Genomic DNA, 108,211 nt, shown 5'->3' with positions numbered 1-108,211 from the left:
CGGGGTAGCGTCCGGAGCGGCCAGGACGGCGGGCCGGATCGGCGCGGCGCGCGCCGCGAGCGGCGGGCTGAACCGGGCCGACCAAGCCATGGGTGACGTCGCGGGCGACCGCTGGACGAACCGTTCACCCGACCTCGGGAGGAGCACCATTCCGCGATGACACTCACCGACACCTACGAGCGGCGCTCGTACGGGCTCTGGCAGAAGCCGCGCAGCGCGGGCCTTTTCGGCCTGCGCTGGGAGGAAACCGTGCTCGGCTTCGCGGTCGTGATCACGGCGCTGATCACCGCGATGGTCGGCGGCTTCCAGTGGGGTGTGATCGTCGGCGGCATCGGTGTCGTCGTGATGGTCCCGCTGGTGTGGCGGACCGGAGGTCGTTCGGGCTACGAGACGGGATTGATGATGTTCAACTGGATGCGCTCGCGCAGTCGTGGCGAGCACGTGTACCGCGGCGGCCGCTTCTCCCGGATCCCCGGCGGCGTCACCCGCCTGCCCGGACTGCTGGCGCCGTCGAAGTTGTACGAGGGCATCGACGCGGGCGGTTACAGCTTCGGCATGATCCACCTCCCGCAGTTCGCCCAGTACACGGTGGTGCTGCGCGCGTGGCCGCAAGGCCACGAGGCGGTGGACCAGCCGGTGATCGATCGCTGGGTCTCGGCGTGGGGCACCTTCCTCGCCTCGGTGGGCCAGACCAGCGACATCGTCGCCGTGGTGCCGGTCATCGACACCGTGCCGGAGACCGGAAACCGTTTGCTCACCGAGGTTTCCACGATCACCAGGCCGGAGGCGCCGGAGCTGGCCCAGCAGGTGATGTACGAGCTGGCCACCGAGCTGCCGCAGGAACGGGTGCAGTTGCTGCCGCGGGTGGCGATCACGTTCAAGGCCACCACCGCCGAGCGCCGCAAGAACCCGGCGGAGGAGGCCGTCGAGATCGGCCGTCGCCTGCCCGGCATCTGCGCCGCGCTCGCGGAAGCCGGTGTGCGCGCCCAGCCGATGTCGGCCGACGAGGTGATCTCGTTCATCCGCCGCAGTTACGACCCCGCTTCGCAGGCCGACCTGGAAGTGGCCGCGGGCGAACCCGAGGGGCACGGCCTGGACTGGGCGGACGCGGGCCCGGTGTCCCATGACGAGAAGTGGGATCACCTGGTGCACGACGGTGGCCGCTCGGTCACCTGGGAGATGGACGCGGCGCCGGAGGGCGCGGTCGACGAGCGGGTGCTGCAGCGGCTGCTCGCGCCGAATCCCGAAGTCCCGCGCAAACGTATCGCGATCGTGTACCGTCCGCACTCAGCCGCCGACGCCGCCGAAATCGTCGACGACGATTTCAAGAACGCGTTGGTGGCCCAACAGAGCGAACGCGGGGTCGTGTCCGCGGCGGCGACGCTGCGGGTGGGCGCGACTCAGCAGGCCCGTGAAGAGCAGGCCAGGGGTCACGGTGTGACCCGCTTCGGGGCGCTGGTGACCATCACCGAGCCCCTGCGCGGTGACCTGCCGCGCATCGAAGCCATCACGCGCGACCTGTCGACCCAGGCGCGCTTGAAGATTCGGCGGTGCTACCGCTACCAGGCGGCGGCCTTCGCGGCCTCCCTCGGGTGTGGAGTGATCCTGCCGGAACACGCGACTATTCCGAAGGCACTGGCGGGGTGAGCGATTCATGGCACGGGACTACGAGCCACCCGTTCGGGAACGGGACGAGGACGCACGCCGCAGGCGGCTCGAACAATCCGGCCGGGACGAGTGGGGACAGCGGCCCGAGCGGCGGCGCCCCGCACGGGATTCGGCGCGGGTGAACGGCGAGGACCGGCCGGGCGTGGACACGTCCGACCGGCGGGCGGCCGAGCGGCGCGCGCGATCGGGCGCGGGCAGGCCCGACGGCGCGCGCACGGACCGGGCGCACGCCGAACGGTCTCGCGGCGAGCGGAACCCGCGCATGTCCCGTGACGCGGTCACCGAGCGCATCGCCGCGCGTCCGGATCGCAACGGCGCCAGGAACGGCCGCGTGGCCCGGCCAGCGAAGGTCGACTACACCGCCGACCGCGCCATGGGCGCACCGAATACGGACAAGGCGGCCCGCCGCGCGAAGGCGAAGGCGGATCGGCGCAAGCAGTCCGGGCCGCCGCTGCTGGATGACGCCACCCGCGCCAAGCTGGAGATGATCGCCCGGGAGGGCAGTGGCCTGCGGGCGGCGTTCGCGCAGTTCCGGGTCCGCACCGACGACATCCGCCGCCGCAACTACGCCGCACGCGCGGAGCAGACGATCGAGGACGGTTTCGACCGCAGCACAGCGCAACTCACCGACCGCGGCTACGCGGGCGCGGGCGGCGGCCGGATGAACGTGGTCGGCCGCCCGGTCGAGTACCGCGCCACCACCGCTCAGGTCGCCGGCCTGTGGCCCTGGTCGGTGGGCGCGGGCGCGCCGCTGATCGGCACGCCCCTCGGTTCGCATCTGCACACCGGGGCGCCGGTGTGCTTCGACCCGATGAACTGGTTCATGCGTGGCAGTTTCATCACCGCACCCAGCTTGTTCGTGCTCGGCCTCAACGGTTTCGGCAAATCCTCGCTGGTTCGCCGGATCGTGCTCGGCGGCATCGCGCAGGGGATCACCCCGTTGATCCTCGCCGACGTGAAACCGGACTACCGCAAGATGGTCGAACTCGTCGGTGGCCAGGTGATCGACCTGGGTTACGGGCACGGCAAGCTCAACCCGCTCGCGGCGGGCGTTCTCGGAGCGGTCGTTCCGCGGTTGGAAGAGTTCCCGGCCTTGCAACTGCAGGTGTTGCAGGACCTGCGGGCCCGGCAGGTGACGTTGATCGCGGGCTTGGTCGAACTGGTGCGCGGCGACCGGGTGCGCGACTACGAGGAGACGCTGATCTCCACCGCGCTGCGCATCCTCTACCGGCCGGGTAGCGGATACACGCCGGACAAGCCCCCGATCATGGAGAACCTGCTCGAGGTGATCGTCGGCGGCGGCGAGGAATTGATGCTGGACGCGGGGGCCGACGACCTCGCGGAGTACATGGAAGCGATCAAGGGGCTGCGCCGTTCTCTGCGCGCGCTCACCCAGGGGCCGTTCGGCGCTGTCTTCAACGGCCAGACCACTGTGCCGATCGACACCAGCGCGGTCGCGGTGTGCATGGACGTCTCGCACATCCCGACCGGCGATAAGAAGCTCAAGGCCGCTGTCATGCTGGCCTGCTGGGCCGACGGGTTCGCCTCGGTCGAGGCCGCGCACGTGCTCGCCGACGCGAAGCTCGGCCCGCAGCGCTATTTCCAGGTGGTGATGGACGAGCTGTGGCAGGTGCTCGGCCTCGGCGACTTCATGGTCGACCGCGTCGACGAGCTCACCCGGTTGCAGCGCGGCATCGCCACCGCGCTGATCATGATCAGCCACACCATCAAGGACCTGCAAGCGCTCGGCTCGGAAGCCGCCATCGCGAAGGCGCTCGGTTTCCTCGAGCGGGCGCGCGCCAAGATCTTCGGCGCGCTTCCTGCCGAGGAGATCAAACGGCTGGACAGCACGGTTCCGTTCACATCGGCCGAGGAGGAGATGGTGACCGGATGGTCCGCACCGCAAGCGCTGACCGGCGAGGCGCTCAAACCGGGACAGCAGCGGCCGTCCCCGCCCGGCACCGGTAAATTCCTGCTGAAGATCGGTGAGGACCGCAGGCCCGGCATTCCGTTCCACATGGAATTCACGCTGTCGGAGAAGGAAAGCGGGATCCACGACACGAACCAGCGCTTCAGCGAGTTCACCGAGTCGACCTCGCGCGGGACGGACTCACCGGGGAGTGCCGCATGATGCCGCACCGGTCCTACCGTCGCGTCTCGCCGGAGGTCCGCCAAGCGGCGGTCGAACAGGTCATCGCCCTGACCGGCAAGCTGCGCAGTGAATCGGAGGCCTGCCGCGTGGTCGCCGAACAGATCGGGGTGCACACCAACTCGGTGCGGAACTGGGTGCGCGCGGCCGAAGGCCCCGGTCTGGAGCGGATGGACGCGACCGCGCTGCGGCGCAAAGTGGCTCTGCTGCAACAGCAATTGGCGGCCGCCGCCGAGATGAACCGCACGTTGGCCGACACCCTCAACGAAGCCCGGCGCCGGACGTGAACCCGGGCTGCGCGCGGCACGATGCCGGAGTGCGGCGATGAGCGGCAAAACGGCGTTGTGGACGGCGCTGGGCGCGGTGCTCGGCCTGATGACCATCGTGCTGGTCATCGTCATGCCCTCCGTGGACGACGCCTGCGAGGGTGGCTCGGTACTCGGTTCGCAGTCGGCGCTTCCGCCGCTGGGCGGTTACGTGCCGGGCGATCGGCGCGCCGCCTCGACCACCGGTCCCGGCGCGACACAGACCAACCCGGCCGTGACCGCCACGCCCTCGCTCGCCGCGGGAGCGGGCCCGCTGCGCCGCACGTTGCCGATGGCCACCGGAACCTTCACCGTCTCGGACACCTTCGGCTCGCGGGCCGGCGCGCACAAGGGCGTCGACCTGGCCGCGCCGGACGGTACGCCCATCTTCTCGGTCTCCGACGGCCGCGTCGTCGCCGCCGGTCCGGCGTCGGGGTTCGGCAACTGGATCGTCGTCGATTCGGTGGACACCAACGGCCGCTCGTACTCGGCGGTCTACGGCCACATGTGGGACTCTGGCGTGCTGGTCCAGCCGGGCGATACGGTCACCGCGGGGCAGCACATCGGCGCGGTCGGCTCGGCGGGTGAATCCAGTGGCCCCCATCTGCATTTCGAGATCGTTCCGGGCGGCCGGTTCACCGGCGGGCGTCAGATCGACCCGTTGCCCTGGCTGGACGGCGCGCCGACCCCGGACGTCGGTGGTGCGCGCGCCTATTCCAGCGATCCACGCTGCAGCCTCGGCTTCGGCACCGTCGGTGGCGCGCTGGCCGCGGGCAAGGTGCCGCAAGAACTGGAGATCTGGTACCGCCGTGCGGGTTCCCTCTGCCCGCAGATCACTCCCTCGCTGCTGGCCGCGCAGGGCAGGCAGGAGTCCGGTTTCCGGCGCGGGGCGACTTCCCCCGCCGGCGCACAGGGTCTGGCGCAGTTCCTGCCGACCACCGCGGTGAGCATCGATCCCGACGACGGCAGGCCGTACGTGCTCGACGCCGACGGCAACGGCGTGGCCAGTGTGTGGGACGACGGTGACGCGATCATCGGTCAAGGGCGCTATATGTGCGCCATCGCGCACAAGATCCAGCAGTGGCAGGCCGAGGGCAGGGTGCAGGGCGACATCGTCGCGCTGACGCTGGCGGCCTACAACGCGGGCGAGGGTGCGGTCCTGGCGTCCGGCGGCATGCCGAACCAGGTTGCCGCGCATTACGCCGAGACCCAGCCGTACGTGCGCAACATCCTCACGATGGAAGCGCAGTACCGAGCGCCGGGTTCGCTCGGCCGGTTCACGCCCGGGCAGGGGTCGACCGGTGACCAGATCGTCGAGGCCGCCAACGAGTGGCTCGGCACCCCGTACGTCTGGGGCGGTGGCGGGCCCCAGGGGCCGAGCGGCGGAGGACTGGACGGACCGGGGTTGACCGCGGCGGCGGTGTTCGCGGCGTCCTCCGGCACGGTGACGCTGCCGCGCACAGCCGAACAGCAGTGGGAGGCGGGTGCGGAAGTGCCGATGCGGAAAGCGCAGCCCGGCGATCTGGTGTTCAGCTCGTTCGGTCCCCGTGGACCTGCGCAGGTCGGCATCTACGTCGGCAACGGCCGGATGATCCAGTCCGTGCCCGGTGCGGACGCCCGCTCGGCGGGCGGCGTTTCGGAAGTCGCGGTACCGGGGGACGGACGCGCGAGGAGGGTGCTGTGAGCGGTGACGGGCCCGAACACGCGGCGGCGGGACTGCCGCGACGCCCCGGAGTGCGGCTAGCCTGGATGGATAGAGCGAATGCACGCGCGAAACTGGTGGTGATGCTGGTGGTGAGCGTCGCGGTGCTGGGTGCGGCCTGTGGCCGTGCGGACCGCGCGGACACGGGATCCGATGCGGCGCACCCGGCTACGTCCACACCCCGGTTGCTGGAGGGCGTGCCCGCGCCCGACCCGGTGACGCCGGACGGTGTCGCGGTCGCGGCGCTGCGGGAGATCTACAGCTGGCAACCCGCCGCCGAGACCGAGGGCGCTTCCCTGAGCCGGGCGCGGAAGTTTCTCGGCCCCAGCCTGATTCGTATGCTGGATGCGGCGCCGACCGCGGTGGAGACGCCGAAGTCGACGCTGCAATGGGCGGATTGGGCCAGAGAGGGGGCACACGTGGAGGCGTTCACGTTCGCGTCCGGTGAGAAGGCGCCCGCCCTCAGCGACCCGAACGTCCAGCAGTTCAAGATCGGGATCGAGCAGACCGTCGTCTATCCGAACGGACGCAAGGAGCCGCTGCCGCCCGCGACAGTGATCGCCACCGTCGTGCGCACACCCGACGGCTGGCGGCTCGACGCATTCCGCTGACCACCCGCTTTCCGTACCGGACGGCCGACCCAGGAGGCACACATGGCGAAGAAGAAAAAGGTGACGGATCCGGCCGTACCCGGACCCGACGTCAGCCTGCTACTGACCTACGCCGGCTTCGCGATCTTCGGAACCCTGTGGCTCGCGCTGCATCTGGGCAACCTGCTGGCAGGCAGCCCGCAGAAAGTCCCGTTCAATCCGATCGCCATCGCGGCCGATCTGGCGCGGGGCAAGCTGCAATGGCCGGGTGCGGCCACGGCGATCGTGTTGCTGGTGATCCTGAGTGTGGTCGCGTACCTGGTGATCCGCAAGGAGCTGCAGAAGCGCCGATCCAAGGGCAGGCTGCCGGTGGATGACAAGGCCGACGTGATGGGCAACGGCGGCGCGATCTCGATGCTCACCGAGGCCGGCGTCCGGGAGAAGGCCGAGCAGCTGGGCGTCAGACTGGGCTACGACGACGCTCCCGGCGTACCGATCGGTGTCGGTGTGGCCGACGGCGTGATGCTCTACGGCTCGTATGAGGACCTGCACCTGGACATCTGGGGTCCGCGTCAGGGCAAGTCGACGTCCCGGGTGATCCCCGCGATCCTCACCGCGATCGGCCCTGTGCTGGCCACCTCGAACAAGCGCGACGTGGTGGACGCGACGCGGGATGTCCGCGAGTCCAAAGGAAGTCCCACCTTCGTCTTCGATCCGCAGGGTGTCGCTGGCGAAGAGCCGACCTGGTTCTGGGATCCGCTGTCCTGGGTGGATGCCAAGCGCGAAGGGTGCGAGATGCGCGCGGCACGGTTGGCGGGGCACTTCGCCGACGGCGACGACGGCAGCGACAGCAACCACGACGCGTTCTTCGATCCCGAGGCCGAGGACCTGTTGGCCGGACTGTTCCTCGCCGCCGCGGTCGGCGATCGCAACGGCAGCAGACCGATCGTGCAGGTATGGGAATGGGTGACCAATCCGCAGGACACCGAGCCCATCGAGCTCCTGCGCGCCGCCCGCCATCACTACACGGCCTCGGGCCTGTCCTCGCAGTACAACGCCGATCCACGCACGCGCAGCGGCATCTTCGGCACCGCGAAGAAGATGATCCGGTGCCTGAAATTGTCGAACGTGCACCCGTGGATCACCCGTGGCGGTGATCGCAGGGAGTTCGACGAGCTGGAGTTCCTGGAGAACAACGGCACGCTCTACAGCCTGTCGCTGGAAGGCCGCGGTTCGGCGGCGCCCTTGGTGAGTGCGCTCACCGAAGCGGTGGTCGACGTGGCGATGCGCAAGGCGTCGCAGTCGGCTGGTGGGCGCTTGGCGATTCCGATGCTCGCGGTGCTCGACGAGGCCGCCAACGTAGTGCGCTGGAAGGATCTGCCCAAGCAGTACAGCCACTTCGGCTCGCGCGGCATCGTCGTGATGACGGTGCTGCAATCCTGGGCGCAGGGCGCCCGCTGCTGGGGCGAGAGCGGCATGAACGCCTTGTGGTCGGCGGCGAACATCAAAGTGCTCGGTAGCGGCGTGGACGACACCAAATTCCTGCAGGAGCGCTCGGACGTGCTCGGTGAATACGACGCGATCTCGCAGTCGGTCTCCGAATCCAAGGGCGGCAAGAGCTATTCACGCTCGCTGGGCTCGTCCAAGACGTTCTCGGTCAACGCCCTCGCGACGCTGCCGCGTGGCCGGGCCATCCTGTTCCCCTCAGGTGCGCCTCCGGTGCTCATCCGTACGGTGCCTTGGTGGGAGGGTGAGTACGCTGCGGACGTGAAACAGTCCATCTCGCACCATGATCCACAGCGCAAGACGCAGATCGCGGACGTGATCGGTTCGCCGTCGCTGAGCAAGTCGACGCCACCGCCGGAGTATGGCCAAGTCGAGGAGGTCCGGCCGCTGTGACCGAACAGCAGCAGAACATGATCTACGCGAGTGTGGTGGCGTTCGTCGAGGAATACCTGAGCGTGGTCTATCGGCGGCAGGTCACCGATCTCAGTGACACGGTGTGGTGCCCCGAATGGTGGCAGCACGCCGAAGCGGTCGCCCGTCTGGACGCGCTGTGGCGCGCCTGGGAGCACTACCGCCAAAACCCGTCGACAGGGTTGAGCGTCTGGTTCCTGGATCATGCCGATCCGCACATGGCGAAATTGTTCGACCCCAAAGGCCCGTTCAAATATTGCAGCGTGCGCAACGGCCACAAGGACATGCTCAGCCCGCTCCCGACGAAATCGCCGCAGCATGGGATGTTCGGCGATCCCACGATGGGGGACTTTTCCACCTAGTCGACCGCACCGCGTGATCTCGCGGTATCGGCCGGAAAGACGAATGCCCGCTGAATGATCCAGCGGGCATTTCGTCCTTTTCCTGCTATCGCGTGCGCTCCAAGCCGCGGGATTCCTGTTCCCGCCCGCCCCTGGTGACCGACGGGGCCTCGCCCGGACGGGAGCGTACGGCCTCACCCGGCGGTTGTGCCTGCCCTACTTCGATCAGCATCCGCACCGCGGCAAGCTCCGGCGCTACACCCATTTTGGCCAGATGGGCCGCGATCGCCATGCGGCGTTCCTGGGAGTCGTATTGCAGAGCCGGCTTGGCGGCGGCGTTGGCCGCCATCCGGGAGGCCTCGGCTTGCGCGGAGAAGCGGTCCTTCTCCAGCGACACGCCCTTGTCCGCTATCGGCTTCTCGATCAGCCGGGCCAGCTCGGTGTTGCGCGGATCCTTGGCCTTCGCGTCGCGCGCCTCACGCAGCTGCAACTCCTTGGCCTCTTTGAGCCGGGCCTCGGTGAGCTTGACGCGCGCTTCGGCTTCCTTTTGACCACGCTCGCGGGTCCGCAAGGCGACGAGCGTCGCAAGCTGCAACATTGTCCTCATCATGGCCGCGGTTTCCCGGCCGATGTCGTCCAGTTCCTCGGACATGGCTGCTCCCCGATGCTGCAGTGATCACTATGGATGATGTGGTGCTTCGTTACGGACGCCGCCACGCGAACTGTAGTCCCGTGCAGCGGGTCCCGCCTGCAAACGTGGACACCCGGAGAACTTGTGGTGCGGCACTTCCTGTCCGGGGGATCGCCCGGCCGAGGCCGTACTACGCCGCAAGAACTCCTTGTGTCGAGATTACCCGACAAAGGTCGGCACAATCGAACGAGCGTGCCGGTTTATCAGCATATATCGCACATTTCCGGCGTGTCTCCGGGCGCGCCGGATGATCTTCTAACTGAGGGCACCCTAACCGAAGAAAGGTTCGACTATCCCCGCGTCGGCCGGATGGAGCGGACATGGCTCGGGCCCGCGGCCGGCGAGCGGCGGCGGGCCCGGAGCACACGTTCAGCGGTCGATACGCACCGACTGGATCGTGACCGGCTGCTTCGGCTTCCCGTCGCCGGGGCCGTTGGAGTCGTCCTGGCCCAGCTCGGCGATCTTGTCGAGCGTGCCGAGGCTGTTGTCGTCCACGGTGCCGAAGATCGTGTATTGCGGCGGAAGCATCGAATCCGCGTACACGATGAAGAACTGACTGCCGTTGGTTCCGGGGCCCGCGTTGGCCATGGCCAGCACGCCGCGCTTGTACGCGATCGGCTCGGAGGTCGCCGCGGGATCGTTCGGGGCGTACTGATCGGTGGGGTACTCGTTGTCGAATTCGTAACCGGGCCCGCCCATCCCGGTGCCGGTGGGATCACCGCACTGCAGGACCTTCAGGCCCTCGCCTGCGGTCATACGGTGGCAGCTGGTGCCGTCGAAGTAGTTCTGTGCCGCCAGGCTGACGAAGCTGTTCACCGTGCACGGCGACTCGGCGTTGTTCAGGGTCAGCCCGATCGGGCCCTGGGTGGTCTCCACGCTGACGCTGACCTTCGCGTCGACGCCGGTGGTGGGGATGCCCTCGGCCTTCGGCTTGCCGACCGGCTTGTCCGCGGGCTTGGCGCTGTCGCGGTAGGAGCAGTCGACCGTCGCGGGCTTGGCCTTCGCGGAGGGCGGCGCGGCCGCGGCGGGGGTGCTCGACAGCGAGGCGTCCGCGGCGTCGGAGTTGCTGCTGCTGTCGTCGCCGCGGGTCAAGAAGTACACCCCGGTCACGGCGGCGACCACGAGGACGACACCGAGTACCGATCCGGCGATCGTGAGTTGCTTGCGCTTGCGCGCCCGCTCGGCCCGATTGGCGAGCTGACGTTCCAGCTTGCGTTTCGCCGCTGCTCGTCGCTGTTCGTTGGTCGGCACTACCACGTTCCTCCCGTGTCCGGTTACATCGGGATAAGAGTGTGCCATTTCTTTCTGAGACTGCTCCGCAACCATCCTGAGAGGCGGTTCGGCGAATCGGTTGGACTTGCGGGGGCGTAGTGGTGGAAACTGGAGCATCGTGACCAAGACCAGCAGCTTTTCCGCCCCGAAGGGGGTACCGGACTACGTGCCACCCGGCTCGGCCGAGTTCGTCGCGGTGCGCGACGGCCTGCTCCGCGCCGCCCGACTGGCCGGGTACGGGCATATCGAGCTGCCGGTCTTCGAGGACACGGGCCTGTTCGCCCGCGGTGTCGGCGAGTCCACCGACGTGGTCACCAAGGAGATGTACACCTTCCCCGATCGCGGCGATCGCAGCGTCACGCTGCGCCCCGAGGGAACCGCGGGTGTGATGCGCGCGGTCATCGAACACGGCCTCGACCGGGGCCAGCTGCCGGTGAAGCTGTGCTACGCGGGTCCCTTCTTCCGCTACGAGCGCCCGCAAGCCGGCCGGTACCGGCAGTTGCAGCAGGTGGGCATCGAGGCGATCGGCGTCGACGATCCGGCGTTGGACGCCGAGGTCATCGCCATCGCCGATGCCGGATTCCGTGGTCTGGGGCTGGACGGATTCCGGCTCGAGGTCACCTCGCTGGGTGACGAGACGTGCCGCCCGCAGTACCGCGAACTGCTCCAGGAATTCCTCTTCGGGCTCCCGTTGGACGAGGAGACGAAGCGGCGCGCCCAGCTCAACCCGCTGCGCGTGCTGGATGACAAGCGGCCCGAGGTGCGGGCGATGACCGCGGACGCGCCGCTGATGATCGATCACCTGTCGGAGTCGGCCAAGGCCCACTTCGAGCAGGTGCTCGGTCACCTGGAGGTGCTCGGCGTGCCGTACGTGGTGAACCCGCGCATGGTGCGCGGTCTGGACTACTACACCAAGACCACGTTCGAGTTCGTGCACGACGGTCTCGGCGCGCAATCCGGCATCGGCGGCGGCGGCCGCTACGACGGTCTCATGGCCGAACTCGGCGGGCAGCCGCTGTCGGGCATCGGATTCGGTCTCGGTGTGGACCGGACCATGCTGGCGCTGGCGGCCGAGGGCAAGTCGGCGGGCAGCCCGGCGCGCTGCGAGGTCTTCGGCGTGCCGCTGGGTGAGGCCGCCAAACAGCGGCTGGTGGTGGTGGCCGCGCAGTTGCGCGCGGCGGGCATCCGGGTCGATCTGGCCTACGGCGGGCGCGGTGTGAAGGGCGCGATGAAGGCGGCCGACCGATCCGGGGCCAGGTTCACCCTCGTGCTCGGCGATCGTGACCTCGCGGAGAACACCGTCGGGCTCAAGGATATGGCGACCGGTGATCAGCGGCAGATTCCGCTGCCCGAGGTGGTCGGCGTGATCCGGGAGGCGCTGGCCGGGTAGCGCGGTGGCCGGTGCTCTCGGGTTCCGTCGCGCGACACTGTGCGCCGAACCCGTCGCGGGCGGGGTGTGGGGGCGGTAGCGTGACCGGCGCGCACACCAGCGGCGCCGAAGTCGCGAGAGGGCGGAGTAGTGTCCACGAATTCTGATGACCAGCGGGCGATCGCGCCGGTGGGGCTCGACCTGGTCGCGCCTGAGCTGTACGCGCCGATGCTGCGCCGCCTCGCGTTGGCCGCGTCGGGCATCGGGATCGGCGCGGCGCTGCTGGCCGCGACCGTGGTGAGCTGGCCGATCGCGGCGGCCATCGGCGTTGTCGTCGGCGCGCCCACCGTGGTGTACGCCGTCGCGCTGCGTCGGCGGCGAATGTGGGTGACGGGTACGACGATTCATGCCCGCAGGCTGTTCGGTGAACGACAGGTGGAGATGTCGGCGGCCACCGGGGTCGAGGTCTTGGTGTTCCCGGCCCGGTTGAGCCGGATCGCCCTGCGGGTTACCGCCGGGGAGATTTCGCAAGTCGTTCCGCTGGCCATGTACACCGACGCGGGCAGCGGCCGCGAATTGCATCTGCTGGGTTTGCGCAAACTCGCGGACGCGCTCGCCGCCAGTGAATTGGCCGCGTCCGTCGCGGTTTCCGAGATGCTGGTGCACCAGTTGCGCGCCGAGGCACGCGATGCCGGACTGGAGGAACGGCCGCTGTATCGCGCCGTGCGGCTGGCGCGGGCCAAAGACGTGGTCTCGCCGATCGTGCTGACCGACACCGAGGTCGCCGCGCTCGCCTGAGCAACGTTGCCGGAGAACCGGTGCGGCCGGTACGGGTCACTGTCGCGTAGCTCACCGTGCGCCTTCGGCGGCGGTGAGAGTGACTAGGGTGGGCTAGAGGATTCGCCGATCGCAAGGAGTTCGCCGTGAGCACCCCCGCTGGGACCGTGACCGTCACCGTGACCGGAGCCGCGGGCCAGATCGCCTACGGCATGCTGTTCCGGATCGCCTCCGGCGCGATGCTCGGCCCGGACACGCGCGTGCGCCTGCGGCTGCTGGAGGTCCCCGCAGCGGTGGCGTCGCTGGAGGGCGTCGCGATGGAACTGGAGGACGGCGCGTTCCCGCTGCTGGACTCCATCGACATCAGCGACGACCCGTGGATCGGCTTCGCGGGCGCGGGCATCGCCCTGCTCGTCGGCGCGCGGCCGCGCACGGCCGGGATGGAACGCTCGGATCTGCTCGCCGCCAACGGCGCGATCTTCACCGAGCAGGGCGCCGCGATCAACGCCAGCGCCGGGGACGACGTGAAGGTGCTCGTGATCGGCAACCCGGCCAACACCAACGCCTTCATCGCCATGAGCAACGCGCCGGACGTGCCCGCCGAGCGTTTCACCGCCATGACTCGCCTGGACCACAACCGCGCCATCGCGCAGCTGGCCAAGAAAACCGGTGCCCCCGCCGCGGCCATCGCGCGGGTCGCCATCTGGGGCAATCACTCGGCGACGCAGTATCCGGATATCGCGCACGCCACCATCGCGGGACGTCCCGCCCTCGATCTGATCGGCGATCCGGCGTGGTTGACCGAGCAGTTCGTGCCCACCGTGCAGCAGCGCGGCACCGCCATCATCCAGGCCCGCGGCGCGTCCTCGGCGGCGAGCGCGGCCAGCGCCGCGATCGACCACATCCACGACTGGGTACGCGGCACGCGGGACGATGACTGGGTCTCGATGGCAGTTCCCTCGGACGGCTCCTACGGCGTGCCCGAAGGGCTGATCAGCTCGTTCCCGGTCACCTGCGCGAACGGTGAGTACACGATCGTGCCCGATCTGACGATCGACGAACTGGCCCGTCCCCGGATCGACGCCTCGGTCGCCGAACTCGCGCAGGAGCGCGACGCCGTCATCGACCTCGGTTTCGCCAAGCACGCCTGACCGGCTCGCGGACGTGCCTATCCGACTGTCCAGGTCTCGGGCCCGGTGAGCAGGGACTGGAGCGATTCGGGGCCGACTGGTCTCTTCTCTCGCGCGGTCTCGGTCTGGTAGCGCACCCCGTCGTCGTAGGTCGGTCGCGAGACGCTGCGGAAGATGCCGGTGACCACATGCTCGAGTCCTTGATCGGACAACCGCGACAGCGCGTAGGCGTACTCCGGGTCGTCGGCGTAGGCGTCGTGCACCACGATGTCGGACTCCGCGACGCTGTCGGTGCGAGCCGTCGTGAGCCCGAAACCCCGGCGTACGACGGCGAATTCGCCCTCGGCGCCGAACCGGATCGGTTCGGCGTGGCGCAACGGTATGAGATGGTCCGCGGCGTTCTCCCGGCGCAGCACGTCGAACGAGCCGTCGTTGAATATCGGGCAGTCCTGCAGGATTTCCACGAACGACGTGCCGCGGTGCTCGGCCGCGGCGCGCAACACCTCGGTCAGCCCCGCGCGATCGGAGTCGAGCGCGCGAGCGGCGAAGGTCGCTTCCGCGCCCAGCGCCACCGACAGGGTGTTGAACGGGTGGTCCACCGAGCCCATCGGGGTCGATTTGGTGATCTTGCCCTGCTCCGAGGTCGGTGAGTACTGCCCCTTGGTCAAGCCGTAGATCCGGTTGTTGAACAGCAGGATCGTCATGTTCACGTTGCGGCGCAACGCGTGGATGAGGTGATTGCCGCCGATGGACAGCGCGTCGCCGTCACCGGTCACCACCCAGACCGACAGGTCGGGCCTGCTGACCGCCAATCCGGTCGCGATCGCGGGCGCACGACCGTGAATGGAGTGGATACCGTAGGCCTCCAAGTAGTACGGGAAGCGGCTCGAGCAGCCGATCCCGGACACGAACATCAGATTCTCTCTGCGCAATCCGAGTTCGGCGAGGAAGCCGCGCACCGTCGCCAGGATCACATAGTCGCCGCAACCCGGGCACCAGCGCACCTCTTGATCGGAGGTGAACTCCTTCACCTTCTGCGGTCCGTCCGCCGTCGGTACCCCGGACACACCGGTCAGTCCCAGGTCGGTGCCGACCAGCGAGGTCTCCACGATGGTCATGCGTTACCCCCAGTGATGCGGTACGCGGCTGCCTCGCCTGCGCTCGGCGCGGCGCAGGGTTGTGGTCGGACTTCGTCGGGCAGCGCTCGATAAGTAGCCCGCGCCCGTGCGGCGAAGACCTTGTTCTGTTCCATCTCCTCGATCGATCCGTCCAGCGCCGCGTCGATCACCCCGACCAGTTCCTGGGCGGAGAACGCGGTGCCGGCGATCTTCGTCCACGGCCGCACATCGACCAGGTACTTCGCCCGCAGCAGCGTGGCCAGCTGGCCGCCGTTCATCTCCGGCGCGACCACGCGGCGATAGCGGCGCAGCACGTCACCGAGATTGGCGGGCAACGGATTCAGATGGCGTAGATGCGCCTGGGCGACGGGGACTCCGCGCCGCCGCGCGCGCCGGCACGCCTCGCCGATCGGGCCGAATGAACTGCCCCAGCCGATCAGCAGCAGCTCGGCGGTGCCGTCCGGGTCGTCGACCGCGAGTTCGGGGACGCCGATGCCGTCGATCTTCGCTTGGCGCAGACGGACCATGAGTTCGTGGTTGCCCGGATCGTAGGAGATGTTACCGCTGCCGTCGGCCTTCTCGAGACCGCCGATGCGGTGGGCGCGGCCCTTCGTGCCGGGGACGGCCAGCGGTCGGGCGAGCGTGTCGGGATCGCGCGCGTACGGCTGGAACGGGTCGGCGTCGTCGCCGTCCGGCTCGAATCCCGGGTCGATCGGCTCCAATTCCGTCACCTGCGGAATGGACCACGGTTCGGAGCCGTTGGCGATCGCGCCGTCGGACAGCACCAGCACCGGAGTGCGGTAGGTCAGGGCGATCCGCGCGGCCTCCACCGCGGTGGCGAAGCAGTCCGCCGGGGAGCGCGGCGCGAGCACCGCTACCGGTGATTCGCCGTTGCGGCCGTAGAGCGCCTGCAACAGGTCGGCCTGTTCGGTCTTGGTCGGCAGTCCGGTCGACGGTCCGCCGCGCTGCACATCGATCACGATCAGCGGCAGCTCCGTCATCACCGCCAGGCCGATGGTCTCGCTCTTGAGCGCGAGTCCCGGGCCGGAAGTGCTGGTGACACCGAGCGCGCCGCCGAGCGAAGCGCCCAGCGCGGCACCGATTCCGGCGATCTCGTCCTCGGCCTGGAAGGTGGTGACGTCGAAGTTCTTGTGCTTGCTCAGCTCATGCAGGATGTCCGAGGCGGGCGTGATGGGGTAGGTGCCCAGGAAGACCGGCAGCTTCGCGAGCCGGCCCGCGGTGATCAGGCCGTAGGCGAGCGCGGTGTTGCCGGTGATCTGGCGGTAGGTGCCCGGCGGCAGTTTCGCGGGCGCGATCTCGTAGGTGGTGGCGAAGCTCTCGGTGGTCTCGCCGTAGTTCCAGCCCGCCCGGAACGCCAGGATATTGGCCTCGGCGATGTCCGGCTTGGTGGCGAACTTCTCGCGCATGAACTGCTCGGTGCCGCCGATCGGGCGTCCGTACATCCAGGAGAGCAGGCCGAGGGCGAACATGTTCTTCGCACGCTGGGCATCTTTTTTGCCGACCCCGGTCGATTCGGTCGCGCCCAGCGTGAGCGAGGTCATCGGGACGCGGTGGACCACGAAGTCCGACAGCGTCTCGTCGGCCAGCGGATCGGCGGCGTAGCCGACCTTGGCGAGGGCCCGTTTGGTGAACTCGTCGGTGTTCACGATGACGGTGGCGCCGCGCGGGAGATCCTCCAGGTTCGCCTTGAGCGCGGCGGGGTTCATCGCGACGAGCACGTCGGGCTGGTCACCAGCGGTGAGGATGTCGTAGTCGGCGATCTGGATCTGGAAGGACGAGACGCCGGGCAGGGTGCCCTGCGGCGCCCGGATCTCGGCGGGGAAGCTGGGCTGAGTGGCCAAGTCGTTGCCGAACGCGGCGGCCTCGTGGGTGAAGCGATCGCCGGTCAGCTGCATTCCGTCGCCGGAGTCCCCGGCGAACCGAATGACGACCTTTTCCAACTTCGCTGTGCCGACATCGTTTTGGTGTGAAACCATATGCCTGCTTCACTTCCTCGTCGCTGAGAGGTGCCATCGCCAAACTACTCCGTCGAGTGCGGTGCGCGCCCCCGAAGCGCGCGGACCGGCGAGATTCGGCGATGGTGGCGTCAGGCGAACAATGCCAGTTGCGCGTCGGTCGTGTGCGCGGTTTCGGGTCGTGTCTCCGGTTCGGCATGCCTGCGCGCCGTCAAACCGTGCTCGGCCAGCAGTGGAGCGACCCGCGCGCGTAGCCAGGCGGAGTACTCCGGCGTCACGTAGGCGCCGCGGCGGTAGAGCTGACGGTACCGGCGCAGCAGCGCCGGATGGTGCTCGGCCAGCCAGGACAGGAACCAGCCCCTGGTGCTGCCGCGCAGATGCATGGGGAACGCGACGGCCGATGCCGCCCCGGCCTCGGCGATGGCGCCGAAGATCGCGTCCAGATGTGCCTGTCCGTCCGTCAGACAGGGGATGACCGGGGCGACCAGCACGTTCACCGCGAAGCCCGCGTCGGTGAGCGCGCGAACCAGGTCCAGCCGTGCCCGTGGCGACGGCGTGCCGGGTTCCAGGCTCTGGTGCAGCTCCTGATCGAGGATCGCGATGGACACCGCGAGGCTGACCCGCACCTGGCGCGCGGCCGAGGTGAGCAGCGGTAGATCCCGGCGCAGCAAGGTGCCTTTGGTGAGGATGTAGAAGGGGGTGCCGGACTCGGCCAGCGCGCGGATGACGCCCGGCATCAGGCGATATCGCCCCTCGGCGCGCTGATAGGGATCGGTGTTGGTGCCGAGTGCGACCGGTTCGCGGCGCCAGGACCGCCTGCCGAGTTCCTTGCGCAGCACCGCGGCGACGTTGGTCTTCACCACGATCTGCGAGTCGAAGTCGCGGCCCGCGTCCAGGTCCAGATACTCGTGCGTGCCGCGCGCGAAACAGTAGCGGCACGCGTGCGAACAACCGCGCATCGGATTGACGGTCCACTGGAACGGCACGTTCGCGCCCTCGGGCACCCTGTTCAGCGCGCTCTTGCACAACACCTCGTGGAAGGTGATGCCCTCGAACTCCGGCGTCCGCACGGTGCGCACCAGACCCGCCCGGGACAGCCCGGGCAAGGCGCCGTCCTCGGCGTCCAGGGTCTGGCTTTGCCACCGCACCCCCTCAGTCGAACATGTGTTCTAGAAGCTGTCAAGCGATCTGTCTGGTGTCGGGCGGGGTGAGTCGGGCCGGGTCGGCGAAGAAGGTGACCAGATCGCGCACCGTGTCCTCGAGCGAGCGCGGCTGGTAGCCGAGTTCCCGTTCCGCCTTGCCGTGGTCGACGACGGGCGCGGAGATGAGCGCGCCGAGCGCCGCCTTGGAGACGATGTCGGAGTTGAACAGCTTGCCGATCGGCGCGAGCACCGGGATGACGCCGGACACGAGCTTGGCGGGGATGGCGAACTTCGGCCCCCGCTTGCCGCCATGGGCGGCGGCGACGCGGCACAGTTCGAGCATCGAGATCATCGATCCACCGAGCAGGTAGTTCTCACCTGTGCGGCCGTGCTCTCCGGCCAGTACCAGGCCCTCGGCCACATCGCGCACGTCCACGAGGTCGAAACCCCCGCCGATCATGGCGGGCACGCGCCCGAGCGCCGCGTCCCTGAGTGTCCGGTTGATGCGCGAGAGCGGCTTGCCGAAGTCCAGCGGGCCGAAGACGCCGGTCGGGTTGCACAGCACCGCGTCCAGGCCCTCGTCGATCACCTTGCGCAGCGCCACCTCGCCCGCCCACTTGGAGCGGTCGTAGACCGGCAACCCGGGGTCGGTCGACCGCGGCGCGTTCTCGTCGATCCGGCCACCGCAGCTGTACTGGTCGAAGGCGTGGATCGAGCTGGCGTGCACCATCCGGCGCGCGCCGACGGCCAGCGCCGCCTCGGCGACCACGCGCACACCCTCGGTGTTCACCCGCCAGGCGAGTTCGTTCTTCTCGGCCAGGGTGATCACCGCCACCAGGTGGTAGACCACCTCCGCGCCGTCCAGTGCGGCGCGCATGGACGCCTGGTCGAGCACATCGCCCCGCACCCAGGTGATGCCGGGTGCCGCCGGCTCGGCGGGAATCGCCCGATCGATGGCCGTGATCTGATGGCCGCGCTCGGTGAGGAGGCGGAGCAGATTCGTGCCGAGGTAGCCGGCTGCGCCGGTCACTGCGACCTTCATGGGACAGAGAATATAGAACTTGTTCTAATTTGCAACACGTTCCAATTCTGCCCCTTTCGCCCTGCCGTGCGGCGCGTTCGGGCTCGAAACTTGCCGGTCGGGTCGGCTATATTGAGCGCAACCGTAGCGGCCCTTGCCGATTCGGCAGGGAGCCGGCGGATCACGACAACTTCATGACGCAGATCTGTACGACGATTTGGGGGGCAACTCGATGAGTGATCTCTCGGTAGAGACCGAAGCGGTCCGGGCGTTCGCCGCCACGAACGCCGGTATCGCCGGTGATCTCGCGGGGGCGGGCAATTTCGACGCGGTGAAGAACGTTTCCGCGCTCGTTCCGGTGTTCGGCTTGATCGGGGCCGACTACCTGGCGATGTTCGCGGCGGCACAGGTGTTGCAGGCCAAGGACATCAACGATCTGTCGGCCAAGTACGCCAAACTCTCGGACTCGGCGTTCAGCGCCGCCGCGGCCTACGACGCGGTCGACTGGTCCAACGCGGGCGCGCTCGGATCGATCGCGGGCCAGATCGGAGGCGCGGTATGAGGCCGCTCGACAGCGGCGTCATCGCGCCGGAGGACCACGCCCTCGCGCACGCGGCCGAGCAGAACGTCGCGATCGGCCAGCAGTCCGTGCTGGACACCCTGCAGAACGCGCCCGAGCAGGCGGTGCTGGACCTGCCGTTGCCGCAGCTGCCCGACGATCTGCCGCCCATCGAGCCGCCCGCTTTCGTGCTGTCGCGCAAGATCGCCGAGGATCAACAGTCGGTCGGCGCCACGCCCTCCGGTCTGCCCGGTCTGAACGGCGCACCGGGCGCCGAGAACGTACTCGGCGTGCCGCACGAGGCGTCGGCGCTGCTCGGTGACATGAACACGGCGGTCGACCACGTTGCGGCGCCCGCGGTCCAAGCGGCGCTCGATCAGGCCCCCGGCGTGCTGAACGGAGCACTGGCCGACGCGTCGAGCGCGGTCGCCGGCACGGTGAACCAGGCGGCGGCCGCCGCCGCGTCGTTGCCCCCGTTGCCCGCCGACCCGGTCGCCGCGCTGATGCAGGGTGTCGCGGTGCCCGCGCTCCCCGGCGTCGATCTGCTGATGAAGCCGATCCTGGATCTGCTGAGCAGCTTCGGCACCGGTGTCATCGGCGCGTTCGATCCGACCGCGATCCTGAGCCAGTCCTCCAAGGTCATCGAGATGGCCATGCAGGTGGGCAAGGGCAGCATGAGCACGGTCGAGCAGCTGTGGCAGAGCCAGGCCGCGCGCAATGCCCAGGCCGCGAGCCAGCAGGCGAACGTGGAGGGGCAGCAGACCAGCCAGCGGGGTATCGACATCTCCGAGCTCACCCAGCGTGCCGCCACGGTGGTGCAGCAGGGCAACGCTCAGTTGCTCGGCATCGCGTCGTCGTTCGCCACCCAGGCGACCGCGCTCGCGCCGGTGATCCTCACCCCGCCGGCCCAGGCGACGTTGATCGCCTCGGCCACCGAACACCTGGGCAACGCCGTCGGCGTGGTCAACGCCACCCGCGGTGATCTGGCGGGCAAGACCGCCGAACTCAGCGGCATGGTGCAGCAACTGGTCGCGCCCGGCGGCGGTCCGGCGCCGCAGGAGGTCGCGCAGGCGCTGGCGGAGAACGTCGGCCAGCCGATCATGGAGCAGGCGCAGTCGAGCGCCTCGGATACCGCGACCAAGGCGGCCGGCCTCGACTCCGCCACGCCCGGGACCTCGACCCCCTCGACCACGCCGTCGTCGGTGCACACCACGCACAGCCCGGGTACCAGCCACGGCACGCCGAGCGGACTGCTCGGCAGCAGCCCCGGCAGGCCCGGAAGTTCGAGCACGCCCTCGGTTCCGAAAGCCACCGGCCTGCCCGGCACCACGGTTCCCCCGATCCGCTCGGTCGCCGGCGTCCCGGGCACGTCATTCGGTACCGGCTCGCCCGCGAGCACCACACCTGCCGGGTCGAACGGTTTCATGGGCGGCCCGGCCGGCGCGGCGGGACAGCGCGGCAATGACGACGAACACTCGCGCTCGGTGCAGCCGTATCTGAGCCCCACCGGCAACGACGACCTCACCGGCCCGTTGGGCGAGTCCACGCCGGACGTCATCGGCGCCACGCACTCGGACGAGATCATCAGTTCGGACTACGAGCAAGACCAGTTCTGACGCGTCGCGGGGGAGGCCACGCACGAGATCCGGCCCGAGCGGGGATCATCGCCGTTCGGGCCGGATGACGAGCGAAGGTCAGTTGTCTTGCGCGAACGCGTCGAGCAGTTTCCGGTACAGGTCGGCGAAGCGTTTGCGTGCGGCCTGCTGCTCGGCGCCGAGCCCCTCGGTGGTGTCGGGCGAATACACCACGAGATGTACGTCCTCCGACGGCGACTGCGGCATGAAGTCGATGATCCGGCTGCTCTGATCCGTTGCGGCCGGTACGCCGAGGTCCACGGTGGCGAGCGCTTTGGTCTCCGCCAGCGCCGCACTCAGCACGTCGGGCGGGATGTGGCCATCGATCCGCTTGGGCGGGGTCTCCGGCCGGCGCTCGGCGGCCACCGCGTCGGGGCTGCTGATCGCACGGCCGTCGGCGAAGATCTCCAGTTGCGGACGCAGGTCCGTGCGGGCCTGCCACCCGTCCGGAATGGTGGTCAGCGTGAACAACGCCAGCGGCGCGGCGATCGGCGGTAGCGCGCTGGGGCGATCCAGGGCCGGGTCGGCCGTCGCGGCGCCCGAGCCCGCCGCCACGATCAGCAACACAACCAGCACAACAGCTTTCGTTACTCGCATCGATCCCATCTTCCGGTGCTGTCCGTATCCACCTGCAACACAGGTGAACTGCCGTAGATCATGACAGCGCGCCGGCTTTCGGAATGAACCGGCGCGCGCCGCATCGATCGGATCCCGGTCTATCGCAGGCCGGACGGATTGTTCAGGTCTTGCGCCGAATACGTGTCGCAAGCCCGGACCTGACCGGTCTTGTAGCCGGTGAGGAACCACTTCTGTCGCTGCTCGGACGAACCGTGCGTCCATGCTTCCGGATTCACCCGGCCCTGCGCGGCGCGCTGGATACGGTCGTCGCCGACCGCCGCGGCCGCCGACAGCGCGTCGTCGACGTCCTTGTCCGACAGCGGCTTCAGGAAGGGCTGGTCGCCGCCGGGCGCAGGTTGCTTGTCCGCGAAGTGGGCCCAGATGCCCGCGTAGCAGTCGGCCTGCAATTCGGTGCGTACCGCGCCGGACTCCGGCCCGCGCGGATCACGCTGCGCGCGACCGAGGTCACCGAGCACGTTCTGGATGTGATGGCCGATCTCGTGCGCCACCACGTATTCCTGCGCGAGCGGGCCGCCGCTGGAACCGAAGCGATCCACCAGCTCCTGGAAGAAGCTGGTGTCGAAGTAGGCGGTCCGGTCGGCCGGGCAGTAGAACGGCCCGACGTCGCTGGTGGCATTGCCGCATCCGGTAGAGGTGGCCCCGGAGAAGAGCACGACCTTCGGCTGCGAGTAGCGCTTGCCCGCCTGCTTCGGCAGTTCGGCCGACCACACGGCGTCCAGGCTCTGCGCGGTGAGCGCCACCCGGCAGTCGACGTATTTGTTGGCGTCCGCGCCGGTCTTGCAGTGGCTCGGCGTGCCCTCCGTGCCCGGCTGCGTCTGGCTCTCCTCCGGCGTTCCGGTGAAGTTCCCGAGGATGGATCCGGGGTCGCCGCCCAGCAGCAGCGCCAGCACCAGCACGATGAGTCCGCCCGCTCCACCGCCCAGCGCGAGCTTGCCGCCCATGCCGGGACCGCCGGAGGAAACCCGGTCCGGGTCGATCTGCATGCCCTCGTTGAAGGTCATCGTCGTCGCTTTCTCGCTCGTCCCCGGGGCACACACAGCCCTCGGTCATACGGCCCCGGTTCACTCTCCCTCGGATACAGCTTGGCATGGGCGCGTCGATATCGGTTTCCTCTCGGGGAATGTGTCTCACTACGATGGACTCGCACCCGGTCACCCCGCGCCCGGTGCCAGAGTCGTCGAAAGGAACCCCGTGCTGCGCACCCACTTGGCTGGTTCGCTGCGAAGCGAGCATGCCGGTCAGACCGTCACTCTCACCGGTTGGGTGGCCCGGCGGCGTGACCACGGTGGGGTGATCTTCATCGATCTGCGCGACGCGTCCGGCGTGGCCCAGGCGGTGTTCCGCGAGGGCGAACCCGCCGAACAGGCGCACCGGCTGCGCGCGGAGTACTGCGTGCGCGTCACCGGCACCGTGGAACCGCGTCCGAGCGGCAACGAGAACCCGGAACTGCCGACCGGGGCGATCGAGGTGAACGTCACCGAGCTCGAGGTGCTGAACGAGAGCGCCCCGCTGCCGTTCCAGCTGGACGAGCAGCCCGGTGAGGAAGCGCGCCTCAAGCACCGCTACCTGGATCTGCGCCGGGAAGGCCCGGCGCACGCCATCCGGCTGCGCTCCAAGGTCAACGCGGCCGCCCGCGAGGTGCTCGCCCGCCACGAGTTCGTCGAGGTCGAGACTCCGACGCTGACCCGGTCCACGCCCGAGGGTGCTCGCGACTTCCTGGTGCCCGCCCGCTTGCAGCCGGGCAGCTTCTACGCCCTGCCGCAGAGCCCGCAGTTGTTCAAGCAGCTGCTCATGGTCGGCGGCATCGAACGCTACTACCAGATCGCGCGCTGCTACCGGGACGAGGACTTCCGCGCCGACCGGCAGCCGGAGTTCACCCAGCTCGACATCGAGATGAGCTTCGTGCGCCAGGAGGACGTGATCCTGCTGGCCGAGGAGATCCTGGTCGCACTGTGGAAGCTGGTGGGCTACGAGATCCAGACCCCCATCCCGCACATGACCTACGCCGAGGCCATGCGCCGTTTCGGCAGCGACAAGCCCGATCTGCGCTTCGGTGTGGAGATCACCGAGTGCACCGACTATTTCAAGGACACCCCGTTCCGGGTGTTCCAGGCGCCCTACGTCGGTGCGGTGGTCATGCCGGGCGGCGCGAGCCAGCCGCGGCGCCAGCTCGACGCCTGGCAGGAATGGGCCAAGCAGCGCGGCGCCAAGGGGCTGGCGTACGTCTTGGTGAACGAGGACGGCACGCTGGGGGGCCCGGTCGCCAAGAACCTCAGCGAAGCCGAGCGTGAGGGCCTGGCCAAGCACGTCGGCGCGGTGCCGGGGGACTGCGTGTTCTTCGCCGCAGGCGCACCGAAGGCGCAGCGCGCGCTGCTCGGTGCGGCGCGCGTCGAGATCGCCCGCAAGGTCGGCCTCATCGACGAGGACGCCTGGTCGTTCGTGTGGATCGTGGACGCGCCGCTGTTCGAGCCGACCGTGGAGGCGACCGCGAGCGGTGACGTGGCGGTGGGCCACTCCGCCTGGACCGCGGTGCACCACGCGTTCACCTCGCCGATGCCGGAGTCGCTGGACACCTTCGACACCGACCCGGGCTCGGCGCTGGCCTACGCCTACGACATCGTCTGCAACGGCAACGAGATCGGTGGCGGGTCGATTCGTATCCACCGCCGCGACGTGCAGGAACGGGTGTTCGAGGTGATGGGCATCACGCACGAGGAGGCCCAGGAGAAGTTCGGCTTCCTGCTCGACGCCTTCGCCTTCGGCGCTCCGCCGCACGGCGGCATCGCCTTCGGCTGGGACCGGGTCACCGCGCTCCTGGCGGGGGAGGACTCGATCCGCGAGGTCATCGCGTTCCCGAAGACCGGAGGCGGTGTCGACCCGCTGACCGACGCGCCCGCGCCGATCACCGCGCAGCAGCGTAAAGAGGCGGGACTGGACGTCAAGCCGGAGCAGAAGAAGGGCGCGCCCGCCTCGTAGCGGCCGCTGCCGCGAACGGTATTTTCTGGTCAGCCGCGTCTGTGCCAGGTGACGCCGACCACGAGGAAACGCGTTGCTGCACTTGCGCATGATCAGCCCGCCGGAGAGTACCGACGAGGTGCTCGCGGTACTCGCCGCGGATCCCGGGGTCACGCACGTGACCCTGGCACGCGGTGGGGCGGTGGAGCCCAAGGGCGACCTCGTCGAGGCGGACGTGGCTCGCGAGGCCGCCAACGCCGTACTCGAGGACCTCACGGCGCTGGGCATCTGCCATTCCGGAGGCTTGACGCTCACACCGGTCGAGACGGTCTTGTCGGACGCGGGCGAACGCGCGGTGCACGAGGCGCCCGGTGATCCGAGCGACGCGGTGGTGTGGGAGGAACTGATCGCGCAGACGCACGAGGAGTCGAGCCTCAACGCGACGTTCCTCGCGTTCCTGACGATCGCCTGCCTGCTCGCCGCCGTGGGCGTCACGACCGATTCGCCGGTGACGATCGTCGGCGCGATGGTCGTCGGTCCGGAGTTCGGTCCGTTGGCAGCGTTCGCGGTGGCGTTGGTGCGCAGGGATTTCCGGCTCGCCCGCCGCTCGGCCGTCGCGCTCGCGGTCGGTTTTCCGGTGGCGATGGTGGTCACGCTGCTGGCGACGGTGGTGTGGGAGCAGGTCGGCTGGATCACCATCGACGGGGTGGGCAGTATCGAACAGGTCGACTTCATTTACCAGGTCGGCCCGTTCTCGCTGGTCGTGGCGCTGCTCGCGGGCGCGGCGGGAATGTTGTCGCTGGTCACCGCGAAATCGGCCGCGCTGGTCGGTGTGTTCATCTCGGTGACCACCGTGCCCGCAGCCGGATTCGCCGTGGTGGCGGCGACTTTGGGGGAGTGGCGGGTGGCGTTCCTGTCCGCGGGTCAGCTCGCGGTGAATATGGGGGGCATCATCGTGGCCGGGATCATCGTGCTCGCGCTCCGGCCTCGCGCGGGCGGCGAGGCCGGTCCGGTGGAACGGTTCAAACGCTTGATCGGGATGCGCTCACCGGTCGGACAGGAGGCGGGTTTCACAGCGGTGCGACGGTACCGCCGGTGAGGGCGCGGTAGGCGTAGGTCACGGCGATGACGGCGACCGGGCCCGCGATCAGGAGGCCGAAACCACACAGCAGTAGTCCCAAAAAGGTGACCACCAGCACCGCCAGCGCGAGCAGCAGCACCTGCCCGGCGTTGGCGACCACCAGGGTGAAGCTGGACTTCAGCGCCTCGAACGGGCCCTGATCTCGATCGACGACGAAATGCAGCGAGAACATGCACAGCCAGCCCGCAATCAGTCCGGGGATCAGGCAGATCGCCGAGCCGAGGAAGGTCAGCGTGAACGCCAGCAGCGCGGTGAGCAGCACATTGCCCGCGTTCACGAATCGGAAGTAGGCGCCGAAAGGTGGGGGGGTGCCGTCGGTTTCGTACAGGGCGCCGCGCACCATCGCCGCCTGCAGCAGCCATATGCCGGCCATGACCGCCAGGAACACGAGCAGCAGCGGCAGCATCGTCGTCGGGTCGGTGAGCTGGACGACGAGCACGAACGCCAAATAGATGACCATGCCCACCGCGGTCACCCCGACCCACGGGCCCGGATTGGCCCGGAAACGGGCCCAGCCGTAGCTGAGCGCCTGGCCCACGTCCAGCGTGCGCGGTCCCGTGGCGACCTGCTGGTAGCCGTAGACCGGCTCCTGGGCAGGCGGGGGTCCGGACGGCGGCGCCCACCCCGGGCCGGTGCCCTGCGGGCCGTAGCTGGGGTGCGGGGCGCCCATGGGCGGGGGTGGCTCCACCGGTTCGCTGCCGTAGTGCGCCGCGCCGGGACCTTCGAACTGCGGGTATGCTGACGAACCCGCCATCGCATGGCGGGTGTGGTCGGTTCCGGGGGCGCCGCCCCGCGGATCGGGGTTCTCGTGCTGCCCCGGCCGTGCCGCGAAGCGTTCCTCGTCGTTCGGGGAGGAAGCGCCGCCAGCTGATTGTTTGGGTGCGGGGGGCGGTGTTTCGGTCATGCGTAGACCTTTCCACTCAACTGGTTTGCGGTGTGGCGCACGGCAGTTCACGATGAGAAAACCCGACGGGTGCACAGGTGTCAAGCGACCGGCGGCCACCCTCCGGCCTGGCCGCGGACACGCCGGGCGACGCGGAAAGGTTGTGTAACCGCTCGCTAGAAGTGACCCCATGCGAGTACTTTGAGAGGCGATGACCGCACTATTGGCCGAACGCGCCGCCGAAGTCGTGTCCGCAGCGCAACAGTTGCTCACAAAGCGAATGGGTGCTCCGGTAAAGCTGAGCGATCCGATCGAACTCAGCGGTAGTGGTAGGACGACCGTCCTACGTGTGCGAGTAGCGGAGAACGCCTTCTCGTTGCCGCGAACCCTGATAATCAAGCAGGTCCGTGGCGCCGCCCAGGATCGCCGGACCGGCGGTCTGGCGCCCGGGGTGGCCAGCATCGACTCGGCGTTCCTCCGCGAGACGGTGTCCTACCAGTTCACCACCGCACTGAGCCGGGAACACCGGCCGGGCGCGTACCTGATCGCGCACAGCCTCCCCGACCGGCTGTTGATCCTCAGCGACCTCGGCGAGAACTCGCTGCTCACCGCCGTGCTGCGCTCCGGCGCCGAGCCGGCCACCCGCAATGCCCTCATGGCCTTCGCACAGGCGCTGGGCCGGATGCACGCCGCCACCGTCGGGCGTGAGGCGGACTTCGTCGCGCTGCTGCGCCGGGTGGACGTGGTGCACCGGGTGGACGGCATCGCCCAGCAGGCCGAGTCGGCGATCGCCGAGGTGCCCGGCCTGCTCCAGCGCGAACTGGGCATCGAGGTGCCCGGCGAGATCGCCGAGCGGATCGTGCGCGGCAACCGGCTGTACTCCGCGGGGCGCTTCCGGGCGTTCAGCCCGTCGGACCTCTGCCCGGACAATGTGATCTTGAACGAGGAGGGCGCCCGCTTCCTCGACTACGAGTGGGGCGGATTCCGCGACGCCACCCTGGACATCGCCTACGCGCTGGTGTCCTTCCCGGGCTGCCTGTGCGACCTCGAGCTCTCGCGCGAACGCGCCAACCAGATGGTGGAGGCGTGGCGCGCGGAAGTCGTGGGCGTGTGGCCCGCGCTGGCCGACGACGACCAGCTGGCCGAACGCATCTTGGAAGCCCGGCTGATCTGGGTGTGGCTGTCCACCTACTGGTTCCTGCCCGCCGACCACACACGTATCGCGGCTGCCCGGGAGCACGGCCTCTCGGTGCCGCGCTCGGCGGCGCTGATCAACCGCTGGGCCGCGCTCGCCGAAGACGCGCGGTGCACGGGGGACGACATCGTCGGCGATTTCGCCGAAGACGTGTCCGCAATGCTGGAAGAGCGCTGGTCGGAGTAGGACTTCGCGTCCGAGGAACCGCGCGCGCTGCGCGGGACCTCAGCGGCGTGAATTCGGCCGCCAAGTCTGTTGTCGTCGTTCCGGCGGTCTTCTGCGAAGCGGTCTAGCGCAAACCTGGACCGACCCAGGACCGCATCGCAGGCACGAGTACAGAGACTGCCGCCCTTCGACGGTGCTGTTGCCGCCGCACTCCAGCGCTGGCTGCGCTTGCACGGCGTCCAAGTGACGCAGTTCGTAGCCGGATCGAAGGCGACGCGGCGACGCGTGCCCGCGCGGCCGGGGCGCAGCTCAGCGAAGAGGTTCGCGCCTGTCAATGGCGGAACCGGTCGCATGGCAAGTCGGACGACAACAACCACAGCAGCAGCGGTGGCGGCGGATGCGCGGGCAGGAATGGTCTGCCGTGCCGCTCAGCCGAGCGGCCCCTGCCGCGGCTCGACTCGGCCGCCGGAACGCACGGCGAACGAAGCGCCGTGGCGCACACCGGAATTCGGGTCGGTGACGTTCAGCAGGTAGTACCAGTCCATCTGTGCCTGCTCCGCGGTGACCTCCAGCACGCCGTAGCCGTGCGAATCCAATTCCACGTACCGCAGATGACGGTTGATCGCCCCGAGCGATTGCGCGATCGGCGCTGAATTGGTCCGCAGCAGGTCGCCGATGCTGGACGAGGTCACCGACGGCACCACGAACTCGGCGCCCGCCGTCGCCCCGCCCGGGTAGCTCGCCGCGTCCACCGGGAGATCCGCAGCCCACGAGGAGTGGATGTCCCCGGTGAGGAACAGCACGTCGGAGATCTGCTGGTCGAGGATGGCGCGGAAGAGGCGGGTGCGGTCGGCGGTGTAGCCGTCCCACTGGTCGCCGTTCAGTGACGGGCCGGACTGCGGGACGCCCAAGGTGCTGGTGATCGCCGCCGTGGTGGCAGGATCCAGCGGCGGGAAGACCAGCGGAGCGATCATCACCGAGTTGCCGACCAGCTTCCACCGCACCGGCGCGGACGCCAAGCCCGCGGTCAGCCACTCCATCTGCGTCTTGCCGGTGATGGTGCGAGCCGGGTTGTCGGCCTCCCGCCAGGACGCGCCCGGTTTCGCCTCCTCATCGCGGTAGCTGCGCAGATCGAGCATGGTGAGTTCGGCCAGGGTGCCGAAGCGCAGCCTGCGGTAGATCCGCGCGTCGGCGCCGGACCCGGACGCGCGGACCGGCATCCATTCCAAGTAGGCCTGCGCGGAGGCGGCGCGCCGGTCGGTCCAGCTGCCCTCGGTCGCGGGATCGTGGTTGTGCGCGCCGCCGGACCAGGAGTTGTCCGCGGATTCGTGGTCGTCCCAGGTGCAGATGAACGGCAGCTCGGCGTGCAGACCGAGCAGGTCGGGGTCGGTCTTGTACTGGGCGTGGCGGATGCGGTAATCGGTCAGGCTGACGATCTCGTTCGCCGGTTCGTGCGGGCGCACAATGCCGTTGCGGCCGCCGTACTTGCCGCGACCGTATTCGTAGATGTAATCGCCCAGGTGCACGATCGCGTCCAGGTCGGTGCGGGCGGCCAGGTGGCGGTAGGCGCCGAACCAGCCCGCCTCCCAGTTCGAGCACGAGACCACGCCGAATCGAAGGCGGTCGGGGGTGTCCGCCGTGGCGGGCGCGGTTTTGGTGCGGCCGACGGGGGAGGTCTGGCCGAGGGCGCCGAAGCGATAGAAGTACTCGACATTCGGCGAGAGGCCGGAGACGTCGACCTTGACAGTGTGGTCGGATTCCGCCGCGGCCGTCACGGTTCCGGAGGCGGCGATCGAGAGGAACCGCTCGTCCGCGGCGATCTCCCACCGCACGGCCGCCGGGTCGCCGACGCCCGAACCGGGCGTCGCGTCGTCGGAGACGGTGACGCGGGTCCAGAGGATGACGCCGTCGGGAAGCGGGTCGCCCGAGGCGACGCCGTGCCGGAATGCCGGTGTCGCGGCTTGCGCGCGTCCGCCGCCTGCCACCGCGGTGGCGGTGGCGGCGGCCGCGCTGCCCTTCAGCAGGGTGCGCCGAGCGAACCGGGCGGCGGACGATGGATCTGAAACGAATGCGTTTTCAGGCACGGGTACCGATCCCATCCGAAGTACCGGCGACGCGCAACTCGGTTCACCGCCGCGCCGGTCCAGGCCGTGCTCCGCGGCGCGTCGGTTACGGGGGAACGGCATGCCGCGCTGTCGGTGCGGCTGGGTAACGTTCGTCTGGTGAGCGATGGTTTGTTCGACGTGCCCGGTGCCGCGGCGCCCCCGGAGCATTCGATCGACACCGTGGTGCGCCGGGACGCGGGTGCGCCGCTGGCCGTGCGCATGCGTCCGGCCACGCTGGAGGAAGTGGTCGGCCAGCAGCATCTGCTCGGGCCCGGCTCGCCGCTGCGCAGGTTGATCGAGGGATCGGGCGCCGCCTCGGTGCTGCTGTACGGGCCGCCCGGAACGGGCAAGACCACCCTCGCCTCGCTCATCTCGCAGGCCACCGGTCGGCGGTTCGAGGCGCTGTCGGCCCTCTCGGCCGGCGTCAAGGAGGTGCGCGCGGTTATCGACATGGCGCGGCGCAGGCTGTCGGCGGGCGAACAGACCGTGCTGTTCATCGATGAGGTGCACCGTTTCTCCAAGACCCAGCAGGACGCGCTGCTGGCCGCGGTGGAGAACCGCATCGTCCTGCTGGTCGGCGCGACCACCGAGAACCCCTCGTTCTCGGTGGTGTCGCCGCTGCTTTCGCGCTCGCTGGTGCTGCAACTGCGATCGCTGACCGAAGCCGACATCCGCCAGGTGCTCGGCCGCGCGATCGCCGCCCCGCGTGGGCTCGCAGGCGAGTACACCGTCACCGACGCCGCGCTCGAGCACATCGTCCGGATCGCGGGCGGCGACGCCCGCCGCGCGCTGACCGCGCTGGAAGCGTCGGCCGAATCCTCGCTCGACGGCACCGTCGACGTGGACCTGGTCGAGGCCAGCGTGGACAAGGCCGCCGTCCGCTACGACCGCGCCGGCGACCAGCACTACGACGTGATCAGCGCGTTCATCAAGTCCATCCGCGGCTCGGACGTCGACGCCGCCTTGCACTACCTGGCACGCATGCTCAGCGCGGGCGAGGACCCTCGCTTCATCGCCCGCAGGCTGATGATCCATGCCAGCGAGGACATCGGCATGGCCGATCCGATGGCGTTGCAGACGGCGACCGCCGCCGCGCAGGTGGTGCAGCTGGTCGGGCTGCCCGAGGGTCGCCTCGCGCTCGCGCAGGCCACGATCCATCTGGCGACCGCCCCGAAGTCCGGCGCTGTGGTGGCCGCGATCGGAGCGGCCATGGCCGATGTCGCGGCGGGTAAGGCGGGCCCGGTCCCGCCGCACCTGCGTGACGGTCACTATGCGGGCGCGGCGGCACTCGGCAACGCGCAGGGCTACCGGTACCCACACGACGACAAAGACGGCGTGCTCGCCCAGCAATACCCGCCCGACGAACTGGTCGGCGTCGACTACTACCGTCCCACCGACCACGGACACGAACGCGAAATCGGTCCACGGGTCGACAAGCTGCGCCGCATCGTCCGAGGCTGACGGTCCCCGGTAGGCGGCTGTGTCGGTATCGGCGCGTCCGACAAGGGGGAACGAAGTGGAGGTTTACGTGGCGGCGCAGCCGACAGGCCACAGCTGCGTGTCGGTGACTCCGAGGAACTCGCCGAGAATGCCGACGAGACGGTACGACTGGAATTCGTGTTCGGGAGGCGCGGGAGTCAAGGCTGCGCCGGAGGAGGACCACGGCCGAGACCGGGATCCCGGTCCATCTGCTGGTCGACAGAGACAGCTGCGAGGTAGTCGTGTTCAGCGACCCGGAAGACGGTGTCTACAGCAAGACCGCACGTTCGGAAAGCCTGTCGAACTGCCCGCTCCGGTGTACATGACGTCGGACAGTGAGCCGCCGCGGGGCTGGGTCGCTGAGCGGTCGCGGGGACGCGACGGGTGCCCGGTCGATGAAAATTCGCGTGCGCGGCACCGGTAGGCTGGGTATTCGTGCAGACCCACGAGATTCGACGGCGCTTCCTGGACCATTTTCTCCGTGCCGGCCATACCGAGGTGCCGAGTGCCTCGCTGATCCTGGCCGACCCGAACCTGCTGTTCGTCAACGCAGGCATGGTCCAGTTCAAGCCGTACTTCCTGGGTCAGGAGGCGGCGCCGTACCCGCGGGCCACCAGCGTGCAGAAATGCGTGCGGACCGGCGACATCGAAGAGGTCGGCGTCACCACGCGGCACAACACGTTCTTCCAGATGGCGGGGAACTTCTCCTTCGGTGACTATTTCAAGGAGGGGGCGATCACGCTCGCCTGGGAGCTGATCTCCAAGCCGCAGGACGAAGGCGGTTACGGCTTCGACCCCGAGCGGATCTGGGTGACCGTCTACCAGGACGACCCGGAGGCCGCCGAGATCTGGAAGCGGGTCGCGGGCATGCCCGAGGAGCGCATCCAGTTCCGCGACGGCAAGGACAACTACTGGGACATGGGCGTGCCCGGTCCCGGCGGACCGTGCTCGGAGATCTACTACGACCGCGGGCCCGAGCACGGCCGAGACGGCGGACCGGTCGCCGACGAGGACCGCTACCTCGAGATCTGGAATCTGGTGTTCATGCAGGACATCCGCGGTGAGCTGAGCCCGAAGCAGGGGCATCCGCCGGTCGGGTCGCTGCCGAAGAAGAACATCGACACCGGTATGGGCGTCGAGCGGATCGCGCTGCTGCTGCAGGGCGTGGACAACGTCTACGAGACCGACCTGCTGCGCCCCATCATCGACAAGGCCGAGGAGCTGACCGGACGTTCCTACGGCGTTCAGCACGAGGACGACGTCCGCTTCCGCGTGATCGCCGACCACGCCCGCACCGCGGCCATGCTCATCGCCGACGGCGTGAACCCGGGCAACGACGGCCGCGGCTACGTGCTGCGCCGCCTGCTGCGCCGCATCGTCCGCTCAGCCCGCCTGCTCGGCGCCGAGAAGCCGGTGATGAGCGAGTTCATGAAGGTCGTCAGCGACCTGATGGCCCCGTCCTACCCGGAGCTGGCCACCGACTTTCGCCGGATCGAGACCGTCGCCGTCGGCGAGGAGACGGCATTCCTGAAGACGCTGAACACCGGCTCCACCTTGTTCGACAACACCGCCGCCGCGGTGAAGGCCGAGGGCGGCAGCACGATCGCCGGGTCGGACGCGTTCACCCTGCACGACACCTACGGTTTTCCGATCGATCTGACGCTGGAGATGGCCGCAGAGGCCGGGCTGTCGGTCGACGAGGAGGGCTTCCGCTCGCTCATGGCCGAGCAGCGCAAGCGTGCCAAGGAGGATGCGCAGGCCCGTAAGCACGCCCACGCCGACCTGACGATCTACAAGGAACTGGTCGACCGGGGCGCCACCGAGTTCACCGGCTTCGACGAGCTCACCTCCGAGGCCACCGTGCTCGCCCTGATCGCCGACGGCGTCCGGGTGCCCGCCGCGACCGTTGGACAGGACGTCGAGGTGATCCTGGATCGCAGCCCGCTCTACGCCGAGTCCGGTGGCCAGATCGCCGACCGCGGCTCCATCACCGCCTCCTCGGGCCTGAAGCTGCGCGTCAACGACGTGCAGAAGATCGCCAAGAAGCTGTGGGTGCACAAGACCACCGTGGAGCACGGCCAGGTCACCGAGGGCGATATCGTGCTCGCCCAGGCCGATCCCGCGTGGCGGCGCGGCGCCACTCAGGGGCATTCCGGCACGCACATGGTGCACGCCGCCCTCCGTCAGGTGCTCGGCCCGAACGCCGTGCAGGCCGGTTCCCTGAACAAGCCGGGCTACCTGCGCTTCGACTTCAACTGGCAGGGCCAGCTGTCCGAGCAGCAGAAGGCCGACATCGAGGCCGTGTCCAACAACGCGGTCGGCGCCGACTTCCCGGTGAACACCTTCCTCACCGATCTGCCGAAGGCCAAGCAGATGGGCGCGCTGGCCCTGTTCGGCGAGAACTACGGCAACGAGGTCCGCGTCGTGGAGATCGGCGGCCCGTTCTCCATGGAGCTGTGCGGCGGCACGCATGTGCAGCATTCCTCGCAGATCGGCCCGATCACCGTGCTCGGCGAGTCGTCGGTCGGCTCCGGTGTGCGGCGCGTCGAAGCGTTCGTCGGCCTGGACTCCTACAAGTACCTGGCCAAGGAGCGCGCGCTGCTGGCCGGTGTCGCCTCCGCGCTGAAGGTGCCTTCCGAAGAGGTGCCGGGTCGCGTGGAGCAGCTCGTGGAGCGGCTGAAGGTGGCCGAGAAAGAACTCGAGCGCACGAAGATGGCGGCGGTGCTGTCCTCGGCGGCCACATTCGTCGAGCAAGCCGAGCGGATCGGCCGCCTGCTGCTGGTCGCCGTGGCCGCGCCGGAGGGCGTGCCCGCGGGCGATCTGCGCACCCTTGCCACCGACATCCGCGGCCGGTTCGGCAGCGAGCCCGCCGTGGTGGTGCTGCTCGGCAACGCCGACGGCAAGGTGCCGTTCGTGGTCGCCGTGAACAAGCCCGCGCAGGAACTCGGCATCAAGGCGGGTGATCTGGTCGGCAGCTTCGGCCCGAGTATCGCCGGACGCGGCGGGGGTAAGCCGGAGATGGCCCAGGGCGCGGGATCGGATCCGTCCGGCATTCCGGCGGGCCTGGCCGCGGTCCGCGCGCGGGTGGCCGAACTCGCCGGGTGATGCGCGAGCCCGCGGAATCGGAGAGGTCGGCGCAGCGCGGCGCCGACCGGCCGGATCCCGCCACCGACCCAGGCCGGGGCAGGCGGATCGGCGTCGACGTCGGCAGTGTCCGGATCGGGGTCGCCGCGTGCGATCCCGACGGCATCCTCGCCACGCCGGTGGAGACGGTACCGCGCGCGAAATCGTCACGACGTTCGGCTCCCGCATCCGATATCGAAAGAATTGCCGAAATTGTGCGGGAGTACGAGGCAGTCGAGGTGATCGTCGGATTGCCGCGAACATTACGCGGGGAGAAGGGGACTGCGGCTACGCTGGCCACCGCATTCGCTGAGCGATTGCGGGCCGCCGTCGGGCCGGTGCCGGTCCGGCTTTCCGACGAACGTTTGACTACGGTGTCAGCTGCACGTGCATTGCGGGACAGTGGAGTTCGCGCGCGTGGCCAGCGGCAGGTGATCGATCAGGCGGCGGCCGTGTCGATCCTGCAAGGATGGTTGGACGAACGGAGTGCGGTGTTGAGGTCGGTGGAAGCGGGACGTCCCGCGTCGCCCGGGGACGATGCATGACGGATCGGTGGGCGCGGGCCGAGGAACTGTTCCGACAGCGCGAAGCTGATCGGCGGTATCGGAGAGACGACCGGGCCTGGGGCGAACACGACGGCGATGACTACTACGACGACGATACGACCGTCATCCCCCGCTACGTCGATGACGAGGAGGAGGAGCCGCCCACGCCGGCTCCGCCCGCCCCGCGGCGTGGCGGGCAGCGCGCGAGCGCTACCCGCGAGCAGGCGCCGCGCCGTGCGAAGCGCGTCCAGCCGGAGCGTTCCGAGCGCTCTGGTCGCCAACGTGGCAAGCGATCACGGGTGGCCTCACGCAAAGCCGCCGAGCGCAAGCGGCGCCGCCGGACGATATGGATCGTCGGGGGCGTCTTCGCGCTGATTTTCGCAGGCGCTGTTGTCTTCGCGGGCATGAAGCTGGTCGCCAGTTTCGGCCCGCCGGAGGACTTCGCGGGTCCGCCCGGCCCCTTGGTGATCGTGCAAGTGCACGACGGCGACACCTCGACGCAGATCGCGGCGACCATGCACGACAAGGGCGTCGTCGCCAGCACCGGCGCGTTCATCGAAGCGGCTGTGCGAAATTCGAACATGAACGCGGTGCAGCCGGGGTTCTACGCGATCGCGAGCCGCAGCCCCGCGGCGCAGGCGGTCGCCGCGCTGGTCGGCAAGGACTCCAGGGTCGGCAACCTGGTCGTCTCCGAGGGACGTCTGCTGCACGACCAGCACGACATGAGCACCGGCGGGCGGTACGACGGCATCTACCGCAAGATCGCCGAGGCCAGTTGCATCGGCACCGGCGCCAGCCAGAAGTGCGTGACCTACGAACAGCTCGATGCCGCGGGCGCGAGCCTGGATCTGGCCGCGCTCGGGGTGCCCGCGTGGGCGATGCAGGGTGTCAAGGACTGCCCGGACCGGGCGAGACAGCTGGAAGGCCTGATCGCCGCGGGCACATGGGATTTCGATCCCAGCGGCACACCGGAACAGATCCTGCGGCAACTGGTGTCGGCGAGCGCGAAGAGCTATGAATCCACCGGCTTGCTGCAGTCCGGCGCCGACACGAAACTGACGCCCTATGAGACGCTGGTCGCTGCCTCGCTGGTGGAACGTGAGGCGAAACCGCAGGACATGGGCAAGGTGGCACGGGTGATCGTGAACCGGCTGCGGGTCGATCAGATGTTGCAGTTCGATTCGACGGTGAACTACACCCTGGATCGCACCGAGGTGGCGACCACCGACGCCGACCGCGCTCAGGAAACCGCCTGGAATACCTATGCGATGCAGGGCCTGCCCAAGACCCCGATCGCCGCGCCGTCGTTGAACGCGTTGCGTGCGATGGAGAATCCGGAGGCGGGGCCCTGGCTGTACTTCGTCACCGTCGACAAGCAGGGCACCACTCTGTTCACCGACGACTACCAGGAGCATCTGCGCCTGATCGCACGGGCGCAGCGCAGCGGCATTCTGGACAGTTCCAAGGACAGCGGTGGCCGGTAGTCGCAAGGCGGCGGTGCTCGGTAAGCCGATCGCGCATTCGCGATCGCCCCAGCTGCACCTGGCCGCGTATCGCGCGCTCGGGCTGGACTGGAGCTACGAGCGCATCGAGTGCTCGGCCGAGCAGCTGCCCGGGTTGGTCGACGGGCTCGGCCCGGAATGGGTCGGGCTCTCGGTGACCATGCCCGGCAAGGAAGTGGCACTGGCCTACGCGCACGAGCGCACCGACCGTGCCGTGCTGGTCGGATCGGCCAACACCTTGGTCCGCACCGGCGCAGGCTGGCTGGCCGATTGCACCGACGTCGACGGCGTGCTCGGCGCGCTGCGCGGCGCGGGGGCCGGAGAACTGGCCGAAGGCGTGGTGCTGGGTGCGGGCGGTACCGCGCGGCCTGCTCTGCTGGCGCTGTCGGAGCTGGGCGCGAAGTCGGTCACCATAGTCGCGCGGGACGCGAACCGGGCGCGCGGTGCGCTCGAACTCGCCGAGCGGCTCGGAATGGTGGCCGTGTTGGCCGCATTCGAGGCCGGGCCGCTCCAGGGGATCTGCGCGGCGGCAGGCGCCGTGATCAGTACCATTCCCGCCACAGCGGCCGCGGTCGTCGCCCCCGCGGTGGCCGAGGCCCCGGTGGTGCTCGACGCGATCTACGACCCATGGCCGACACCGCTGGCGAGGGCGGTGTGGCGGGCCGGGCACACGGTGGTCAGCGGTTTGGAGATGCTGCTGAACCAGGCCTACGGGCAGGTCGAGCTGTTCACCGGGCAGCCCGCGCCGCGCGCGGAGATGGCGGCGGCGCTGGACGAGGGTCACCGGCCGCAGAATTGATACCGGTTCTAGTTTGGTTGAGCGCGACGCGGGGTTAGGGTGGTGCGCATGAATGCTTGGGTGTTGCGGGCGATCGTGCTCGGTGCGCTGGTCGTCTTGCTGCGCGCCGCGCTCGGGTTCGCGATGGTGTACTGGCCGACGCACGGGGCGTGGATGCGTGCGCTCGCACTGATCGTGCTCGTCGCGGCCGGCCTGTACTGGGGTTTCCTGGACGGACGCAAGGACAGGGCGGCCCAGCCCGATCCCGAGCGCGGCACCGACCTGACACTGCTGTGGCTGAAGGCCGCGGTGGTGGCGGGCGTCGGCAGCGGTCTCGCCGCCTGGCTGCTCGACTGGTTGCCCAAGTTCGACCTCGGAGACAACGGCCTGCTCTTCGAGCTCACCGCCGCCGCGGCGTTCATCGTCCTGCTGATCTTCATCTTCGCCCTCATCGGCGTGGGCATCGGGCGCGCTTTCGCCGACCGCGCCGCAAGCAAACAGTCCACCCCCGCCTGACCCCAACTCCCGCCTCGACGCAATCGGATACGCGGCCGGTGATCCGCGAATGAGGTCGCTCGTCCGCGTCATTTGCTGACGTATTGCCATAGCCGGCGATGCGGCCAATCGGCAGCGCCGGTGCGTGCCTACCCTTTCCGCTGTCGATGCCGCCGGTTATGCTGTTGTGCAATGCATTTCAATGGGAGGGGAAGCGTTGTGCTGATTCGATTCGGGGTCATCGCGGCGATGGCGATCGCCGCGTCCGCGTTCGCATTCGGCGGACAGGCTGCGGCGAAAGCCGACGGCTGTGCATCGGCGCAGCCGAGGTGGGGGTTCCAATGCGTGTCGTCGGCGTCGAACGTCTCGCTGGCGAGCTGCCTGAAGGACGCGCCGCTCTGGAACGATCACGCGGAATGCGTTCCGCGAAACGACGGTAGCGGCAGGTACGACCTCTGGGTTCCGTCCCACTGAGACGAGGAACGGCGCACCCGCCAGGAGGGTGCGCCGTTCCTCGTTCGGTGGAGCGCCACCGTCCGGCACCGGACGTGCGATGGCCCTACAGCAAGATGCCGCCGGTGTCGGGCTTGCCTTCGCGCGCGACGGCGGAGTAGGCGGCCGCCAGCAACGTGGGGTCGGGTCCCTCGAGCCGGCCCGGCTTGGCGAGACCGTCGAGCACGACGAAGCGCAGCACGCCGGAGCGAGTCTTCTTGTCGGTCTGCATGGCGTCCAGCAGTTGCGGAAGTGCGTCGGCGTCGTAGCTGGTCGGCAGCCCGACGGCGGACAGGATCGCGCGATGACGGTCGGCGGTGGCGTCGTCGAGACGGCCCGCGAGACGGCCGAGTTCGGCGGCGAACACCAGTCCGACGGAGACCGCCGCGCCGTGCCGCCACCGGTAGCGCTCTCGCCGCTCGATCGCGTGCCCGAGGGTGTGACCGTAGTTGAGGATCTCGCGGAGGCTCGACTCCTTCAGATCGGCGGCGACGACGTCGGCTTTCACCTGGATCGCGCGGCGGATCAGCTCCGGCAGCACCGCGCCGGACGGGTCGAGGGCGGCCTCGGGGTCGCGCTCCACCAGGTCGAGGATCACCGGGTCGGCGATGAAACCGGCCTTGATGATCTCGGCCATGCCCGCGACGATCTCGTTGCGCGGAACCGTCTCGAGCGTGGCCAGGTCGACCAGCACGGCGGCGGGCTCGTGGAAGCAGCCGACCAGGTTCTTGCCTGCCTCGGTATTGATGCCGGTCTTGCCGCCGACCGCCGCGTCGACCATGGCCAGCAGTGTGGTGGGCACGTGCACGATGCGCACCCCGCGCATCCAGGTGGCGGCGACGAACCCGGCCAGGTCGGTCGCCGCGCCGCCGCCGAGGCTGACCACGACGTCGTTGCGGGTCAGGCCGATGCGCCCGAGCACCTCCCAGCAGAATCCGGCGACGGCCAGGTCCTTGCCCGCCTCGGCATCCGGGATCTCGACGCGATGTGCGTCGATGCCGGTGTCGGCCAGCGCCTTTCGCACCGCTTCGGCGGTTTCGGCGAGTGGCGGCTGATAGAAGATGGCCACGGTGCGCACGCCTGTGGTCGCGCCGCTGACCGACTCGACGAGTTCGCCGAGCAACCCGCGACCGATGATCACCGGGTACGGGTCGGCGGTCCGGACTTCGAGACGACTCGGCTCTGTCACGTGGCTTGCTCCGATTCTGTTGTTGCTGTTGTCGACTGCTGACGCGCCCGGGAGCGGGCACGGCGTGCGCGGGCCCGCCTGGATCGGTTGCCGGCCATTGTCTCGCTGTCGCTCGTTCCGCTCGCGGCGTCGGGTTCGCTCGTGCGGCCCCTGCGCTCGCGGCGCGATCGAACGGTGGTGGTCGCCGACTCCTTCGTGGCGCCGGTCTCGGTGTCGGTGCTCTCGCCCTGATCGGCGGTCGTGCGCCGGGCCGCCGCTCTTGCCCTGGCTCGGCGGCGGGACCGGGATCGGCTGCTGCCCTGCGGAATTCCGCTGGGTGGCGGCCGGAGGTCCGCTTCGGCGTGCTCGACCGGCTCCATCCCGAGCTTGGTCATGATCATCCGTACCACCCGGCCGGGACTGCGACCGTCGGTGCGGACCCGGACGGTGGCCACCTCCCGGTAGAGCGGCCTGCGGGCGCGCATCAGCTCCCGGTACTTCGCGCCGGGGTCGGCGCCGTTGAGCAGCGGCCGCTGGGTGCTGGCGCCGGTGCGCCGAAGGCCCTCGGCCACACTGATCTCCAGGTAGACCACGGTACGGCCGCGCAGAAGGGCCCTGGTGTCGGCGGACAGCACGGCGCCGCCGCCCAGCGAGACCACGCCGCGCTCGGCGAGGACGGCGCGGCGCACCACCCGCTCCTCGATCCTGCGGAATTCGGGCTCACCGTCTTCGGCGAAGATCTCCGGGATCGTGCGACCGGTCTCCCGCTCGATGCCCGCATCGGTGTCGTACAGTTCGACGCCGAGTTCCCTGGCGAGCTTGCGGCCGATCGTGGACTTGCCCGCCCCCGGCGGTCCGACCAGCACCACGCGCGGGGCGCGCGGATCGGTCTGCACGATCATTGCGACCGACTGTCCGCGGGCACGTGGGGGCGAGTGCTGATGCGCTTGATGTAGCTGGTGATGTTCTCGACAGTCTCGGTGAGCGAGTCGCCGCCGAACTTTTCCAGCGCGGCCTGCGCGACGACCAGCGCCACCATCGATTCGGCCACCACGCCCGCCGCGGGAACGGCACACACGTCCGAACGCTGGTGGATGGCGACGGCCTCGTCTCCGGTGCTCATGTCGACGGTGGACAGCGCGCGCGGCACCGTCGAGATCGGCTTCATGGCCGCACGCACGCGCAGCGCCTCGCCGTTGGTCATGCCGCCTTCCAGGCCGCCGGCGCGATTGGTGGAGCGCAGCACGCCATCGGGGCCGGGCCGCATCTCGTCGTGCGCCTGGCTGCCGCGGCGGCGTGCGGTCTCGAAACCGTCACCGACCTCGACACCCTTGATGGCCTGGATGCCCATGAGGGCGGCCGCGAGCCGCGCGTCCAGCCGGTTCTCGCCGCTGGTGAACGAGCCGAGGCCGACCGGGAGTCCCTCCACGACCACCTCGACCACGCCGCCGAGCGTGTCGCCGTCCTTCTTGGCCGCCTCGATCTCGGCGATCATCGCGGCTTCGGCGTCCTTGTCGAACGCCCGGACCGGGCTCTCGTCCACCGCGGCGAGGTCGGCGGCGGTCGGCACGATTCCGGAGGTGTTCTGTGCCGTGCCGATCGACACGACGTGCGAAACGACCTCCGCGCCGAACGCCTGGCGCAGGAAGTTGCGAGCGACGGTGCCCGCCGCGACGCGCGCGGCGGTCTCCCTGGCACTGGCGCGCTCGAGCACGTTGCGGGCATCGTCGAAGTTGTACTTGAGCATGCCGGAGTAATCGGCGTGCCCGGGCCGGGGCCGGGTCAGCGGTGCGTTGCGGGCGAGCTCGGCGAGTTCGGCCGGATCGACCGGGTCGGCGGACATCACGGTGGTCCACTTCGGCCACTCGGAGTTGGCCACCTCGATGGCGATCGGGCCGCCCATCGTGCGCCCGTGCCGCACACCGCCGACGACGGTGACCTTGTCGGCCTCGAACTTCATCCGCGCGCCGCGGCCGTAGCCCAGCCTGCGGCGCGCGAGCTGCGTGGAGATCTCGTCCGACGTCACCTCGACACCTGCCACCATCCCCTCGAGAATGGCGACGAGAGCGGGACCATGGGATTCTCCAGCAGTTATCCAACGCAGCACGTCGTTCATCTTCCCATGTCGACGCCGGTGCTCAGGAACGTGGCCCGGCGTGACGACGCGCACGCCGGAGGAGAGGCGGATACCACCCGCCGACGCCTTCAGCGGGCTATGACGATGGGGCGATCCGCCGAGCGCAGCAGCGCGTCGCCGACCGAACCGAACAGCAGCCGTCCCAAGGCTCCGCGGCCACGGTTGCCCACCACCAGCAGTTGCCCGTCGCGGGAGCGTTCGAGCAGCCGCCGCTGCGGCCGGTCGCGGACGACCTCACGCCGGATTGTGAGTTCCGGGTACTGCTCCTGCCAACCGGCCAGGCTCGTGGCGAGCAACGCTTCCTCGGTCCGGCGCCGCGCGGCCCAATCGGTGCCGATCGCGGCAAGCGGCTCGACCTCGCCCCAAGTGTGCACGGCCACCAGTTCGACCCCGCGCAGCGAGGCTTCGGTGGCCGCGACCTCGATGGCGGCTTGCTCGGCGGCGGAGCCGTCCACCCCGACGATCACCGGCGCGGTGCAGGTCCGGTCCCACAGCGGCGTCTCGGCAGGCACCACCGCCACGGGGCAATCGGCGTCCCGGGCGACGGCGGTGCTGACCGAGCCGAGCAGGACTCGCTGGACGCGGCCGATACCGCGGGTGCCGACCACGAGCATCGCCGCGCTGCGAGAACGCTCGATCAGGGCCGTGGCGATGTGCGCGGTGCGGATCTCGGTTCCGATGGCGATGTCGCGCACGGTGCCCGCGGCCGCTACCGCGGCGTTCGCGGCGCGCTCGATCGCCTCGTCCGCTTCGCGCACCCGCAGCAACGCCGCCGGGCGCGGCGGATCGTCGTTGTCGAAGGCGAGCGGCGCCTCGACGATCAGCGCGATGTGCAGGGGTGCGTCGTGCAGCGCGGCGGTCTGCGCCGCCCAGCGGACCGCGACGATCGATTGGTCCGAACCGTCGGTCCCCACCACGATCGGTCTCCGCGCAGAATCCCTCGGATGCACTGGGTGGCTCCTTCCCGACGCCGCTTCCGCTGTTCTGACGACTCGACCGGGCGACTCGCCGAACTGCCGCCCCGCGAGTGCTGCCGCGGTGGACCGCTCGGAAAGTCGTTTGTCCGCGATTGATGCTACCGATGAATTGCGGTGGATTTGCTGGCTTCGTGATCGCTCGGGAAGTGCGCTGCGCAGACGCGTCGGCGCGGTGGCGGACGAACTCAGGTCGAGCCCAGGACCGACGACAGCAGGGCCAGCAATGTCGCCAGGCACATCGCGGGACCGTGTGGCACGGTGACCGCGCGGCTGTCCGGCCCGGCGGCGCGAGAGGTGAACACGCCCCGGCGGGCCGATGCGCCGAGCGCGGCGCACGCGGTGAACACCGGTGCTCCCAGTGCCGCCCACACCCACGGCTGCGCACCGCCGAGTGCGGCAGCCCCGCCCAGCGTCACTGCGAGCTTGACGTCGCCCGCACCCAGCGCGGCGGGTGCGGCGAGATGTACCAGCAGGTACGGCGCCGACAGAAGCAGTGCGCCCAGCAGTGCGGTGGTGAATTGCTCTGTGTGCATGGCGTATCCGAGGACCCCCAGCGCGCCCGGACCGGTCAGTACGTTCGGTAGGCGGCGTTCACGCAGGTCGAACACCGTCAGGGCCGCGCACCACACGGTGAGGATGGCGCATGCGAGAAGGGTCATGCCTCCACCTTCGCCCGGCGCCGGCGCGGGAAAGCCGAGCCGGTCCGGAATGTGCACAACATGGGCGAATGTGAACAGGCCGTTGGTCAGCAGTCACCCTCGAGGTTGAGAAATACTGCCCGCCAGCAGTTTTCGCGACACTTCTCACGCCCCGAACGCGGCGGACGGCGGACGAGGACGTGTTGGCTGTCGGCGTTCGGTGCGTCGGCGGTAGTTTTGAGGTATGTGTGCTGATCACCCGGGTCATGTGCCGGACTACGCGGCGCGGCGTGGCGCGCTGCGCAGCCTGCTGGTGGAGAACGGGGTGGACGCCCTGCTGGTCACCGATCTGGTGAACATCAGATATCTGACGGGGTTCAGCGGCTCCAACGCGGCGTTGCTCGTGCACTCCTGGGACACGCGCACCGCCGAGGAACGGACGGTGATCGGCACCGACGGCCGGTACCGGACCCAGGTCGCCGAGCAGGTTCCCGATCTGCGGGCGGAGATCGCGCGGGCCACCTCGCGGCGGATCGTGCAATTGGCGGGGGAGTGGCAGGTCGGCCGGGTGGGCTTCGAAAGCCATGTCGTCACCGTCGACCAGCATCGCGGTTTCCTCGAACAGCGCACCGGCCTGCAGTTCGTCGCCTCGCCCGGGCTGGTGGAGCAGTTGCGCATGGTGAAGGACGCCTACGAAGTGGAGCAGTTGCGCGCGGCCTGCGCGGCGGGCGACGCCGGTCTGGCCGCGCTGCTGGAGCGTGGCGGGTTGCGGCCCGGTCGCACCGAGCGCCAGGTGGCCCGGGATCTGGAATGGGCCATGTTCGAACACGGCGCCGAAGCGGTGTCGTTCGAGACCATCGTGGCCACCGGCCCGAACTCGGCTGTCCCACACCATCGTCCGACCGACGCCGTGCTGGCGACGGGCGATTTCGTCAAGTTGGACTTCGGGGCGGTGGTCGGCGGCTATCACTCCGACATGACCCGCACCTTCGTACTAGGAGCGCCGAGCGACTGGCAGCGCGAGGTGTACGCGCTGGTCGCCGCGGCGCAGCGGGCCGGGCGCGAGGCGCTGCGGCCGGGGATTCCGGTGGCCGACGTGGACGCGGCGTCGCGGGCGGTGATCGAGGCCGCCGGGCACGGGAAGTTGTTCGTGCACGGACTCGGCCACGGGGTCGGTCTGCAGATCCACGAAGCGCCCGGAATCGCGAAAACCGGAACCGGTACACTTCTGTCTGGCGTGGCGGTGACCGTCGAACCAGGTGTGTACTTTCCCGGCCGCGGCGGGGTCCGGATCGAGGACACGCTCGTGGTGCGCGAAGGGGGCCCTGAGCTGCTCACCCACACCAGCAAAGACCTGACCGTCGTCGCCTGACGCCGGTCTGCCCGAGACCAAGCGGTAGAACGAGGAGATCCGAAGACAGTGGCGGACACCAGCGACTTCAAGAACGGCCTTGTGCTGAAGATCGACGGTCAGCTCCAGCAGATCATCGAGTTCCAGCACGTCAAGCCGGGCAAGGGCCCCGCGTTCGTGCGGACCAAGCTGAAGAACGTCGTGTCCGGCAAGGTGGTCGACAAGACATTCAACGCCGGTGTGAAGGTGGAGACCGCCACCGTCGACCGCCGGGACATGACCTACCTCTACCACGACGGCTCGGACTACGTCTTCATGGACGGCGAGACCTTCGACCAGATCTCCATCTCCGAGGCCACCATCGGCGACGGTGCGCGCTTCCTGCTGGAGAACATGACCGTGCAGGTCGCGATGCACGAGGGCGCGCCGCTGTACGTCGAACTCCCGGTCTCGATCGAACTCGTGGTCCAGCACACCGACATCGGCCTGCAGGGTGACCGCTCCACCGGCGGCACCAAGCCCGCCACCCTGGAGACCGGCGCCGAGGTGCAGGTCCCGCTGTTCATCAACACGGGCGACAAGCTGCGCATCGACTCGCGCGACGGCAGCTACCTCGGCCGGGTCAACGCCTGAGCGCCCGGGACCTGCGAATCCGGGATGATGTGACCGTGGCTGAACAGCCCGTGGACAAGAAGTCCGCGTACAAGAAGCTCGGCGCACGGCACAAGGCCCGCCGCCGTGCGGTCGACCTGCTGTTCGAGGCGGAGGCCAGGGACGTCGACGCCGCCGACCTGCTCGACGAACGCGCCGAACTCGCCACACGCGACCAGTCGGTCGCGCCGGTGCACCCCTACACCCGCACCTTGGTCGGGGGCGTCGCCGACGACCTCGACCGGGTGGACGGCACCATCGAGTCGTACCTGCAGGACTGGACCCTGGCGCGTCTCCCGGCCGTGGACCGCGCGATTCTGCGCATCGCGGTCTGGGAGCTGTTCCACGCGAGCGACGTTCCGCCGGTCGTCGCGGTGGACGAGGCGGTGGAGCTGGCCAAGGAGCTGTCCACCGACGATTCCCCGTCCTTCCTCAATGGCGTGCTGGGGCAGGTTGTCCTGGTGGCGCCGCAGGTGCGCGCCGCGGCGGCCGCGACTCGGGCGCCGCGCCCGGAGCCCGAGTCGTGAACAAGTACCTCGTGTTGGTGATGCGTACCCCGCGGTTCGATGCCGCCGTGACCGAGCCGCACCGGCAATTTCTGCGGTCGCTGCACGAGCGCGGGCAGTTGCAGGAGAGCGGCCGTTTCACCGACGGCACCGGTGGCGCGTACGTGATTCTCGCTGAGGATCTCGACGCCGCACGGGAAATAGCGTTCACCGACCCCGTGCACACCACCGGCGCATCGGAACTCACCGTCTACGAGTGGGAAATCACCACACCGAACTGAGGGCGCCGCAGCGCCGAATCCTCGCTTCGAAACCGGCATAGGCGCTCGCGAGGCCGGCGCGGCACACCGACCGAAGGCAACGCGGCGGTGCCCGTTCTGATGCGGTCGTTCCGACGCCGCCCAGCGCCTCGATTCGGTTCCGGAGGTGGAACTCCCGCTGGTGGGTGCACGGATGACCAGCGGGAGCACGACCGATCCTCGTACCTCGAGCGCACTCGAGGTCAAGCGGGCGTCGCAGGCACTGATCAGCGACCGCTGTCTCGGCGGCTAACCAGTGATCAACAGCGCCGCGACCGCGCCGGCGGTGGCGGTCACCGCGAGGACGAGACCGCTCAGGACGAATCGCTTCATCGGAACGCGCACGTCGTGCATGCGGCAGAACTCCAAGCACAGCAGCGTCGCGAGCGACGCCCACGGCGTGACGATCGAGCCGATATTGGCACCTATCAACAACCCGAGAAGCTGATCGCGGTTCTGCCGGGGAATCACCGCCTCGCCCGCGGTGTAGGCCGGTAAGTTGTTGGCGATGTTCGAGAGGCCGGCGCCTGCCGCGGCGGCCCGGAACGCGCCGGACGCACCGGGATCGGTCCCGATCAAGGCGTGCATAGCGTCGGCGAGGCCGAATCGGCTCAAGGTGGGCACCACCAGGAACAAGCCGATCACGAAGACGAGCAGCCGCCAAGGGATGAGTGACAGACGCAAGGCGCCGCGGTCGAAGACGGCGAACGCCGCCACGGCGATGAGCGCCGCGAGCGTCGCCGCGATACCGATCCGGTCGCCGACGAGGGGGATCGCGATGACGAACAGCGAACAGGCGCCCGCGGTGGCCAGCAGCAGCGAGCGCTCCCGGAAGTTCGCGGGGCGGATCGGCTCGGGCGGCACATAGCGATCGGTGTCCCGTCGTCCCCGCCGCCAGTACCACAGCCACAGGCACACCATCGTCGCCGCGATCGAAAACAGTTGCGGTGCCCACATCTTCGCCGCGAAGTCGGTCGCGGTCAGTGCCACGCGGTCGGCGGCGAGCAGATTGGTGAGATTGGAGACCGGCAATAGCAGACTCGCGGTGTTGGCCAGCCAGAGCGTGGTCATGGCCAGCGGAAGCGGCGGAATGCGGGCAGGCGCCGCGAGGGCCAGCATGACCGGGGCGATCAGCACGGCCGTGGTGTCGAGATTGAGCACGATAGTCGTGGCGGAGGCGAACAGCACACAGAGGCCGAACAGCGCGGGATAGTGACCGCGACCGAGGATCGCGAGCCGATGGGCGATGACGTCGAAGACCTTGGCCTGCCTGGTGAGTTCGGCGAGCACGATCACGCTGGCGAGGAACAGCAGCAGCGGGCCCACGCGACGCATGTTGGCGGCGGCCTCGGCACGGGGCAGGAGGCCGGTGAGCACACAGAGCAGACCGACTCCGAGCAAGCCGAGCCGGAGCCGGTCCAGGACGCTCAGCCTCGACGCTGGCGTGGCCGGGGCCGAGGACGGGTTACGTGAAGAGGAATCGACCAGGTCGGGCACGAGTGCCATGATCGCAGCCCTTCGTTCGCGCCCCTTTCCGCCGGGGCAGCTTATGTAGTCGGCTACAAACGTATTACCCATTGAACGTGCCGTTATCCGATGGTACGTTATTTAAGTCACAGGTCGGCCGGATGTCGGCTCGAACGCATCAGGCCGGTTCGCGGCCCGAAAGTTGTGTCCGAGCCGACTTCGGTGTTCGTCCGCCGCCGAATCAAGGATGTGTTGCCCATGAGCATCGCCATCGGACTGGTCTTTCTGTTCATCTTGGTCGGAGGCAGCCTACGGTCGGCCGAAGCGGGCTGTCAGAACACGTTGATGAACCACATGAAGAACATGTGGCTGTGCGCCGTGATCTCCTATGCCGTAGCACTTACCGGCTTTTCGATCTTCCTCGCACTGTCGTCGAAGTCGCCGTGGCCGACGCTCGACGACTTGCGGAACATGCCGTGGTGGGCGCCGTTCGGCGGCTTGCTGGGCGGCGCGGCCGTCATGGGAATGATCGCCGTCGCCCGATATGTCGGTGTGGCGACCTTCAGCGCGCTGGTGATCGTCGGCGAGATGGTGGTCGCCGTGATCATGGACCACTTCGGACTGATGGGATTCGACGAGCGATCCGCCAGTCTCCCCCGTCTGCTGGCATGCGGGCTGATCACGCTCGCGATCTACCTGATGGCCGACGAGCCGGCGGCCGACGAGCCCAGGGTCAGCGTCACCTGACAGAAGAACACGCACTGCTGCCGGTCCAACCATCCAACCTTCGCGCCCTCCCGAGGATTCTCGATGACGGTTCAGACCGCCGAAAAAACCCGTGCCGCCCTGCCCCGCGCCACGATGGCACTCATCTTCGCATTCATCCTGGTCGGAGGTGCGCTGCGCTCCGTGGAAGCCGGATGTCAGAACTCGCTCAAGCTCGCATTGAAGAATGTCTGGCTGTGCGGTGTGATCTCCTACGCCGTGGCATTCACCGGCTTCGCAATCTTTCTCACGGTGGCGCTGCTGGTTTCCTCCCGCTGGCCGTGGCCGACGCGGCTCGACATCCGAAGCATGCCCCGGTGGGCGCCCTTCGGGGGTCTCCTCGGCGGGGCCGCAATCCTGGCGATGATCTCGGTGGCTTCCGATGTGGGCGCGGGCACCTTCAATGCCCTGATCATCGCGGGGCAGATGTTCGGTGCGCTCGCGATCGATCACTTCGGGCTGATGGGGTTCCCGCGGCGAGCGGTGAGCTCCAAGCGCATCGTCGCCTGTGTCATGATCATCGCCGGGATCTATCTCATGGCGACCTACTGACCACATGTGCTGGGCACGCCCGGGCCTATCGGTCCGTTCCGTTCTGAGAGACCGATAGAGTATCTCTCGCAACGTTGCCTCGCCGAGGAAGTAGGAGACATGGCCACGAACGAGCTGACCGTGACAGACGTCCGCACCGCGCAGGAGGCGTGGGCACTGTTCGACCGCCTCCCCGCGGCGCCGGTCGTGGAGATCGCGACGGGGCGCTGGCGGGGAGAGGAACTGCACACGGGCCATCCGATGGATGGTGTGCTCGTGGCTTCGGGCTGGTACGGCAAGCAGTTCGACGGCCCCGATCACGTGCATCCGCTGCTGTTCACCTCGGGTGGCAAGGTCTTCCCGATCGATCCGCGCCGCGTCCCGCTCGGCCTGGCCGGGCGGGTGCCGCTGTCCGGGGTGCGTGCCCTGCGCAAACTGCTGCCTGCCTTTGCTCCCGCGCTGCGTACGCGCAAACCCACCGCGCGTCTGCGCGAGGTCGAATTCCGCGGCGTGACGAGTGCCGCGATGGTCTACGACCACCTGCCGATCATCGATCACTTCCGGCGCGCCGACGAGCACACCTTGCTCGGCGTGATGGATTTGCGCGGTATGGCCGAACCGTACTTCTTCGTCCTGCACAGGGACATCGGCTAGGCGGGCGGATCCGGTCGGCCGCAGCCGATCCGGATCCGGTGCCGCGCCCACCGCACTAGGATTTGCGCGACGGGCGACACCTTGCGGGATGCGGCGACCGAGGAGGCACAGTCGATGGAACGCACGACATGCCTGGTGGTCGGCGGGGGACCGGCCGGAATGTTCCTCGGGCTGCTGCTGGCCAGGGCAGGTGTGGAGGTCACGGTGCTGGAGAAGCACACGGATTTCCTCCGCGACTTCCGCGGCGACACCGTGCATCCCACCACCCTCGACCTGATCGACGAACTGGGTCTCGGCGCCGAATTCGCGAAACTTCCCGCGCGCAAGGTGGATCAGGTGCAGTTGCCGATCGCGGGCGGCCTGCAGACCCTCGCGACGCTGAAAAACCTGCCGGGCAAGCACAAATACGTCGCCATGGTGCCGCAATGGGATCTGCTGGATCTGCTCGCGCGTGCCGCGGCGGCCGAGCCCACCTTCCGTCTGCGGATGAATACCGAGGCCACCGACCTGGTCTGGATCGATGGGCGGGTCGGTGGCGTCGTCTACCGCACCGCCGACGGCGCGACCGGCTCGATCGAAGCCGACCTCACCGTGGCCTGCGACGGCCGCGGCTCACTGCTGCGGTGGGCGGCGGGGCTGTCGGCACACGCCTGGTCGGCGCCGATGGACGTCTGGTGGTTCCGCCTGCCGCGCACCGAGATCGACCCCGTCGGCGCGCTGCCGATCGTCAGCGCCCGGCGGGTGGCGGTTCTGCTCGACCGCGGCGACTACTGGCAGTGCGCGACGTTGATCGCCAAGGGCGCCGACGCGCCCGCCCGCCGCGGGCCGGTCGGGGACGTCATGCGCGGTCTGGCCGAGGCCGCGCCCTGGCTCTACGACCGGGTCGACGCCTTGTCCAGCTGGGACGAGGTCAAGTTGCTGGACGTGAGACTCGACCGGCTGACCCAGTGGTACACCCACGGCCTGCTCTGTCTCGGCGACGCCGCCCACGCCATGTCACCGGCCGGCGGCGTCGGCATCAACCTGGCCGTTCAGGATGCCGTCGCCGCGGCCAGAATTCTCGCCCCGCCGCTGCTCTCGGGCACGCTGCGGATCAGGGATCTGGCGAAGGTGCAGCGACGGCGCAGATTCCCGACCGTCGTGACGCAGGGCATGCAGCGGCTCCTGCACGCTATCGCGATCGCTCCTGCCCTCGACGGGCGAATCGACATCGCGAGCGCTTCCCGCGCACCGCTGCCGGTGCGCATCCTGCGCCGGGTCCCCGTGATACGCAGCGTGCCACCGTACTTGCTCGCTCGCGGCGTCTTGCCGGAGCACGCTCCGCACTTCGCCCGGCGGTAGCGGTCCGGGCGGGCGCTCAGACCGGAACGTCGGGGGACGACGCGGGCGGGGTCGCGATCCAGCCCGCGACGGCCACGAGCCCGGTCGGGCGGTGTACGGCGAGAAAGCCGAAGGGGCGGTCGAAGTTCACCGAGACGACGGGTGCGTAGTTGTGCCGCAGCGCCGCCCCTGCCGCGCGTAACGCGAAGGCCGTCACGGCGGCGGCCTCGAAGCCTTCATGGCTGAACCGGGCGAGGACCTCCTGCGCTCCGCCACCGACGCAGAGCGGGAAAGGCGAGATCGCCGGGAAATGGCCCTGGGTGCAGTCGGTCGCGGCGGTCAGTCCGAACAAGCCGGGCCGGGTGAGCAGGTCATGGGTGGATCTGACCTCGAAAGGCGGCAGCCGGATTCGCAGTTGAGCTGTGCCGGTCAGCACCTGCTCGGTGCGCACGGCGAGGCCCGGCCCCTCGGTGCCGACCGGCAGGTCGGAGCGGACCGGCACGGCACCGGACAGCGCCGCCAGGCCGGTTCCGAGCACGGTCCCGGCGGTGCCCGTGCCGAGCAGCAGGTGGACGTCGAGGTCGGCCACACCTTCGACGACGACGCGCGTGACCGGTTCCGGCGCGTCCAGGATCGCGGCGTTCGCCAGATCTGTGCTCGCGCGCGACAACCCGGGGCCGCGATGCCCCTGCCACGGACCGTCTTTCGGGGTCAGCGTCCCGACGTCGAAAGGCACTTGCCACCGGGTCTTCGCGACCAGCGCGGTGGCGAGCACCAGCAGCGTGCCGGGATCGACCGAGAGGGGGAACCGCTCGATGAGCCCGTCGGTATGCCGGGCCGCCCAGCTGTCGAGTTCGGACTGGCCGGCCAGCCGGGCGAGAACTCCCTCGGGCAGCGCCTGCGACCAGGCTTCGTCCAGCGGAAGATCATGGCGCACCCACACGCCCAGCGCCGCCGACACCGCGTCCGCGCGCTGGAGGTCGTGCAGCAACCGGAGCGCTTCTTCCCGGCCCGTCGCCGCGGGTACGCCGATCGCTGTCGACAGTTCGTCCCGTGCCGGACCGTCCGCCGCGGAGGCGAGCAAGGTCAGCAGCGGCCAGACGCCTGCGCCGGACACCACGAAGTCTCGCTCGCCCACCGCCGCGCACCAGCGTGCCGTGAGCGCGTTGGCGGCGCCGATATGGGATTCCAGAGAAGTCCGCACGGAACCCACCCTAGCCACGGCGGCGCAGGCTTCGCGCCGCTCTCAGGACGTGGCGGCCCCAGGACGCAGCACGATTTTGCCCAGGGGGGCCCGGTTCTCCAGCAGCCGATGCGCGTGACTTGCCTGGTCAAGCGGAAGTACCGTCTCGACCAGCGGATCGAGCCCACCCGCCGCCGCGCGGGCCAGCACGGCTCCGCGCGCCTGTGCGACTCGGTTCAGCCAGTCCGCCCCCGCGCAGCCGGTGAAGGTGAGCCCGCGCATGATCAGGTCGGTCGCCGACACCTGCGCGGGTGCGCCGGACAGCCATCCGTAGCCCAGCATCCGTCCGCGCAGCGGGGTCATGAGATCGAGCAGGCCGGATGCGCTCGCACCGCCGATCGAATCGAACACCACATCAACGGTTGTGCCGCCGAGCGCTTCACGCAGCCGGGTGGTCCACGCGGGATCGTTGTGGTCGATCACCTCGTCGGCGCCCAGCGCGCGAGCCCGGGCCGCTTTCTCGGGGCTGCCCGCGGTGCCGATGACGCGCGCCGCCCCGAATTCTGCGGCCAGTTGGGTCAGGGCGCTGCCGACACCCGTGGCGGCCGCCTCGATCAGGACGGTTTCGACGCCTGTCAGCGCGGCGGTCTCGAGCAGCGGAATCGCCACCGATCCGTTCATCAGCACCGCCGCGGCGTCGACGAAGGACAGGCCGTCCGGAATGGGCGCCACGGAATCAGCGGGCGCGGCGACGAATTCGGCGTAGGCGCCGCAACCCTTGGTCGCCACGACGACTCGTCGTCCGAGCAGCGCCGGATCGACTTGCGGGCCGACCTCCGTGACGACCCCTGCGGCCTGGAAACCGAAGATCAGCGGCAGCGGCGCGCCGAGCGGGAACTCGCCGGAGCGCAGCTTTGTCTCCGGGAACAGCACCGGTATCGCCTCGGCGCGGATCACCACCTCGTCCGCGGCCGCCTGCGGGGCGGGGACATCGGCGGCCACCAGCACGTCGGGGTCCCCTACTGCCGTCATTACGATTGCCTGCATCACGAACTCCATAAATTGACTGACGGTCCAATTGATTACTCGATCATATGGACCGTTGGTCAACTTGTCTAGAAAGCGGGTGCGATGGTCGACGGACGGCCCAGAGAACGGGCGGACGCGGCGCGCAATCGACGGGCGATTCTGGATGCCACCAGCGCGCTGCTCGCGGAGCACGGCGCCGAAGCGATCACCATGGACCGGGTCGCGGCCGCCGCCGGAGTGGGCAAAGGCACCATCTTCCATCGCTTCGGCAACCGCGCCGGGCTCTTGCACGAGATGGTTGCCGAGAGCGCGCTCACGCTCATGGACGCGATCACCAACGGCCCGCCGCCGCTGGGTCCCGGTGCGCCCGCCGATGTCCGCTTGATCGCGTACTTCGACGCGATGGCACGGCTGGTGATCGACAATTCCGAGCTGATGGTCGCCTATCGCACCGAGCCCCCGCATCCGCGGACCGCCGAGTTCCACGCGTTCTGGGACAACCACGTCACCACGTTGCTGAGCGAAGCCCGTCCGGACCTGGACGCCGAAGTGGTCGGGCGGCTGCTGCTCGGCGCGTTGAGCGCCGAGTTGGTGCCCGCCATGGTCCGGGCCGGTGAGACCGATCGGTTGCTGGCGGCGGTGCGGGAGTTGGTCGAGTCGGTGCTACGCACGCCCTGACCGCTCAACCCACCGCGTGTGGCTCAGCCCGTGCGCCCGGAAGGCCGGCCGTGGGCCGGCGTCGGCGCGACCTCATGAGTTCGTCCGGGCAGGGTCGGACCGGCACGGGTTCGGCCCGCAGCCTGTTCTCGGGATGCTCGGTATTCGAGTCCATTGTGCCGCAGGGCCTTCCGACTCGGGCCCGTGCGGCGATCAGTCCCGCGACAGGATGGCCTCGAAGCGTTCGTCCGCGCGGTCGAGTTGGTCGAGGATGTGCCGCCGGACGTGGTCGGCCAGCGGTGTGTCCGGCCGGGTGACCAGGTCGCGGTAGACGTCGGTGAGCGGGCGGTACTTGGCGGCGAGTTTCGTCATCGCGGGACCGGTGGCGTAGAGGATGCCGACGCCGTTGTCGGTGAAATCGGAGAGCTTGATGACGCGGGCCCACGGGTCCCGGTCGAGGTTGGCCGCGACGTGTTCGCGGTACTGCGCCTGCCGGTCGCGCGCCGGATCCGGTTCGGGATTGGTCACCGCGGCGACGAGATCGGCCACGCGCGCACCGAATCGATCGGCGAGCGTGTCCAGCGCGGCGCCGACGGCCGGGCCGGGGCGATCGGCGGCCAGTTCGGCGGCGTGATCCTCGACCGAGTCGTGCAACAGCCCCGCTGCGACCACATCGGGATCCCGGATCTCGTAGTGGCTGATGATCCGAATCGTCACGCGCAGAAGATGACTGAGGTAGGGTTCGCGGCCGTACCTGTCGTCACGGTGCAGGTCGGCCGCGAGATCGAGCGCCGCGGCCAGGCGCTGTGTGTCCGGAAGTTCGGCGATTTCCAGCAGTAGTCGTTCCCGCAGCCCGGCTTCTCCGTAGACCTCGCTGATCGTGTGCAGCGGCATCACGGCCAAGACCCCCGCCCCTGGATTGCTCATGTTGCCAGGCTAACCGGACGGTGCGACACATGACGGGCGACGGAGTGCCCGGCCCGCTCATCGGACGCCGCGTGGGCGGTACTGGATGCTGATCCGCGGACCGGTGGGTTTGCGTGTCTTCGGCACCGCGTGCTCCCAGGTGCGCTGGCAGGAGCCGCCCATCACAAGGAGATCGCCGTGACCGACAGGGTATTTGATGCTCGCGCCGCCGCCGCGCGGCCGTAGTAGCAGCGCCCGCGGGGCCCCGATCGACACGATCGCGACCATGGTGTCGTGGGTTGCCCCGCGGCCGATGTCGTCGCCGTGCCAGGCGACGCTGTCGCGCCCGTCCCGGTAGTAGCACAGACCCGCGGTGCGGAACGGCTCGCCGAGTTCGTGCCGGTAGTGCTCGCTCAATGCGGTGCGGGCGTCGGCCAGTGCCGGGTCCGGCAGCGGTTCGTGCTCGGAGTAGAACCGCAGCAGCCGGGGCACATCGACCACGCGGTCGTACATCGGCCTGCGTTCGGCTTTCCACGGCACGCGGTCGACGAGCCGGTCGAACAGCGCGTCCGCGCCCGAGAGCCATCCGGGCAGCAGATCCACCCAGGCCCCGTGGCCGAGCACGGTACGACGCGTATCGCGCAGCGGCGCGAATTCGGTGTCGCCGCATCCGTCGAGCAGCGATCCCTGCAGCGGTGTGGACATGCGGCCGAGCGTACCGCTGATCGAACATATGTGCTAGCGGTTTTCGGTCACGGTTGTCGGTGCTTCTCGGTGAGGCCGACCGGGTAGGGCCCCGGCGCGCGGCCGCGTCCCCAGGGCGGTCAGTGGCCCCGCTCACAGCGCGATATGCCTGGTGAAAGCGGGGCCGACGGCGCTGATACGCTGCTTGCCGTAAGACATCCTTTAACGGACCGTCCGGTGAGGCGGGGAAGGAGGTCGGCATGGCCGTGCCCGAAGAGCGGGCCGCCAAGTCCGGCGCTGCCGAGACATCGCAGCGACATACCCCGGGGTGGGTGGCGGCGGGGCGAGAGCTGTTGTCGGCTTCGGATGTCGGGCGGACCATCGCGCGCATCGCGCACCAGATCATCGAGAAGACCGCGCTGGACGCGGGTGAGCCGGACGCGCCGCGGCTGGTGCTGATCGGCATCCCCACCCGGGGAACCACCCTGGCGGCGCGGCTCACCGAGAAGATCGAGGAATTCTCCGGCGTCCGCCCGGCCCTGGGCTCGCTCGACATCACCCTCTACCGCGACGATCTGCGCAGCCGTCCGCACCGGCCGCTGGAACGCACCTCCGTTCCGGAAGGCGGTATCGAGGACGCGCTGGTGGTTCTGGTCGACGACGTCCTGTTCTCCGGTCGCACCGTCCGCTCCGCGCTCGACGGCCTGCGCGACCTCGGCCGCCCGCGCGCGGTGCAGCTGGCGGTGCTGATCGACCGCGGTCACCGGGAACTGCCGATCCGCGCCGATTACGTGGGCAAGAACGTACCGACGAGCCGGTCCGAGGACATCTCGGTCCTGCTGTCCGAACACGACGGCCGCGACGGCGTCTACCTGCGTCAGGAGGAGGCGTGATGGGGCTGTCACACGCCGGCTCGCGGCAGGAGGCATGCGCGTGAGGCATTTGCTGTCGGTCGCCGGGCTCGACCGCGCCGCCGCGACCGAACTGCTCGACGAGGCCGAGCGTTTCGAACAGGCCCTGCTCGGCCGCGAGGTGCACAAGCTGCCCACGCTGCGCGGGCGCACCGTGATGACCGTCTTCTTCGAGAACTCCACCCGGACCCGGGTCTCGTTCGAGGTGGCGGGCAAGTGGATGAGCGCGGACGTGATCAACGTCAGCGCGAGCAGTTCCTCGGTCGCGAAGGGTGAGTCGCTGCGCGACACCGCGCTGACCTTGCACGCCGCGGGCGCCGACGCGTTGATCGTGCGGCACCCGGCGTCCGGCGCCGCGCACCAGATCGCCCGCTGGATGGACGAGTGGGCCGTCTCGGCGGGACGCGCCTCCGGTCCGGCGGTCGTCAACGCGGGTGACGGAACACACGAGCACCCGACCCAGGCCCTGCTGGACGCGTTGACCCTGCGGCAGCGGCTGGGCGACATCGAGGGCAAGCGGGTCGTCATCGTCGGCGACATCCTGCACAGCCGGGTCGCGCGGTCCAACGTCTTCCTGCTGGCCACGCTCGGCGCGGAGGTCGTGCTGGTCGCCCCGCGCACGCTGCTTCCGGTCGGCGTGCAGACCTGGCCCGCCCGCGTCTCGCACCATTTGGACGCCGAACTGATCGGCGCCGACGCGGTGCTGATGCTGCGCGTGCAGGCCGAGCGGATGAACGGCGGGTTCTTCCCGTCGGCGCGGGAGTACTCGATCACCTACGGGTTGTCCGAACGCAGGCTGGCCCTGCTGGAGGACCACGCCGTCGTGCTGCATCCCGGACCGATGCTGCGCGGCATGGAGATCGCGTCCTCGGTCGCGGACTCGCCGAAAGCCGCGGTGCTGCAACAGGTCACCAACGGCGTACACCTGCGGATGGCGGTCTTGTTCCGCCTGCTGGTCGGGACACAGGAGGTAGTGGCATGAGCGGTCAGGCCCGGAGGAGGCAGCGCAGCGTGACCACGCAGGGCTCCGCTCGTGCCGGAGAGGACGCAGCATGAGCGGAAACAGCGACACCGCCGTCTTGATCAAGGGTGCGCTGCTGTACGGCGAAGGCGAACCGGTCGACGTGCTCGTCGCCGATGGGGAGATCCGCCGGATCGGCACCGATCTGGACGCGGTCGACGCCGAGATCATCGACGCGCGGGGGCAGGTTCTGCTGCCCGGCTTCGTCGACCTGCACACTCACCTGCGCGAGCCGGGGCGCGAGGACACGGAGACCATCGAATCCGGATCCGCCGCCGCCGCGCTCGGCGGCTACACCGCGGTGTTCGCGATGGCCAACACCAATCCGGTCGCCGACTCGGTGGTCGTGACCGACCACGTGTGGCGGCGCGGCCGGGAGGTCGGCCTGGTCGACGTGTATCCGGTCGGCGCGGTCACCGTCGGCTTGGAGGGCAAGCAGCTCGCCGAGATGGGGACGATGGCCGCGGGCGTCGGCGCGGTGCGCATGTTCTCCGACGACGGCCACTGTGTTTACGACCCGCTGATCATGCGCCGCGCCCTGGAGTACGCGAATTCGCTCGGGGTGCTGATCGCCCAGCACGCGGAGGAGCCGAGGCTGACCCAGGGCGCCATCGCGCACGAGGGACCGACCGCGGCCCGGCTGGGGCTGGCGGGCTGGCCGCGCGCGGCGGAGGAGTCCATCGTCGCGCGCGACGCCCTGCTGGCACGGGACGCGGACGCCCGGGTGCACATCTGCCACGCTTCCACCGCGGGCACCGTGGAACTGGTGCGGTGGGCGAAGTCCCAGGGCATCTCCATCACCGCCGAGGTCACCCCGCACCACTTGCTGCTGGACGACTCCCGGCTGGAGACCTACGACGCGGTCAACAAGGTCAACCCGCCGCTGCGCGAGGCGTCCGACGCCGCCGCGCTGCGGCAGGCGCTGGCCGACGGCATCATCGACTGCGTCGCCACCGACCACGCTCCGCACGCCGAGCAGGACAAGTGCTGCGAGTTCGCCGCTGCCCGGCCGGGCATGCTGGGGCTGGAGACAGCGCTGTCGATCATCGTGCGGACCATGGTCGAGCCGGGGCTGCTGGACTGGCGCGGCGTCGCCCGCGTGATGAGCGAGCGCCCGGCCGCGATCGTTGGTCTGGACGAGCACGGCAGGCCACTCGAGGTCGGTGAGCCGGCGAACTTGACGCTGGTCGACCCGGAGGCGAGCTGGACGGTGCGCGGGAAGGAACTGGCCAGCATCTCGAACAACACGCCGTTCGAGGCGATGACCTTTCCGGCGCGGGTGACCGCGACGCTGCTGCGCGGCCGGGTCACCGCCCGGGACGGCAAGGCGCTGGGCGCAGCCCTTCGAGGAGGTTCGTAGTGGAGAGAACGCTCTGGGTTGCCGGGCTGCTGGTCCTGTTCGCGGTCTGCCTCTGGCTGATGTACCGGGGCTGGCGCAACCGCGCGGCACGTCAGGCGGAGCGCATCGGCGCGCTGCCCGCCGTGCCCGCCGAGCTCGGCGCGCAGGTGCTGGAGCCGACCACCGGCCTGTATCTGGGCAGCACGATCGCGCCCAGCTGGCAGGACCGGATCACGGTGGGCGACCTGGGTTTCCGGGCCACCGCGGAACTCACGCGGTTCGAACGGGGGATTCTGCTCGAGCGCGACGGCGCGACGGTGATCTGGATTCCGCAGGAATCCATCACGGCGGTGCGCACCGAACGCGGCCACGCGGGCAAAGTGATGACGGAAGATGGTGTGCTGGTCATTCGCTGGAAGCTGCCGACCGGAACCGAGATCGACACGGGTTTCCGCGGCGACGACAAGTCGGTCTACCCGGCTTGGCGTCGGCTTCCTGCGGCGGATCAGAGCGGGACGATGACGGGAGATGACGAGGGATGACAGGAGAAGCCGCATTCGTGCTGGAGGACGGCCGGGTGTTTCGCGGCCGGGCCTACGGCGCCGTGGGCCAGACGCTCGGTGAGGCGGTGTTCTGCACCGCGATGACCGGGTACCAGGAGACCCTCACCGACCCGTCCTACCACCGGCAGATCGTGGTGGCCACCGCGCCGCAGATCGGCAACACCGGCTGGAACGACGAGGACGACGAGTCCACCAAGATCTGGGTCGCCGGGTACGCGGTGCGCGACCCGGCGCGGCGCGCGTCCAACTGGCGCGCCACCACGACGCTGCCGGACGAACTGGAGCGGCAGCGGATCGTCGGCATCGCGGGCATCGACACCCGCGCGCTGGTGCGTCACCTGCGCACCCGCGGTTCGATGAAGGCGGGCATCTTCTCCGGTGACGCGCTCGCCGCCCCCGACGAGCTGGTGGCTCGGGTGACCGGGCAGCCGTCCATGCTGGGCGCCGACCTCGCGGGCGAGGTGACCACCGACGCGCTCTACACGATCGAACCCGACGGCGAGCACCGGCGCACGGTGGTCGCCGTCGATCTCGGGATCAAGACCAACACCCCGCGCATGTTCGCGCAGCGCGGCATGCGGGTGCACGTCGTGTCCTCGTCCACCACGCTGGATCAGATCCTCGAATTGAAGCCGGACGGGGTCTTCCTGTCCAACGGTCCGGGTGACCCGGCCACCGCCGACGCCGCGGTCGAGCTGACTCGCGGCGTGCTGGGCGCGGGCCTGCCGCTGTTCGGCATCTGCTTCGGCAACCAGATCCTCGGCCGTGCGCTCGGCCGGGGCACCTACAAGATGAAGTTCGGCCACCGCGGCATCAACATCCCGGTGGTGGAGCACGAGACCGGCCGGATCTCGATCACGGCGCAGAACCACGGGTTCGCGCTGGAGGGCGAGCGGGGCGAGCGGTTCGACACCCCCTTCGGCACGGCCGAGGTGAGTCACGTCTGCGCCAACGACGGCACGGTCGAAGGAGTCCGGCTGGTCGACGGCCGCGCCTTCTCCGTGCAGTACCACCCGGAGGCCGCCGCCGGACCCCACGACGCCGCATATCTGTTCGACCGTTTCGCCGGTCTCATGGAAGGAGCCTGATGCCTCGCCGCGAGGATCTCGAGCACATCCTGGTGATCGGTTCTGGCCCGATCGTCATCGGCCAGGCGTGCGAATTCGACTACTCCGGCACGCAGGCGTGCCGGGTGCTGCGGGCCGAGGGCCTGCGGGTGTCGCTGGTCAACTCGAACCCGGCGACGATCATGACCGACCCGGAGTTCGCCGACGCCACCTACGTGGAGCCGATCACGCCGGAGTTCGTGGAAAAGGTCATCGAGAAGGAGCGCCCCGACGCCATCCTGGCCACCCTCGGCGGCCAGACCGCGCTGAACACCGCGGTCGCGCTGCACGAGCGCGGGGTGCTGGAGAAGTACGGCGTGGAGCTGATCGGCGCCGACTTCGACGCCATCCAGCGCGGTGAGGACCGGCAGAAGTTCAAGGACATCGTGGCCAAGGTGGGCGGCGAGAGCGCCCGCTCGCGGGTCTGCTTCACCATGGACGAGGTGCGCGAGACGGTGCGCGAGCTCGGCTTCCCGGTGGTGGTGCGCCCGTCGTTCACCATGGGCGGGCTCGGTTCCGGCATGGCCTACAACGACGAGGACCTCGATCGCATCGCCGGCGGCGGCCTGGCCGCCTCGCCCACCGCGAACGTCCTCATCGAGGAGTCCATTCTCGGCTGGAAGGAATACGAACTCGAGCTGATGCGCGACGGCCGCGACAACGTCGTGGTGGTCTGCTCGATCGAGAATGTCGACCCGATGGGCGTGCACACCGGCGACTCGATGACCGTCGCCCCCGCGATGACGCTCACCGACCGCGAGTATCAGAAGTTGCGTGATCTCGGCATCGCCATCCTGCGCGAGGTCGGTGTCGACACCGGCGGCTGCAACATCCAGTTCGCGGTGAACCCGAGCGACGGCCGCCTGATCGTCATCGAGATGAACCCGCGCGTCTCGCGCTCGTCCGCGCTGGCGTCGAAGGCGACGGGCTTCCCGATCGCGAAGATCGCCGCCAAACTGGCGATCGGGTACACCCTCGACGAGATCGTCAACGACATCACCAAGGAGACGCCCGCCTGTTTCGAGCCGACCCTCGACTACGTGGTCGTCAAGGCGCCGCGGTTCGCGTTCGAGAAGTTCCCCGGCGCCGACGGCACGCTGACCACCACCATGAAGTCCGTCGGCGAGGCGATGTCGCTGGGCCGCAACTTCGCCGAGTCGCTGGGCAAGGTGCTGCGTTCGCTGGAGACCAAGGCCGCGGGCTTCTGGACCCAGGACGACGGCGCGTGGACCGACGTCGAAGCGATCCTGGAGGATCTGCGCACGCCCACCGAGGGGCGCATCTACCAGGTCGAGCGGGCGCTGCGCCTGGGCGCGAGCATCGAGGACGTCGCCGCCGCCTCGGGCATCGACCCGTGGTTCGTCGCGGAAGTGGCGGGCTTGGTCGAACTGCGCCGGGAGATCCTCGACGCGCCCGTGCTGGACGAGCCGCTGCTGCGCCGGGCCAAGCACTACGGCCTGTCCGATCGTCAGCTGGCCGCGCTGCGGCCCGAGCTGGCGGGGGAAACCGGTGTGCGCGCCCTGCGGCACCGGCTCGGGGTTCGCCCGGTCTTCAAGACCGTCGACACCTGCGCCGCCGAGTTCGAGGCCAAGACGCCGTACCACTACTCGGCCTACGAACTCGATCCCGCCGCCGAATCAGAGGTGGCGCCACAGCGCGAGCGCGCGAAGGTGATCATCCTCGGTTCCGGACCGAACCGGATCGGCCAGGGCATCGAGTTCGACTACTCGTGCGTGCACGCGGCGCAGACGCTGTCACAGGCCGGATACGAGACGGTGATGGTCAACTGCAACCCCGAGACCGTCTCCACCGACTACGACACCGCCGATCGTCTCTACTTCGAGCCGCTGACCTTCGAGGACGTGCTCGAGATCTACCACGCCGAGTGCGAGTCGGGCACCGTCGCGGGCGTCATCGTGCAGCTGGGCGGGCAGACGCCGCTCGGACTGGCGCAGCGCCTCACCGAGGCGGGCGTGCCGGTGGTCGGCACCAGCGCGGCCGCCATCGACCTGGCCGAGGACCGCGGCGAGTTCGGCGACGTGCTGGTCGCGGCCGGGCTGCCGGCACCGAAGTACGGCACCGCAACCACGTTCACGCAGGCCAGCAAGATCGCCGCGGAGATCGGCTACCCGGTACTGGTGCGCCCCTCCTACGTCCTCGGCGGCCGCGGCATGGAGATCGTGTACGACGAGAAGTCCCTGGAGGGCTACATCTCCCGCGCGACCGCGCTCAGCCCGGAGCACCCGGTGCTGGTCGACCGCTTCCTGGAGGACGCGATCGAGATCGACGTCGACGCGCTGTGCGACGGCGAGGAGGTCTACCTCGGCGGCGTGATGGAGCACATCGAGGAGGCGGGCATCCACTCCGGCGACTCCGCCTGCGCGCTGCCCCCGATCACGCTGGGCCGCAGCGACATCGAGGCGGTGCGCCGCTCCACCGTCGCGCTGGCCAAGGGCATCGGCGTCCGCGGTCTGCTCAACGTGCAGTACGCGCTCAAGGACGATGTGCTCTACGTCCTGGAGGCCAACCCGCGGGCGAGCCGGACCGTCCCGTTCGTGTCCAAGGCGACCGCGGTGCCGCTGGCCAAGGCCGCCGCACGGATCATGCTCGGCGCCACCATCGCCGAACTTCGCAAGGAGGGCATGCTGCCGAGCGAGGGCGACGGCGGGCATGTCGCGCTGGACGCTCCGGTCGCGGTCAAGGAGGCCGTGCTGCCGTTCCACCGCTTCCGGCGCGCCGACGGCAGCGGCGTGGATTCGCTGCTGTCGCCGGAGATGAAATCCACCGGCGAGGTGATGGGCATCGATGCCGATTTCGGCACCGCCTTCGCCAAGAGCCAGACCGCCGCCTACGGCTCGCTGCCCACCGAGGGCACGGTGTTCGTCTCGATCGCCAACCGGGACAAGCGCGCGATGGTCTTCCCGGTGAAGCGCCTGCACGATCTCGGTTTCCGCATCCTCGCCACCGAGGGTACGGCGGAGATGCTACGCCGCAACGGGATTCCGTGCGAGCAGGTGCGCAAGCACTCCGAGGTGGGTCCGGACGACGAGCCGACGATCGTGGAGCAGATCCGCGACGGCGAGGTCGACATGGTGTTCAACACGCCCTACGGCAACTCCGGCCCCCGCGTGGACGGCTACGAGATCCGCAGCGCGGCGGTCGGGGTGAACATCCCGTGCATCACCACCGTGCAGGGTGCGGCAGCCGCGGTGCAGGGCATCGAGGCCAGCATCAACGGCGGCATCGGTGTGCGGTCGCTGCAGGAACTGCACTCGGTGCTGCGTGGGTGAGCCGCGACCGGACGGAGTGCGCGAGATGAAGACCTTCGGCGAGCGATTGCGACTCGCGATGCGGGACTTCGGGCCCGTCTGCGTCGGGATCGACCCGCACCCGCAATTGCTGCGGTCCTGGGACCTCACCGACGACGTCGAGGGCCTCGAGCGCTTCGCCGAGATATGCGTGGAGGCCTTCGACGGTCTGGTCGCGCTGGTGAAGCCGCAGGTCGCGTTCTTCGAGGCCTACGGCTCCGGCGGTATCGCCGTGCTGGAGCGCGCCATCGAGGTGTTGCGCGCCTCGGGCACCTTGGTGCTCGCCGACGCCAAGCGCGGCGATATCGGTTCCACCATGGACGCCTATGCGCGGACCTGGCTGGCCGACGGTCCACTCGCCTCCGACGCGGTGACGGTCTCGCCGTTCCTCGGATTCGGTTCGCTCGCGCCGGCGCTGGCCCTCGCCGAGGCCAACCGCCGCGGCGTGTTCGTGCTCGCGGCGACGTCGAATCCCGAAGGAGCGCAGGTCCAGCGGGCGGTCGGGGCCGACGGCCGTGCGGTCGCGCAGATGATGGTCGACGAAGCCGCGGCCCGTAACGTGGGCAGCGAGTTCGGATCGGTGGGCGTGGTGGTCGGCGCCACGCTGCGCGAGGCGCCGGACCTGTCCGCGCTCAACGGTCCGATCCTGATGCCCGGGGTGGGCGCTCAGGGCGGCGGCCCGGACACGATCCGCGAGCTGGTCCCCGAGGCGATGCTGGGGGCCGTCCTCCCGAACGTCTCGCGCGAGCTGCTGCGAGCGGGCCCCGGCGTCCCGGCACTGCGTGCCAGGGTGCACGAGCTTCAGGACGCGTTCGCGTTTCTGCAGAAATGACCACGAAGGCCGGCGCACCCGCGCCGGCCTTCGTGGTTTCCGACGCACATGCGCGTGCAGCTGTACTCACACACGCGGCCTTACCGGTGCCTGTGCGCTCTCCTACGCCGATTTCGGCGCCTACCGGTCCCCGGCTGGGTACCTGCCTGCTGGACCGGCGTACAGGGCCGCGAACCGGCACCGGATGCCGCGCGCAGCGGGCCCAATGTCTCTGATGTGACGCCCGACACGCGGGCAGAACTCGCGACACGCGGAAAATTTCGAGAAAGTTCCTGGTAGGGCGGGTGAGGGGTTGCTGGAATGATGCGCTGCGCTACCGCAACCCTTCCGCAAACCATTCGGTTTGGCGAAAACGCCCTGCTGGCGGCGTATTTCGCGGATCGGGCAGCACGCTCCGCGCGGTGGCGCGGGCGGGTCGGGCGACGCACCCCCCTGGGGTCGTCGGTATCCGGAATCATGCGCTGACCTGGGGGGTGGGTTCGCAATCGGCGGACGTCGTGGGTACGGTCGCTGAGACTGCTGGGTTACCGGCAGGAGTTGATGCAATGAACGATGAGACGGAGGAACCGTGGCCCTTCCCCAGCTGACTGACGAGCAGCGCGCCGCTGCTTTGGAGAAGGCGGCTGCCGCTCGCCGCGCTCGGGCGGAGCTCAAGGAGCGCTTGAAGCGTGGCGGCACCAACCTGAAGCAGGTCCTCACCGACGCCGAGACCGACGAGATCCTCGGCAAGATGAAGGTGTCGGCGCTGCTGGAGGCCCTGCCGAAGGTGGGCAAGGTCAAGGCGGCGGAAATCATGAGCGAGCTGGAGATCGCCCCCACCCGGCGGCTGCGCGGACTCGGCGACCGGCAGCGCAAGGCGCTGCTCGCCCGGTTCGACTTCGACGCCTGACGACGAGGGTGATCGAACACACGCGGAAGGGTCGACTGGTAGTACTGGTCGGCCCCTCGGCCGTGGGCAAGTCCACCGTGGTCCGCTGTGTCCGCGAACGACTGCCCGACCTGGTCTTCAGCGTGTCGGCAACGACCCGGGCCCCCCGGCCCGGGGAGGTCGACGGCCTCGATTACCGCTTCGTCTCCCGTGCGGAGTTCGACGCGATGATCGAGGCGGGTGAGCTGCTCGAGTGGGCGGAGATCCACGGCGGGTTGCAGCGGTCGGGCACCCCCGCGGGGCCGGTGCGCGCCGCTCTGGCGGAGGGCCTTCCGGTCCTGGTCGAAGTGGATCTCGAGGGCGCGCGGTCGGTGCGGCGTGCCATCCCGGAAGCGATCCTGGTATTCCTGGCCCCGCCGAGCTGGGAAGAGCTGGTGGCGCGGCTGACCTCACGCGGCACCGAGTCGCCCGAGGTGATCGAGCGCCGCCTGGAAACGGCCAGGATCGAGCTGGCCGCCTGTGACGAGTTCGACATCGTTATCGTGAACGACGAGGTGACCAGCGCCTGTGAGCAGTTGGTATCGTTGTTCGTTAGCACAAATTCGAGTTCGTGACCTCCCAAACACCAGGAGTCCCCCTAGTGAGCAGTACGGACACCAAGACCGCGCCCGCCTATGACACCCCGGTCGGCCTGACCAACCCGCCGATCGACGAGTTGCTCGAGCGCACGTCGTCCAAGTACGCCCTGGTCATCTACGCGGCCAAGCGGGCCCGGCAGATCAACGACTACTACAACCAGCTCGGCGACGGCATCCTCGAGTACGTCGGCCCGCTGGTCGAGCCGGGTCTGCAGGAGAAGCCGCTGTCGGTCGCGCTGCGCGAGATCCACTCCGACCTGCTCGAGCACTCCGAAGGCGAGTGAGGCGAACCGCGTTCGCCCGTGACCACGACTAGGCCGGAGGCGTAGTGACCACAAGGATCGTCGTCGGCGTAGCCGGAGGGATCGCCGCCTACAAGGCGTGCTCTCTGGTCCGGCGGTTCACCGAGACCGGACACGACGTCCGGGTGATCCCCACCCACTCGGCGCTGGAGTTCGTCGGCAAGGCGACTTTCGAAGCTCTGTCCGGGAACCCGGTGCACACCGGTGTGTTCTCCGACGTGCCGGAGGTCCCGCACGTTCGGCTGGGCCAGGAGGCGGACCTGGTGGTCATCGCCCCGGCGACAGCCGACCTCATGGCCCGCGCCGCCTCCGGCCGCGCCGACGACCTGCTCACCGCCACGTTGCTGACGGCCCGATGTCCGATCTTGTTCGCGCCCGCGATGCACACCGAGATGTGGGAGCATCCGGCGACCGTTGCCAACGTCGCGACGCTGCGCGCGCACGGTGCGATCGTCATGGAGCCCGCGGCGGGGCGGCTCACCGGCGCGGACACCGGTCCGGGACGGCTGCCCGAGCCCGAGGAGATCTTCGGCCTCGCGTCGCTGCTCATGGAGCGCGCCGACGCGATCCCACGTGATCTGGAGGGCCGCCGGGTCGTCATCACGGCGGGCGGCACCAGGGAACCGCTGGATCCGGTGCGTTTCCTCGGTAACCGCAGCTCCGGCAAGCAGGGGTACGCGCTCGCGAGGGTCGCGGCCCAGCGCGGCGCTCACGTCACGCTGATCGCGGGCAACACGATCGAGATGGCGGCACCGGCCGCCGTCGACCTGGTGCACATCACCACCGCCGAACAGCTGAAGACCGCCGTCGACAAGCACGCCGCCGGCGCGGACGCGGTGATCATGGCCGCGGCGGTCGCCGATTTCCGGCCGACCAACGTCGCCGCCGCCAAGATCAAGAAGGGCGCGGGCGAGCCCGACGTCATTCCGCTGACCAAGACCGACGACATCCTCGCCGGATTGGTGCAGGCGCGCCGCGACGGGCAATTGCCCGGTACCGCGATCGTCGGCTTCGCCGCCGAGACCGGTGACGAGCACGGCGACGTCCTCACCCACGCGCGGGCCAAGCTCGCCCGCAAGGGCTGCGATCTGCTCGTGGTCAACGCGGTCGGTGAGGGCAAAGCGTTCGAGGTGGACACCAACGACGGCTGGCTGCTCGGCGCGGACGGCACCGAGCAGGCGCTCGACCACGGTTCGAAGGCATTACTGGCCAGCCGTGTGCTCGACGCGCTGAGTGGGTTGCTGCGCTGAGCCGGGCGCCGGGCCTGCCAGGATTGCCATCCGATCCGTCGTTCGTTCGCGGCGTCGTCATTCTTTCGGTATGGCCGGTACACCGGGAATTCAGCAGTCCGGGGCGGCTTTGTAGTTGAGGTCCGCCCTGTCGGTGATTTGGAATAGTCTGGAATGTAAGGGTTGCGCTGGCGCGACATCGCGTTACCGGCGCAAGCCGATACGAGTAACCCGTTGAGGGAGAGGGAACAACTGTGCGCACGTCCGGGAGCCGGCTTTTCACCAGTGAGTCCGTGACCGAAGGTCATCCGGACAAAATCTGTGATGCCATCAGCGATTCCATTCTCGACGCGTTGCTCGCGGAGGATCCGCGCAGCCGGGTCGCGGTGGAAACCCTCGTGACGACCGGCCAGGTCCATGTCGCGGGTGAGGTCACCACGTCGGCGTACGCCGATATTCCCCGTATTGTTCGGGAAAAGGTCCTGGAAATCGGATATGACTCGTCCGCCAAGGGATTCGACGGAAATTCCTGCGGTGTGAATATCGCGATCGGCGCGCAGTCACCGGATATCGCCCAGGGTGTGGACACCTCGCACGAGGCCCGGGTCGGCGGCTCCGACGACGAGATCGAGCGGCAGGGCGCGGGCGATCAGGGCTTGATGTTCGGTTACGCCACCAAGGACACCCCCGAACTGATGCCGCTGCCGATCGCGCTCGCGCACCGGTTGTCGCGCCGCTTGACCGAGGTGCGCAAGTCCGGCGTGCTGCCCTACCTGCGTCCGGACGGCAAGACCCAGGTCACCATCGAGTACGACGGCGATCGCCCGGTCCGCCTGGACACGGTGGTCGTCTCCACCCAGCACGCCGCCGACATCGACCTGGACAACCTGCTCGCGCCCGACATCCGCGAGAAGGTCCTCGAGGCGGTGCTCGCCGACCTGGAAGTGCCCTCGCTGGACACCTCGAACGTCCGCCTGCTGGTCAACCCCACCGGCAAGTTCGTGCTCGGTGGTCCGATGGGCGACGCGGGCCTGACCGGCCGCAAGATCATCGTCGACACCTACGGCGGCATGGCCCGCCACGGCGGTGGCGCCTTCTCCGGCAAGGACCCGTCCAAGGTGGACCGCTCGGCCGCCTACGCCATGCGCTGGGTCGCGAAGAACGTGGTCGCGGCCGATCTGGCCGATCGGGTCGAGGTCCAGGTGGCCTACGCGATCGGCAAAGCGGCTCCGGTCGGCTTGTTCGTCGAGACCTTCGGCACCGAGAAGGTCGACCCGGCGCGCATCTCCACCGCGATCACCGAGGTCTTCGACCTGCGCCCCGGCGCGATCATCCGCGACCTGGACCTGCTGCGCCCGATCTATGCGCCGACCGCCGCGTACGGCCACTTCGGCCGTACCGACGTCGACCTGCCGTGGGAGCACACCGACCGCGCGGACAAGCTGCGCGCGGCCGTCGGACTCTGACCTCGATCAGGTCCGAGTGAACGAACCCGCGGCGGGCACTCCCGCCACCGAGGCGGACCGTCCGGCCGCGGGTCCCGCGGGCGTGGAACTGCCGATCGCCCGGGTGCTCCCACTGCTGTCGCCCGCGCATCTCGATCGCGACTTCGACTACCTGGTGCCCCCCGAGCTGGACGAAATCGCCCAGCCGGGGGTCCGGGTTCGCGTGCGTTTCGCCGGACGGTTGGTCGACGGTTACCTTCTCGCGCGCTCTGCGCACAGCGATCACGGCGGTAAACTGGTCGAACTCGAACGCGTCGTCTCCGGCGAACGCGTGCTGACCCCGGAAATTCTGGAGCTCGCCGGCAAGGTGGCCGCCCGTTACGCGGGCACGCGTGCCGACGTCCTGCGTCTGGCCATTCCACCGCGCCACGCCCGCACCGAGACCGGTGGTGCGAAGAAGTCCGCTGGGGCACAGCTTGATTGTGTCGGGTCCACAACTCTTGCTGCCGTGGTGGACCCCGGTGTGTCCGCGAGCGCCGTCGAAGACGGAGAACTCTGCACTGCGACGGATTCCGTGCGGTCAGCCACAGCGAACTCCGCGGCCGCCGAGGCGCTGCACGGTTCGCGCTCCTCGGATTCCGCGGTACCGCAAGGCGAATCGGCAGTCGCGGGCCACACAGCCCCGGGGCCGGACACCGAACCCGTCACCGCGACCGGATCGGATGATGATCCCGGCACCGTGAGCGTGGGGACCGTGCAACAGTCGCACCGGCCAGAGGCGGGCACCGGCGGGGCCTCGAAGCCGCAGGAACCGCCTTCGGGCGAGGGGCGAATCGGTGGCGGGCAGAGCGCGGAGCCTCGCGGCGGCGCCACGAACCAGGAGGCGGTATCGCCGGAGTTTTCGGTCGTCGACCTCGCTGCGTGGGAGCGTTATGTGCACGGCCCGGCATTCGTCGGTGCGCTCGCACAAGGAAAAGGGGCCCGGGCGGCTTGGCAGGCGCTGCCCGGCGAGGACTGGCCGCGTCGGCTGGCGGAACTCGCCGCCCTGGTGGCCCGGCAGGGGCGCAGCGCGATCCTCATGGTCCCGGACCAACGCGACCTCGATCGGGTGCTGGCGGAATGTGCTGCGCTGGTCGGGGACTCGGCCGTGGGGCTCGCCGCCGGGCTCGGTCCCGCGGCACGGTACCGGCGTTGGCTGGCGGTGCTGCGCGGTTCGGCGCGCGTCGTGGTCGGCACGCGCAGCGCGGTGTTCGCCCCGGCGGCGAACCTCGGGCTGATCGCGCTGTGGGACGACGGCGACGACACCTACGCCGAACCACGCGCACCGTATCCGCACACGCGTGAGGTGGCGATGCTGCGAGCGCACGAGACCGGTGCGGCATTCGTCGCGGCGGGTTTCGCGCGGACCGCGGAGATCCAAGCGGTGGTCGATTCCGGCTGGGCGCACGATCTGGTCGCCGATCGCGCGGTGCTGCGCAAGGCCGCGCCGCGGATCAGCGCCCCCGGTGACAGCGACGTGGCCCTGGAGCGCGATCCGGTCGCCCGTGCCGTCCGGATTCCCGGCGTCGCCTTCGCAGCCGCCCGTTCCGCGCTGAAGGAGGGGGCGCCGGTGCTGGTGCAGGTGCCACGCCGCGGGTACATCCCCGCGTTGGCCTGCGGGAAATGCCGCACTCCGGCCCGATGCAGGCACTGCAACGGGCCGCTCGCGCTGCCGGAGACCCGCGGATCGGCAGCGGGCGGCGCCACCGCCGCGCACAGCCCCGCTTGCCGGTGGTGCGGGATCACCGAGGCCGCGTTCCGTTGCACCACCTGCGGCTCGCGCGCGCTTCGGGCCGTGGTGATCGGGGCCGCGCGTACGGCGGAGGAACTCGGCCGCGCCTTTCCCGGCGTGCCGATCCGTGGCTCCGGGGGCGGTGCCGTGCTCGACACCGTGGAGCCGGGCCCGCAAGTGGTCGTCGCCACGGTCGGCGCCGAGCCCCTGGTACCCGGCGGGTACGGCGTCGCCCTGTTGCTCGACGGCTGGGCCTTGCTCGGCCGTGCCGACCTGCGGGCCGCCGAGGACGCACTGCGCCGCTGGATGGCCGCCGCGACGCTGGTCCGCGCGCACGGCCAGGTCATCGTCGTGGCCGAACCTTCGATCCCCACCGTGCAGGCGCTGGTCCGGTGGGACCCCGTGGGCGCGGCGCGTGCGGAGGTCGCGGCCCGGGCCGAGGTCGGCTTCCCGCCCGCGGTCCGGCTCGCCGCGATCGACGGCACCGCCGAGAGCATCGCCGAACTGCTTGCGGCGGCGGATCTGCCCGAGATGGTCGACCGCCTCGGACCGGTGCCGCTGCCGGACGGCGCTCGCAAGCCCTTCTCCGCCGAGGATTCGCCCGCCGAAGTCGAACGTTTGCTGCTGCGGGTCGAGCGCCGCTCCGGAGCGGCGCTCGCGCGTGCGCTGCGCGCGGCCCAGGCAATCCGCAGCACGCACCGCTCCGACGCCCCGCTTCGCGTGCAGATCGACCCGGTCGACATCGGCTGACGAAGCACCGGCCATCCGCCCTGCCGCACGTGTCAGGCGAAGGCCGCCCGATTGCGAACCGCCCACTCGGCGTACTTGGCGGCGGGCCGCCCCAGCACGCGCGGCACATCGGGACTGATCAGCTGTTCGGCGGGTGTCGGTTCGCCGAGGATCGTCAGCGTGTGCTCGACCACCGGTTCGGGCATGAAGTCGAGCATCGCCGAACGGGCTTGCGCCCGACTCAACTCCATGAATCCGATCGGCTCGCCCAGCGCCGTACCGAGTGCCACGGCCTGGGCTCGCGGTGTGGCGAGTTCGGGTCCGGTCAGGGTGTAGACCTGTCCGGCGTGCCGGTCGTCGCGCAAAGCCGCCGCCGCGACGGCGGCGATATCGGCCGGATCGATCGAGGGCAGGCCGATATCGCCGAACGGCGCGGCGACCATACGCTGCGTGCGTACCGAATCCGCCCACGCGTAGGTATTGGAGAAGAACCCCGCAGGCCGCAGGAATGTCCAGGCCAGGCCGGAGTCTCTGATCGCCCGCTCGTAGGCGATGAGCCGGGCATAGCCCGCCGCGTCGGGGCGGGTGGCTACCCCCTGCGAGGACACGAAGACCACGCGCCGCACGCCTGCGGCCGCGGCGACTTTCAGCACCTGTTCGGGCTCCGGCCCGGTCACCAACTGCTCACCGGTGATCAGGAGAAACAGGGTGTCGGCTCCCGACAGGGCAGGGGAAAGGCTTTCCGGCTCGCCGAGGTCGGCCCTAACCGACCGGACGCCGTTGGGCAGCGAGAGGTCCGCGTGGCGGGCGACCGCTGTCACCTCCTCGCCTACGTCCGCCAGCGAGCGCACGAGGGGCGCGCCGATATTTCCGGTGGCTCCGGTGACCACGATCATCGCTACTCCTTAGTTAGTTGACTGACTAAACACAACGTAGCCGGTCGCGGGCGAGTTGTCTACAGTTAGTTGTGTGACTGACTCAGTGGCGGAAACCAAGCCGAGTAAGCGGCAACGGCTGGTCGAGGCGGCCGTGCGGGTGTTCTATCAGCAGGGCGTGGAGAAGACGACGATCGCCGACATCGCCCGCGCCGCCGACGTTCCGGTCGGCAACGTCTACTACTACTTCAAGACGAAAGACCAGCTCATCGAGGCGGCGATCGGCTCGCACGCGCACATTCTCGATGCCGTGATCGCCGCGAGCGACCGCCATGAGACGCCGTCGGAGCGGCTGAAGGCCCTGATCGCGGGCTGGGTCGCCGATCGTGAGCAGACTGTTCGTTACGGCTGCCCGTTCGGCACCTTGTCCTCGGAGTTGGACAAGCGCGGCGACGGGCTGGACACCGCGGCCGCCGATGTGATGCGCGTGCTGGTGGACTGGGTCGAACGTCAGTTCGCCGCGATGGGGCGCACCGACGCGGCGGAACTCGCGATCGCCTATGTCGCGGCATATCAAGGAATATCGTTGCTCACCAACACCTTTCGCGATCCAGAACTCATGGTCACCGAGGGTGCGCGGCTGTCGCGCTGGATCGACTCGCTGGTGAGCTGACCTCCCTGGTGTCTCGGTTCCGAAGCCGGGCCTTGCGTCCGATGCATTGCCGATATATCGTCGATAGCATGAAACGACCACGAGAGCCTTGGGAGGCTGACATGGAATACCGAGAAGATCGAGAATTCGGCCGTCGTGGCCGCGGGCCGCTGCCCGGGCCCGAGGGCTTCGAACACCGGCTGCGCTTCCGTCGCGGTGGACGCCACGGTTTCGGCCCCGAGTTCGGGCCGGGATTCGGTCCCGGTTTCGGCCCTGGCTTCGGCCCGCAATTCGGTCGCGGACGCGGCCGTGGCGGCCGTGGCAGGCGCGGTGATGTACGCGCCGCCGTGCTGCTGCTGCTCGCCGAGCAGCCCATGCACGGCTACGAACTCATCCAGCAGATCCGCGAGCGCAGCAACGACATCTGGAGGCCGAGCCCCGGTTCGATCTACCCCGCGCTGGCGCAACTGGAGGACGAGGGCCTGGTCCTCATCGAGAAGGTCGCCGGGCGCAAGACCGCCAAGCTCACCGAGACCGGTAACGAGTACGTCGCAGCGCACCGGGACGAGCTGGGTGATCCGTGGGCAGACGTGCGGCAGGACGTCGGGGCTCAGGCGATGGACCTGCGCGGACTCGTGGGGCAGCTGATGGGGGCGGTCGCGCAGGTCGCGGCGGCGGGCACCCCGCAGCAGGCGGAGCGTGCGGCGGAGTTGCTCACCGAGACCCGCAAGTCCCTCTACCGCATCCTCGCCGAGGACGAGACCCCCGAGAAGTAGGGGAGGCGAAACACCCCGATATCGCGCGCATTTCGAGCCGATCGGAGCGATCATTGTGAGATGCGACAGTCGAGTCGAGCGGAAGCTTGGGGTACTTCACACTTGCGTCGCGCCGTGCTGGCCCTAGTGGTGGCCGGCGCGGCCGCGCTGGGCCCGGGCGTGGCGTCCGCCGAGCCGCCCGGCCTCCGCCCACCCGACGTGCCGACGTACGCCGCTCCGCCGCAGTCCGACCACCTCGCCGCGGCGTGGTATCAGAAGAGCCATCCGAATGCGGTCCCGAGCGGCACCAACGACTTCGGATGCGTTCCCAGCGCGCGGCATCCCCGGCCGTTGGTGCTCGCGCACGGAACCGACTCCACAGCCTATTCCGATTGGTCGGGGATAGCGCCGCGGCTGACCGCGGCCGGATTCTGCGTGTTCGCGCTGAACTACGGCGGCAAGCCCGGCGCGGACAGTTACGGTACCGAGGATCTGGTGCTGAGCGCCTATCAGATCGGCGCGTTCGTCGATCAGGTGCTCGCGGCCACCGGCGCGGCCAAGGTCGATATGGTCGGATTTTCTCAGGGCGCCAATGTCACTCGGTACTACGTCAACAAGCTGGGCGGTGCGGCCCATGTCGACCAGTGGGTCGGCCTCGCGTCGCCCACCTACGGCGGTGTGATGTACGGGCTGGTGCCGGTGGCTGAGGCGATCCCCGGCGCGTTGCAGGCGTTCGCGCAGGTGACTTCGCTCGCTGCCGTGCAGCAGGTCGAGGGCTCGCCGATCATGCTCGATCTCAACGCGGGCGGCGACACGGTGCCCGGGGTGCGATACGTGACCATCGGCAGCCGTGTCGACGAGATGATCCAGCCGTTCGAGAACATCGCGCTGCGCGGGCCCGGGGCGCGGAACATCGCCCTGCAGGACCTGTGTCCCGCCGATCTCACCGGGCACTTCCACATGGTGTACGACCCGTTCGTGCAGGAGTTGCTGCTCACCGTGCTGGCTCCGGGCAGTCCGGCGCCGGTGTGCCGGCCGGTGCCGCTCGGCACCGGTATTCCCGAGGTGATCATCGCGGGCAATTCCTGAGGAATCGGCGCGGCCGTTTCGGCGTGCCCGTTTCGGCCGCACTGAATGCCGTCATCATCAACGGTGGCCGAACCGGCCGAGGCGATGAGAGGCCGGTCGAGGCGGCCCCCATCCTGCGGGCGCCTCGGAGCCGGATCGACCTGATCACTGCGGTGTGACTCCCGACCGCCCACGTCCCTTTACCGAGGGCCGTGGGCGCTGACGTCTCCCGGCGCCGAGCGGCTCGGGAACTTGGCCAAGCAATGTTTCAATCAGTGATTGAATCGGTGATGGAGACGTGCTTGACTTGTCGCATGCCGAAACAGGTCTCCGAAGCGACCACCCGCGATCGCCTGCTGACAGCCGCCGAACGACTGCTGCTGGAGGGTCGCTACGACGAGGTGTCGGTCCGGGGGATCTGCGCGCAGGCCGGGGCCAACCCTGCGGCGGTGCACTACCACTTCGGTTCGAAGGACGCCCTCGTCGCCGCGTTGCTCGAGGAGCGGCTGGGGCCGGTGTGGGAGGACCGCTTGGCCGCTGTCACCGGCGGGCACGGGTCGATCGCCGAGGTGGTCGATGCGGTGATCGAGCCGTTCGTCGCGTTGGCCGCCGATCCCGTGGGGCGGTTGCACCTGAGATTGCTGGCGCAATTCGTCCTCGGCAGGCAGGTGACCGAATGGCGGCAGCCATGGTTCCGGATCGATGCGTGGGTCAGCCTGTTGCCCGGTGTGAGCGAGCGGGAGAGCCGCCGCCGATGGATGTTGGCGTTCGACCTGCTCATCATGCGATTCGGCAGTGCGGAGCACCGGGAGATGTCGCCGGAGGCGGTGGCCACCCTCCGGGAATTCGTAGTGGCCGGATTGACCGCGCCGACAGGAGAGAAACAACGATGAACGACGTATTCGCACCGGCCCGGCTCGGACCGATCGCCCTGCGTAATCGGGTGATCAAGGCCGCGACCTTCGAAGGCCGCACGCCGGACGCTCTGGTGACCGACGATTTGATCGAGTTCCATCGGGAGGTCGCCGCCGGTGGCGTCGGGATGACGACGGTGGCGTACTGCGCTGTCGCTCCCGGCGGCCGGACCGACCGGCACCAGATCTGGATGCGTCCGGACGCGGTCCCGGGACTGCGGAGGCTCACCGACGCCGTTCATGGTGAAGGCGCCGCAGTGAGTGCGCAGATCGGCCACGCGGGTCCGGTAGCCAACGCAGCCTCCAACCGGGCTCCGGCGCTGGCGCCGAGCCGGATGCTCAGCCCCCTCTCGATGCGCATGATGCGCAGTCCCGACGAAAACGGAATCCGTGACCTCGTGGCCGCTCATGCCGGCGCGGCGAAGCTGGCCGAAGCCTCCGGCTTCGATGCGGTGGAAATCCACTTCGGGCACAACTACCTGGTCAGCTCGTTCTTGAGCCCCAAGCTGAACCGCCGCACCGATCGGTACGGCGGCAGCTTGGCCAACCGGGCGCGGTTGGCGCGCGAGATCGCCGCCGCGGTACGGCAAGCGGTGGGCGGCCGGCTCGCGGTGACCGCGAAGCTGAATATGGAAGACGGAGTGCGGGGCGGGCTCACCGTGCCGGAGTCGGTGCAGGTCGCCGCGTGGCTGGAAGCCGACGGAACCCTGGACGCGCTGGAGCTGACGGCGGGCAGTTCACTGCTCAACCCGATGCTGCTGTTCCACGGTGACGCCCCGCGACGGTCCTTCGGCGATGTTCTCCCGGTGCCCGCGCGCTGGGGATTCCGATTGGTCGGCAAGGCGTTCTTGAAGGAGTACCCGTATCGGGAGGCGTATCTGCTCGAGCGAGCGCGGCACTTCCGGCGAGAATTGACCATGCCCCTGGTTCTGCTCGGCGGCATCACGAATCTGGACACTATGCGGCTCGCGATGGCGGAGGGTTTCGAGTTCGTCGCCATGGGCCGCGCTCTGCTCCGAGAACCGAACCTGTTGCAGCGCATCCGATCGGATGCGACGACCCGGTCGGCCTGCGTGCACTGCAACGAGTGCATGCCCACGATCTACACGTGCACACGTTGCGTGTTCCGTCCCGGCCAGCCACGGGAACCCGTCGAGCTGACGGTGTCGGGCATCGGCGGCACCGAAGCGCAGGTATAGCGGTCAGCGGTCGATCCACACGGCGCCGGGCGAGCGGGTGCGCTCCCGGCGGCCATGTGGCGACGCGGCTCTTCTCGGTTTCGATGCAGAAGCCGGTCCCACTGCTCGGGCAGGCCTGGCTCGACGGCAGCTACTGGTTCCCGCTGCCGATTCCGGAGTACAACGACCGCGCGCAGCTGCTCACGATGACCCGGTATCGGCAAGGCCCGAGCGAGACCACCCCGCTTCGCTGATGCGCCCGCCCGCGACCAGGCATTACAGGCGCGGCTCCGGTCTTTCTCGCCGGAGACGGTTCGAGGCCGGTCTCCCGGGTATGCGCGAGATGTCAGCTTGTTCCGATATTCCAGGAGGTTGTTGTGGCTGAACATGGAAGCGGTGCTCGTGAAGGCGTCGAAGGCGTCGTCGAAGATGTCAAGGGCAAGGTGAAGGAAGCGGCCGGTACCGTCACCGGTCACGAGGATCTGAAGGACGAGGGCCGCGCGCAGCAGGACAAGGCGGCCTCGCAGCGCGAGGCGGCAGGCAAGGAAGCCGCCGCAGAGAAGGCCAGGGCCGAGGCGGACGTCGACGAGGCCCGCCAGTCCGCGCATCAGCACGGACGGTAGACACCCCGCCGGGTTCGTCCCACCGCAGACACACCCCGCCGCCGTCAGCCGAGCTGGCGGCGGCGGGGTGTTCGCGTAGGGGTTGAGTCATCGTGGGCGAAACACACCGGCTCGCGCTCGTGACCGAGCAGCGCTGTCAGGCGTATGGCTCGACGGTGCGTACGTACGCGAGGTCGCCGACTTGCTCGGCTGTTTCCGGCGCCGCCGCGATGACTACCCGGTTGGCGCCGCCGTCCTCGACGACTTCGGCGCCGGCCTCCTTCAGCCAGTCGAATAACGCCGACCGGATTGCCGTGAGCGTCGCGTCGTCGCCGGGTTCTCCCACCATCAGCGAGATGAGGTATCGGCGGTCTTGCGCTGGCATACGGCTCTCCGTTCGATCATCCCGGGACGCGGTCGGATCGATGTGTTCGCCGCTAGTGGCGGCGAGGAACTCCGTTTCGGCGAAACCATGAAGTCCGCACGGTACGCGGTGAGCTGTGCCTGTGATGGCACGCGCGCCGATCGGACCGGTTGAGGCTCCGATCAGTGCGAAGGGCTGGTCCCGTCGCCCGCCGCCCGCCGGGCGGCACTGACCGCCCGCTTGGCGATAGCCCATCGGTGCACTTCGGAGGGTCCGTCGTAGATGCGGAAAGGCCGCACTTCGCGGGACAGGCGAGCCAGCGGCAGGTCGTCGGAGACGCCGAGACCGCCGCACAACTGGATGCTCCGGTCGACGATGCGGAAGATCGCCTCGGCGGCGAATGTCTTCGCTATCGAGGTGGCGTTGCCCGCGTGCTCCCCGCTGTCGAGTTCCCAGCAGGCGCGCACCAGCAGCGCACGCGTGGCGGCGATATCGATCTCGTTGTCGGCGATCATCTGTTGCGCCATGCCGAGATCGCCGATGCGCGCACCGAAGCCTTCGCGCTGAGCGACGCGCGCGACGGCGATGTCGTGACCGCGCCGCGCCGCGCCGAGCCATCGCATCACGTGCGTCATGCGGGCGGGACCCAGCCGCACCTGGGCGTATTCGAAGCCGCGGTCGACAGCGCCCAGCACCGCCTCGTCGGGCACGAACATGTCCTCGAAGAAGACCTCGCAGTGGCCGCCGATCATGGCGCGGTCCAGCGTGGTGATATGCCTGCCCACGCGCAGACCGGGGGTGTCGGCCGGGGCCAGGAACATGGTCGCCCCGCCGCGCTGGCCCGGTTCGCCGGAGGTGCGGGCCATCACGATGAAGAAGCCCGCGCCGTCCGCGCCGGTGATGAAGTACTTGTGGCCGTTGATGCGCCAGCCGCCGTCGGCGCGGACGGCCCGGGTGGCCAGTGCCGACGGATCGGAGCCCGCGCCGGGTGCGGGCTCCGTCATCGCGAAGGCCGAGCGCACCGCACCACGGGCGAGCGGCTCGAGGTAGCGCGACTTCTGCTCCGGGTCGGCGATGTGGGCGAGCATGTGCACATTGCCCTCGTCCGGCGCCGCGATGTTGAGCGCGGTCGGACCGAACAGCGAGTAGCCCGCTTCTTCGAACACTGGCGCGCGGTCCGACATCGACAGTCCGTGACCGCCGTACTCGACGGGCGCGTGCGGCGCGAAGACTCCGGCCCGGCGCGCCTGCTCGTTCAGCGTGCCGCGCAGCTCGTCACCACCCGCGGCGGTGATGTCGCCGTGGTGTTCGTCCTCGATCGGCAGCACCGTCTCCCGCACGAACGCGTGGGTGCGTTCGGTCAGCGCCCGCACTTCGTCGGAATAGGTCAGATCGATCGGCATCGCGCATTCCTCCTCGACATCCAGAGCCTCGTCGTCGGACCGAACGATCGCTCTAGCTGAACACTCTCTCATTGGGCGCAAGCGGTGTCAAAATGCCACGCTGCGGGCGAAGTTGGGTGGGTTTAGGCAACTCTCATTGTTCAGTTATTCTGAACGATATGAAAGATGAGGCCGTGTCGCCGCACGAGGCGATCCGTCGTGCGCGCCGCGCCGTGGGCTTGTCGCTGCGCGAAGTGGCCCGCCGGCTCGAGGTGAGTCCCGCCACGCTCAGCGCCATGGAGACCGGAAAGACCGGCATCTCGGTTGTACGCCTGACCCGGTTGTCCGATGTGCTCGGTGTGCCCGTCACGCACTTGCTCGGTGACAGGTCCTCCGTGTCCCAGCCGAGCTACGACCGGACCGACATCGAGCCGGGGGCGCGCGGCGACTGGCGAGTCTTCGCTCCGTTGGACGTCGACCCGGTGCTGGCCGCCGCTCTCGCCTCGTTCGTCGAGATCGGCTATCACGGCACGACCGTGCGCGCCCTGGCCCGGCGGGCGGGCACCAGCGTTCCCGGCCTCTACCACCACTACCGCGACAAGCACGAAGTACTGGTCCGCATCCTCGATCTGACCATGGACGAACTGCACTGGCGGGTGCGCGCCGCCCGCGCGGAGGGCCGCGACAGCATTCACCGGGTGCGCTTGATCGTCGAAGCCCTGGCCCTGTTCCACACCCACCGCCGCGATCTCGGGTTCATCGGCGCCAGCGAGATGCGCAGTCTTTCTCCGAGCGAACGCGCGCGCATCGCCCGTTCCCGCCGTGACATCCAGGCCATCCTGGACGGTGCGATCACCGAGGCCCATGGCGAGGGCCGCATCGCTACTCCCGATATCCGGGCAGCGGGTCGTGCCATCGCCACCATGTGCACCGCGATCCCGCAGTGGTTTCGCGAGTCCGGGCCGGCGACGCCGGAGGAAGTGGCCGCGCGGTACGGCGATTTCGCCCTGGGTGTGCTCGGAATCCATCCGGCGAATCAGCCGCATCGCTCCCGCCTCACCTAGGTGGCGATCGACCACACCCTCGGGGACCGGAGACCACCACTCGGGGGCCTGATATCGACGGCTGGGACGGCGGACAGTAAGACGTGTCACCGCCGGCGAACCGGAGCATCCCATGTCGATCCCCAGCACAATCCCCACCGCGGCGGAGCGGCGTGCCACGGTCCGGACCGAAGACGGCGTGGCGCTCGCGATTCGCGAATACGGCCCACGCGACGCGGACCTCACCGTCGTCCTGCTGCACGGACATTGCCTGCGCACCGAGTCCTGGACCTACGTTCGCGACGCCCTGCTGCGCAGGCACCCCGGCGCGCGGGTCGTCTGTTACGACCACCGCGGTCACGGCGAGTCCGCCGCGGCGCCCCGGCAGACCTACAACCTCGAACAGCTCGGCCGCGACCTGCGAGTGGTTCTCGATGCGGTGGCCCCGACCGGGCCGGTCGTCCTCGTCGGTCACTCGATGGGCGGCATGACCGCGCTGACCTACGCCGACCGCTATCCGCACGAGATCGGCACCCGCGTCGTCGGCGTCGCGCTCCTCGCGACCGCTGCCGACGGGCTCGCCGACGCCGGCTTCGGCCGGCTGCTGCGCAACCCCGTGGTCTCTGTCTTCCAGGCGGCCGTCCGCCGTGCCCCGCGCCTGATGCACCACGCGAAGCTCATGGTCTGCAAGCTCTTCGCCCCGATCATCCGTACCGCGGAATTCGGTGATCGCGAGGTGAGTTCCCGGGTGCTCACCCTGGCCAACGCGATGCGCAACGAGACGCATATCGTCACGATGGCGAGCTTCTTGAGCGACTTCATGGTCTATGACCGAACCGACGCGCTCCCGGTTCTCTCCCGGATCCCCACGTTGGTGCTGTGCGGCTCCGCCGACCTGATGACGCCGCCGTCGCATTCCGTCGCGATGGCCGCCGCCGTCGAGTACTCGGATTTCGTGATGATCGAGGGCGCGGGTCACTCCGTGATCCTGGAGCAGCCCGGCCGAGTGGCCGAGGCCGTCGCACGCCTGATGGCGCGGGCCGGTGAGGTCGGCGCCGCTGATCTCAACTACGCCGCCTGAGCGAAACTCACATGTACCGCTGGCGGAGTTTGCCCTTGACCAGCTTCCCCGTGGGGGTCCGGGGCAGATCGTCGGCGAAATCGAAACTCTTCGGCACCTTGTAGTGGGCGATGCGCTCGCGCAGGTAATCGCGCAGCGCCGCGACGAGTTGCGGGCCCGGTTCGACGCCCGGCGCCGGTTGGACGACCGCCTTGACGGATTCGCCCATCTCCTCGTCGGGCACGCCGATCACCGCCACGTCGAGTACCTGGGGGTGCAGGGCGAGCGCGTCCTCGACCTCCTGCGGGTAGATGTTCACGCCGCCGGAGATGATCATGAAGGCTTTGCGGTCGGTGAGGAACAGATAGCCCTCCTCGTCCACATAGCCGATATCGCCGGTGGTGGTCCAGGTCGGGTGTTCGGGGTGGACCGCCTCCGCCGTCTTGGCGGGATCGTTGTGATAGGCGAAGGGGATCTCGTCGCGTTCGAAATACACGGTGCCGATTTCGCCGGTGGGCAGTTCCGTGCCGTCGTCGCCGCACACCCGGATGGTCCCCAGACCGGCCCTGCCGACCGAGCCCGGCTTGCGCAACCACTGCTCGCTGTCGATGAAGGTGGCGCCATTGGCCTCGGTCGAGGCGTAGTACTCGTGCAGGATCGGGCCCCACCAGTCGATCATCGCCCTCTTCACGTCGATCGGACACGGGGCCGCCGCATGCACGGCGACCCGCAGGCTGGACACGTCGTAGCGGGCGCGGACCGCCTGGTCGAGCTTGAGCATCCGGACGAACATGGTCGGCACCCATTGGCTGTGCGTCACGCGGTAGCGCTCGATGGCGGCCAGCGCCTGCTCGGCGTCGAATTTCTCCATGATCACCAGCGTTCCGCCGAGCGCGTGGATCACGCCACCGAAGCGCAGCGGCGCGGCGTGATAGAGCGGGGCGGGGGAGAGGTAGACCGTCTCGGTGTCGAATCCGTAGAGCGGGCCGAAGATCGCGGTGTAGGTGTCGCCGGGCGCATCGCCGACCTGCCGTTCCGGCAAAGGCTGCTTGATGCCCTTGGGCCGTCCGGTGGTGCCCGAGGAATAGAGCATGTCCGCGCCGCGCGGCTGGTCCGGCAGGGGTTCGGGCGAGGCCGCCGCCCGGGCGTCCTCGTAGGACTTGTACCCCTGCACCGGCCCGCCGAAGGCGAGGCGGATGTCGACCGAGAGGGTCTGCGCCACGATCTGCTCGGCGGCGTCGGCGAGACCAGCCGACACGATCAGCGCCCGGGCTCCGCAGTCGTTGACGATGTAGCTGATCTCGCTCGGCGACAGATGCCGGTTGACGGCGGTGATGTAAAGCCCGGTTCGCAATGCCGCCCAGTAGACCTCGTAGACTTTCGGGTCGTTTCCGGATAGCAGCGCGACATGATCACCTTTGCGCAACCCCGCGTCGTACAGGTGGCGGGCCAGCCGGACCGAGTTCTCCTCGAGTTCCCGATAGGTCAGCACTTCACCACTCTCGGCGCGGACGACAGCCGGTTTGTCAGGGAATCGGTCGACGTGTGCGCCGGGGTACATGCGGCTCCTCGGTGGAACGGAGCGGTCGGTGCCCGACCGCCCGGCCTGCGCGGGCTCCCCGGATCCCCGGCCGCGCCGGCATCCCTGGTGTCCCGCAGAGCGGTTGCTCTGCCACCGTACGATAGCTGAAAGTAAACGGAGATTCTGGTCTATTCGGCACAATTCCAGACGTGCGCTCCGGGCGGGGAGGTCCGGCGGGTCGACCGGATAGACGGTCGGTCTCGGGCCGAAGCGGTGATGAGCTGAACGCGCTGAAAACCTCCGCGACACCACTATCGAGTGGGTCTTCGACACCACCGGTATGCACGACGGCGAGCGCCGGGACGGATACTGCTACTCGTTGGCGGTCAGCGTGCCCTGCGACGTCGTCCATCTGCGCAACGAGGAATTCGTCAGCCGGGCAATCGAATCGCTGCACCAGCACTATCCGGAAGCGCGCACCGCCCGGGTTCTGCGACCCAAGGTGATCCACCAGCCGTAGGCCACATCCTCCGTGCATGTGACCGCCGCGCCCTGAGCGGCGCAGCGGTTTCAGGCTTTTCGACGATCTTCGTCCGGTTATTCCACCCGAAGTGGGCAATACGGTCCATGGAGAGGTGAGAATCATGAGCTTGTTCCGAAGTGCTGACAGATATCGATGGCGCCGCACCCGCGGCGGGGGGCACGGCCAGCGGCGCAGCGGTTACGGAAGCGGCTGGCGCAGCCGGTATGGCGGCCGCTGGCGGCGTGACAGCAGGGGTCCGCGCAGGCACGCGGGATCCGGGGGATTGGCGGGGGCCGCGCGATTCGGCTTCATCGCACGCGGAATCGCCTACATTGTCATCGGTATTCTCGCCTTCATGCTGGCGGTCGGCACCGCACAACATGAGCCGACCGCGGGCGGGGCGCTCGCCGCGCTCGCCGGTAAACCGCTGGGATATCTCCTGCTGTGGATCCTTGCCCTCGGATTCGCCGCCCTGGCCGCGTGGCGGCTGGCGCAGGCTGCCGGCGCGCCCGCGGGGAGCCCGAGCGGACTTCGCCTGCGCGCGCTGGCCATCGGGCTGGTCTACGCCATAGCGTTCTTCGTCATCCTGCGGTTCGTCGTGGACGGCCGGGCGCCGCAGCCCGGTGAGGCCGTCGCACGCGACGTGACCGCCCGGATCCTGGCGTGGGACGGTGGGCAAGTGGTCGTCCTGTTGATCGGCTTGGTCATCCTCGCCTTGGGCGTCCTGACCACCCTGCGCGGGCTTCGTCTGGCTTTCGTCGACGACCTGCGGATGGGCTGGATGACCCAGGCGTCCCGTGAAAGCGTGATCTGGCTGGGCCGGTTCGGCTATCTGGCGCGGGGATTGATCGTCATGGGGATCGGGCTCGCCGCGGTGGTGGCGGCCGCGAACTACGAGCCGGCGAACGTCAAAGGCGTCGATGCGGTACTGCGCGATTTCGCAGGCAGTACCCTCGGTCCTTGGCTGCTCATCCTGGTATCCCTCGGCTTGATGGCGTTCGGGGTCCTGTCGTTTCTGCAAGCGAAATACCGGCGGACCTACGGAGGGGTTCCGGTGTGAATCGGGCGAAGGTAGGCGGCGTCGTCGCCTACCGCCGCTCGGCTTCGATCTCCGCGGCAAGGGCGGAGCGCTCGGCCTGTTGCCGAGCGAAGAGTTCAGCGCTGAATGCAGTCCACGCGTCCTCTTGCTCCGGAGTCGGTTGTGCTGCGTGCACTTCGGATTCGACATCGGGGTGGGCGTCGAGGAACCGGGCGAACAGCGAACCCATCTCCCGGCTGTGCCTGCGGTTGAGCTCGATTCGTCGCGGATCCATGCGCGGCCGGTCGTCGCAGAGCGCCAATTGGTCGTACACGACCAAGGCGACGCGCGTGGGGTCATCCGGCGGGTGCACGCGCAAGGTGTGATGGGGGTTCGGCTGGTCATCGATGATCACCACGGTGTCGGTACCGGACGGAAGGTCCGCGGGCCAATCGATCTCGTCGGTAGCCTCCTCGACGAGCAACCGGGCGAGCCTTCCGCGCAGGCCCGTCTGGTTGTAGCGCAGTGGCGTCGGACCCTGATCTTCGCTCATGTGATGATCGCTCCCGATTCTGATCGCTACCGGTCGCTGCTTGCGGCGGCAGGGTAGGGGTCGGTGATCTCGCGCAGGCGATTCAGCGCTTGCCGCAGCTGCCGCATTCCCTGGGCGCCCAGATGCGCCGCCCACTCCCGCTCGACGCGTTCGGCCACCGAATTGGCGAAACCGGCCGCTTGCTCGCCGCGTTCGGTCAGGCACACGAGGCGGGCCCTGCGGTCGCTCGGATCGGGGACCCGTTCCACATAACCGGCACGTTCGACCTGGTCGATGAGGAAGCCGGCGGTCTGTTTCGTGATCTGCGCTCGTTCGGCCAGTTCGGTCAGACGGGTGCCCGCGGCGTCGATCTGGGCGACTATCCTCGCCTGCGCGACGGTGATGTCGCCGAATCCCGAGTCGGTCAGGGCTGTCAGCACCCGTTGCTCCATCGCCCGAAAGGCGATCTGCATCAACAGGCCGACGTTGGGCTCCTCCGCCATCCCACTCCTTGACGTTGGTACGAGACACTGACAATATTGGTCAGAGAGACTGACCAATTATATCGGGGGTGCCGTCATGCCCGCCCGATCGACCGTCCTCGACCGTGAGAGCAGCTGGCAGATCATCGAGCAGCAGCGCCGCGCGATCGCGGGCCTGCTGGCCGAACTGTCTCCGGAGGAGTGGGATCGAGCTTCCGCCGGCGGCCGCCGCCGCGGCTATCGCGCGGGCGGTCACTCTCGGCCGGCCGGTCTTCGACCACCGGCGGTTGCGCGGGATCCGCCTGCGCGCCAACGATATCGATTGGTCGCACGGCACCGGGCCCGAGGTCCACGGCCCGGTCACGGCATTGCTGTTGGCGGTCACGGGACGTACCGCGCGGCTGCGGGACCTGGCCGGTGCGGGTCTGGCGCCGTTGACCGAACTCCTCGTCAGCGCCTGACCCGGGACCGATCACCCGTCCACGATTCCGGTGCTCAGCCGCGTTGGTCGGCGGACGGTTCGGACCGGTCGACCGACCCTTTGATCTCGACGATCGGCAGCCGTAGTGCGGCAGGCGCATCGGCCGGGACCACCGGATTGCGCGGCGGCACCGGGTCGATGCGCCGGTAGGGCACGCCGAGCTGCGGACGGGCGTCCGGCTCACCCTTGTTCGGCCACAGAGCGGCGGCCCGTTCGGCCTGCGCGGTGATGGTGAGCGAAGGGTTCACACCGAGGTTGGCCGAGATGGTCGAGCCATCGATGACGTGCAGCCCCGGATATCCGTGCATCCGATGGTACGGATCCACGACACCGGTTTCGGCGGAGTCGCCGATGACGCAACCGCCGATGAAATGCCCGGTCATCGGGATGTCGAACAGGGCGCTCCAGCCGGCGCCTGCGATGCCGTCGATCTTGTCGGCGACCCGGTGGGCCACCTCGTGCCCGGCCGGGAGCCAGGTCGGATTCGGTTCGCCCACACCCTGTTTGGTGGTCATCCTGCGACCGAACAGACCGCGTTTGGTGTAGGTGGTGATCGAGTTGTCGACCGATTGCATCACCAGCAGCCCGATCATCTGTTCCGACCAGCCGCGCGGGTTCTGCAGGTGCAGAGCGTCGCGGCCGAGCTTGCGCATCGTGCGCGCCCACAGGCGCAGCTTCGGGGTGCGTCCGTCCGGATCGATCATGGCGGTGCCGATGAGGCCGATGGCGTTGCTGCCCTTGCCGTAGCGCACCGGCTCGATGTGGGTGTCGTCGTCCGGGTGGATCGAGGAGGTGATCGCCACCCCTTTGGTGAAGTCGGAGTCCTTGCGGCGGCTGCGCACCGAGAGCAGTTCCTCGGAATTGGTGCGCGAGCGCTCGCCCAGTCGCGGGGAGATGTCCGGCAGCGAGCCGCGGTCGCGCAGCCGGTGCAGCAGTTTCTGAGTGCCCAGGGCAGCCGCGGCGAAGACGACCTGTTCGGCGGTGAACTTGCGGCGAGCCTTACGGACCCAGCGCCCGGTGCGGACAGTGGCGATTTCGTAGCCACCGCCGGGCAGCGGACGCACATCGGTCACCGTGGTGAGCGCGTGTACCGTCGCCCCGGCCTGCTCGGCGAGATAGAGGTAGTTCTTGACCAGGGTGTTCTTGGCGTTGTGGCGGCAGCCGGTCATGCACTCGCCGCAGTGCGTGCAGGTGCTGCGGGCGGGGCCGACACCGCCGAAGTACGGGTCGGGCACCTCCTGACCGGGCCGCACGCCGTTGCCGCCGAACAGGACGCCGACGGGCGTGCTGCGGTAGGTCGAGCCGACGCCCATCTCCTCGGCGACCTCGGCCAGCACGCGGTCCGACGGCGTGGTCGCCGGGTTGGCCGTGACGCCCAGCATCCGCTTGGCCTGGTCGTAGTGCGGAGCGAGCTCGTCCTTCCAGTCGGTGATGTGCGCCCACTGGCGGTCCTGATAGAACTTGTCCGGCGGCTCGTAGAGCGTGTTCGCGTAGACCAGCGAGCCACCGCCGACGCCCGCGCCCGCCATGATGAAGGTGTCCTTCAGCAGCGTCAGCCGCTGGATGCCGAAGCAACCCAGTCCCGGGGCCCACAGGTACTTGCGCGCGTCCCAGGAGGTTTCGGCGAACTCATCGTCGGCGAAGCGTCGTCCCGCCTCGAGCACACCGACCCGGTAACCCTTCTCGGTCAGTCGCAGTGCGGTCACGCTGCCGCCGAAGCCGGAACCGACGACCACCACGTCGTAGTCGAACGTCATCTGATCTCCACCAGTTGTCGAAGTTGTTGCCGCGGACGAGGCGGGCCGGGTCAAGCGACTTTCCTCGTTTCGAAGTCCGCGGCGTCGAGCTTGCGAGTGCGCCACCGGTAGCTGGTGACGGTGCCCGGCCAGTTGTTGGTGATCCGCCCGGCCGCGTTGCGGTACCAGCTCGAGCAGAAGTTCCACGGCGTGCGGTCGAGACGCTGCTGCAGCAGGCGATCGAAGCGGGCCTCGACTTCGGGACGAACCTCGAGCACGTGGCCGGGGCGTTCGGCGAGACGCTGGACGGCCTGGCGGATGTAGCGGGCCTGCGATTCGATCATGTAGACGATCGAGCCGACACCGAGGTTGGTATTCGGGCCGTAGATCAGGAACAAGTTCGGATAGCCGGGCATCGTGATGCCCTGATACGCCCGAGCGCCCTGCGACCACTCGTCGGCCAGCTTGCGCCCGCCCCGGCCCGAGATCCGCATGGGCCAGAGGAATTCGGTGCCCTTGAACCCAGTGCCGTAGATGACGGCGTCCACCTCGTGCAGCGCACCGTCGGCGGTGCGCACGCCCTCCGCGGTGATCTCGGTGATCGCGGTGGTCTCCACCGTCACGTTGTGCCGGGTGAGCGCGGGCAGGTAGTCGTTGGAGAATAATGCGCGCTTGCAGCCGGCCGGATAATCCGGGGTCAGCTGGGCCCGCAGACCCGGGTCCGCCACCTGACGCCGCAGATGCCGCAGGCCGATCCGCGTCACCAGCTTGCGGATGACCGGCACGTCGACGATGCCCAGGGAGAGGAACTCGCAGAACAGCCAGAACGCGAAGCGCTCGGTGAGGCGGGTGACCGGCAGCAGCCGGAAGGCGCGATGATGCCACGCTTTGTACTCGACGTCCGGCTTCGGCATGATCCACGCCGCCGAGCGCTGGAACAGCGTCAGATGCGCCACCGAGGGCGCGATCGCGGGTACGAACTGCACCGCGCTGGCGCCCGTGCCGATCACCGCCACCCGCTTGCCGGTCAGGTCGGCCTCGTGATCCCATTCGGCGGAATGGAAGGCCGTGCCGCGGAAGCTCTCCACACCGGGAATGTTCGGCAGCGCGGGCCGGGAGAGCTGCCCGACCGCGGAGATCAGCACATCGCAGGTCAGCTGGGCGCCGTCGGCGGTGCGCACGGTCCACCGTCCCGTGGCGTCGTCGAACTCGGCCTCGGTGACCTCGCTGCGGAAGCGGATCTTGGGCAGCAGGTCGTGATCGCGGGCGATGCCGCGCAGATAGGCGAGGATGTCGGGCTGCTGGGAGAATCGCTTCGGCCAGTCGGTGCGCGGCGCGTAGGAATAGGAATACAGCGGCGAGGGGATGTCGCAGCCCGCGCCCGGATAGGTGTTCTCTCGCCAGACGCCGCCGACGTCCTCGGCCCGCTCCAGGATCGTGAAATCGTGCAGGCCCGCACGCTGCAGTTCCATCGCCATGCCGAGCCCGCCGAATCCGGTGCCGATGATGACGATCGAAGGTGTGCTCATGGCGACAACGCTATGACCTCGACAAAGACCTATGCCAAACACCTGAGGTCAGAAAATCCACACTTTCGGCCAATCGTCGGCCGATCCCTCCCCTCCGGCTCATCCGTGGGCAGGATCACCGCACGCCCGGTGATCTTTCCTTCGTGCAACCGCTGGTAGACCAGCCGCGCCTCGTCCATGGCGAAGGTTTCGACAGTGCACCTCGACCGCACCCGCTCAGGCGAGGTCGAGCGCTTCGCGTAGTTCACCGCCAAAGCCTCGGTGCGGCGCCGTCACGCTGACCTCGAACGGCGACACCCGAAGCCGACCGGGACGGTGCCGCCCAGCGTCCGCGGCAACCGGTACGGGAACTCGCTCTCCGGCCAGGACATCACAGCGACATCGTGGCCGTCACCTACTGGAAGGAGCTCACGTTGTTCACTTGGTTCGATTGCGTGTAGCCGCTCTGCACGTACTCGCAGCTGAACCCGCCGGAACTGTCCCAGGTGATCGGCGTCGACTCGGTGCCGACGTTCGTTATCCAGAGGATGTAGATCTCGTGCCCGGCCTCGTACTCCGAGCTGGTCTGGCCGGGAGCGAGAATGAACAGCGATTTGGGCTTGTCCCATTCTTGCCGGTAGACCGAGACATACATATCCGTGTCGTTGTACAGCTTGTACCAGCCGGGCGAGCTTCGCTCGGCAGGCGCCCCCTCGGTCAGCGATGACAGAGATACGGTCTTTCGCTTGGCGTCCATGCCGGTTCCGGTCATCGGTCGTCTCCCTTCGGATCGTGCACGCGGGGTCCGAGAAATCGGCGCGAACGTCGGTGGATGGCAGTGATTCTCGCGCCGCTTCGCAGCATATGAACGCGCAACGGGGGCTTCCCTCACCTTTTTCGGATGAATTACCGCGTGATTCCGAATCGAGCGGCGGGAGACAACGGCGATCAGGTCACGGCTGATGGAATTCGCTCCGGCGTGGCGCCGATTCTGCTGTACTTGCTCCCGGTGATTCGCCTCGGACGACGACTACGAGATCAGCGCAGCGTCACCGGCGGTGTCGAGCTCGGTAGCGGTGCGCTCACACAGTGAGGACGAGACCATGGTTGAGAAGACTGCCACCACATATCAAATCATCAACTATGAAACCGGCCAAGCACTCGCGGTCGACGGCAGCGCGGACAGTGTGACCATGCAACAACGTGCCGCCGCCGACGACGCCCAACTGTGGACGTGCCCGGCCAATCCCGAAGAGGGCGACTTCGACATCGTCAACAAGAAAACCGGCGGGCACCTCACGGCGAATCGTGCGGATGGGCGGTTGCTGTGCGCCGACGAGCATTGCGGCTGGGACATGCCCGAGTTTCCCGAGATATCCCCGATCGCCACCAGCGACGACGAATTCGTCATCGGCGTCGTCCTGAACAATCAACCACAGTTGCTGATCAATCGAGAAAGCGACCGGGAGAAGTGGATATTCAGAAAAATATGACCGGCGTGGTTTCGCCGCGCCGATCGCGGCTATTCCGTCGCGTTCCGATGGTCGCGAACCGGGCGTAGCCGGGGGCGTTTGGCGGTGCGTCCGTCACCGGAGGAGCGTCCGGTGACCCGGCGTCGTAGCCATGGGCCGAGAAAGGTTGCCGCCCAGCGTAGTTCGTATGCGGCGGCGAAGAGGGCGCCTCGTGGCGCCAGTGGTGGCCGCACGGGGCTGGTCCAGCCGTCGTCGGCGCCCGGCAGGCGCAGCGCGTGCGCCAGAGCGTCGGCTATGCGCTGATGCCCGAGCGGACTGGCGTGCAGCCGGTCGGGGCTCCAGAGACGGGGATCGGTGACCACGGCGTGGCGCGCCGTTTCGGCGACGATGACGCCGTGGCTCGCGGCGGAGTCGCGGATGCGCAGGTTGAGCGCGGTGACGCGGGTGCCGAACGGCCGGGCGAGGGGGGTGATGCGCGCGATGTCAGGGAAGGTCACCGTGGCCACGACCGCGCCCTGCGCGGTGAGCGCGGCGAACATGGCGTCCAGGTGGCCGGCGACCTCGTCGGCGTCGAATCCCGGCCGCAGGAGGTCGTTGACCCCGGCGATGACGGTGGCGAGGTCCGGTCGCAGCGCGAGTGCGGCGTCGAGTTGTTCGGCGTGGACCTGCCGGGCGAGTTTGCCGCGGACCGCGAGATTGGCGTAGTGCAAGTCGGGATTGTCCTGGGTGAGCCGTTCGGCGAGGCGGTCGGCCAAACCGCGCACTCCGATCCGGTCATCGCCGTCGCCGACGCCTTCGGTCTGACTGTCGCCGAGAGCGACATACCGGGAGTAACCGCCGCGGGTCGCGGGTGTGCGAGCGCCGGCACGATGCAACGGCGCCGCGGCGGTCGGCTCGGCGCTGCCCGCCACGGCGTCGTAGTCGCTCATGCTCCGCTCGCCTCACCCTCGAGCTGTGCGGTGGCTTCGGCCTTGATGCGCTCGAACTGCTCGCCCATGCGCGCGGCCAGGGCCTGTGCGGCCGACAGCGGGCGCACCATGACGGTGAAATCGTCGATCTTGCCGTCATCGTCGAAATGCAGGAAGTCACAGCCGGTCAGTTGCTTCCCGTCGACGGTGGCCTCGAAGACGAACGCGTGATCGCGGCCGTCGGCATCGGCGATCTCGCGTACGTAGCGGAAGTCTTCGAAGACCCGGATCACCGCGCGCAGGATCGCGGCGGTGATGGCCTTGCCCGGATAGGGCTTGAACGCCACCGGACTGGTGAACACGACGTCGTCGGCCAGTAGTGCCTCGATGGCGGCCTCATCGCGGGCCTCCACGGCTGCCCGGAAGGGATGCATGTGCACCTCGCATAGTCAAGAAGTTGAATAGGTGAACTGAACAGTAGTTGCGGCTCACGCGGGATGTCTAGGGTTCGCAGGACAACTAATTGATTATTCGCATCCGGTGCTAGCCTGGGTGGATGGCGCTACGTCACGCGGTGTTGGCCGCCCTGTTGGAAGGCGAGGCGTCCGGCTACGACCTGGCCAAGGGGTTCGACGCTTCGGTGGCGAACTTCTGGATGGCCACGCCCCAACAGCTGTACAAGGAACTGGAACGCATGGCGGCCGACGGTCTCATCGAGACCCGGATCGTTCACCAGGAGCGCCGCCCCAACAAGCGCCTGCACTCCATCACCCCCGCCGGACGGGCGGCGCTGCACGAGTTCGTCGCCGAGCCCGCTAAACCCACCGCCATCCGCGACGAGATGATGGTGAAGGTCCAGGGCATGGACGTCGAGGACGCCGCGGCGGTGCGCGCCACGGTGGCCGAGCGCCTGGACTGGTCGAAGGCGAAGCTGGCGCGATACGAACGGCTGCGCACCCGGTTGCTGAAGGGCCGCAGCGAACAGGCGTATCTCGCCGAGGCCGAACGAGTCGGCCCGTATCTCACCCTGCTGCGTGGCATCTCCTTCGAACAGGAGAACGTCCGCTGGGCGGAGTTCGCCCTGTTGGTGATCGACCGGCGGATAGCCGCGCACGCGTAGCGATCCGCGACGACGTCCGGACGCCGGATCGCGCGGCTCAGCGGGCGGCGGCGAGTGCCGCGAGGGTCTCCGCGGAGGTATGCGCGGGCGCCCAGCCGAGCTGCCGCTTCGCGCGGCTGGTGTCCATGACCACGGGAGTGCGGACGATGTGCAGCCATTCGAGCGTGGCGGGCACGAACGGCAGGCGAGCGAGGGCGGCGGACGCGGCGGTGGCGGCGACCGCGGGAACGCGCACCGGCCTGCCGCCCAGCGCGGCGACGACCTCGGACAGGGTGAGGGTGCCATCGCCCGCGATGTTGTAGGCGCCGGGCGGCGCCGCCGCGGTGGCGGCCAGCGCGATGGCGGCGGCCACGTCGTCGTGGTGGACGAGTTGCAGTGGGTGGCCCGGGTCGGGAATCACCGGTTTGAACAGCGGGTTCGAGCGGGCCAGAGTGCGCAGCGGGCCGGGAAGTTTCTCCCATGGCAGGTCGTGCAGAGCCGGCGCTTTCGGTCCGGCCACGATGCACGGCCGCAGCACGAACACCTCGAGACCGGAGCCGGCGGTGATCTCGGCGAGCGCCGCCTCGCACGCGGCCTTCTGCTCGGAGTAGTAGTGCTCGGGCGAGCCATCGGGCGGCACGTCTTCGGTGATGGGGGAGGGATTACGCGGGTGGTAGCCGTAGGCGGCGACCGAGGACGTGTAGACCAGGCGACGGACCCGCTCGGCGGCCACCGTCGCCTCGAAGACATTGCGGGTGCCCGCGAGATTCACCCGCGCGCTCTCCTCCCGCGAGCCCATGATCACGAACGCCAGATGGATCACCACGTCGGCATCCGCGACCAGGGCATCCACGGCGGCTCGGTCGAGGATGTCGCCGCGCCGGTACTCGGTCTTGGTCCACCCGTGTGCCGCAGGGTCGAACGGCCGGCGGGCCATTCCGACGATCCGGTCCACCGCCGGGTCCTGTTCGAGTGCGGAGACGGCGGAGATGCCGATCTCGCCGGTCGGCCCGGTGACGGCGACAGTGATACCCATGCGGCCGGAATTCCCCGGCCGCCGTAAGCGAAACCGTGCTCAGTCGGGTGGTTCGACGGTGCCCGCCTCTTCGTTCACGTCCTCGTTCTCGGGGGTTTCGCGGGCCTCGAAATCGAGGTCGTCAGGGTGGGATGTGTCGGTCTGGTCGCCCAGTTCGGGTGCGTTCTCGTTTCCGGGTTCGGTCACGCCCGTGGGCTACCCATCGGCGTGGACTTCACGCGGAGTGCGCGCCACCGCATGTCCGTCGGGTGCCGTGCCAGGCGCCGGTCCGGTGACGTGGGGGTCACGCTCGGTGTTCCCGGTCGCGTTGCCACTGCTCGATCTCCTGGCCGATGTCGGTGGTGGCGGGCTCGTGGTAGAGCCACTCCCGCGCGAGTCGATGCCAGTTGTTGGTGACGTGGAGCTGGCCGAGCGCGGCGAAGGTGAACAGGTCCGCGCGGCGCGAGAAGACGTGCTCGGCCGGGAGTAGTTGGTGGCGCATACCTCTGAACTCGGCGGCTCGCGGGTCGATGGCGAGTATGACGGCGCCGGTGGCGACCTCGGGCGTGATGGTGATCGGTTCGTCGAGCAGGTGCCATCCCGCGGCGGCCCACACATAATCCAGGCATTCCTGTGTGGTGACTCCCGCGTCCGGATCGATGATGCCGCGTCCGACCCAGGCGTCGTACAGGTCTCGGGCGCGATGTTCACCGGCGGCCCGCAGACACGCGCGCTCGAAGTCCACGTGCACGGGGTCCATGTGGTCGTAGAGCCCGAAATCGACGAACGCCAGCCGGCCGTCGGCGGCGAGCAGGATGTTGCCCGGATGCGGGTCGCCGCAGAACTCGTTGTCGCTGAACAGCGCACTGATGTAGAAGCGGTAGATCAACTCACCGAGGCGATCGCGTTCGTCGGCGGGCAATGATCGAATCCCCTGGAAATCGCCGCCGTCGACGTACTCGGAGACGAGAATGCTTCGCGTGCAGTGCTCTTCGATGCTGTCGGGAACGGTGATGAAGGGATGGTCGCGGTAGCGCATCGCTACCCGGTGCTGGGTCCGTGCTTCGCGCGGGTAGTCGAGTTCGTTGCCGATGTTGCGGGCGATCTCGTCCAGCACGGCGGTGTCGGCCGCGCTCGGCAAAACGGTTTTCCACAGCTTGCCGAGCACTTCCAGATTGCGCATGTCCGCGTGGATCGCCGCGTCAACCCCCGGATATTGCACCTTGACCGCTACGGTGCGTCCGTCGCGTAACCGGGCCCGATACACCTGCCCGATCGACGCCGCGGCGATCGGTGTCTCGTCGAAGTCGGCGAACACGCGCGCCAACGGCCCGAGGTCGTTCTCGATCACCTGCTTCATCGCGGCGAACGGCACTACCGGCGCGCGATCCCGCAGTTCGGCGAGCTTGGTGCGAAACAGCTCACGGTGCGATTCGGGCACGAGGTCGACCTCGAGAACCGACAGCATCTGCCCCAGCTTCATCGCCGCGCCCTTCATGGCGCCGAGCACCGTGACGAGTTGCTGCGCCGTCTGCAGCGTCGAGCGCTCGGCGAGAACCCGCCGGGCTTCCTCGGTTCTGCCGATCATCGACAGCCGGGTCCCGACCCCGCGTACCGCCTGCCCAGCGGCCAGGCCGCCGAGGCGGCCGCTTCTCGCCAGGCGACCTTTGGGTACCCGTCCGGCCACCGCATGCACCTCCATGAGATTCGTGCCGCCGATGCCGCACGTCCGTATTCTTCGCAGCCCGTCCGCCGCTTGTCGACCGGCGACGGGTGCTTCTTCAGGCCGGGCGGCGGGTGCCAGCCGGTACTTCGCTCGGACGGTCGCTGACGGACGAGGCGATGAGCGCCGACCGCAGGTACCACAGGCCTCTGCCGTCGGCGGGGTCGAGGCCGGTGAGCTGCGCGATGCGCCGCAGCCGGTAATCGACGGTGTTCGGATGAACGTGCAGTCGCCGCGCGGTGCGCAAGCGGTGCATGCCGGTGTCGAGATGAGTCCGCAGGGTTTCCAACAGCTCCGGATGGTCCATCAGCGGGGCGAGGTGTGTGCGGAGCTGGTCTCGGCCGACTCCGGGGCGGGTCAGTTGATAGTGCAGCGCCAGCTCGGCGAACCTGTACAGCCCTGGCCCACGTCCCAGTTGTTGCACCGTGTCCAGCAGTTCGTGCGCTTGAACAGCCGCGGCGGAGACCCCGTCGGGACCTGCGGACACGACGCCGGCGGTGACCGGCACTTGCGCGGCGCCGGAGAGTGTCGCGACGACCTTGTCGAGGTCTATGTCGTCCAGGCCGGGATCTCCTGGCCGAGTACAGGGAATGAGGATGGTTCCCCCGTCGACCGAAAGCAGCGACAGTGCTCGGTCATCGAACAGGCCCGCGAGCGCGGCCTGGAGGCGGCGGAGCTTGCGTCGCGCGACGACCTGACTGTCGAGCCGGGGATGGCTTTCGTCGGGATGCGCGGGCACGGCGAGGGCGAGCACGAAATACTCTTCGGCGAGGGGGATCCCGCATTCGCGGGCCATCGCGGAGGTCGCGTGCCCGCCCAGCAGCGCCGAGGTCAGGGTGTGCACCGCGGCGTGGTGTTCGGCGGCGATGGCCTTGTATTCGCGGACGTAGGCTTTGCTGACCGTCGAGGTCAGGAGATTCAGCAACTCCAGTATGGTCGCGGTGCCGGTGGAGATGTCGATGCGATGCGTGGATCCACGGTCGCCGAACAGCAGGCCGAGCCCGAACTTGAACCCCACGTGAACCGCGTGCAGGACGGCGTCGACCGGAATCCCCTCGCGCGCCCATCCCGCTGCCGCGACCTGCAAACAATCGATGCGGTCCGGCACCGCCTGCCCGTCCAATCGGTGGACGGCCCACTGCATGCACGCACGGACCACCTCGGCGACGTCGGCGCCGACCGCGCCACCCGGCAGCGTGCGGCAGGGCGCCGCCGTCTCGGCGACGTGTGCGACCACTTCGCGGGCGAGTCGGTGCACATCGCGCAGCGGCCGGATGACCGGCTGCCCTTCCGGATCGATCGCAGGGTGAGCGATGTCTTCGATGATCACGTGTGCCTCCTCGCCACCGCACATGCGCGGCCGCGTCCATGCTCGAACCGTCCCCGGAGGAGCAATTGTGCTGCGCCTCGGCGTTACCGGTTGTTCACCTCGTCATCAACGGTAATCCGAGTCCTCGATCAGCTACTACTCCGCTTTCGTCGAGCCAACCGATAACCGCAAAACAGCTCTGAACAGGAGAAACTGGAATGCGGCCGCGGACTCGGGAGTGTTCCGGAGCCGAAACATGGTGATCTGCTCACTTTCCCACACCGCACCGGACGTCGTGGACAACTCCGTTGTCCCATCGGTGATGGAGAAGTGCCGGCCCAGTGCGTCCTGGAACGGCAGGCGACCGCGCAATGCCCATGTGCGGCCGTCGGCGAAAATCGTCGCCGTGCCGCGCAGGCATCTGTCACACGGCGGTAACCCTGGCTTCGGCCTCGAGCCATGCGCCGATCATCCGTCCGGTCATCTCGATTGCCGCCGTGCGGGCATGACTGTCCACATCCAGGGCCGACGCGCGCAGGACCGCCGCGAAGCCGGTGTTGATGAAGACGAACGTCATCACGTCGTACTCGTGATCGTCTCCCGGGCCGAGAATTTGGATCAACATCACCTTGACCAGCAGACGCAGCCGCGGCTCGAACTCCGGGATACCACTGCTGTAGAACTGCACTCCACCGACCAGCGCGCGAACCAATTGCGCGTTCGCGACCAGTTCCGCGGTGATCACCTGAAGAATGTCGATGACGATCTGCTGGATCGATTTCTCCGACAAGTTGAACACCTGCTGCGTGAAGCGCCGCTCGATGGTCTCGAGCAGCCGCTCGAGCAACTCCTCGACCAGGACGGCGCGATCGGCGAAGTAGCGGTAGACCGTCCCGATGCTGACACCGGCTTCCGCCGCGATCCGGTTGGTCGAGGTATTGGCGATCCCGCGCTCGCCGAACAACCGCGCGGCCGTATCGAGAATGCGCTCCCTGGTCGCCTTCGCACGCTCCTGTGTCGGACGACGGCGCTGACCGACAGCCTTCGGCGGCATCACGCTCTCCTGCTGATCATGGAAAATGAGCAATGCTCATGTTACTGAGCGTCAGCGCAGTCGTCGGCGTAACGACTAGGTGGATCCACAATCTCCGAAATGCCGCTCAGATCCGGTGGAGCCGCGTCGCGACCCCGGCCGCGCGGAACGCAAAGCGCGGGGTCGCAACGATATCGGCGGCAGGTCACAGATATGGGCGGGTGATCATCTCGATCCCGTGCCCGGCAGGGTCACGGAAGTAGACCCCGCGTCCGCCGTGTTCGGTGTTGGTGGTACCCGGCCGCTGGAAGAACGGGTCGGCCGCGTGTTCGATACCCCGCTCCCGCAGCTTGCCGTAGGCCCGTTCGAACAGCTCGTCGTCGACGAGGAAGGCGTAGTGCTGCATCTGGATGTCCTCGACCGGTGGTTCGGCGAACTGCAGCAGCACCCCGTCCTCGCAGAGCAGGTTGGTGAACACTCCCCACGAAGGGGCTTCGGCGAACTCGAAGAGGTCGCGGAAGAAGGCCGCGGACTCGTGGCGATCCTTCGCCGCGATGATGGTGTGATTGAAGCGTGCGGGCATGATTTCTCCTGTCGTGATCGATCTGTGAAGGGTGTGATCATCACGACGGAGGTGGAGCCCGCGCACCGGCGCGAGGTCCTCGATCGAACAGCCGGTCGGGGCCGTGGACGGCCCGAACGGCGCTCAGAAGAGCGCCGGGTAACCAATCCGTGTGTGGCGCAATGCCGTCCCGGTTGTCATCGCCGCACAGCGTAGCCCATCGGGCGAAGCCGGCCAAGCCGCCGGTTCCGCGGAAGGAGAGCGTGCGGGGTCACTCGCGCAGGAGCGCGGCGATGCCGTCGAGCAGCGCCGCCAGCCCGAATGCGAACACCGATCCGGTCCCGGCGTCCGCGCCACGGTCGTCCGGCGATCCCGCGGCGGCGACCGCCGCCAGGGCGGGAAACCGATCCGGCCCGCCGAATTCGATGAACACGGCTGGATCGAGCACCGGCCCGGTGTGGCCGGCCGTGTCGCGCCCGAGGGCGGGATCGATCTCGAGCCGGGTCACCCCACTGGTGAACGCGCTGACCGATAACAGCGCCTCGGTGACGACCGCCCGGGGCAACCCGCCGTCCAGGAGGGCACGCATGGCGGCCTCGCCCCAGGCGGCTTCATTCGGTCCCATGAACCGATTGCCGGTGCCGACCACCAGCACCCACGGATGGCGCAGATACAGCTCCCTGGTCGCGCCTGCCCATTGTCGCAGCGCCGCTCGCCAGTCGTCGGCAGGCAAGCGGGGCGGATCACCCATCACCGCGTCGAACATCAGCGAGACCAGGTCGTCCTTGCTGGGCACATGCCGGTACAGCGACATGGTCGCCGCGCCCAGCTGCTTGGCGACACGCTGCATCGACAGCGCCCCGATCCCATCCGCGTCCGCCACCTCCACGGCCGCGGTGACGATGCGGTCGAGGGTGAGAGCCGGTTTCGGCCCGCGGCCGGTCGGCCGGTGGCCGGACCACAGCAGCCGTGCCACCGGTGGCAGTTCATCGGTCACAGTCCCTCCTTATTGCGTATGGCATACGCTACGCGTAGTTTGTACGCAGTACTTGTCGTCTCGGCTTCCCGGATGGTCCACCATGGGTGTTTCGACCCGCCACTCGCCTCCCGTTCCCCCGCCGCCCCGCAGAACCTGGTGGCAGCGACCGTGGACCGGACCGCTGCTGGTTCTGGTCTTCGCCTTCGTCGCGTTCTCCTTGCCGCCCTATCTCACCTTCGACCGGTCGCTGTCCCGAGTCCCCGACCCCGGCTTCGCGCTGCACTACCCCCTGCTGGTGGCCCATGTCGTCTGCGGTTCGGTGGCGATCCTGGTCTGTGGCTTTCAGGTGTGGCCGTGGTTTCGCCGAACCTATCCGGGGCTGCACCGCGGCCTGGGCCGCGTCTATGTCGTCGCCGGGGTACTGCCGGCCGGGCTGACCGGTCTGGTGATCGGCGCGACGAGCCCGTTCGGACTCGTCGCCCGGGTCAGCAACGTGATGCTGTCGGTCCTGTGGCTGCTCACTACGATCGCCGGCTGGCGGATGGCCCGCCGCCGTCGATTCGGCGACCACCGCCGGTGGATGATCCGTAGCTTCGCGCTGACCCTGTCGATCGTGCTCAACCGCGTCCTGGGGGCGATTCTGTTCCTCGTGCTGGATCCCCGCCTCGACACGACCTTCCACGGTGACGAGACACTGCTCGTCCAGACCATCGCCGGCATCGGCACCTGGCTGGGATGGACGCTGTCGCTGCTGATCGCACAGTGGTGGCTGGAGCGGCGGCCCCGACCGGTGAGTCAGCCGCGATGACCCTGGACCGGTTGGGGCTGACCCCCGGCCAGGAGTGGGTGTACCGGTGGCTGCTCCAAGAGCGCAACCGCACGGCGGCGCCCGCACGGCAAGCCGGCGGGGACCGCCGAATTCCTGCCCGGCGGTGCGGAATCCGGGCGGTGCGTCCAGTATTGCCGGCCCGGGAACCGGATGAGTTGCTGTCGATCCAGGCCGATCCACGCCACAGCCCCTTCTGGCGCACACGGGCCGGATACGAGCGTCAGCTCGCGGCCGGTCTGCGCAGCCGGGTGATCTTCCCGATCGATGCCATGGAAGATCCCGCCCGGGTGGCGTACGCCCGGCGCCGCCACGCGCTCGGCGATCTGCAGCTTGGCGCGGTTGCTCGTCGGCGTCTCCGACCGGACGTGGGCGCTCGCGCACGACGTCGCCGAACAGGGCACGAAAGGTAAACGGGCGCGAACGATTCCGCTCATCGCGGAGATACAGCCGGTGATCCTGCGCGATCTGGGCTTCATCGTTCGACTAGTCGGCGACTGCCGGGCGCGTAGATCCCCGCCGATCCGGATGAACGGCCTCGGGTTCATGCTCACCGCTGTGTGTCGAGGTTTGGCGTCATACTTTGAAGTACTACGCGGCAACGTAGGCCAAGTGGCTGAACAGTTCAGCGTAGGGTTGCTGAGGGCGGCCCTTGCCCTGCCGGGCTGCGTCACTTCGATCCGCATGGCGGTGGTCGTCGGTTGGCAACCCGATGTGCACGCAGCAGTGTCGAGATCACCTCCATCGCAATTGTCGACACCGCGGTTGCGGTGGAATGAGTTTGCTCCAGAAGTCGTGGCGTACTGCGTCCCACAACTTGGCCATTTCCGGAAGGAGTTCTCGTGCTTGTGCGAGATCCGGAAAGTCCTCGGGGCCGAAGGATACGATCGGCGTGGCACTGGATGTTTCATGGACTGCGACGATGGAGATCAGGTGGTTCTGAAACGGTCGCCATGTCGCACGCAATCCGCCAGCTTCGGTTCGTCGCATATCATCCATTTCTGTTTCCAACCCGTTGACTTCGAGAGCGATTCCGACCGTTGTCGCGGTCGAGTTTCCGCTGATTCTGTGGCGCGATTGCCATCGGCCGGCGGCGGTGCGGTAACGGGGGAGAAAACGCAAAATCTCCTCGTCCGCAAATCGTAGGCGTACCGGATCGTGGAATCCTTCGATCGGTGGCGCCTCCAGCGCGGGCGACACCGTTCTGCGGCGGGAACGGTAGACGCTGATCGGCGGGAGTAATTCCGCACCCGCCCACCCGCACCTGCTTACGTTCGGTAAGTGCGGGCAACCAATGCCGAACGCAGATGCCACAGCCCGCACGCCATGGTGGGATCGAATCCGGTGAGCTGACCGATCCGCTTGAGCCGGTAGTCAACGGTGTTGGTGTGTACGTGCAGTAGCCGCGCAGTGCGCTGGCGGTTCAGGTTGTGCGCGATATGGACCTGCAAGGTCTCCAGCAGTTCGGGATGCTCGTCCAGTGGATCGAGCAGCGACCCGAGATGCTCACGGGCGGCACCGGGGCGGGTGAGCTGGTATTCCAGGGCCAGATCGGCGAAGTGATACAGGTCGGGCACCGACCGCAATCGGGTGACCATGTCGAGTAGTTCGTGGGCTTGATCGGCGGCGGTGGGCACAGCGTCGGTGGTGGCGGTGACCGCTGCGGCGGTGATGGGCACGCGGCCTGCCCGCGACAGATGCCCGATCAGGTCCTTCAAGGCGCCCTTGGTGATGTGATCGGCGGGAATGAGCAGGGTGCCGCCGTCGATCGACAGCAGCGACAGCACTGTGTCGTCGCAGCGGGTAGCCAGTTCCGCCTGCACGCGCCGGAGTTTGCGGCGGGCAACGACTTTCGCGTCCAGCATCGGGTTGGACTCGTCCGGGTGGGGCGGAATGGCGAGGGCTATTACGCGATAGCGGTCGGAGATGTCGATGCCACACTCGCGGGCCATGGTGGAGGTGGGGTGCCCCCCGAGCAGCGCCGAGGTGAGCGTGTGCACCGCGGTGTGGTGCTCCGACACGACCGCGCGCAGTTCGCGCACATAGGCCGTCGAGACCGCCGTGGTCATGGTGTCGAGCATTTCGACGACGAGTTTGGCGCCGTCGAGGATGCTTTGATAGTCGGCCAGGCTGGGAGTGAGCATCGGCTCGGTGTCGGCCGAGGCGGAGGCCCGCTGCCGGGCCGAGGTGGCGGACACCACCAGGTCGAAGCCGATCTTGAAGCCCTCGTGGATGGCGTGGTGAATGGTACCAATGGGCACGCCCTCGCGAGCCCACTGGGCTGCGGCGTCCTCGAGCTGTTCGGTCTTCTCCGGAATGTTGCTGCCGTCCAGAATGCTGATTGCCAGTTCTAAGCACACGCGGGTGATGACGGTGATGTCGCCGTGGATCGCGTCACCGGGCAAGGTGCCGCAGGGGGCAACGGTTTCGACGAAATGGCCAACCATCTGTCGCGATAGGGCGCGCACGTCTTTCAACGGCAAAGACATGGGCTGGCCGGATACAGTGAGCCCTTGCCGGCGCGGGGAGGTGACAGGCATAGCCGAACTTCCTTTCACCCCCGTGAACTGCACTATTGCTCCAGAATAGCCAGGGTAAGATTCAGAGGGACGGTTTACTTCGAGTAACGTGAATTTCGGGAGGGGCGATCAGCAAGCGATAGTGATAGTTCACAATGACGGTCGGCTGGAGCCTCGACCTGATTTGCCGAGAGGATGGTGAGCCGCGCAGCGCACCTAGCGGCCGTGCGCTCGCCTGCCGCCGGCGACGCACGGCATGGGTGGATCACCCGTAGGCGATCTTCTCCAGTAGATCCAGCGCTTCGTGCACCTTGTTCAGTTCGCCGGACGGCGAGCTCTCCGAGAGAACCCGCGCGAGAGTATCGTTCGGTGCCCCTTGTTGTCCGCGCGCCCAAGCCAGGCCGTCGTCGGTGAGCATCAGGTTCACGCGGCGTCCGTCGATCGGGTCGCGTACGCCGACGATCAGCCCTTGATCTCGTAACCCGTCGATGACATTGCGCATCGTCTGCGGGCGCAACATCTCCAGGCGAGCCAGATCGACCGCGGCCATGGCTCCGCATCGATGCAAGCGTCCCAGCACCGCCCACTGCGTCGCGGACAATCGACACTCACTCGGATCCCTCCGGATGCGGCGCAAAATCACGGTCAATGCAATGCGCAGGCGCGCCGCCGTGGCGGCCAGTGCCGTGGCATCCGCGGCATCAACGGCCAAAATGCAACTCCTAACTCACCTGACCGGAAGCGATTTGTGGGTGGCGTTCGGCCTAGACACCGTCTGCCTGGTGCTTGGTCGCGTCGAGGGCCGATGCGCCGCCCAGGCGGCCCTCGACGCGCTCGGTGACCGTGCCGGTGTTCGGGCTTGTTCGCCTGATCGCCGCGCCGATCCGGCTCTTCGGCAACCGGATCGGCGAGGGCTGGTGTCCAACGCGCGCGGTCTCCGGTGCGTCCTGCCTGCAGCCGCTCAGCCTGCCGCCGGATCGATCTTGCTGTGCAGGCTGCGCGGCGGTGACGGCTTCGAACCGGAAAGCGCGCCGTGGTGCTCACCATGAACCATGTCGGCACCGCCGCGTGCCACTCGAGCTAGCCGACTACAGGCAGAAGCTCAGCTCGACAGGGCCCACCGGGATGGGTACGCACACCTCCACCGAGCCCGCGACCGGGGTGGCTGCGGAGGTATCTGCCGAGGCCGTGCCGACGCCGAGGGCGGTGGCGGACAGCGCGAATGCGACGACGGCGAGTGGGCGGATAATTCTCGAGTTCATACAGTCATCCTCAGTCGTGTTCATGGAGAAATTTCCCGGGTTCGGGACGGAGCGATCAGATCACGAACTCGATGGTCGTTGCACGTCGTTTTCCAGACTTTGGATTTCTAGATCAACTATTTCCGCAGTCGTCGTAGATCATCACAGCAAGCAGTGGCACCAATACTAACTGTGACCCGAATGTACACAACAGTTATGTCCATTGCTTGTGATATTTCGTCACCGACATCGAATATGCCGACGTCGACCGATGGCCCGCCGTGCTACGCCCGGTGCCTTGCTATCAGGCGAACCTTCTGCACAGCGGCGTGCGCACCGTCACATGAAAACTAATTTCTGAAACCGACTTTTGCCGTGGCGCGTTGTGACGTCGAGGAAGACGCTGCCCCTCGGAATAGCGCCGGTCACAAATTTTTGTTCGGCCGGTTCTTCGCTGCACTTTTGCCTTACGTTGGTATTGGAAAACTCCTTATGCCGGAGAGGCTGCCGGACACTGGTATCTCGGAACCGTCGTCCCGCAGCTTCGTTCGATGCCTGGAGAACATGTTCGACCGACCGGACCGGCCCGTGGGCCTGGTGAAGGAGAAATATGTCCACCGACACCGATGCGACCCCTATATCGGCCGCTTCATCGGGGAGCCCCTGGTTCGACCGGCTTTCGTCGATCTCCCGCCATGATCTGCCCGCCTCGATCGTGGTGTTCCTTGTCGCCCTGCCGTTGTCGCTGGGCATTGCCATCGCCTCGGACGCCCCTATTGCCGCCGGTCTGATCGCCGCCGCTGTGGGTGGCATCGTGGTGGGCCTTCTCGGTGGGAGCCCGCTGCAGGTCAGCGGTCCGGCGGCAGGCCTCACCGTGGTCGTCGCCGAGACGATCCACCAGTTCGGCTGGAAGACAACCTGTTTCATTACCGCTGCGGCCGGCCTGTTGCAGATCTTGTTCGGTTTGAGCCGGATCGCGCGTGCCGCGCTGCTGATTGCGCCGGTCCTCGTGCATGCCATGCTCGCCGGTATCGGTGTCACCATCGCGCTGCAGCAGGTGCACGTGCTGCTGGGCGGTGCGTCGCGCAGCTCGGCCTTCGAGAACATCACCGAACTCCCCGGTCAGCTGCTGAACGCGCACGGTGACGACTTCGTCATCGGCGTGATGGTCATCGGCATCATTGTCGCCTGGCGCCGGGTACCCGTGAAGGTTCGCCTGATCTCGGGCCCATTGGTGGCGGTGCTGATGACTACGGTGCTGTCGCTAGTGCTTCCTGGCGATCCGGGCCGCATCAAGATCGACAGCTCGCTGTTCGACGCCATCGGCCTGCCCGCCCTGCCCAGCGGCAATTGGGGCGGGGCGGTGTCGGCGGTGCTCACCATCGCCTTGATCGCCAGCGTGGAGAGCCTGCTGTCGGCGGTGGCCGTGGACAAGCTGCACACTGGCAGGCGTACCGACTTCGACCGCGAGCTGGTGGCTCAGGGCGCGGCCAACATGACCTCCGGCATGCTCGGTGGACTTCCGGTCACGGGCGTGATCGTGCGCAGCTCCACCAACGTGGCCGCCGGTGCGCGCACCCAGTCCTCGGCGATTCTGCACGGCGTGTGGATTCTGGTGTTCTCCATCGCGCTCGTCGGCGTCGTGCAGCAGGTCCCGAAATCGGCGCTGGCCGGGTTGCTCGTCGTGGTGGGGGTCCAGCTGGTGAAGCTGGCCCATATCCGGCTTGCCCATCGCACCGGCGACCTGGCGGTATACGCGGTGACCATGGGCGGAGTGGTGTTTCTGAACCTGCTCGAGGGCGTGCTGATCGGCCTGGCTATGGCGTTCGCGATGCTGCTGTGGCGAGTGGTGAAGGTATCGGTGCAAGTCACACCGGTGGCGGGCACCGACCGCTGGATCGTCCGCGTCGAGGGCACGTGCACGTTCCTGGCACTGCCGAAGCTGACCAAGAAGCTGGCCATGGCGCCGACCGGTACCGACGTACTTGTCGAGCTGACCGTCGACTTCCTCGACCACGCCGGCTACGAGGCCATCCACGATTGGGCCCGCCAGCACGAAAGCGCCGGTGGAAAGGTGGAATTCGCCGAGATCGGTACCGTGCGCATGGAACATGCCAGGACCGGCCCGCCTCGGCGCGGCCGGGCGCGCGGGATGCTCGACGAGGTGCTCGTTCCGTGGCGCGACCGAAACGGCGACGCGGTCGCCGCCGGCGTGGTCGCCTACCATCGCAGCCACGCCCACGTGATCCGGCCGCACCTGGACCAGCTGCGTGACCGGCAAGATCCGCACTCACTGTTTCTCACCTGTGCCGACTCGCGCATCGTGCCCAATGTGATCACCAACAGCGGTCCTGGTGACCTGTTCACCGTTCGCAACGTCGGCAACCTGCACCCCGCGGACGGATCGGACGCGTCGGTCGAGGCGGCCCTGTCCTTCGCGGTGGACAACTTGAAGGTGCGCAACGTGGTGGTGTGCGGCCATTCCTCCTGCGGTGCCATGAAGGCCCTGCTGGCCGACGCCTCCGCCGGACCGGGACTGGACACCTGGCTCGCCCATGCCCGCCCGAGCCTGGATGCCTACCGCGCCGGGCACCCGGTGCGGGCGGCCGCGGCGGCCGCCGGTTATGACGAAACCGCACAGCTGAGCATGGTCAACGTCGCCGTTCAGCTCGAGATCCTGCAACGCCACCCGGTGATCTGTCGGGCCGCCGCTGCCCGAAGCCTGACGGTATCGGGCCTGTTCTTCGACATCTCCACCGCCTGCATGCTCGAGGTCACCGCCGACGGCGTCAGCGAATTCACTGACCAGGTCGCCGAGCCTGCCATGGTGACCGGTCGGGGGCGAGTTCGCCGGTCCGTCCGATGAACTCGCGCCCATGGTGGTGGCAACGTCATCCGGACCACACGTCGACAGCCGAATTGCGGCGTACGCCGCTGCAAGGGTGAGCCCAACCGATACGGCGGTGCTCCGGCCAACGCTCCTGGTCGGGTCTTCCTCCGTCATCGCATCGCTTCCGCGGTTTCCTGGCGGTGCCCTTCGGAGTCCGGGCTGGACTCCCATGCGTGACCATCTCCCTAGGTTGTGTCTCCCAATGACTTGAGCCATTCGACTATCAGGGCCAGGACGACTCCGGCGCGGTAGGTGATGGCCAACTTGTCATACCGGGTGGCCACCGCACGCCAGTGTTTGGCCTTGTTGAAGGCACGTTCGATGACGTTGCGCCGTTTGTAGGTTTCCCGATCGAAATCAGGTGCCCGCCCACCACGGCGGCCTCTGCGTTTGCGGTGGGCGAGCTGGTCGGATCGTTCGGGAATGACGGTGCGGATACGTTTGCGCCGCAGCAAGGCGCGGTTGGCGGCCGAGGAGTACGCCTTGTCGGCGATCACTACCTGCGGGTTGCGCCGTGGCGGACCGCCGTCGAGGCGGGGCACCGCCACCGCCTCCAATAACGGCGCGAGCATCGGTGCATCGCCGACCTGGCCGGGTGTGAGCAGCACCGCCAGGCCACGGCCATGACCATCGGCGACCAGATGGACCTTGCTCGTCAAACCGCCGTGAACGCCCTATCGCGTGATCAGCAGGTTCATAAACCCGACACCGAGTCGTGCCTGGCGCCCGCGCCGTGCTGGTGCACCCGCACGATCGTGGAGTCGATCGAGGCCACCCAGTCCAGATCACCAGTGGTATCGGCCAACGCCAGCAGCGCGGTCAGCACCCGATCCCATGTGCCGTCCGCGGCATAGCGCCGATGCCGCTTCCACACCGTCTGCCACGGCCCGAACTCCCGCGGCAGGTCCCGCCACGGCGAACTCGTCCGCAACCGGTACAGCATCCCCTCCACCACCAGCCGGTTGTTGGCGAAGTTACGACCCACCCGCCCTTCGGATTTCGGCAACAGCAGCTCCAGCAACTCCCACTGCTTGTCCGTCAACACCTGATACCGATCAACCGCCAGCCTCGACACAGCGGACATGATGCACCACCGA

101 protein-coding genes and 2 pseudogenes are annotated in these 108,211 nt (G+C 68.7%); 61 read left to right on the top strand and 42 right to left on the bottom strand.

The features are described 5' to 3' along the window. Positions 1-156 precede the first annotated feature (156 nt). From NA8_RS22670 to NA8_RS22640, 7 genes are all read left to right on the top strand, one after another. The gene (locus tag NA8_RS22670) at positions 157-1,647 is read left to right on the top strand and encodes an SCO6880 family protein (protein WP_062973526.1); all 1,491 of its coding nucleotides are present in this window, start codon (positions 157-159) and stop codon (positions 1,645-1,647) included. A 7-nt stretch (positions 1,648-1,654) separates the two neighbouring features. After that, positions 1,655-3,799, top strand: coding sequence for a putative type IV secretion/conjugal transfer ATPase (locus NA8_RS22665; RefSeq protein WP_084467009.1), 2,145 nt, complete (start codon positions 1,655-1,657; stop codon positions 3,797-3,799). Further along, a complete protein-coding gene (locus NA8_RS22660) occupies positions 3,796-4,104 on the top strand; it encodes a transposase (RefSeq protein WP_040867646.1) in 309 nt (102 codons plus the stop codon). The genes NA8_RS22665 and NA8_RS22660 overlap by 4 nt, the downstream gene beginning before the upstream one ends. A 37-nt stretch (positions 4,105-4,141) precedes the next feature. Further along, a complete protein-coding gene (locus NA8_RS22655; protein ID WP_063052341.1) occupies positions 4,142-5,806 on the top strand; it encodes a peptidoglycan DD-metalloendopeptidase family protein in 1,665 nt (554 codons plus the stop codon). A 65-nt stretch (positions 5,807-5,871) separates the two neighbouring features. Next, complete coding sequence (locus tag NA8_RS22650) at positions 5,872-6,435, top strand: hypothetical protein (protein ID WP_063052340.1); 564 nt, start codon at positions 5,872-5,874, stop codon at positions 6,433-6,435. Positions 6,436-6,477: 42 nt separating this feature from the next. Continuing rightward, positions 6,478-8,313, top strand: a complete 1,836-nt coding sequence (locus tag NA8_RS22645; RefSeq protein WP_063052339.1) for a type IV secretory system conjugative DNA transfer family protein — start codon at positions 6,478-6,480, stop codon at positions 8,311-8,313. Next, a complete protein-coding gene (locus tag NA8_RS22640) occupies positions 8,310-8,693 on the top strand; it encodes a DUF4913 domain-containing protein (RefSeq protein WP_245659987.1) in 384 nt (127 codons plus the stop codon). Before NA8_RS22645 ends, NA8_RS22640 begins: the two co-directional genes overlap by 4 nt. Positions 8,694-8,778: 85 nt before the next feature. Here the strand turns inward: NA8_RS22640 and NA8_RS22635 are convergent, their stop codons facing one another. Together NA8_RS22635 and NA8_RS22630 are read right to left on the bottom strand one after the other, a co-directional pair. Then, positions 8,779-9,324: a hypothetical protein gene (locus NA8_RS22635; protein ID WP_062973532.1), complete on the bottom strand. Its 546-nt coding sequence runs from the start codon at positions 9,322-9,324 to the stop codon at positions 8,779-8,781. 408 nt (positions 9,325-9,732) lie between these two features. Beyond that, the gene (locus NA8_RS22630) at positions 9,733-10,614 is read right to left on the bottom strand and encodes a peptidylprolyl isomerase (RefSeq protein ID WP_063052338.1); all 882 of its coding nucleotides are present in this window, start codon (positions 10,612-10,614) and stop codon (positions 9,733-9,735) included. Between the two features lie 139 nt (positions 10,615-10,753). Here NA8_RS22630 and hisS point away from each other — a divergent pair, with 139 nt between their 5' ends. The 3 genes from hisS to NA8_RS22615 all read left to right on the top strand — a co-directional run bounded on the left by hisS (position 10,754) and on the right by NA8_RS22615 (position 13,932). Next, complete coding sequence (hisS, locus tag NA8_RS22625) at positions 10,754-12,025, top strand: histidine--tRNA ligase (protein ID WP_063052337.1); 1,272 nt, start codon at positions 10,754-10,756, stop codon at positions 12,023-12,025. Positions 12,026-12,154: 129 nt separating this feature from the next. Continuing rightward, positions 12,155-12,802 carry a hypothetical protein gene (locus tag NA8_RS22620; protein ID WP_063052336.1) on the top strand — a complete coding sequence of 216 codons (648 nt, stop codon included), beginning with the start codon at positions 12,155-12,157 and terminating at the stop codon, positions 12,800-12,802. Between the two features lie 125 nt (positions 12,803-12,927). Then, a complete protein-coding gene (locus tag NA8_RS22615; protein ID WP_063052335.1) occupies positions 12,928-13,932 on the top strand; it encodes a malate dehydrogenase in 1,005 nt (334 codons plus the stop codon). A 17-nt stretch (positions 13,933-13,949) separates the two neighbouring features. Here the strand turns inward: NA8_RS22615 and NA8_RS22610 are convergent, their stop codons facing one another. The 4 genes from NA8_RS22610 to NA8_RS22595 form a co-directional block, all read right to left on the bottom strand. Continuing rightward, complete coding sequence (locus NA8_RS22610; protein ID WP_063052334.1) at positions 13,950-15,029, bottom strand: 2-oxoacid:ferredoxin oxidoreductase subunit beta; 1,080 nt, start codon at positions 15,027-15,029, stop codon at positions 13,950-13,952. Then, complete coding sequence (locus NA8_RS22605; RefSeq protein WP_245663950.1) at positions 15,026-17,026, bottom strand: 2-oxoacid:acceptor oxidoreductase subunit alpha; 2,001 nt, start codon at positions 17,024-17,026, stop codon at positions 15,026-15,028. The genes NA8_RS22610 and NA8_RS22605 overlap by 4 nt, the downstream gene beginning before the upstream one ends. A gap of 110 nt (positions 17,027-17,136) precedes the next feature. Beyond that, entirely contained in the window at positions 17,137-18,153 is a 1,017-nt protein-coding gene (locus NA8_RS22600; protein WP_063052333.1) for an Rv2578c family radical SAM protein, read from the bottom strand. 31 nt (positions 18,154-18,184) lie between these two features. Next, a complete protein-coding gene (locus NA8_RS22595) occupies positions 18,185-19,189 on the bottom strand; it encodes an NAD-dependent epimerase/dehydratase family protein (protein ID WP_063052332.1) in 1,005 nt (334 codons plus the stop codon). A 211-nt stretch (positions 19,190-19,400) separates the two neighbouring features. Here NA8_RS22595 and NA8_RS22590 point away from each other — a divergent pair, with 211 nt between their 5' ends. Together NA8_RS22590 and NA8_RS22585 are read left to right on the top strand one after the other, a co-directional pair. Further along, positions 19,401-19,730 (top strand): type VII secretion target, encoded by a 330-nt coding sequence (locus tag NA8_RS22590; protein WP_040867626.1) that lies wholly within the window; start codon positions 19,401-19,403, stop codon positions 19,728-19,730. Continuing rightward, complete coding sequence (locus NA8_RS22585; protein ID WP_063052331.1) at positions 19,727-21,343, top strand: hypothetical protein; 1,617 nt, start codon at positions 19,727-19,729, stop codon at positions 21,341-21,343. Before NA8_RS22590 ends, NA8_RS22585 begins: the two co-directional genes overlap by 4 nt. A gap of 78 nt (positions 21,344-21,421) precedes the next feature. On the opposite strand, the gene NA8_RS22580 is transcribed toward NA8_RS22585, so the two are convergent. Both NA8_RS22580 and ypfJ read right to left on the bottom strand, forming a co-directional pair. Beyond that, positions 21,422-21,958, bottom strand: a complete 537-nt coding sequence (locus NA8_RS22580; protein WP_063052366.1) for a hypothetical protein — start codon at positions 21,956-21,958, stop codon at positions 21,422-21,424. Between the two features lie 119 nt (positions 21,959-22,077). Continuing rightward, positions 22,078-23,001, bottom strand: coding sequence for a KPN_02809 family neutral zinc metallopeptidase (ypfJ, locus tag NA8_RS22575; protein WP_063052330.1), 924 nt, complete (start codon positions 22,999-23,001; stop codon positions 22,078-22,080). Between the two features lie 190 nt (positions 23,002-23,191). On the opposite strand from ypfJ, the gene aspS reads away from it, so the two are divergent. After that, positions 23,192-24,976, top strand: coding sequence for an aspartate--tRNA ligase (aspS, locus tag NA8_RS22570; RefSeq protein WP_063052329.1), 1,785 nt, complete (start codon positions 23,192-23,194; stop codon positions 24,974-24,976). 73 nt (positions 24,977-25,049) lie between these two features. Next, entirely contained in the window at positions 25,050-26,054 is a 1,005-nt protein-coding gene (locus NA8_RS22565) for a DUF389 domain-containing protein (protein ID WP_084467008.1), read from the top strand. On the opposite strand, the gene NA8_RS22560 is transcribed toward NA8_RS22565, so the two are convergent. Then, positions 26,026-27,000, bottom strand: a complete 975-nt coding sequence (locus tag NA8_RS22560) for a hypothetical protein (RefSeq protein ID WP_063052328.1) — start codon at positions 26,998-27,000, stop codon at positions 26,026-26,028. The genes NA8_RS22565 and NA8_RS22560 overlap by 29 nt on opposite strands. Before the next feature lie 190 nt (positions 27,001-27,190). Between NA8_RS22560 and NA8_RS22555 the strand changes: the two genes are divergently transcribed. Next, complete coding sequence (locus tag NA8_RS22555) at positions 27,191-28,360, top strand: phosphotransferase family protein (protein WP_063052327.1); 1,170 nt, start codon at positions 27,191-27,193, stop codon at positions 28,358-28,360. A 407-nt stretch (positions 28,361-28,767) separates the two neighbouring features. Here the strand turns inward: NA8_RS22555 and NA8_RS22550 are convergent, their stop codons facing one another. Then, on the bottom strand, positions 28,768-30,438 hold the full coding sequence (locus tag NA8_RS22550) for an alkaline phosphatase D family protein (protein ID WP_063052364.1): 1,671 nt from the start codon (positions 30,436-30,438) through the stop codon (positions 28,768-28,770). Positions 30,439-30,561: 123 nt separating this feature from the next. Here NA8_RS22550 and NA8_RS22545 point away from each other — a divergent pair, with 123 nt between their 5' ends. From NA8_RS22545 to NA8_RS22520, 6 genes are all read left to right on the top strand, one after another. Further along, positions 30,562-31,905: a replication-associated recombination protein A gene (locus tag NA8_RS22545; RefSeq protein WP_063052363.1), complete on the top strand. Its 1,344-nt coding sequence runs from the start codon at positions 30,562-30,564 to the stop codon at positions 31,903-31,905. A gap of 453 nt (positions 31,906-32,358) precedes the next feature. Continuing rightward, positions 32,359-35,028 carry an alanine--tRNA ligase gene (alaS, locus tag NA8_RS22540; protein ID WP_063052326.1) on the top strand — a complete coding sequence of 890 codons (2,670 nt, stop codon included), beginning with the start codon at positions 32,359-32,361 and terminating at the stop codon, positions 35,026-35,028. Beyond that, positions 35,028-35,591 (top strand): Holliday junction resolvase RuvX, encoded by a 564-nt coding sequence (ruvX, locus tag NA8_RS22535; protein ID WP_063052325.1) that lies wholly within the window; start codon positions 35,028-35,030, stop codon positions 35,589-35,591. Before alaS ends, ruvX begins: the two co-directional genes overlap by 1 nt. Then, on the top strand, positions 35,588-37,075 hold the full coding sequence (locus NA8_RS22530) for an endolytic transglycosylase MltG (protein WP_063052324.1): 1,488 nt from the start codon (positions 35,588-35,590) through the stop codon (positions 37,073-37,075). Before ruvX ends, NA8_RS22530 begins: the two co-directional genes overlap by 4 nt. Further along, on the top strand, positions 37,065-37,892 hold the full coding sequence (locus tag NA8_RS22525; protein ID WP_063052323.1) for a shikimate dehydrogenase: 828 nt from the start codon (positions 37,065-37,067) through the stop codon (positions 37,890-37,892). The genes NA8_RS22530 and NA8_RS22525 overlap by 11 nt, the downstream gene beginning before the upstream one ends. A 48-nt stretch (positions 37,893-37,940) precedes the next feature. Next, a complete protein-coding gene (locus NA8_RS22520) occupies positions 37,941-38,387 on the top strand; it encodes a B-4DMT family transporter (RefSeq protein ID WP_084467013.1) in 447 nt (148 codons plus the stop codon). 538 nt (positions 38,388-38,925) lie between these two features. On the opposite strand, the gene aroB is transcribed toward NA8_RS22520, so the two are convergent. From aroB to NA8_RS22490, 5 genes and pseudogenes are all read right to left on the bottom strand, one after another. Further along, a complete protein-coding gene (gene aroB, locus NA8_RS22510; protein WP_063052320.1) occupies positions 38,926-40,047 on the bottom strand; it encodes a 3-dehydroquinate synthase in 1,122 nt (373 codons plus the stop codon). A 362-nt stretch (positions 40,048-40,409) separates the two neighbouring features. Beyond that, positions 40,410-40,928: pseudogene (locus tag NA8_RS35265) on the bottom strand (shikimate kinase); the annotation flags it as partial. Next, positions 40,925-42,133 carry a chorismate synthase gene (gene aroC / locus NA8_RS22500; protein ID WP_063052362.1) on the bottom strand — a complete coding sequence of 403 codons (1,209 nt, stop codon included), beginning with the start codon at positions 42,131-42,133 and terminating at the stop codon, positions 40,925-40,927. The gene aroC and the pseudogene NA8_RS35265, both read right to left, overlap by 4 nt. A 98-nt stretch (positions 42,134-42,231) precedes the next feature. Next, positions 42,232-43,080, bottom strand: a complete 849-nt coding sequence (locus NA8_RS22495; protein WP_169810544.1) for a universal stress protein — start codon at positions 43,078-43,080, stop codon at positions 42,232-42,234. A 245-nt stretch (positions 43,081-43,325) separates the two neighbouring features. Then, the gene (locus NA8_RS22490; protein ID WP_063052360.1) at positions 43,326-43,799 is read right to left on the bottom strand and encodes a prepilin peptidase; all 474 of its coding nucleotides are present in this window, start codon (positions 43,797-43,799) and stop codon (positions 43,326-43,328) included. Between the two features lie 223 nt (positions 43,800-44,022). Between NA8_RS22490 and NA8_RS22485 the strand changes: the two genes are divergently transcribed. From NA8_RS22485 to NA8_RS22470, 4 genes are read left to right on the top strand one after another with little or no spacing between them, the layout of a single operon-like run. After that, positions 44,023-45,150 (top strand): M24 family metallopeptidase, encoded by a 1,128-nt coding sequence (locus NA8_RS22485; RefSeq protein ID WP_063052318.1) that lies wholly within the window; start codon positions 44,023-44,025, stop codon positions 45,148-45,150. A gap of 48 nt (positions 45,151-45,198) precedes the next feature. After that, the gene (gene efp, locus NA8_RS22480; protein ID WP_043727401.1) at positions 45,199-45,762 is read left to right on the top strand and encodes an elongation factor P; all 564 of its coding nucleotides are present in this window, start codon (positions 45,199-45,201) and stop codon (positions 45,760-45,762) included. A 35-nt stretch (positions 45,763-45,797) separates the two neighbouring features. Further along, on the top strand, positions 45,798-46,307 hold the full coding sequence (nusB, locus tag NA8_RS22475) for a transcription antitermination factor NusB (protein WP_063052358.1): 510 nt from the start codon (positions 45,798-45,800) through the stop codon (positions 46,305-46,307). Then, positions 46,304-46,567: a YciI family protein gene (locus tag NA8_RS22470; protein ID WP_174550120.1), complete on the top strand. Its 264-nt coding sequence runs from the start codon at positions 46,304-46,306 to the stop codon at positions 46,565-46,567. The genes nusB and NA8_RS22470 overlap by 4 nt, the downstream gene beginning before the upstream one ends. Before the next feature lie 267 nt (positions 46,568-46,834). Here NA8_RS22470 and NA8_RS22465 read toward each other — a convergent pair whose 3' ends face one another. Beyond that, positions 46,835-48,091, bottom strand: a complete 1,257-nt coding sequence (locus NA8_RS22465) for an ArsB/NhaD family transporter (RefSeq protein ID WP_084467006.1) — start codon at positions 48,089-48,091, stop codon at positions 46,835-46,837. 219 nt (positions 48,092-48,310) lie between these two features. Here NA8_RS22465 and NA8_RS22460 point away from each other — a divergent pair, with 219 nt between their 5' ends. The 4 genes from NA8_RS22460 to NA8_RS22445 all read left to right on the top strand — a co-directional run bounded on the left by NA8_RS22460 (position 48,311) and on the right by NA8_RS22445 (position 51,343). Continuing rightward, positions 48,311-48,799: a DMT family transporter gene (locus tag NA8_RS22460; protein WP_169810543.1), complete on the top strand. Its 489-nt coding sequence runs from the start codon at positions 48,311-48,313 to the stop codon at positions 48,797-48,799. A gap of 63 nt (positions 48,800-48,862) precedes the next feature. Continuing rightward, complete coding sequence (locus NA8_RS22455) at positions 48,863-49,369, top strand: DMT family transporter (protein WP_063052316.1); 507 nt, start codon at positions 48,863-48,865, stop codon at positions 49,367-49,369. 99 nt (positions 49,370-49,468) lie between these two features. Continuing rightward, complete coding sequence (locus NA8_RS22450) at positions 49,469-50,002, top strand: DUF4334 domain-containing protein (RefSeq protein WP_063052315.1); 534 nt, start codon at positions 49,469-49,471, stop codon at positions 50,000-50,002. Between the two features lie 114 nt (positions 50,003-50,116). Next, positions 50,117-51,343: an FAD-dependent oxidoreductase gene (locus tag NA8_RS22445; RefSeq protein ID WP_063052314.1), complete on the top strand. Its 1,227-nt coding sequence runs from the start codon at positions 50,117-50,119 to the stop codon at positions 51,341-51,343. 16 nt (positions 51,344-51,359) lie between these two features. On the opposite strand, the gene NA8_RS22440 is transcribed toward NA8_RS22445, so the two are convergent. Further along, a complete protein-coding gene (locus NA8_RS22440) occupies positions 51,360-52,526 on the bottom strand; it encodes a serpin family protein (RefSeq protein WP_063052356.1) in 1,167 nt (388 codons plus the stop codon). A 42-nt stretch (positions 52,527-52,568) separates the two neighbouring features. Then, positions 52,569-53,552, bottom strand: a complete 984-nt coding sequence (locus tag NA8_RS22435) for a quinone oxidoreductase family protein (protein ID WP_063052355.1) — start codon at positions 53,550-53,552, stop codon at positions 52,569-52,571. 84 nt (positions 53,553-53,636) lie between these two features. On the opposite strand from NA8_RS22435, the gene NA8_RS22430 reads away from it, so the two are divergent. Next, a complete protein-coding gene (locus NA8_RS22430) occupies positions 53,637-54,212 on the top strand; it encodes a TetR/AcrR family transcriptional regulator (protein WP_063052313.1) in 576 nt (191 codons plus the stop codon). 192 nt (positions 54,213-54,404) lie between these two features. Here NA8_RS22430 and NA8_RS22425 read toward each other — a convergent pair whose 3' ends face one another. Both NA8_RS22425 and NA8_RS22420 read right to left on the bottom strand, forming a co-directional pair. Then, positions 54,405-55,118 (bottom strand): HD domain-containing protein, encoded by a 714-nt coding sequence (locus NA8_RS22425; RefSeq protein ID WP_063052312.1) that lies wholly within the window; start codon positions 55,116-55,118, stop codon positions 54,405-54,407. Between the two features lie 57 nt (positions 55,119-55,175). Continuing rightward, positions 55,176-55,802, bottom strand: coding sequence for an alpha-ketoglutarate-dependent dioxygenase AlkB (locus NA8_RS22420; protein ID WP_063052311.1), 627 nt, complete (start codon positions 55,800-55,802; stop codon positions 55,176-55,178). Between the two features lie 239 nt (positions 55,803-56,041). Here NA8_RS22420 and pyrR point away from each other — a divergent pair, with 239 nt between their 5' ends. From pyrR to NA8_RS22355, 13 genes are all read left to right on the top strand, one after another. Next, positions 56,042-56,674, top strand: coding sequence for a bifunctional pyr operon transcriptional regulator/uracil phosphoribosyltransferase PyrR (gene pyrR / locus NA8_RS22415; RefSeq protein WP_063052310.1), 633 nt, complete (start codon positions 56,042-56,044; stop codon positions 56,672-56,674). A 40-nt stretch (positions 56,675-56,714) separates the two neighbouring features. After that, positions 56,715-57,674, top strand: a complete 960-nt coding sequence (locus NA8_RS22410; protein ID WP_063052354.1) for an aspartate carbamoyltransferase catalytic subunit — start codon at positions 56,715-56,717, stop codon at positions 57,672-57,674. Positions 57,675-57,744: 70 nt separating this feature from the next. Further along, positions 57,745-59,073: a dihydroorotase gene (locus NA8_RS22405; protein ID WP_063052309.1), complete on the top strand. Its 1,329-nt coding sequence runs from the start codon at positions 57,745-57,747 to the stop codon at positions 59,071-59,073. After that, positions 59,073-59,594 (top strand): PH-like domain-containing protein, encoded by a 522-nt coding sequence (locus NA8_RS22400; RefSeq protein WP_063052308.1) that lies wholly within the window; start codon positions 59,073-59,075, stop codon positions 59,592-59,594. The genes NA8_RS22405 and NA8_RS22400 overlap by 1 nt, the downstream gene beginning before the upstream one ends. Continuing rightward, positions 59,591-60,703: a glutamine-hydrolyzing carbamoyl-phosphate synthase small subunit gene (carA, locus tag NA8_RS22395; RefSeq protein WP_063052307.1), complete on the top strand. Its 1,113-nt coding sequence runs from the start codon at positions 59,591-59,593 to the stop codon at positions 60,701-60,703. Before NA8_RS22400 ends, carA begins: the two co-directional genes overlap by 4 nt. After that, positions 60,703-64,011 (top strand): carbamoyl-phosphate synthase large subunit, encoded by a 3,309-nt coding sequence (gene carB, locus NA8_RS22390; RefSeq protein ID WP_063052306.1) that lies wholly within the window; start codon positions 60,703-60,705, stop codon positions 64,009-64,011. The genes carA and carB overlap by 1 nt, the downstream gene beginning before the upstream one ends. Before the next feature lie 25 nt (positions 64,012-64,036). Next, positions 64,037-64,861, top strand: coding sequence for an orotidine-5'-phosphate decarboxylase (gene pyrF / locus NA8_RS22385; RefSeq protein ID WP_063052353.1), 825 nt, complete (start codon positions 64,037-64,039; stop codon positions 64,859-64,861). Between the two features lie 568 nt (positions 64,862-65,429). After that, positions 65,430-65,750 (top strand): integration host factor, actinobacterial type, encoded by a 321-nt coding sequence (mihF, locus tag NA8_RS22380; RefSeq protein ID WP_028476708.1) that lies wholly within the window; start codon positions 65,430-65,432, stop codon positions 65,748-65,750. Positions 65,751-65,758: 8 nt separating this feature from the next. Beyond that, on the top strand, positions 65,759-66,343 hold the full coding sequence (gene gmk, locus NA8_RS22375; protein ID WP_063052305.1) for a guanylate kinase: 585 nt from the start codon (positions 65,759-65,761) through the stop codon (positions 66,341-66,343). A gap of 26 nt (positions 66,344-66,369) precedes the next feature. After that, positions 66,370-66,651 (top strand): DNA-directed RNA polymerase subunit omega, encoded by a 282-nt coding sequence (gene rpoZ / locus NA8_RS22370; RefSeq protein ID WP_039798918.1) that lies wholly within the window; start codon positions 66,370-66,372, stop codon positions 66,649-66,651. A 44-nt stretch (positions 66,652-66,695) separates the two neighbouring features. After that, positions 66,696-67,919, top strand: a complete 1,224-nt coding sequence (gene coaBC, locus NA8_RS22365; protein ID WP_062973598.1) for a bifunctional phosphopantothenoylcysteine decarboxylase/phosphopantothenate--cysteine ligase CoaBC — start codon at positions 66,696-66,698, stop codon at positions 67,917-67,919. Positions 67,920-68,152: 233 nt separating this feature from the next. Beyond that, positions 68,153-69,364, top strand: a complete 1,212-nt coding sequence (gene metK, locus NA8_RS22360) for a methionine adenosyltransferase (RefSeq protein WP_040867522.1) — start codon at positions 68,153-68,155, stop codon at positions 69,362-69,364. 82 nt (positions 69,365-69,446) lie between these two features. Continuing rightward, positions 69,447-71,864, top strand: a complete 2,418-nt coding sequence (locus tag NA8_RS22355) for a primosomal protein N' (RefSeq protein WP_157106851.1) — start codon at positions 69,447-69,449, stop codon at positions 71,862-71,864. Between the two features lie 32 nt (positions 71,865-71,896). Here the strand turns inward: NA8_RS22355 and NA8_RS22350 are convergent, their stop codons facing one another. Further along, the gene (locus tag NA8_RS22350; RefSeq protein WP_063052304.1) at positions 71,897-72,739 is read right to left on the bottom strand and encodes an NAD(P)H-binding protein; all 843 of its coding nucleotides are present in this window, start codon (positions 72,737-72,739) and stop codon (positions 71,897-71,899) included. Positions 72,740-72,812: 73 nt separating this feature from the next. On the opposite strand from NA8_RS22350, the gene NA8_RS22345 reads away from it, so the two are divergent. From NA8_RS22345 to mbp1, 7 genes are all read left to right on the top strand, one after another. Next, entirely contained in the window at positions 72,813-73,391 is a 579-nt protein-coding gene (locus NA8_RS22345; RefSeq protein ID WP_245663949.1) for a TetR/AcrR family transcriptional regulator, read from the top strand. A gap of 101 nt (positions 73,392-73,492) precedes the next feature. Beyond that, positions 73,493-74,146, top strand: coding sequence for a PadR family transcriptional regulator (locus tag NA8_RS22340; RefSeq protein ID WP_063052303.1), 654 nt, complete (start codon positions 73,493-73,495; stop codon positions 74,144-74,146). Between the two features lie 114 nt (positions 74,147-74,260). Further along, positions 74,261-75,214: an esterase/lipase family protein gene (locus tag NA8_RS22335; protein WP_439957410.1), complete on the top strand. Its 954-nt coding sequence runs from the start codon at positions 74,261-74,263 to the stop codon at positions 75,212-75,214. Positions 75,215-75,507: 293 nt separating this feature from the next. Further along, complete coding sequence (locus NA8_RS22330) at positions 75,508-76,086, top strand: TetR/AcrR family transcriptional regulator (protein ID WP_063052302.1); 579 nt, start codon at positions 75,508-75,510, stop codon at positions 76,084-76,086. After that, positions 76,083-77,306, top strand: a complete 1,224-nt coding sequence (locus tag NA8_RS22325) for an NADH:flavin oxidoreductase (RefSeq protein WP_063052301.1) — start codon at positions 76,083-76,085, stop codon at positions 77,304-77,306. The genes NA8_RS22330 and NA8_RS22325 overlap by 4 nt, the downstream gene beginning before the upstream one ends. A gap of 83 nt (positions 77,307-77,389) precedes the next feature. Then, a complete protein-coding gene (locus NA8_RS33955) occupies positions 77,390-77,539 on the top strand; it encodes a hypothetical protein (RefSeq protein WP_157106848.1) in 150 nt (49 codons plus the stop codon). A 123-nt stretch (positions 77,540-77,662) separates the two neighbouring features. Then, a complete protein-coding gene (gene mbp1, locus NA8_RS22320; RefSeq protein WP_063052300.1) occupies positions 77,663-77,908 on the top strand; it encodes a microaggregate-binding protein 1 in 246 nt (81 codons plus the stop codon). Positions 77,909-78,044: 136 nt separating this feature from the next. On the opposite strand, the gene NA8_RS22315 is transcribed toward mbp1, so the two are convergent. Continuing rightward, entirely contained in the window at positions 78,045-78,272 is a 228-nt protein-coding gene (locus tag NA8_RS22315; protein WP_063052299.1) for a hypothetical protein, read from the bottom strand. Positions 78,273-78,433: 161 nt separating this feature from the next. Continuing rightward, positions 78,434-79,654: an acyl-CoA dehydrogenase family protein gene (locus tag NA8_RS22310; protein WP_063052298.1), complete on the bottom strand. Its 1,221-nt coding sequence runs from the start codon at positions 79,652-79,654 to the stop codon at positions 78,434-78,436. Between the two features lie 158 nt (positions 79,655-79,812). Between NA8_RS22310 and NA8_RS22305 the strand changes: the two genes are divergently transcribed. After that, the gene (locus NA8_RS22305) at positions 79,813-80,697 is read left to right on the top strand and encodes a TetR-type transcription factor C-terminal domain-containing protein (RefSeq protein WP_063052297.1); all 885 of its coding nucleotides are present in this window, start codon (positions 79,813-79,815) and stop codon (positions 80,695-80,697) included. 112 nt (positions 80,698-80,809) lie between these two features. Continuing rightward, positions 80,810-81,757 carry an alpha/beta fold hydrolase gene (locus NA8_RS22300; protein ID WP_063052296.1) on the top strand — a complete coding sequence of 316 codons (948 nt, stop codon included), beginning with the start codon at positions 80,810-80,812 and terminating at the stop codon, positions 81,755-81,757. 7 nt (positions 81,758-81,764) lie between these two features. Here the strand turns inward: NA8_RS22300 and NA8_RS22295 are convergent, their stop codons facing one another. After that, entirely contained in the window at positions 81,765-83,297 is a 1,533-nt protein-coding gene (locus NA8_RS22295) for an acyl-CoA synthetase (RefSeq protein WP_063052295.1), read from the bottom strand. Between the two features lie 301 nt (positions 83,298-83,598). On the opposite strand from NA8_RS22295, the gene NA8_RS22290 reads away from it, so the two are divergent. Together NA8_RS22290 and NA8_RS22285 are read left to right on the top strand one after the other, a co-directional pair. Further along, positions 83,599-83,778, top strand: coding sequence for a hypothetical protein (locus NA8_RS22290; protein ID WP_063052294.1), 180 nt, complete (start codon positions 83,599-83,601; stop codon positions 83,776-83,778). 124 nt (positions 83,779-83,902) lie between these two features. Next, positions 83,903-84,841, top strand: coding sequence for a DUF1206 domain-containing protein (locus tag NA8_RS22285; protein ID WP_084467002.1), 939 nt, complete (start codon positions 83,903-83,905; stop codon positions 84,839-84,841). 28 nt (positions 84,842-84,869) lie between these two features. Here the strand turns inward: NA8_RS22285 and NA8_RS22280 are convergent, their stop codons facing one another. After that, positions 84,870-85,352 (bottom strand): DUF7161 family protein, encoded by a 483-nt coding sequence (locus tag NA8_RS22280; RefSeq protein WP_063052293.1) that lies wholly within the window; start codon positions 85,350-85,352, stop codon positions 84,870-84,872. 26 nt (positions 85,353-85,378) lie between these two features. Then, positions 85,379-85,834, bottom strand: coding sequence for a MarR family winged helix-turn-helix transcriptional regulator (locus NA8_RS22275; protein WP_063052292.1), 456 nt, complete (start codon positions 85,832-85,834; stop codon positions 85,379-85,381). 266 nt (positions 85,835-86,100) lie between these two features. On the opposite strand from NA8_RS22275, the gene NA8_RS33950 reads away from it, so the two are divergent. Then, a complete protein-coding gene (locus tag NA8_RS33950) occupies positions 86,101-86,274 on the top strand; it encodes a hypothetical protein (protein ID WP_157106847.1) in 174 nt (57 codons plus the stop codon). A gap of 34 nt (positions 86,275-86,308) precedes the next feature. Here NA8_RS33950 and NA8_RS22265 read toward each other — a convergent pair whose 3' ends face one another. From NA8_RS22265 to NA8_RS22250, 3 genes are all read right to left on the bottom strand, one after another. Continuing rightward, on the bottom strand, positions 86,309-88,051 hold the full coding sequence (locus NA8_RS22265) for an FAD-dependent oxidoreductase (protein ID WP_063052290.1): 1,743 nt from the start codon (positions 88,049-88,051) through the stop codon (positions 86,309-86,311). 50 nt (positions 88,052-88,101) lie between these two features. Beyond that, positions 88,102-89,559: a flavin-containing monooxygenase gene (locus tag NA8_RS22260; RefSeq protein WP_063052289.1), complete on the bottom strand. Its 1,458-nt coding sequence runs from the start codon at positions 89,557-89,559 to the stop codon at positions 88,102-88,104. Between the two features lie 394 nt (positions 89,560-89,953). Further along, positions 89,954-90,310, bottom strand: coding sequence for a hypothetical protein (locus NA8_RS22250; RefSeq protein ID WP_063052287.1), 357 nt, complete (start codon positions 90,308-90,310; stop codon positions 89,954-89,956). 129 nt (positions 90,311-90,439) lie between these two features. Between NA8_RS22250 and NA8_RS22245 the strand changes: the two genes are divergently transcribed. Both NA8_RS22245 and NA8_RS22240 read left to right on the top strand, forming a co-directional pair. Beyond that, a complete protein-coding gene (locus NA8_RS22245) occupies positions 90,440-90,631 on the top strand; it encodes a hypothetical protein (protein WP_063052286.1) in 192 nt (63 codons plus the stop codon). 10 nt (positions 90,632-90,641) lie between these two features. Beyond that, positions 90,642-91,031, top strand: coding sequence for an RICIN domain-containing protein (locus NA8_RS22240; protein WP_063052285.1), 390 nt, complete (start codon positions 90,642-90,644; stop codon positions 91,029-91,031). A 29-nt stretch (positions 91,032-91,060) separates the two neighbouring features. Here NA8_RS22240 and NA8_RS22235 read toward each other — a convergent pair whose 3' ends face one another. Next, entirely contained in the window at positions 91,061-91,939 is an 879-nt protein-coding gene (locus NA8_RS22235; RefSeq protein ID WP_084467001.1) for an SGNH/GDSL hydrolase family protein, read from the bottom strand. Beyond that, positions 91,936-92,352 carry a nuclear transport factor 2 family protein gene (locus tag NA8_RS22230; RefSeq protein ID WP_063052284.1) on the bottom strand — a complete coding sequence of 139 codons (417 nt, stop codon included), beginning with the start codon at positions 92,350-92,352 and terminating at the stop codon, positions 91,936-91,938. Before NA8_RS22230 ends, NA8_RS22235 begins: the two co-directional genes overlap by 4 nt. Positions 92,353-92,474: 122 nt before the next feature. Here NA8_RS22230 and NA8_RS22225 point away from each other — a divergent pair, with 122 nt between their 5' ends. Next, entirely contained in the window at positions 92,475-93,038 is a 564-nt protein-coding gene (locus NA8_RS22225; RefSeq protein ID WP_063052283.1) for a PadR family transcriptional regulator, read from the top strand. 37 nt (positions 93,039-93,075) lie between these two features. On the opposite strand, the gene NA8_RS22220 is transcribed toward NA8_RS22225, so the two are convergent. The 7 genes from NA8_RS22220 to NA8_RS22190 all read right to left on the bottom strand — a co-directional run bounded on the left by NA8_RS22220 (position 93,076) and on the right by NA8_RS22190 (position 99,656). Next, positions 93,076-94,053: an NAD-dependent epimerase/dehydratase family protein gene (locus NA8_RS22220; RefSeq protein ID WP_063052282.1), complete on the bottom strand. Its 978-nt coding sequence runs from the start codon at positions 94,051-94,053 to the stop codon at positions 93,076-93,078. Between the two features lie 39 nt (positions 94,054-94,092). Beyond that, a complete protein-coding gene (locus tag NA8_RS33945; protein WP_157106846.1) occupies positions 94,093-94,239 on the bottom strand; it encodes a hypothetical protein in 147 nt (48 codons plus the stop codon). Between the two features lie 97 nt (positions 94,240-94,336). Further along, positions 94,337-95,719 carry an ABC1 kinase family protein gene (locus NA8_RS22215; protein ID WP_063052347.1) on the bottom strand — a complete coding sequence of 461 codons (1,383 nt, stop codon included), beginning with the start codon at positions 95,717-95,719 and terminating at the stop codon, positions 94,337-94,339. A 94-nt stretch (positions 95,720-95,813) separates the two neighbouring features. Then, complete coding sequence (locus NA8_RS22210) at positions 95,814-97,085, bottom strand: PucR family transcriptional regulator (RefSeq protein WP_245663948.1); 1,272 nt, start codon at positions 97,083-97,085, stop codon at positions 95,814-95,816. 403 nt (positions 97,086-97,488) lie between these two features. Continuing rightward, positions 97,489-98,118 (bottom strand): helix-turn-helix domain-containing protein, encoded by a 630-nt coding sequence (locus tag NA8_RS22200; protein WP_063052345.1) that lies wholly within the window; start codon positions 98,116-98,118, stop codon positions 97,489-97,491. Between the two features lie 184 nt (positions 98,119-98,302). Beyond that, a complete protein-coding gene (locus NA8_RS22195; protein WP_063052280.1) occupies positions 98,303-98,680 on the bottom strand; it encodes a VOC family protein in 378 nt (125 codons plus the stop codon). A gap of 250 nt (positions 98,681-98,930) precedes the next feature. After that, on the bottom strand, positions 98,931-99,656 hold the full coding sequence (locus NA8_RS22190) for a TetR/AcrR family transcriptional regulator (RefSeq protein WP_084466999.1): 726 nt from the start codon (positions 99,654-99,656) through the stop codon (positions 98,931-98,933). Between the two features lie 82 nt (positions 99,657-99,738). Here NA8_RS22190 and NA8_RS22185 point away from each other — a divergent pair, with 82 nt between their 5' ends. Together NA8_RS22185 and NA8_RS33940 are read left to right on the top strand one after the other, a co-directional pair. Further along, positions 99,739-100,446, top strand: coding sequence for a DUF2306 domain-containing protein (locus tag NA8_RS22185; protein ID WP_084466998.1), 708 nt, complete (start codon positions 99,739-99,741; stop codon positions 100,444-100,446). A gap of 351 nt (positions 100,447-100,797) precedes the next feature. Continuing rightward, positions 100,798-101,610, top strand: a complete 813-nt coding sequence (locus NA8_RS33940) for a hypothetical protein (protein ID WP_157106844.1) — start codon at positions 100,798-100,800, stop codon at positions 101,608-101,610. Between the two features lie 122 nt (positions 101,611-101,732). Here the strand turns inward: NA8_RS33940 and NA8_RS22175 are convergent, their stop codons facing one another. The 3 genes from NA8_RS22175 to NA8_RS34445 form a co-directional block, all read right to left on the bottom strand. Beyond that, on the bottom strand, positions 101,733-102,953 hold the full coding sequence (locus NA8_RS22175; protein ID WP_157106843.1) for a PucR family transcriptional regulator: 1,221 nt from the start codon (positions 102,951-102,953) through the stop codon (positions 101,733-101,735). Between the two features lie 295 nt (positions 102,954-103,248). After that, on the bottom strand, positions 103,249-103,584 hold the full coding sequence (locus NA8_RS33035; protein WP_169810542.1) for a MarR family winged helix-turn-helix transcriptional regulator: 336 nt from the start codon (positions 103,582-103,584) through the stop codon (positions 103,249-103,251). A gap of 487 nt (positions 103,585-104,071) precedes the next feature. After that, a complete protein-coding gene (locus tag NA8_RS34445) occupies positions 104,072-104,245 on the bottom strand; it encodes a hypothetical protein (protein WP_169810541.1) in 174 nt (57 codons plus the stop codon). Positions 104,246-104,834: 589 nt separating this feature from the next. On the opposite strand from NA8_RS34445, the gene NA8_RS22160 reads away from it, so the two are divergent. Next, positions 104,835-107,090, top strand: coding sequence for a SulP family inorganic anion transporter (locus NA8_RS22160; protein ID WP_063052274.1), 2,256 nt, complete (start codon positions 104,835-104,837; stop codon positions 107,088-107,090). Positions 107,091-107,299: 209 nt separating this feature from the next. Here the strand turns inward: NA8_RS22160 and NA8_RS33030 are convergent. Next, a pseudogene (locus tag NA8_RS33030) lies at positions 107,300-108,198 on the bottom strand (IS5 family transposase). Positions 108,199-108,211: the final 13 nt, after the last annotated feature.

Source organism: Nocardia arthritidis NBRC 100137 (assembly GCF_001612765.1).
Taxonomy (GTDB): Bacteria; Actinomycetota; Actinomycetes; order Mycobacteriales; family Mycobacteriaceae; genus Nocardia; species Nocardia arthritidis.
Note: the sequence above shows the minus strand (reverse complement) of the source record. Positions and strands in the feature narration are given on the sequence as shown.

What these genes read in the sequence shown, in the direction of transcription:
- NA8_RS22300 (WP_063052296.1), top strand. Translation starts at nt 80,810, where the DNA reads ATGTCGATCCCCAGCACAATCCCCACCGCGGCGGAGCGGCGTGCCACG.
- NA8_RS22350 (WP_063052304.1), bottom strand. Translation starts at nt 72,739, where the DNA reads ATGATCGTGGTCACCGGAGCCACCGGAAATATCGGCGCGCCCCTCGTG.
- NA8_RS22195 (WP_063052280.1), bottom strand. Translation starts at nt 98,680, where the DNA reads ATGCCCGCACGCTTCAATCACACCATCATCGCGGCGAAGGATCGCCAC.
- pyrR (WP_063052310.1), top strand. Translation starts at nt 56,042, where the DNA reads ATGGCCGTGCCCGAAGAGCGGGCCGCCAAGTCCGGCGCTGCCGAGACA.
- NA8_RS22455 (WP_063052316.1), top strand. Translation starts at nt 48,863, where the DNA reads ATGACGGTTCAGACCGCCGAAAAAACCCGTGCCGCCCTGCCCCGCGCC.
- NA8_RS22605 (WP_245663950.1), bottom strand. Translation starts at nt 17,026, where the DNA reads ATGGTTTCACACCAAAACGATGTCGGCACAGCGAAGTTGGAAAAGGTC.
- NA8_RS22530 (WP_063052324.1), top strand. Translation starts at nt 35,588, where the DNA reads ATGACGGATCGGTGGGCGCGGGCCGAGGAACTGTTCCGACAGCGCGAA.
- NA8_RS22660 (WP_040867646.1), top strand. Translation starts at nt 3,796, where the DNA reads ATGATGCCGCACCGGTCCTACCGTCGCGTCTCGCCGGAGGTCCGCCAA.
- NA8_RS22555 (WP_063052327.1), top strand. Translation starts at nt 27,191, where the DNA reads ATGACCGCACTATTGGCCGAACGCGCCGCCGAAGTCGTGTCCGCAGCG.
- NA8_RS22295 (WP_063052295.1), bottom strand. Translation starts at nt 83,297, where the DNA reads ATGTACCCCGGCGCACACGTCGACCGATTCCCTGACAAACCGGCTGTC.
- NA8_RS22275 (WP_063052292.1), bottom strand. Translation starts at nt 85,834, where the DNA reads ATGGCGGAGGAGCCCAACGTCGGCCTGTTGATGCAGATCGCCTTTCGG.
- NA8_RS22550 (WP_063052364.1), bottom strand. Translation starts at nt 30,438, where the DNA reads ATGGGATCGGTACCCGTGCCTGAAAACGCATTCGTTTCAGATCCATCG.
- NA8_RS22290 (WP_063052294.1), top strand. Translation starts at nt 83,599, where the DNA reads ATGCACGACGGCGAGCGCCGGGACGGATACTGCTACTCGTTGGCGGTC.
- NA8_RS22340 (WP_063052303.1), top strand. Translation starts at nt 73,493, where the DNA reads ATGGAATACCGAGAAGATCGAGAATTCGGCCGTCGTGGCCGCGGGCCG.
- NA8_RS22305 (WP_063052297.1), top strand. Translation starts at nt 79,813, where the DNA reads ATGAAAGATGAGGCCGTGTCGCCGCACGAGGCGATCCGTCGTGCGCGC.
- ruvX (WP_063052325.1), top strand. Translation starts at nt 35,028, where the DNA reads ATGCGCGAGCCCGCGGAATCGGAGAGGTCGGCGCAGCGCGGCGCCGAC.
- NA8_RS22645 (WP_063052339.1), top strand. Translation starts at nt 6,478, where the DNA reads ATGGCGAAGAAGAAAAAGGTGACGGATCCGGCCGTACCCGGACCCGAC.
- NA8_RS22225 (WP_063052283.1), top strand. Translation starts at nt 92,475, where the DNA reads ATGGCGCTACGTCACGCGGTGTTGGCCGCCCTGTTGGAAGGCGAGGCG.
- NA8_RS22160 (WP_063052274.1), top strand. Translation starts at nt 104,835, where the DNA reads ATGTCCACCGACACCGATGCGACCCCTATATCGGCCGCTTCATCGGGG.
- NA8_RS22460 (WP_169810543.1), top strand. Translation starts at nt 48,311, where the DNA reads ATGAGCATCGCCATCGGACTGGTCTTTCTGTTCATCTTGGTCGGAGGC.
- pyrF (WP_063052353.1), top strand. Translation starts at nt 64,037, where the DNA reads ATGAAGACCTTCGGCGAGCGATTGCGACTCGCGATGCGGGACTTCGGG.
- NA8_RS22585 (WP_063052331.1), top strand. Translation starts at nt 19,727, where the DNA reads ATGAGGCCGCTCGACAGCGGCGTCATCGCGCCGGAGGACCACGCCCTC.
- NA8_RS22285 (WP_084467002.1), top strand. Translation starts at nt 83,903, where the DNA reads ATGAGCTTGTTCCGAAGTGCTGACAGATATCGATGGCGCCGCACCCGC.
- NA8_RS22260 (WP_063052289.1), bottom strand. Translation starts at nt 89,559, where the DNA reads ATGAGCACACCTTCGATCGTCATCATCGGCACCGGATTCGGCGGGCTC.
- NA8_RS22650 (WP_063052340.1), top strand. Translation starts at nt 5,872, where the DNA reads ATGGATAGAGCGAATGCACGCGCGAAACTGGTGGTGATGCTGGTGGTG.
- NA8_RS22590 (WP_040867626.1), top strand. Translation starts at nt 19,401, where the DNA reads ATGAGTGATCTCTCGGTAGAGACCGAAGCGGTCCGGGCGTTCGCCGCC.
- ypfJ (WP_063052330.1), bottom strand. Translation starts at nt 23,001, where the DNA reads ATGACCTTCAACGAGGGCATGCAGATCGACCCGGACCGGGTTTCCTCC.
- NA8_RS22265 (WP_063052290.1), bottom strand. Translation starts at nt 88,051, where the DNA reads ATGACGTTCGACTACGACGTGGTGGTCGTCGGTTCCGGCTTCGGCGGC.
- NA8_RS22665 (WP_084467009.1), top strand. Translation starts at nt 1,655, where the DNA reads ATGGCACGGGACTACGAGCCACCCGTTCGGGAACGGGACGAGGACGCA.
- NA8_RS22245 (WP_063052286.1), top strand. Translation starts at nt 90,440, where the DNA reads ATGAATTACCGCGTGATTCCGAATCGAGCGGCGGGAGACAACGGCGAT.
- NA8_RS22450 (WP_063052315.1), top strand. Translation starts at nt 49,469, where the DNA reads ATGGCCACGAACGAGCTGACCGTGACAGACGTCCGCACCGCGCAGGAG.
- carB (WP_063052306.1), top strand. Translation starts at nt 60,703, where the DNA reads ATGCCTCGCCGCGAGGATCTCGAGCACATCCTGGTGATCGGTTCTGGC.
- NA8_RS22310 (WP_063052298.1), bottom strand. Translation starts at nt 79,654, where the DNA reads ATGCCGATCGATCTGACCTATTCCGACGAAGTGCGGGCGCTGACCGAA.
- NA8_RS22185 (WP_084466998.1), top strand. Translation starts at nt 99,739, where the DNA reads ATGGGTGTTTCGACCCGCCACTCGCCTCCCGTTCCCCCGCCGCCCCGC.
- NA8_RS22610 (WP_063052334.1), bottom strand. Translation starts at nt 15,029, where the DNA reads ATGACCATCGTGGAGACCTCGCTGGTCGGCACCGACCTGGGACTGACC.
- NA8_RS22655 (WP_063052341.1), top strand. Translation starts at nt 4,142, where the DNA reads ATGAGCGGCAAAACGGCGTTGTGGACGGCGCTGGGCGCGGTGCTCGGC.
- NA8_RS22230 (WP_063052284.1), bottom strand. Translation starts at nt 92,352, where the DNA reads ATGCATCCCTTCCGGGCAGCCGTGGAGGCCCGCGATGAGGCCGCCATC.
- NA8_RS22325 (WP_063052301.1), top strand. Translation starts at nt 76,083, where the DNA reads ATGAACGACGTATTCGCACCGGCCCGGCTCGGACCGATCGCCCTGCGT.
- NA8_RS22420 (WP_063052311.1), bottom strand. Translation starts at nt 55,802, where the DNA reads ATGTCCACACCGCTGCAGGGATCGCTGCTCGACGGATGCGGCGACACC.
- NA8_RS22435 (WP_063052355.1), bottom strand. Translation starts at nt 53,552, where the DNA reads ATGCAGGCAATCGTAATGACGGCAGTAGGGGACCCCGACGTGCTGGTG.
- NA8_RS22445 (WP_063052314.1), top strand. Translation starts at nt 50,117, where the DNA reads ATGGAACGCACGACATGCCTGGTGGTCGGCGGGGGACCGGCCGGAATG.
- NA8_RS22425 (WP_063052312.1), bottom strand. Translation starts at nt 55,118, where the DNA reads ATGAGCAATCCAGGGGCGGGGGTCTTGGCCGTGATGCCGCTGCACACG.
- NA8_RS22235 (WP_084467001.1), bottom strand. Translation starts at nt 91,939, where the DNA reads ATGAGCGACTACGACGCCGTGGCGGGCAGCGCCGAGCCGACCGCCGCG.
- NA8_RS22670 (WP_062973526.1), top strand. Translation starts at nt 157, where the DNA reads ATGACACTCACCGACACCTACGAGCGGCGCTCGTACGGGCTCTGGCAG.
- NA8_RS22595 (WP_063052332.1), bottom strand. Translation starts at nt 19,189, where the DNA reads ATGAAGGTCGCAGTGACCGGCGCAGCCGGCTACCTCGGCACGAATCTG.
- NA8_RS22580 (WP_063052366.1), bottom strand. Translation starts at nt 21,958, where the DNA reads ATGCGAGTAACGAAAGCTGTTGTGCTGGTTGTGTTGCTGATCGTGGCG.
- NA8_RS22520 (WP_084467013.1), top strand. Translation starts at nt 37,941, where the DNA reads ATGAATGCTTGGGTGTTGCGGGCGATCGTGCTCGGTGCGCTGGTCGTC.
- NA8_RS22485 (WP_063052318.1), top strand. Translation starts at nt 44,023, where the DNA reads ATGTGTGCTGATCACCCGGGTCATGTGCCGGACTACGCGGCGCGGCGT.
- NA8_RS22330 (WP_063052302.1), top strand. Translation starts at nt 75,508, where the DNA reads ATGCCGAAACAGGTCTCCGAAGCGACCACCCGCGATCGCCTGCTGACA.
- NA8_RS22280 (WP_063052293.1), bottom strand. Translation starts at nt 85,352, where the DNA reads ATGAGCGAAGATCAGGGTCCGACGCCACTGCGCTACAACCAGACGGGC.
- NA8_RS22240 (WP_063052285.1), top strand. Translation starts at nt 90,642, where the DNA reads ATGGTTGAGAAGACTGCCACCACATATCAAATCATCAACTATGAAACC.
- NA8_RS22490 (WP_063052360.1), bottom strand. Translation starts at nt 43,799, where the DNA reads ATGACCCTTCTCGCATGCGCCATCCTCACCGTGTGGTGCGCGGCCCTG.
- NA8_RS33955 (WP_157106848.1), top strand. Translation starts at nt 77,390, where the DNA reads ATGCAGAAGCCGGTCCCACTGCTCGGGCAGGCCTGGCTCGACGGCAGC.
- NA8_RS22405 (WP_063052309.1), top strand. Translation starts at nt 57,745, where the DNA reads ATGAGCGGAAACAGCGACACCGCCGTCTTGATCAAGGGTGCGCTGCTG.
- NA8_RS22430 (WP_063052313.1), top strand. Translation starts at nt 53,637, where the DNA reads ATGGTCGACGGACGGCCCAGAGAACGGGCGGACGCGGCGCGCAATCGA.
- NA8_RS22250 (WP_063052287.1), bottom strand. Translation starts at nt 90,310, where the DNA reads ATGACCGGAACCGGCATGGACGCCAAGCGAAAGACCGTATCTCTGTCA.
- NA8_RS34445 (WP_169810541.1), bottom strand. Translation starts at nt 104,245, where the DNA reads ATGAACTCGAGAATTATCCGCCCACTCGCCGTCGTCGCATTCGCGCTG.
- NA8_RS22465 (WP_084467006.1), bottom strand. Translation starts at nt 48,091, where the DNA reads ATGGCACTCGTGCCCGACCTGGTCGATTCCTCTTCACGTAACCCGTCC.
- NA8_RS22560 (WP_063052328.1), bottom strand. Translation starts at nt 27,000, where the DNA reads ATGACCGAAACACCGCCCCCCGCACCCAAACAATCAGCTGGCGGCGCT.
- carA (WP_063052307.1), top strand. Translation starts at nt 59,591, where the DNA reads ATGACAGGAGAAGCCGCATTCGTGCTGGAGGACGGCCGGGTGTTTCGC.
- NA8_RS22315 (WP_063052299.1), bottom strand. Translation starts at nt 78,272, where the DNA reads ATGCCAGCGCAAGACCGCCGATACCTCATCTCGCTGATGGTGGGAGAA.
- NA8_RS22635 (WP_062973532.1), bottom strand. Translation starts at nt 9,324, where the DNA reads ATGTCCGAGGAACTGGACGACATCGGCCGGGAAACCGCGGCCATGATG.
- NA8_RS22175 (WP_157106843.1), bottom strand. Translation starts at nt 102,953, where the DNA reads ATGTCTTTGCCGTTGAAAGACGTGCGCGCCCTATCGCGACAGATGGTT.
- NA8_RS22200 (WP_063052345.1), bottom strand. Translation starts at nt 98,118, where the DNA reads ATGCCGCCGAAGGCTGTCGGTCAGCGCCGTCGTCCGACACAGGAGCGT.
- NA8_RS22220 (WP_063052282.1), bottom strand. Translation starts at nt 94,053, where the DNA reads ATGGGTATCACTGTCGCCGTCACCGGGCCGACCGGCGAGATCGGCATC.